The sequence below is a fragment of the Pseudomonas sp. IPO3747 genome, from assembly GCF_013385245.1.
GTDB classification, from domain to species: Bacteria; Pseudomonadota; Gammaproteobacteria; order Pseudomonadales; family Pseudomonadaceae; genus Aquipseudomonas; species Aquipseudomonas edaphica.
Genome location: NZ_JACAQL010000001.1, coordinates 57,679 through 173,021, shown reverse-complemented (window position 1 = coordinate 173,021; position 115,343 = coordinate 57,679). Strand labels below are relative to the sequence as shown.

The 115,343-nt window shown below is 62.1% G+C and carries 69 protein-coding genes (2 of these 69 only partly in view); 43 read left to right on the top strand and 26 right to left on the bottom strand.

Annotated features, from left to right (window positions below):
- From gspF to HX790_RS00515, 16 genes are all read left to right on the top strand, one after another.
- Positions 1 to 107, top strand: the final stretch of a protein-coding gene (gene gspF / locus HX790_RS00590) for a type II secretion system inner membrane protein GspF (protein WP_017139650.1). Its footprint begins 1,105 nt before the window's first position; the window shows 107 of its 1,212 coding nt (coding positions 1,106–1,212); its start codon lies off the left edge, out of view; it ends in the stop codon at positions 105 to 107.
- A 471-nt stretch (positions 108 to 578) separates the two neighbouring features.
- The gene (locus HX790_RS00585; RefSeq protein ID WP_017139649.1) at positions 579 to 1,751 is read left to right on the top strand and encodes a substrate-binding domain-containing protein; all 1,173 of its coding nucleotides are present in this window, start codon (positions 579 to 581) and stop codon (positions 1,749 to 1,751) included.
- Positions 1,752 to 1,978: 227 nt separating this feature from the next.
- Complete coding sequence (locus tag HX790_RS00580; RefSeq protein WP_176991101.1) at positions 1,979 to 14,596, top strand: filamentous haemagglutinin family protein; 12,618 nt, start codon at positions 1,979 to 1,981, stop codon at positions 14,594 to 14,596.
- A gap of 694 nt (positions 14,597 to 15,290) precedes the next feature.
- Positions 15,291 to 15,884 carry a transposase gene (locus HX790_RS00575; RefSeq protein WP_017139647.1) on the top strand — a complete coding sequence of 198 codons (594 nt, stop codon included), beginning with the start codon at positions 15,291 to 15,293 and terminating at the stop codon, positions 15,882 to 15,884.
- A 62-nt stretch (positions 15,885 to 15,946) separates the two neighbouring features.
- Positions 15,947 to 17,527 carry a ShlB/FhaC/HecB family hemolysin secretion/activation protein gene (locus tag HX790_RS00570; protein ID WP_017139646.1) on the top strand — a complete coding sequence of 527 codons (1,581 nt, stop codon included), beginning with the start codon at positions 15,947 to 15,949 and terminating at the stop codon, positions 17,525 to 17,527.
- Between the two features lie 23 nt (positions 17,528 to 17,550).
- On the top strand, positions 17,551 to 19,350 hold the full coding sequence (locus HX790_RS00565; protein ID WP_176991100.1) for a DUF2341 domain-containing protein: 1,800 nt from the start codon (positions 17,551 to 17,553) through the stop codon (positions 19,348 to 19,350).
- An 11-nt stretch (positions 19,351 to 19,361) separates the two neighbouring features.
- On the top strand, positions 19,362 to 19,787 hold the full coding sequence (locus tag HX790_RS00560; protein WP_017139644.1) for a biopolymer transporter ExbD: 426 nt from the start codon (positions 19,362 to 19,364) through the stop codon (positions 19,785 to 19,787).
- A 3-nt stretch (positions 19,788 to 19,790) separates the two neighbouring features.
- Positions 19,791 to 20,492, top strand: a complete 702-nt coding sequence (locus tag HX790_RS00555; protein WP_176991099.1) for an energy transducer TonB — start codon at positions 19,791 to 19,793, stop codon at positions 20,490 to 20,492.
- Positions 20,493 to 20,534: 42 nt separating this feature from the next.
- Positions 20,535 to 22,235 (top strand): putative porin, encoded by a 1,701-nt coding sequence (locus HX790_RS00550; protein ID WP_169986395.1) that lies wholly within the window; start codon positions 20,535 to 20,537, stop codon positions 22,233 to 22,235.
- An 18-nt stretch (positions 22,236 to 22,253) separates the two neighbouring features.
- Positions 22,254 to 22,883 (top strand): DNA repair protein, encoded by a 630-nt coding sequence (locus HX790_RS00545; RefSeq protein ID WP_169986393.1) that lies wholly within the window; start codon positions 22,254 to 22,256, stop codon positions 22,881 to 22,883.
- A gap of 19 nt (positions 22,884 to 22,902) precedes the next feature.
- Positions 22,903 to 23,382 carry a YbjN domain-containing protein gene (locus tag HX790_RS00540; protein WP_170039719.1) on the top strand — a complete coding sequence of 160 codons (480 nt, stop codon included), beginning with the start codon at positions 22,903 to 22,905 and terminating at the stop codon, positions 23,380 to 23,382.
- Complete coding sequence (locus HX790_RS00535; protein WP_176991098.1) at positions 23,379 to 24,320, top strand: peptidylprolyl isomerase; 942 nt, start codon at positions 23,379 to 23,381, stop codon at positions 24,318 to 24,320. Before HX790_RS00540 ends, HX790_RS00535 begins: the two co-directional genes overlap by 4 nt.
- A gap of 53 nt (positions 24,321 to 24,373) precedes the next feature.
- Positions 24,374 to 25,354, top strand: a complete 981-nt coding sequence (locus HX790_RS00530) for a LysR family transcriptional regulator (RefSeq protein ID WP_017139638.1) — start codon at positions 24,374 to 24,376, stop codon at positions 25,352 to 25,354.
- A gap of 105 nt (positions 25,355 to 25,459) precedes the next feature.
- A complete protein-coding gene (locus HX790_RS00525; RefSeq protein ID WP_169986458.1) occupies positions 25,460 to 26,050 on the top strand; it encodes a histidine phosphatase family protein in 591 nt (196 codons plus the stop codon).
- A 9-nt stretch (positions 26,051 to 26,059) separates the two neighbouring features.
- Positions 26,060 to 26,815 carry a precorrin-6A synthase (deacetylating) gene (cobF, locus tag HX790_RS00520; protein WP_017139636.1) on the top strand — a complete coding sequence of 252 codons (756 nt, stop codon included), beginning with the start codon at positions 26,060 to 26,062 and terminating at the stop codon, positions 26,813 to 26,815.
- Positions 26,816 to 26,826: 11 nt separating this feature from the next.
- Entirely contained in the window at positions 26,827 to 27,546 is a 720-nt protein-coding gene (locus tag HX790_RS00515) for an alpha/beta hydrolase (protein ID WP_017139635.1), read from the top strand.
- Between the two features lie 72 nt (positions 27,547 to 27,618).
- On the opposite strand, the gene HX790_RS00510 is transcribed toward HX790_RS00515, so the two are convergent.
- Together HX790_RS00510 and HX790_RS00505 are read right to left on the bottom strand one after the other, a co-directional pair.
- On the bottom strand, positions 27,619 to 28,176 hold the full coding sequence (locus HX790_RS00510) for a hypothetical protein (RefSeq protein ID WP_017139634.1): 558 nt from the start codon (positions 28,174 to 28,176) through the stop codon (positions 27,619 to 27,621).
- Between the two features lie 72 nt (positions 28,177 to 28,248).
- The gene (locus HX790_RS00505) at positions 28,249 to 30,057 is read right to left on the bottom strand and encodes a monovalent cation:proton antiporter-2 (CPA2) family protein (RefSeq protein WP_017139633.1); all 1,809 of its coding nucleotides are present in this window, start codon (positions 30,055 to 30,057) and stop codon (positions 28,249 to 28,251) included.
- Positions 30,058 to 30,359: 302 nt separating this feature from the next.
- Here HX790_RS00505 and HX790_RS00500 point away from each other — a divergent pair, with 302 nt between their 5' ends.
- The 4 genes from HX790_RS00500 to HX790_RS00485 all read left to right on the top strand — a co-directional run bounded on the left by HX790_RS00500 (position 30,360) and on the right by HX790_RS00485 (position 43,533).
- Positions 30,360 to 41,738, top strand: a complete 11,379-nt coding sequence (locus HX790_RS00500) for an autotransporter-associated beta strand repeat-containing protein (protein ID WP_176991097.1) — start codon at positions 30,360 to 30,362, stop codon at positions 41,736 to 41,738.
- Positions 41,739 to 41,953: 215 nt separating this feature from the next.
- Complete coding sequence (locus HX790_RS00495) at positions 41,954 to 42,319, top strand: type II toxin-antitoxin system RelE/ParE family toxin (protein WP_080593813.1); 366 nt, start codon at positions 41,954 to 41,956, stop codon at positions 42,317 to 42,319.
- A complete protein-coding gene (locus HX790_RS00490) occupies positions 42,312 to 42,617 on the top strand; it encodes an XRE family transcriptional regulator (RefSeq protein WP_017139630.1) in 306 nt (101 codons plus the stop codon). The genes HX790_RS00495 and HX790_RS00490 overlap by 8 nt, the downstream gene beginning before the upstream one ends.
- 19 nt (positions 42,618 to 42,636) lie before the next feature.
- A complete protein-coding gene (locus HX790_RS00485) occupies positions 42,637 to 43,533 on the top strand; it encodes a LysR family transcriptional regulator (RefSeq protein ID WP_017139629.1) in 897 nt (298 codons plus the stop codon).
- Here the strand turns inward: HX790_RS00485 and HX790_RS00480 are convergent.
- On the bottom strand, positions 43,523 to 43,924 hold the full coding sequence (locus tag HX790_RS00480) for a RidA family protein (RefSeq protein WP_017139628.1): 402 nt from the start codon (positions 43,922 to 43,924) through the stop codon (positions 43,523 to 43,525). The two genes, HX790_RS00485 and HX790_RS00480, sit on opposite strands and share 11 nt — an antisense overlap.
- Positions 43,925 to 44,005: 81 nt before the next feature.
- The gene (locus tag HX790_RS00475; RefSeq protein WP_176991096.1) at positions 44,006 to 44,878 is read right to left on the bottom strand and encodes an EamA family transporter; all 873 of its coding nucleotides are present in this window, start codon (positions 44,876 to 44,878) and stop codon (positions 44,006 to 44,008) included.
- 99 nt (positions 44,879 to 44,977) lie between these two features.
- On the opposite strand from HX790_RS00475, the gene HX790_RS00470 reads away from it, so the two are divergent.
- The 3 genes from HX790_RS00470 to HX790_RS00460 all read left to right on the top strand — a co-directional run bounded on the left by HX790_RS00470 (position 44,978) and on the right by HX790_RS00460 (position 48,762).
- Positions 44,978 to 45,760 carry a helix-turn-helix domain-containing protein gene (locus HX790_RS00470; protein WP_138451498.1) on the top strand — a complete coding sequence of 261 codons (783 nt, stop codon included), beginning with the start codon at positions 44,978 to 44,980 and terminating at the stop codon, positions 45,758 to 45,760.
- Positions 45,761 to 45,847: 87 nt separating this feature from the next.
- On the top strand, positions 45,848 to 47,401 hold the full coding sequence (locus HX790_RS00465) for a DUF726 domain-containing protein (protein ID WP_017139625.1): 1,554 nt from the start codon (positions 45,848 to 45,850) through the stop codon (positions 47,399 to 47,401).
- 41 nt (positions 47,402 to 47,442) lie between these two features.
- On the top strand, positions 47,443 to 48,762 hold the full coding sequence (locus tag HX790_RS00460; RefSeq protein WP_017139624.1) for an Nramp family divalent metal transporter: 1,320 nt from the start codon (positions 47,443 to 47,445) through the stop codon (positions 48,760 to 48,762).
- Positions 48,763 to 48,790: 28 nt separating this feature from the next.
- On the opposite strand, the gene HX790_RS00455 is transcribed toward HX790_RS00460, so the two are convergent.
- From HX790_RS00455 to HX790_RS00445, 3 genes are all read right to left on the bottom strand, one after another.
- Entirely contained in the window at positions 48,791 to 49,168 is a 378-nt protein-coding gene (locus HX790_RS00455; RefSeq protein WP_026013886.1) for a type II toxin-antitoxin system VapC family toxin, read from the bottom strand.
- Positions 49,165 to 49,524: a type II toxin-antitoxin system Phd/YefM family antitoxin gene (locus HX790_RS00450; protein ID WP_099549267.1), complete on the bottom strand. Its 360-nt coding sequence runs from the start codon at positions 49,522 to 49,524 to the stop codon at positions 49,165 to 49,167. The genes HX790_RS00455 and HX790_RS00450 overlap by 4 nt, the downstream gene beginning before the upstream one ends.
- Positions 49,525 to 49,667: 143 nt before the next feature.
- Positions 49,668 to 50,600, bottom strand: a complete 933-nt coding sequence (locus HX790_RS00445) for a LysR family transcriptional regulator (protein ID WP_017139621.1) — start codon at positions 50,598 to 50,600, stop codon at positions 49,668 to 49,670.
- A 117-nt stretch (positions 50,601 to 50,717) separates the two neighbouring features.
- On the opposite strand from HX790_RS00445, the gene HX790_RS00440 reads away from it, so the two are divergent.
- From HX790_RS00440 to HX790_RS00410, 7 genes are all read left to right on the top strand, one after another.
- Positions 50,718 to 51,206 (top strand): DMT family transporter, encoded by a 489-nt coding sequence (locus tag HX790_RS00440; RefSeq protein WP_017139620.1) that lies wholly within the window; start codon positions 50,718 to 50,720, stop codon positions 51,204 to 51,206.
- Between the two features lie 4 nt (positions 51,207 to 51,210).
- The gene (locus HX790_RS00435) at positions 51,211 to 51,666 is read left to right on the top strand and encodes a DMT family transporter (RefSeq protein ID WP_017139619.1); all 456 of its coding nucleotides are present in this window, start codon (positions 51,211 to 51,213) and stop codon (positions 51,664 to 51,666) included.
- Positions 51,667 to 51,755: 89 nt separating this feature from the next.
- The gene (locus HX790_RS00430) at positions 51,756 to 51,926 is read left to right on the top strand and encodes a metallothionein (protein WP_017139618.1); all 171 of its coding nucleotides are present in this window, start codon (positions 51,756 to 51,758) and stop codon (positions 51,924 to 51,926) included.
- Positions 51,927 to 51,993: 67 nt separating this feature from the next.
- Positions 51,994 to 52,758: a helix-turn-helix transcriptional regulator gene (locus tag HX790_RS00425; protein WP_017139617.1), complete on the top strand. Its 765-nt coding sequence runs from the start codon at positions 51,994 to 51,996 to the stop codon at positions 52,756 to 52,758.
- Positions 52,759 to 52,861: 103 nt separating this feature from the next.
- Complete coding sequence (locus HX790_RS00420; protein WP_017139616.1) at positions 52,862 to 53,035, top strand: DUF1427 family protein; 174 nt, start codon at positions 52,862 to 52,864, stop codon at positions 53,033 to 53,035.
- Between the two features lie 30 nt (positions 53,036 to 53,065).
- Positions 53,066 to 54,025 carry a zinc-binding alcohol dehydrogenase family protein gene (locus HX790_RS00415; protein ID WP_099549270.1) on the top strand — a complete coding sequence of 320 codons (960 nt, stop codon included), beginning with the start codon at positions 53,066 to 53,068 and terminating at the stop codon, positions 54,023 to 54,025.
- A gap of 430 nt (positions 54,026 to 54,455) precedes the next feature.
- Positions 54,456 to 54,791 (top strand): DUF6124 family protein, encoded by a 336-nt coding sequence (locus HX790_RS00410; protein WP_017139614.1) that lies wholly within the window; start codon positions 54,456 to 54,458, stop codon positions 54,789 to 54,791.
- Positions 54,792 to 55,120: 329 nt separating this feature from the next.
- On the opposite strand, the gene HX790_RS00405 is transcribed toward HX790_RS00410, so the two are convergent.
- From HX790_RS00405 to HX790_RS00395, 3 genes are all read right to left on the bottom strand, one after another.
- Complete coding sequence (locus tag HX790_RS00405) at positions 55,121 to 56,149, bottom strand: purine nucleoside permease (protein WP_017139613.1); 1,029 nt, start codon at positions 56,147 to 56,149, stop codon at positions 55,121 to 55,123.
- Between the two features lie 14 nt (positions 56,150 to 56,163).
- Entirely contained in the window at positions 56,164 to 57,126 is a 963-nt protein-coding gene (locus HX790_RS00400; RefSeq protein ID WP_017139612.1) for a nucleoside-specific channel-forming protein Tsx, read from the bottom strand.
- A 155-nt stretch (positions 57,127 to 57,281) separates the two neighbouring features.
- Entirely contained in the window at positions 57,282 to 58,220 is a 939-nt protein-coding gene (locus tag HX790_RS00395; protein ID WP_017139611.1) for an AraC family transcriptional regulator, read from the bottom strand.
- A 259-nt stretch (positions 58,221 to 58,479) separates the two neighbouring features.
- Here HX790_RS00395 and HX790_RS00390 point away from each other — a divergent pair, with 259 nt between their 5' ends.
- The 4 genes from HX790_RS00390 (at position 58,480) to HX790_RS00375 (ending at position 61,952) form a co-directional block, all read left to right on the top strand.
- Positions 58,480 to 59,739, top strand: coding sequence for a sugar ABC transporter substrate-binding protein (locus HX790_RS00390; RefSeq protein WP_370589491.1), 1,260 nt, complete (start codon positions 58,480 to 58,482; stop codon positions 59,737 to 59,739).
- A 13-nt stretch (positions 59,740 to 59,752) separates the two neighbouring features.
- Positions 59,753 to 60,526, top strand: coding sequence for an L-iditol 2-dehydrogenase (locus tag HX790_RS00385; RefSeq protein ID WP_017139609.1), 774 nt, complete (start codon positions 59,753 to 59,755; stop codon positions 60,524 to 60,526).
- Between the two features lie 209 nt (positions 60,527 to 60,735).
- Entirely contained in the window at positions 60,736 to 61,383 is a 648-nt protein-coding gene (locus HX790_RS00380; protein ID WP_017139608.1) for a nicotinamidase, read from the top strand.
- 212 nt (positions 61,384 to 61,595) lie between these two features.
- Positions 61,596 to 61,952, top strand: coding sequence for a hypothetical protein (locus HX790_RS00375; RefSeq protein WP_017139607.1), 357 nt, complete (start codon positions 61,596 to 61,598; stop codon positions 61,950 to 61,952).
- 39 nt (positions 61,953 to 61,991) lie between these two features.
- Here the strand turns inward: HX790_RS00375 and HX790_RS00370 are convergent, their stop codons facing one another.
- From HX790_RS00370 to HX790_RS00340, 7 genes are read right to left on the bottom strand one after another with little or no spacing between them, the layout of a single operon-like run.
- The gene (locus tag HX790_RS00370; protein ID WP_017139606.1) at positions 61,992 to 63,023 is read right to left on the bottom strand and encodes an ABC transporter substrate-binding protein; all 1,032 of its coding nucleotides are present in this window, start codon (positions 63,021 to 63,023) and stop codon (positions 61,992 to 61,994) included.
- Positions 63,024 to 63,035: 12 nt separating this feature from the next.
- Positions 63,036 to 64,133 carry an FAD-binding oxidoreductase gene (locus HX790_RS00365; protein ID WP_017139605.1) on the bottom strand — a complete coding sequence of 366 codons (1,098 nt, stop codon included), beginning with the start codon at positions 64,131 to 64,133 and terminating at the stop codon, positions 63,036 to 63,038.
- Positions 64,130 to 65,473 (bottom strand): NAD(P)/FAD-dependent oxidoreductase, encoded by a 1,344-nt coding sequence (locus HX790_RS00360; protein WP_017139604.1) that lies wholly within the window; start codon positions 65,471 to 65,473, stop codon positions 64,130 to 64,132. Before HX790_RS00360 ends, HX790_RS00365 begins: the two co-directional genes overlap by 4 nt.
- Entirely contained in the window at positions 65,470 to 65,760 is a 291-nt protein-coding gene (locus HX790_RS00355; RefSeq protein WP_176991094.1) for a (2Fe-2S)-binding protein, read from the bottom strand. Before HX790_RS00355 ends, HX790_RS00360 begins: the two co-directional genes overlap by 4 nt.
- Positions 65,760 to 66,554: an ABC transporter permease gene (locus tag HX790_RS00350; protein WP_176991093.1), complete on the bottom strand. Its 795-nt coding sequence runs from the start codon at positions 66,552 to 66,554 to the stop codon at positions 65,760 to 65,762. Before HX790_RS00350 ends, HX790_RS00355 begins: the two co-directional genes overlap by 1 nt.
- Positions 66,555 to 66,558: 4 nt before the next feature.
- Entirely contained in the window at positions 66,559 to 67,404 is an 846-nt protein-coding gene (locus tag HX790_RS00345) for an ABC transporter permease (RefSeq protein ID WP_017139601.1), read from the bottom strand.
- Positions 67,401 to 68,429, bottom strand: a complete 1,029-nt coding sequence (locus HX790_RS00340; RefSeq protein WP_017139600.1) for an ABC transporter ATP-binding protein — start codon at positions 68,427 to 68,429, stop codon at positions 67,401 to 67,403. Before HX790_RS00340 ends, HX790_RS00345 begins: the two co-directional genes overlap by 4 nt.
- Before the next feature lie 242 nt (positions 68,430 to 68,671).
- Here HX790_RS00340 and HX790_RS00335 point away from each other — a divergent pair, with 242 nt between their 5' ends.
- From HX790_RS00335 to HX790_RS00325, 3 genes are all read left to right on the top strand, one after another.
- Positions 68,672 to 69,502, top strand: coding sequence for an IclR family transcriptional regulator (locus HX790_RS00335; RefSeq protein WP_017139599.1), 831 nt, complete (start codon positions 68,672 to 68,674; stop codon positions 69,500 to 69,502).
- 248 nt (positions 69,503 to 69,750) lie between these two features.
- A complete protein-coding gene (locus HX790_RS00330) occupies positions 69,751 to 70,323 on the top strand; it encodes a DUF2239 family protein (RefSeq protein ID WP_099549280.1) in 573 nt (190 codons plus the stop codon).
- Between the two features lie 25 nt (positions 70,324 to 70,348).
- Entirely contained in the window at positions 70,349 to 71,704 is a 1,356-nt protein-coding gene (locus HX790_RS00325; RefSeq protein ID WP_017139597.1) for an MATE family efflux transporter, read from the top strand.
- Here HX790_RS00325 and HX790_RS00320 read toward each other — a convergent pair.
- Positions 71,688 to 72,281 carry a TetR/AcrR family transcriptional regulator gene (locus HX790_RS00320; RefSeq protein ID WP_176991092.1) on the bottom strand — a complete coding sequence of 198 codons (594 nt, stop codon included), beginning with the start codon at positions 72,279 to 72,281 and terminating at the stop codon, positions 71,688 to 71,690. The genes HX790_RS00325 and HX790_RS00320 overlap by 17 nt on opposite strands.
- Before the next feature lie 141 nt (positions 72,282 to 72,422).
- On the opposite strand from HX790_RS00320, the gene HX790_RS00315 reads away from it, so the two are divergent.
- Positions 72,423 to 73,628, top strand: coding sequence for an MFS transporter (locus HX790_RS00315; RefSeq protein WP_176991091.1), 1,206 nt, complete (start codon positions 72,423 to 72,425; stop codon positions 73,626 to 73,628).
- Here HX790_RS00315 and HX790_RS00310 read toward each other — a convergent pair.
- Both HX790_RS00310 and HX790_RS00305 read right to left on the bottom strand, forming a co-directional pair.
- A complete protein-coding gene (locus HX790_RS00310; RefSeq protein ID WP_176991090.1) occupies positions 73,595 to 73,960 on the bottom strand; it encodes a type II toxin-antitoxin system HicB family antitoxin in 366 nt (121 codons plus the stop codon). The genes HX790_RS00315 and HX790_RS00310 overlap by 34 nt on opposite strands.
- Positions 73,945 to 74,208 (bottom strand): type II toxin-antitoxin system HicA family toxin, encoded by a 264-nt coding sequence (locus HX790_RS00305; RefSeq protein ID WP_017139593.1) that lies wholly within the window; start codon positions 74,206 to 74,208, stop codon positions 73,945 to 73,947. The genes HX790_RS00310 and HX790_RS00305 overlap by 16 nt, the downstream gene beginning before the upstream one ends.
- A gap of 209 nt (positions 74,209 to 74,417) precedes the next feature.
- Between HX790_RS00305 and HX790_RS00300 the strand changes: the two genes are divergently transcribed.
- Genes HX790_RS00300 through HX790_RS00290 form a run of 3 tightly spaced genes read left to right on the top strand, consistent with a single transcriptional unit; the run spans position 74,418 to position 103,635 of the window.
- A complete protein-coding gene (locus tag HX790_RS00300) occupies positions 74,418 to 85,433 on the top strand; it encodes a non-ribosomal peptide synthetase (RefSeq protein WP_176991089.1) in 11,016 nt (3,671 codons plus the stop codon).
- 3 nt (positions 85,434 to 85,436) lie between these two features.
- Positions 85,437 to 93,218 (top strand): non-ribosomal peptide synthetase, encoded by a 7,782-nt coding sequence (locus HX790_RS00295; protein ID WP_176991088.1) that lies wholly within the window; start codon positions 85,437 to 85,439, stop codon positions 93,216 to 93,218.
- A 10-nt stretch (positions 93,219 to 93,228) separates the two neighbouring features.
- Complete coding sequence (locus HX790_RS00290; RefSeq protein WP_370589357.1) at positions 93,229 to 103,635, top strand: amino acid adenylation domain-containing protein; 10,407 nt, start codon at positions 93,229 to 93,231, stop codon at positions 103,633 to 103,635.
- 135 nt (positions 103,636 to 103,770) lie between these two features.
- Here the strand turns inward: HX790_RS00290 and HX790_RS00285 are convergent, their stop codons facing one another.
- Together HX790_RS00285 and HX790_RS00280 are read right to left on the bottom strand one after the other, a co-directional pair.
- The gene (locus HX790_RS00285) at positions 103,771 to 106,149 is read right to left on the bottom strand and encodes a TonB-dependent siderophore receptor (protein ID WP_017138098.1); all 2,379 of its coding nucleotides are present in this window, start codon (positions 106,147 to 106,149) and stop codon (positions 103,771 to 103,773) included.
- Positions 106,150 to 106,303: 154 nt separating this feature from the next.
- On the bottom strand, positions 106,304 to 107,956 hold the full coding sequence (locus HX790_RS00280) for a cyclic peptide export ABC transporter (protein ID WP_099549287.1): 1,653 nt from the start codon (positions 107,954 to 107,956) through the stop codon (positions 106,304 to 106,306).
- Between the two features lie 201 nt (positions 107,957 to 108,157).
- Between HX790_RS00280 and HX790_RS00275 the strand changes: the two genes are divergently transcribed.
- Complete coding sequence (locus HX790_RS00275; RefSeq protein WP_176991087.1) at positions 108,158 to 108,985, top strand: N(5)-hydroxyornithine transformylase PvdF; 828 nt, start codon at positions 108,158 to 108,160, stop codon at positions 108,983 to 108,985.
- A gap of 116 nt (positions 108,986 to 109,101) precedes the next feature.
- Here HX790_RS00275 and HX790_RS00270 read toward each other — a convergent pair whose 3' ends face one another.
- Genes HX790_RS00270 through pvdM form a run of 3 tightly spaced genes read right to left on the bottom strand, consistent with a single transcriptional unit; the run spans position 109,102 to position 112,656 of the window.
- Positions 109,102 to 109,974, bottom strand: a complete 873-nt coding sequence (locus HX790_RS00270) for a formylglycine-generating enzyme family protein (RefSeq protein ID WP_176991086.1) — start codon at positions 109,972 to 109,974, stop codon at positions 109,102 to 109,104.
- Between the two features lie 33 nt (positions 109,975 to 110,007).
- A complete protein-coding gene (locus tag HX790_RS00265; RefSeq protein ID WP_017138102.1) occupies positions 110,008 to 111,288 on the bottom strand; it encodes an aminotransferase class V-fold PLP-dependent enzyme in 1,281 nt (426 codons plus the stop codon).
- An 18-nt stretch (positions 111,289 to 111,306) separates the two neighbouring features.
- Positions 111,307 to 112,656 (bottom strand): pyoverdine-tailoring dipeptidase-like protein PvdM, encoded by a 1,350-nt coding sequence (pvdM, locus tag HX790_RS00260; protein ID WP_017138103.1) that lies wholly within the window; start codon positions 112,654 to 112,656, stop codon positions 111,307 to 111,309.
- A 142-nt stretch (positions 112,657 to 112,798) separates the two neighbouring features.
- Here pvdM and HX790_RS00255 point away from each other — a divergent pair, with 142 nt between their 5' ends.
- Positions 112,799 to 114,412, top strand: coding sequence for a hypothetical protein (locus tag HX790_RS00255; protein ID WP_017138104.1), 1,614 nt, complete (start codon positions 112,799 to 112,801; stop codon positions 114,410 to 114,412).
- Here HX790_RS00255 and HX790_RS00250 read toward each other — a convergent pair.
- Positions 114,405 to 115,343, bottom strand: the 3' portion of a protein-coding gene (locus HX790_RS00250; protein ID WP_017138105.1) for a DUF1853 family protein. It continues 9 nt past the right edge of the window; the window shows 939 of its 948 coding nt (coding positions 10–948); the start codon falls outside the window, past its right edge — the gene reads right to left on this strand; it ends in the stop codon at positions 114,405 to 114,407. The genes HX790_RS00255 and HX790_RS00250 overlap by 8 nt on opposite strands.

Sequence of the window (115,343 nt, the reverse complement as noted above, 5' to 3'; positions counted from 1 at the left end):
CGGCGTTGCTGGAGCCGCTGATGATTGTGGTGATGGGGGCGGTGGTGCTGGTGATTGTGATGGCGGTGTTGTTGCCGATCATCGAGATCAACCAACTGGTGACCTGATTGCACCCGGTCAAATGTGGGAGCTGGCTTGCCTTCGATGGCATCAACTCGGTGTGCCTGATGTACCGAGGTATCTGCATCGCAGGCAAGCCAGCTCCCACATCTGGGTCGGTTTTATTCAGTTGATTCTGCTCGCTCCCTATATGCATCACTGCAACCTCGGGTTCCTCATTCCGTCACATCCAACCCACCGCGACACAGCCCACACCACATCCAGCAAAACCCCGCTGAAACCCCGCTGTCACTTGCCCCCAAACCGCTCAAAAGCATGACCGAAACACCCGAGAATCTTTCGTAAAATCAAGCGCTTCCTCCCGAGGTTTTTTCCTTTTGCTGTCATCGGATGCTGCGAAATTGCCTACCCATGGCCTCAACCCCAGCCACCCCCGGAACACGGCCCGGGACCGAAGCCATAGCGTCATGCAAGAGCCCTCTACCCAAACGTACAAACACGACGAAAGGAGATTCTTCATGTTTAAGCGCACTATGATCGCAGCCTCTTTGGTAGTTGCAGCACTGGCTTCCGCCCAATCCATGGCCGCAGTGGTCGGTGGCGGTGCCACCCTGCCGGAAAAACTCTACGGCAGCACGGCCACTTCGACCACGGCTACCGGCATCCTCTCTGCCACCGTCCCTGGTTTTAACCCCTATATCGGTGTAGGCAGCGGCGACGGCAAAAAGGCCTTCTTCGGTAATGATTCGACCAAGCTGAAACTGGCTGCCGGCATCACCGTTGACTATGCGGGCAGTGACTCGATCGTTAGCGTTGCGGAACTGGCGGCTTATAATGCTGACGCCGTGAACGGCCGTGCCGCCTACGGCCCGTTGATTCAAATCCCGGCCGAGGCCACGTCGGTGACAGTGCCTTACCACATCGACGGCAAGACATCGCTGCAGCTCAGCAGTGGCCAGTTGGCTGATATCTTTGCCGGCAAAATCACTAACTGGAACCAGGTGCTATTCAACGGGGCTGCGGGTCCAAACCTGCAGATTAAAGTGGTCTATCGCCAGGAAACCAGCGGCACTACCGAGATCTTGACCAACCACCTCAAGGCGGTAAAACCTGCTTCGGTGCCGGCTGTCAGCAACAGCTTCGTCACCGCCATCGGTTTTGACCCAGCCACCAGCGCTCCGGCCGGCTCAAGCTACATCGCGGTCACCGGCAGTCAAGGTGTTGCCACTGCCATTACCAACAACAACGGTGCCATCGGTTACGTCAGCCCTGACTATGCACAGTTCAACAGCGCTGCCGCTGTTGCTTCGGTCAACGGTTTCCTGCCGACTGAAGTCAACGTTCAAGCCAGCCTTGACGGTGTTGTACCTCCGGTTCTTGGCAGCGACGAAGCCAAAAATCCTTTGAACTGGGTCCCTACGTTTCCTAACCCTACCGCAGGCTACCCCATTGTGGGCTACACCAACCTGGTCTTCAGCCAGTGCTACAAAGACACCACTGACACCGCGCGTATCCGTGTGTTCTTGAACCGTCACTACACCGGTTTGAACAACGCAACCACCAGCAGCCACTCGTTCATCCCGTTGTCCGCTACTTGGCAGAAAGCTGTCCACGACAACTTCTACGCCACCACCAGCGCCCTGCGCCTGGGCGACACCAACACCTGCAACGGTATTGGCCGTCCGCAGTAAGCCCCGTCTCGACAGGGTTTGCCCCACAACCGGCAATGACTTCGCGTCATTGCCGGTTTTGTCGTTTCCTCGCCCAACCAGCCAGTTGAACCGCACTGCGTGAACATTGTGTGACAACAGTTCGGTCGCGCCCCCCGGCAACTGCCTTAAGCAATAACCCCGACACGTGGCCGCGCAGTGTTTGCGTGCCCGTCGTTCGCCTGCCCCGTCAAAAGGACCTGTAAGTGATGCGTTCCCGACTGAAGCTGCCTGCTACCCGTGCCGACAAGGTGCCTGCCACCTCAGGTCAAGTGTTGCTGCTCAAACCCCTGGCCCAGGTCATTGCGCTGCTGGTGTTTGCCGGTGGTGCCCACGCGGCGCAGCCTCAGGCGTTCAGTTCGGGCTGGTTTTCGGCCAAGGGCGCAGCGCAAACGGCCGGCAGCGCACGACCGGGTGTGGTGATGCCGGGAACGCCGCCGCCGTTGTCCCAGCAACAGCGCGGCAACGAGCAGTTGCAGCGCTCCTTGCAGAACCTCAATACCAGCGTCGCCGCGATTGCCGCGCAACAGGCCGTGCAGGCCGCTGCCAGAAGCAGCGCGGGCGCGGCGCCGCAGAGCATCCACAACGGCCTGGGTGGTAATGGCTTGAATGTGGTGATTGGCGCAGATGGCAAGCCGCTGTTCGTCAACGCCGAAGGGCCGGTGCAGACCGATGCCAACGGCAAGACGCTGGTGTCGATCAAGCAGACGGCCGACAAGGCGATCCTCAATTGGCAAACCTTCAACGTGGGCCGCGACACCACCGTGCAGTTCCAGCAGAACAGCGATTGGGCGGTGCTCAACAAGATCAATAACAGCACCGCGCCTAGCCAGATCCAGGGGGCGATCAAGGCCGACGGCACGGTGATGATCGTCAACGGCAACGGCGTGGTGTTCAGCGGCAGCAGCCAGGTCAATGTGCGCAACCTGGTGGCGGCAGCCACCGGGTTCAGCGATGAGCAATTCACCGCCAGGGGCCTGTACAGCGCCAGCAACAGCGCGCCGAGTTTTGCCCAGGCCGCCGGCAATGTGACCGTCGAACGCGGCGCGCAGATCCAGACCCAGGTGCCCGCGACATCGACGGCGGGTGGCGGTTATGTGCTGTTGCTGGGCAAAGAGGTGGCAAACGCCGGGAGCATTTCCACCGCGCGCGGCCAGACTGTGCTGGCGGCGGGCGACAGTTTTGTGATTAAGAAGGGCTACAGCACCGACGGCAATGTCACCTCCACTACACGCGGCAACGAAGTCAGCGTCACCGGCAGTGGCAAGGCCAGCAACACGGGGTTGATCCAGGCCTCTACGGGGGACATCACCCTGACCGGCCAGCAGGTGCTGCAAAACGGCGGGGTGCTTTCAAGCTCCTCGGTGGAAGCACGTGGCACCGTGCATTTGAAGGGCACCGGCAGCAACGCCAGCGTAAGCCTGGGCGAGGGCAGCCTCAGCGCCATTGTGCTCGACAGCAGCAACGCCCTCGACAGCCAGCGCGCCGGGTTGATCACCCCGGCGGCTGACCAGGCCGGTAACGTCGTGCCGGCTGACCTGTACCGCCGCGACCAATCCCTGGTGGAAATCACCAGCGACGGCACGGTGGACTTTCGCAGCGGCTCCCTGACGCTGGCAACGGGTGGCCAGGTCGGCGTCAAGGCCGCGCAGCGCACCTTGCTGCGTGACGGCGCAGTGATCGACGTGTCCGGCGCCATCGGGGTCAAGTTGGCGATGGAGTCCAACAGCGTCAAGGTCAATATCCAGGGTAACGAGCAGCGCGATGCGGCGGTCAACCGTGACGGCAAAGCGCTGAACAACAACGATGTGTGGGTGGATGTCCGCGACCTGATTTTTGTCCCGGCCGGCACCAATGGCTATGCCACCGACCGCTGGTACACCGCGGGCGGCCTGCTGGAAGTGGGCGGCTATCTGGGCACGCGCAACCACGGCATTGGCGAATGGATGGCCCAGGGTGGCACCGTGACGTTCAGCGGCAAGGACGTGGTGACCCGGCAGGGTTCGCAGATCAACCTGTCGGGCGGCACCCTTGATGTGCAGGCCGGCAAGATCCAGCAAACCTGGCTCAAAGGCCCTGATGGACGCTTGTACGAGCTGTCCAGTGCGCCGGGGGATTTGCTTTATACCGGGATCTACAAGGGTTACGAAGACCACAGCCAGCGCTGGGGCGTGACCGACTATTACTACAACCCGCTGATCGCCCCGCGCGAGCGCAGCGAAGCCGGCTATACCGTCGGGCGCGATGCCGGGCGCCTGGTCGTCAGTACTGCCGGCGCCGTGCTGGAAGGGCAAATTGTCGGCGACACCTACCAGGGTGAGCGCCAGACCCAGGCTGCGCAAAAAGGCCTGGACGGTTACCTGCAATCGCAAAAAGCCGTGGCCCGTGGCGCCGCCCTGGTGGTGGGCAGCTATGTGCCGTACTACGTCAAGGACAGTGCCCAGTTGCAGTATGCCTTGGGCGCGGACGCCAACACGGCGAAGAACGTGGTGCTGGGGCCAAGGGCCGCTGCCGTCGCGGCCGGGTTGGACTTGAACAGCGCACTGCCGGCTGATCGAGTGTCGACGTTGTATCTGGACAGTGAGGCGTTGAGCGCGACGAAACTGGGATCGATCAAGGTCGCCAGCACCGGCTCGATTCTGGTCAATGGCGCACTGGAGGTGGAGCCCGCCGGTGACATCACCTTGTTTGGTCCCAGGATCGAGGTCAATGCCAACCTCACCGCGCATTCCGGCAGCCTGCAGCTGGGCAACGTGCAGGCGCAGATTACGCCGACCGGCAAGAACGACGTGACCCTTGGTGGTCGCGGCAGCTTGGTTGTCAATGCTGGCGTGTCGCTGGATACCAGCGGTCTGTGGAGCAACCAGTTGCTCAGTGTGAGCGACAGCAGCCGGTTGCCTTACCTCAACGGCGGCAACGTGGCCTTGCGCAGCAGTGGCGATGTGAGCCTGGCAGCCGGCAGCCGGGTGGACGTGTCTTCCGGCGCGGCCCTGGATGCCAGGAACCAGCTGATCGGTGGCAAGGGCGGCGACGTCACGCTTGCGGCCAACGCCAACAGTGCAGACAGCCGCGGCAACCTGGCCCTCAACGGCGAGTTGCTCGGCTATGGCGTCAGTGGCGGCGGGCGCTTGAGTGTGCAGGCCGGCAAGGTGCTGATCAGTGATCAGCCGGCCGCGCCCCAGGCGGGCACGCTGCAACTCGACAGCGGGTTCTTCAACAAAGGCTTTGGTGCCTACGACATCACCGGCAACGAAGGTTTGTTAGTGGCCGACGGTACTCAGGTCGACGTGACTGCGCCGGTTTACCGCCTCAATGACACCGCGCAAAACCTGGTGAGCGGCGCCGACCCGCGCAGCGCATTGCAAATCTGGACGCCGCCGCAATACCGCGAAACCCCCACCAAGGGCCAGTTGACCCTGCGCAAAGGCGCGAGCCTGAGCTTGCAAGCAGGTACCGCATTGTCCACTGCGGCGCAGATGGCTGCGGTGCAGGCGCGCATTGGCCAGGGTGCGGTGATCAACGTGGATCCGGGCCAGTCCATCGGCGTGCGCAGCATTGGCCAGTTGACCGTGGACGGCACGTTGAATGCCTGGGGCGGCACTATCACCCTGGGTGGCGTCAGCGTGCAGCCCACGGTGGCCGATGGTGTTGAGGCCAAAGGTCACGACCGTTCGATCTGGGTCGGCGAACACGCCGTGCTGGACGTGGCCGCACGCGCAGCCACGGCTGTCGACAGCCTGGGGCGGCGCTACGGCGTGGTGGGCCAGGGCGGCACTATCGTGATTGGCGGGCTGATCGACCCGGCCACCGGAATCGCCAGCGCGGCCAACCTGTTTGTGGTGGTGCGCGAAGGCGCACGCCTGGACGCCTCTGGTAGCCAGGCGCTACTGGACATGTCCGGTGCCGGCCCCACAGTGGTCGCCAGCCGTGGCGGCACCATCTCCCTGGCTTCCAACAATGGCCTTTATCTGGACGGCACGCTTAGCGCCAACAGCGGCGGCGCCGGTGCGGCGGGTGGCAGCCTGAACGTGGCCCTGGAAGCGCCGTTGTACCTCGATACCGCCGCTGCCCGTGTGCGCCAGGCGCGTGAATTGATCGTCAGTGCCGCCGATTCAGGCGCGCCTTTACCGATCGGCAGTACGCCCGAAGCGGTGGCGGGCGGCTTGACCTACGGGTACGGACGGCTGACGGCCAACCAGGTCAGCGCCGGCGGTTTCGACAACCTGTCGCTGCTGAGCAACGGCCTGATCAGCTTTGACGGTGATGTGTCCTTGCGTCTGGGGCAGAGCCTGAGCCTGTATTCAGGGGCCATGGCTTTGACCGATAGCGCCGCGAAGCCGTCTCAGGTGTTTTTGACCGCACCCTATGTGCGCCTTGCCGGGGTGGGCAACAACAACAGCGCCACCGACAGCCTGGTGCGCCCGACGGTCCAGGGCGGCGTTTCCACTCAAGGTACGGCTGGCCTGTTGAGCGTCGAAGCGTCGAACGTGCTGGATGTGCGTGATAGCGTCAATTTCGGCGCCCATGCCGAGCGCTCCAAAGCGTTGGCCAACGGTATTGACCGGCGGGCCTTTGACCAGGCTCATTTGGTCAGCCAGGGGGATATGCGCTTTCTGGCCCGAAGCGCCGACAAAACCCAAACCGCCCTGACCACCCAAGCCGACCTGAACCTGATCGCCGCGCAGATTTACCCGGCGACCGGGGCCGTTGCCGAGGTGACGGCAGGTAACACCGGCGGTGAATTTGACCCGGCGCGTACGTTGCGCATTGGCCGGGTGCGCAGTACGGACCCGGCGCTGCCTTACTCAGTGTTCGGCAGCCTATCGCTGAACGCCTCGACCATCGAGCAAGGCGGTGTGCTTCGCGCGCCTATGGGCAGTCTCAGCTTGGGTGTGGACGGTGGTATTACGCGCGCTACCAAAGTGATCAATCTGTTGCCGGGCAGCCTGACCTCTGTCAGCGCAGGTGGCCTGGTGCTGCCTTATGGTGGAACAGTCGACGGCGTGACGTGGCGCTACGACGGCAAGCAGGTAGAGTTGTTGGGCGTTGGCGGCACCCGCAGTACAGGTAATGCGGCGGTGGGTGTGCAACTGGCGGGCGGCTCGCTGAATGTGCAACGGGACGCAGTGCTGGACCTTTCCGGTGGCGGCCAATTGCTTGGCGCGGCATTCGTTTCCGGGCGCGGCGGTTCCACGGATGCGCGCTACAACCCCTTGGTGCAAATCGGAGCGGACGGACGCTTTTCCTTACCGGGCCTGGCCACCAACCCCATCTATGCGATTGTCCCCGGCAGCCAGCCCTGGGTAGCGCCGAGCGGCGGCGAAGCGGGCGCGACCCAGCCTCTGGTCGGCCAGCAAATCAATATCGGTGCGGGTGTGCCTGGCCTGCCACAGGGGACCTACACCTTGCTGCCGTCCACTTACGCCCTGTTGCCAGGGGCGTTTCGGTTGGAGATCAACGGCTTGGCCGCGCCGTTCGCCAGCGGCGCGATGCACAGCGCCGCGGCCATGAATAACGGTTCCTGGTCAACCGAAGGCTTGCTGTCGGTTGCCGGTACTCACATTCGTGACAGTTTATCGAGCCAGTTGATTGTCACTCCGGCTGAGGTATTGCGCCGTTATTCCCAGTACAACGAAACCGCTTACGCAGACTTTATTCGCGCGGATGCGGCACGCCTGGGTGTGCCACGTGCTGCGCTTGAAGCCGATGCCAAAACCCTGAGATTGCGACTGGTGGGCGGTCAAAAAGACCTGGGGTTCAGCTTTGATGGTGAGGGGCGCTTCAAATCCGCACAGGGCGGTTTTGGCGCCACTGTTGCGGTGCTGTCCAGTGGCGACATAGAAGTGGTTTCTGACACCGCAACGGCCAGTAGCGCTGCATTGATGGCGTCGGTGCGGGCCAGCGACTTGAATGCCTTGGGGGCTGCCCGTTTGGTGGTGGGCGGTGAACTGACGGTGGTGTATGGCCAAGGTGGCAACTTCGTCAGGTCCGACCTGGCAGCCATCACCGCGAGCTCGGTGGTTGTGCGCCAGGACGCGACCCTGGCGGCGCCGGAAGTGTTCCTGGTGTCGGGCAGGTCATCGGGCGCGATTGAAATCGAGCAAGGTGCGTCGATCAATACCTTGGGGCGCGGCAAGGCCGCCTATGACTCCGATGATGGTTTTATCTACCGGCCGGGCACCCGCAGCGTGTTGGCAGTCTCCAATGGACGTTTGCAGATGCTGGCGCCGGTAAACGGTGACGGCCCCAGTGGGCCGGGCAGCATTCTTATCGGCCAATGCAGCCTGAGTGCCTGCAGCGGCGACGCATCACTCTATTCCGAAGGCTCGATAGCCTTTGCCACCACCAACCGGTTTGCCTTGAGTGACAGCGTGCGCTATGGCACCCGCCATCTGGCCCTGGCGGTGGGTGGGATCAACGTCGGCAGTGCCCAAGCGCTGGCCGACGCCGCTGCGCGGGGTGTGCTGCCGTCGGGCCTGACCCTCAACCAGCAGGTGCTGGACCGCCTGCTGCGCGGCGATGCTTCCAGCGGTGCACCGGCCTTGCAAAGCCTGGCGCTGACCGCCGGGCAATCGTTGAATTTTTATGGCAACACCACGCTGAGCACCCTCGACAGTTCGGGTAAGTCGCTGCTCGATGAGCTGCTGCTGACCACGCCTGCGATCTATGGGTACGGCAGCGCCAGTGATGTGGCGCTGATCCAGACCGGCACCCTGGTATGGGGTGGCGCCACCAGCACACCGCCAGCCGTGATCAGCAATGGGGCGGGTACCGGCAGCGGCACCCTGGCGTTGCAGGCCCGGCGCATCGCGTTCGGTTATGGCCGCGATGCCCAGCCCGACAGCCTGGCCAACAATGGCCGCATGACGCTGGGCTTTGCCACGGTCAACCTCAACGCCAGCGAACGTATCACGGCCAACCACAAAGGCAGCCTGACGGTACATCAGGCCCAGGGTGCGTACGAGGCCGGCAAAGGCTTCGCCTACAGTGGCGGCAACCTGAACATCAGCACGCCGTTGTTGACCGGCGAAGCCGGCTCGGTCAATCGCATCACTGTCGGTGGCGCGTTGACTGTGCGGGCCCCGGCCAGCGGCACAGCGCCGGCAGAGGCGGCGGCCATCGACGCCTTGGGCGCCGAGCTGCTGCTGTCCGGTCGCAGCGTGGCGCTGGATACCTCGGTGGTGCTGCCGAGCGGCAAGCTCACCCTCAGCGCCGATGAAGAACTGACCCTTGGCGCGGCTTCACGCCTGGACCTCAGTGGGCGCAAAGTGCAAATCAGCGATGTGAGTAAATACAGCTGGGGCGGTGATGTCAGCCTGGAAAGCCGTCATGGCAACATTCGCCAGGCGACAGGCGCGTTGATCGACGTGTCTGCGCAATTCAATCAGGGCGGCTTGCTCAAGGCTGTGGCGGTGGACGCCGGTGCCGGGCAGGTCGACTTGCAAGGGCAGGTTCGCGGCGCCAGCAGCGGTTATTACGATGCCGGTGGCACTCTGGTGCCGTACAAAGCCGGTGGGGTGGATATCCGCGCGCAGCAGGTAGGGGACTTTGCCGCCTTGAACCAGCGCTTGAACCAGGGCCAGGTCGTTGGCTCGCGCAGCTTCCAGCTCAAGCAGGGCAACCTGGTGATTGGCGATGAACTCAAGGCCAATCAAGTCAATGTCTCGGTGGATAACGGCAGCCTGACGGTGCTGGGCACCATCGATGCCAGCGGCGAGCGGGTCGGCAGTATTCGCCTGGCCGGCAAGCAGGGCTTGACCCTTGCCGGCAGCGCGCTGCTGGATGCGCACGGCAGCGTATTGCGGGTCGACAGCTACGGCAAGATCATCGATGCGCCGAACCGGGCGATGGTGGAACTCAACAGCGGCGATGGTCAATTGACCTTGGCCGATGGCGCGCGTATCGACCTGCGCCACGGCACCGCTGCGGCCCCGGGCAGTGGTCCGGGACACTCTGACGGCGTGGCCCGGGGCACGCTGGAATTGAACGCACCGCGGCTCAATGCCAATGACGTGGCCATCGACGCCAGCGGGCAGGTCAACATCCAGGGTGCCCGCGCCATTGCAGTCAACGCGGTGGCCCGTTACAGCGATGCGCCGGTGGGCACAGAACCGTCGGCCAGTGGCCGACCGTATCAGGTGATTGACCAGAACTACCTCACGCAAAAGCACGCGCTTGCCGAGGCTTTCATCAACAACGCCCTTAACAACGCCGGGCTGATGCAGGGCAAGCTCGCGGGCTTGAATAACAGCCGTTATACCGAGGCGTTCCACTTGCGCCCAGGTGTGGAGATCGTCACCCAGGGCGACCTGGTGGTGAGCGGCGACCTGGACCTTTCCGGCTACCGTTACGCCAGCGTCAACCCCAACACGCCGAAGACTTCGGTGTACGGCTCGGGCGAGGTGGGCAGCCTGGTGGTGCGTGCCGGTGGCAACCTGGATGTCTACGGCAGCATCAACGATGGCTTTGCGCCGCCACCGAAGACGCCCGACGATAATGGCTGGGTGCTGACGCCGGGGCTGCAAGGGTTCGGTGCCGATGTGATTGTGCCCGGCCCTGGCGTGGTACTCGCCAACGGCAGCGCATTCCCCACGGGCAAGACCCTCAATTACCCGTTACCGATCCAGGCCACTGCATTGGCCCAAGGCACTGTGCTGCCGACCCGAGGCACACTCGACGCGCCACTGACCCTGCCGGCCAACACGGTGTTGAGCGCGACGGTGCGCGACAGTGGCGGCAACCTGTTGTACGCCGCGGGCACCTTATTGCAGCAGCCTGTGGTGCTGGCGGCCGGAACACAACTGGAGGCGGGCACGGTCTTGGCCGGCGCGGCTTCGCTGCGCGCCATGACCTGGCCGGCGGGCGTGCCACTGCCCAGCCGTGGGGGCGTGACGGGCAGTGCAACGGACGGTGTGTTGCTGGCCGGTGACATGGCCCTCAAGGTCGGGGCGCTGATTCCGTATGGTACAGACGTCAAGTTGCCCAATGGTGCGGTGTCGGTACCGTTGCGCACCGTGACCGGCGCCACGGCGCGCCAGAACTGGGCCGTGGCACCGATGCTGGCCGAGGGCTCGCAGTCGTGGTCATTGCGCCTGGTGTCCGGTGCCGATACCCAGGCGGCTGATACCCGTGCGATCCAGCAAGCCTACGCCGGCGACCTGACCCTGGCCGACACGCACTACGGAATCTATGAGACCCACGACAAAATCATCATCCCGGCGCAACCGGCGCGGCCGGGTGGGGCATGGTACTGGAGTGATTTGGCCGCCGAGCTGTTCGGTTACGAGGCAGGGACTCCAGTGTCGCAGTCCGAGTCGGGATTGTGTGATGAACCCGACATGTGTATTCGCGTCAAGTACGTATGGAGCGACCTCGGGGAACTCTTCGGCTTTGTACCGGGCCAGCCGGTATCGCCTCAGGACGAAGGCACCTGCGACCCTGATTTGTGCGTTTCCCTGGGCGAACCGATTCCAGCAATACCTGAGCAGGTCACCATCGGGCCGGTGAAACGGGTCTCACCCGTGAGCCAGCACTTTAGCGTGCTGCGCACCGGCACCGGGGATCTGGACTTGATAGCCGCGGGCAATGTGGCGATGAAGTCGCCCTATGGTATTTATACCGCCGGCGCCTCCAGTGCTTCTCGTGCAGGCAGTGCCGCCGCTGAGTTTGATCGCGCTCGCGCCACCTCAGCGGATGGAACGGTGCTGGGCAGCGCGGCCAAGGCGTATGAAGCGCTTGTCGATAAAAGCAGCCCCTATGCCGCTTGGTATCCCGATGGGGGCGGCAATTTGTTGTTGCGCACGGGTGGTAGCCTGACAGGCGATGTTTGGACGCCGCTCACCGACGCGATCATGCCCAATGACGGTCGCACTCAACTCAACAGTGCGAACCTGGGCAATTGGTTGTGGCGCCAAGGTACCGGAAACACTGCGGGTGTGACCCCGACACCTGCCAGTTGGTGGATCAATTTTGGTACTTACGTTAAAAGCGACAGTGGGGCCAACATCGAACTCGAAGACCGCGCACAGATAAACCTGCTTCCACGCCTGGTGGGGTTCACAGGTGTAGGCACCCTGGGCGGTGGCAACCTGACCCTGGACTTGGGCAGCGATGCCGGCATGCTCGTTCGTCGCGGCGATCCCGGTGCAGTCAGAGCACCGCGCAGCGAAGGGTTGGTGCTGGCTGTTGGCAGCACTGGCCGGGTGGTCGACGGGCAATTGCTGCTCACCGGTGGCGGTGATCTGGATGTGCGCATGGGCGGTGATTTGAACCCCGGGCTGGATGCCCGCGCGAGCCGTGATAAATCCGCTACGTTGTCAGCCGATTATAAAGCGCAGGTGCTCAGCCTCAACGGCGTACTGACCAACCTGCGTGGTGCATTGAACCTGCAAGCAGGCAGCCTGGGGGGCATTGCCTTGAACTACGGTGAAGTGCCCGGATCTCAGGATGCCAAGGACAGCCGTGCTTACTCACCGTACACCGCCAGCCTGGGCACGGCCACGGGCGGTATCACGTTGATGTTGGGGGACGCCACGGCCAACCTGTCGACCCGAGGTGACTTGGTGCTGGCGGGGACAGGCGATCCAGGACGTGTTTCTACCGAAAATACCCAGGCATTCAGTTACAACGGCACAGACTATGGCAATGGGACCACCTGGTTCTCGCTGTGGACCGATCGCACGGCCATTGACCTTTTTTCCGCAGGTGGCAGTTTGACGCCTAGCGTGCAGAGCATGTCGCTTGCCAGGTCAGGCATCCTTGCGCCTTTGCAAGGGCAGAACTACTCAAGCTCCGATGGGCGTTTTATCTTCCCTTCCAAACTGGGCGTGGTGGCAGCCAATGGCAGCATCTATCTCGGTGCGTCCGCGTTGGGCGTTGGCCCGCTGCCCAATAATCCCGTTTACTCGTTATTGCTGGCGCCATCGAGCCAGGGGCGGCTGGCGATGTTGGCCGGCGATTCCATCTACGCCAGTGGCTATGCAGTCAACCAGTCGGGTGACAGCCTGAGTTCCATAGCGACGCCTTTGGCGCCAGCCTTTGTTGGCAGGAACGGGTTCAATCGCGTCATCGACAACCTGGGCGGTGACGCGATACAGGCTGATCTTTCCTTGTTTGCCTTGCGCAGCCCAACCGATCTTGCGCGCCCGCCAGCCCAGACACAGCCGGCCAGGTTTTATGCCAATCAAGGCGATATCGTCGGCTTGCGCAGTGGTGAAATCATCACGTTCAGCAGCGGTCGGCAAGGGCAGGTCCGCTATGAATCCGCAGGTCCGGTGTGGATGCGAGCGGGGCGCGATATTGTCGGCTCAGGCACGTATCTGGGCACATCCACGGTGTTTCCGGCGTTGCTTGCTGACAACGGCGACTACATAGGCGAAAGCCGCGGCAACCTGTTCGTGCATAACCGTCCCGAGGATGTCTCGGTGGTGTCTGCCGGGCGCGACATTACCTACAGCAGCTTCAACGTCGCCGGCCCCGGCACCCTGGAAGTCAGTGCCGGGCGTAATCTATTGATGGAAGACAAAGCCTCCATCACCAGCCTGGGCCCGGTGGCGGTGGGGGATTCCCGGCCAGGTGCGTCTATCGTGCTGGAAGCCGGGGTAGGGCCTAACGGCCTGGATTACCTGAAGTTCGTCACGCCTTACCTGGACCGCGCCAACCAAGCGCTCGACGGTGTGCCCCTGGCCGGGCAGACGGGCAAGGTGGTGAAAACCTACGAGACCGAACTGCTGCAATGGCTCAAGGAACGCTATGCCTTCAGTGGTGATGCCGATCAGGCGCGGGCGTACTTCGCCGGCCTGGGGCCTGAGCAGCAACGCATTTTTGCGCGCTCGGTGTACTTCGCTGAAGTGCGCGCGGGCGGTCGTGAATTCAACCTGAGCGCAGGCCCGCGTTCCGGCAGCTTTTTGCGCAGCCGCGCGGCGATCGACGGGTTGTTGCCGAGCAAGGACGTGGCGGGCAACCCGATCGTGTATGACGGCGATATCACCCTGTATGGCGGTGCCGGGGTGCATACCCGGTTTGGCGGCGATATCCAGATGCTCAGCCCTGGCGGGCAGCAGGTGTTCGGTATTGAAGGGACTGCGCCGCCGGCGACTGCCGGGGTGCTGACCCAAGGTGCCGGGGATATTCAGTTGTATGCCCAGGGCAGCATCCTGTTGGGCCAGAGCCGCATCATGACCACCTTTGGCGGCTCGATTCTGGCGTGGTCCGATGCCGGTGATATCAACGCCGGTCGGGGATCGAAAACCACCGTGCTCTATACCCCGCCGAAACGCGTGTATGACAACTGGGGCAATGTGACTTTGTCGCCTAACGTGCCGAGCGCGGGGGCGGGTATTGCGACGTTGGCGCCGATTGCCGAAGTGCCGGCCGGTGATATCGACCTGTTGGCGCCGGCGGGCACCATTGATGCGGGCGAGGCGGGGATTCGTGTTTCGGGCAACGTCAACATTGCGGCGTTGCGCGTGGTGAACGCGGCCAATATCCAGACCCAGGGCAAGTCGTCCGGGGTGCCGGTGACGGCGGCGGTCAACACTGGGGCGATGACCTCGGCGAGTGCGGCGGGGGCGGCGGCGTCCCAGGCGGCGGAGGACGCGGCGCGCAGTCAGCAGGCGGCGGCGAAGCAGGGCAGGGCTTCGATCGTGACGGTGGAGGTGTTGGGTTTTGGCGCTGAGCCGGTGGAGCGTGAACCGCAGCCTGCGGGCCAGCAAAAGACCTCGGGGTATAACCCCGGCAGTCCGGTGCAGGTGTTGGGCGCGGGGCCGTTGAGTGAACAGGCGCGGGCGCGGTTGACTGACGAGGAGCGTAGGCAGATTAGTTTGTAAGGGTTTTTGCGGGACCTCTCGTTGTAGGTTTGGGGCGATCGGTGATTGCCCCTTTTTTTGCGTGTATATCCGTTATTTGGGTGATGGCGACCTATGGTTCTGCTCTTACAGCGGGTCACTTTTGGCAAACGCCCGGAATGCCGGCCCAGCCAAAAGTAACCAATCTGAATACACTGAAGAACTGCTTTTCTGTGGGAGCTGGCTTGCCTGCGATGCAGACACCTCGGTACATCAGGTTCACAGAGTTGATGCCATCGCAGGCAAGCCAGCTCCCACCTTTGATCGAGTGTGGCTCTGCTGTTGCTGTTGCTCTTACATCCTTTTCGCTGNNTGATCTTGATCTGAAATCGCCCCCCAAATCACTGGCGGATTGCGGGCATGCCGAGCCATAGCGAGGCACCGAGTGTTGGGGCGAGGACCTTTTGGTTACTTTTGGCTGGGCCGGCATTCCGGTCCTTGCAAAAGTGACCCGCTGTAAGAGCGCAACCAATAGCCGCCGTTACCTGAATAACGGATATACACCCCTACAATCTCTCAGCAAAAATTGCCCCCGAACCAATCCAAAATGAAGCTTTCATGACAAAAGTTCGGTAGCCCCCACCCACTCCCGTCTTGCCTATGTAACGCGCTGCAGGCGATCAAAAGTCGCCTCCAAAGCCGTCAGCAGGACGCCAGGAGTGGGGCAATGGGAACTATGGAACGTTATTCGAAAGTCGGCATGCAGGAGCTCGATCAGCGCCTGTCGAAGATCGTCGAAGCCGCGCGCAAGAAGCCGGTTTCGGTATACCGCTACGGCGCGCCGTGGGTGTGGATCGTCTCCCAGGACGATTGGCAAGGCGCTTTGAAGGAAGTCTCCAGCTACATCCCGGCGGGCCATTCGCTGGTGTTGTTGCGCCCGCAGATCGACGACGTGCTCGAACAGTACCGCGACTGGCTCCAGCCCGAGCCGGGCATGTTGATCGCGCCGCACACCGTGGTGCACATCCTGTTGCTGCAACTGCTGTATTCGGTGCCCAGCGAACAGCAACTGCACGAGCAGCTCAATTACAACCTGCTGTTTCGCTGGTTTGTCGGCCTCGACCTGACCCAGAAGGTGTGGAGCCTGCACGCCCTGCAGCGTGACATCGCCAGCCTGCTGAACAACCCGCAGGCGGTGCAATTGATCCAGAAAATCATCGGTGAAGTGTTTTGTGGCGCCTTGCTGCACATGCCGGAGTTCTCACTGAACTTCGCCTTGTTGCACACCTGGCTGGCCCGGCACAGCCATCTTTCGACCACCAGCAATTGAGCAGGCCGAACGCCGTGCAATCGGTGAAGGCGCGCAACTTTTTTAGACAACCAGGGGGCCGTGTGGAGCATCTGTTCAAGTCAACGCTGGCGCTGTGCCTGACGCTGGGGGCCTTGGCCCAACCCGCGCTGGCCGAGGAGGAGGGCGCAGCGCGGCGGGTCGACGTCAACGAATATTTCGTGCGCGGCAATACCGTGCTGGATGCGGCGGCCATCGAGGAAGCAGTGTACCCGTTCCTGGGCCCGCAAAAGACCCTCGGTGATATCGAAGGCGCTCGCGATGCGCTGCAAAAGATCTACCAGGCGCGTGGCTATCAGTCGGTGTTTGTGGAGCTGCCGGAGCAGAAGGTCGATGACGGCATCGTCTACCTGCAAGTCAGCGAAACCAAGGTCGGCCGCGTGCGCGTGGTCGGCGCCAAACACTATTCGCCGGTGGAAATTCGCGAAGACGTGCCGGCGCTCAAGGAAGGCGCGGTGCCGGATTTTGCCAGTGTGCAAACCCAGCTCGCCGGGCTTAACCGGGGCGTCGGGCGCCAGGTCACGCCGCTGGTACGCGAAGGCGCGCGGCCAGGCACCATGGACGTGGACCTGCAAGTGGAAGACCAGAACCCCTGGCACGCCAGCATCGGCCTGAACAACGACTACAGCGCCGACACCGAGAAGCTGCGCACGGTGGCGACCCTGGGCTACGACAATCTCTGGCAACTGGGCCACAGCATCTCGCTGACCTACTTCACCGCGCCCCAGGACAGCAGCAATGCCAAGGTCTGGTCGGGTTCCTACAGCGCGCCGCTGGATGAGCGCTGGACCTTGCAGTTCTCCGGCTACCAGTCCGACAGCAACATCGCCACCATCGGCGGCAGCAACGTCTTGGGCAAAGGCCATTCCTACGGTGTGTCGGCGATCTACAACCTGCCGGCCAGTGATAACTGGGCCAATTCGTTCTCCTTCGGCGTGGACTTCAAGGACTTCGACGAGCAGCTCAAATTGGGCAGCAATGCCGACAAGGTGCCGCTCAAATATGCGCCGTTCACCTTCGGCTATAACGGCTATCGCTACAGCGAGCAATCGGCCCTCAGCCTGGGCCTGAACCTGGTGGTCGGCACCCGTGCGTTCTTCGGCTACGGCAGCGATGCCCAGGAATTCGAATACAAGCGCTACAAGGCCAGCCCGAGTTTTGCGGTGCTTAAAGGCGACACGACGTACACCTACACCTTCGCCAGTGATTGGCAATCGGCAACCAAGGGCGGTTTCCAACTGGCCTCCGGGCCGCTGGTGTCCAACGAGCAGTATTCCGCCGGTGGCGCCACTTCGGTGCGCGGCTACCTGGCGGCAGAGCGCACGGGGGACGAGGGCCTCCTGTTCTCCCAGGAAATGCGCACGCCCTCATTGGCCAAGTTTCTTGGCAGCTACGTGCAGGAATGGCGCTTCTACGCGTTCGCCGAAGGCGCGCGCCTGCGCCTGCAAAAGCCGTTGGCCGAGCAAGAAGACGAATACAGCCTGGCCAGTGTCGGCCTCGGCACCCGCGCCAGTTTGAGCAAATGGTTATCCGGCAGCCTGGACTGGGGCTACCCGCTGCTCGATGGACCGAACACCCAGAAACAGGACTCGCGACTGCACTTCAGTGTGCAGGCGACTTTCTGACCCTTTCTCCCGGAGATTTCACCATGCAACGCCTATTTCTGAGCCTGTTGATCTGCCTGGGCTTCGCGCTCCCGGCCACCGCCCATGCCTGGTGGCAGGACGATTGGCACTACCGCAAACAGATTACCGTGGACACTACCGCCCAAGGCGCGGCCATCAATCAAGCCCTGGGCCGCACTGCGCTGCTGGTGCGCCTGCACACCGGTAATTTCACCTTTGATGGGGTGAAGGACGATGGCAGCGATTTGCGCTTTGTCAGCGCCGATGACAAGACCGTGTTCAATCACCAGGTCGAAAGCTTCGACCCGCTGATGGGCATGGCGCTGATCTGGGTCGACGTGCCCAAGGTCGAAGGCGGCCAGCGCCAGGAAATCTGGATGTACTACGGCAATCAGAAAGCCCCGGCCATCGCCAACGGCCAACTCACCTTCGATCCGAACTACACCGGCGTCTACCATTTTGACGGGGCCAACGGCACCCCGGCCCGGGACACCACGGCCTACAGCAACACCGCGCTGAATGCCACCGGCGCCAGCATCGATGGCGTGATCGGCCGCGCCCTGCAGTTTGGCGGCCAGCCGCTGATGCTGCCGGCCAGCCCATCCCTGCAACACGCCGCCGGCAGTGCATTGACCTTCAGTGCCTGGCTGCGCCTGGACCAGGCCAGTGGCGAGCAAATCGTCCTGGCCCGTCGCGATGGCCCACACAGCCTGTTGCTGGGCTTGAACCAAGGCACGCCGTTTGTGGAAATCGACGGCCAGCGCGCGGTCTCCACCCAACCGTTGAACCCGGGCCAGTGGCAACACCTGGCGTTCACCGCCGAGGGTGAAAAAGTCGCGCTGTACGTCAATGGCCGCGAAACCGCGAACCTGGCCGTGGCCCTGCCGGCCTTCACTACACAGACGGCGATCGGTGCCGATGTGCCGGAGGCGGGCAGTACGCACCTGCCGTTTGCTGGCGCCATGGATGAGTTGCGCCTGTCGAAAGTGTCGCGCCCGGCCGCGTTGCTGCTGGCCGATGCGAGCGCCCAGGGCGCCGAATCCAAGCTGGTGGCGTATGGCGTGGATGAAGAACAGTCGGGCTTCGGTTTCGGCAGCCTGGGCTTTTTGCTCAAGGCCGTGCCGATTGACGCCTGGGTGATCATCCTGGTGCTGGTGGCGATGATGATTCAGTCGTGGTTCATCATGCTGCGCAAGAACCGTCAGGTCGGCCGCGTGAGCAGTGCCAACGAGATCTTCCGTGAGCACTTTGCGCAGATCGGCACCCGCCTGGAAATGTATGCCGATGACGCCCAACTGGCCGAGCGCCTGGGCCACTCTTCGCTCTGGCGCCTGTACCTGGTGGCGGTCAAGGAGATCCGCACCCGCCGTGCCCAGGGCGCAGATACCTCATCGGTTTCGGCGGCCACCATCGAAGCCATCCGCTGCTCCATGGACGGCGTGCGTACCCGCGAAAACCAGGCCCTGAGCTCCAAATTGTCGACCCTTTCCAATGCCATCGCCGGCGGCCCTTACATCGGTCTGCTGGGTACGGTGCTGGGGATCATGGTGGTGTTCCTCGGCACGGCCATGGCCGGTGACGTGAACATCAATGCCATCGCCCCCGGCATGGCGGCCGCCTTGCTGGCCACGGCCATGGGCCTGTTCGTGGCGATCCCGGCGCTGTTTGGCTACAACCGCCTGATCACGCGCAACAAGGAAGTCAGCGCCGACATGCGCGTATTTGTCGACGAGTTCATCACCCGCCTGGCGGAAATGCACGGCGAGAGCCAGTTCAGTGAAGCCGCCCACTCGCGCGGCCACCACGCCTCCGTTCCGGCCTGAGGAGAATCAGCATGGCTTCCGTAAATGCCGCCCACGACGATGATGATGACGCCGCCGTCGACACTATTAACATCACGCCCCTGGTGGACGTGCTGATGGTGGTGCTGGTGATGTTTATCCTCACCGCCACCGCCCAGGTGTCGGGTATCCAGATCCACTTGCCCAAGGCGAGTGCTTCGGTGTCGCTGTCCGAGGCCAAGACCAAGGCCATCTCCGTCAACGACGGCGGCCAGGTGTTTCTCGACGCCTACCCGGTGACGCTGGGCGAGCTGGAGGAGCGCCTGCGCATCGAGAAGGCGCAGAACCCGGACTTCCCGGTGATCGTGCGCGGCGACGCCATGGTGCAGTACCAGAAGGTGATCGAGGTGCTCGACTTGCTGCGCCGGCTGGAGCTGTCCCAGGTCGGGCTGGTCACCGGCAAGCCGAGCCAGGGTTGAACCATGACCGCACAGATGCCGATCCCGCCCATGCCCGTGAAGAACAAGCTGCTGCGCCCGCTGAAGTGGGGCGCTGGCCTGCTGCTGGCCGCCCTGGCGGCCTGGTTCCTGTGGCAGTGGGCCAATGACATGAGTGGCGTGCGCCGCGAAGCGCCGAAGGTGCCGACCATTATCCCGTTGCCGCCACCGCCGCCGCCACCACCGGAAAAACCCAAGGAGCCCGAGCCCAAGGTTGAAGAAAAAATCCCGGAGCCGGTGCCCACGCCTGAGCCCGAAGAGGTCAAGCCGGCGCAAGAAGCACCGCCTTCGCCCGCCGATGACTTGGCCAATCCGATGCAGATCGATGGCGATGCGCAGTCCGGCAACGACGCGTTCAACATCGGCGCCGGCAAGGGCGGCGGCATGGCCGGTTCCGGTGGCGGCGGCTTGGGCACCGGTACTTACAAGCAGTACCTGGCGGGGCTGTTTCAACGGCTGCTGAGGGATGACCCCGAGTTACGCAAAAAGGCGTATGCGGTGCAGGCCGATTTGTGGCTGAGCGCCGCAGGCGAGGTTGTGCGTGCAGAGCTGGTGAAGTCCAGCGGCGATGCCGAGACCGACGCGCAAGTGCTCGCCGCCTTGCGCGCAACCCATGCCACACAACGCGTTCCAGCAGCCGTGACGATGCCGGTGCGCCTGTCGCTCAAGGGCCGACGCCCGGATTGATCACACCCATTTCTTGCAGGTTTTTACAGGAGTTGCGTATACATGATTTCCCCCGTGAATCGACTGACCCTGGCGGTCGGCATGGTCATCGCGACCCTGGTTGGCCAAGCGACGGCTGCCCCGGTTGCACCGTCGGAAAACGTCACGATCAACCTGATCCGCCTGCTGGTGCAGCAAGGTGTGCTGACCCAGGACGCCGCCAACGGGCTGATCGCCCAGGCCGAACAACAAGCCCAGCAGGCCCGGCAAGCCGCTGCTGCGCCGGTGGTTGCCAGCGGCCCGACGGCGGCGCCTGGTGATGTGCGCGTGCAGTACGTGCCGCAAGCGGTGCGTGACCAGATCCGTGACCAGGTCAAGGCCGAAGTCATGGCCACCGCCAAGCAGGAAAACTGGGCGCAGCCCAATACTTTCCCGGAGTGGGTGTCGCGTGTCAGCTTCGACGGCGATATTCGCCTGCGTGACGAGTCGCGCTACTTCTCGGGCAACAACAGCAACGAAATCGTCGACTACGCCAAGCTCAATGAAAGCGGCCCGTATGACGTCAACAAAGACACCAACACCAAGTTGCCGCCCTTACTTAACGCCAATAAAGACCGCGAAAACCTGTTTCGCCTGCGCGCTCGCCTGGGCATGAAAGCGCTGATTACGCCGGAGTGGACCGCCGGTATCCGCATCGGCACCGGCTCGGACAATAACCCGGTGTCCACCACCCAGACCCTGGGCGGCGGCTTCGGTAAAAAGGACATCTGGCTCGACCAGGGTTACCTGAGCTGGAAAGCCACCCCGGACGTGACCCTCACCGCTGGGCGTTTCGCCAACCCGTTCTATTCCACCGACATTTTGTACTCGCCGGACCTGAACTTCGATGGTATTGCGGCCAACTTCAACCATGCGCTGAACAGCGAGTGGGGCGTATTCGGCACCCTCGGCGTATTCCCCGTGGAGTACACCTCCGACGCGTCCAGCAGCAACGGTTTCGACAAGGAAGACAGCGACACCAAATGGCTGTTCGGCGGCCAGGTTGGCGCCAACTGGAAGATCAACCGCAGCAACAGCCTCAAGGGTGCGATGGCGTACTACCACTTCGACGATATCGAAGGCCAACGCTCCAGCCCGTGCAGGCCGTGGGCCGGCCAACCCGCCTGCGACAGCGACGGCTCGCGCTTGGCCTTTATGCAAAAGGGCAACAGCGTGTTCCTGCTGCGCGATATCACCCCCAACCCGGCCACACCTGGGTTGACCCCGCAGCCGCAGTTTGTGGGCCTGGCCTCCAAGTTCGACGTGCTCGACCTGAACCTGGCCTGGGACGCCGAGCTGCCCAGCGACTTCAAGTTGCGCACCCAAGGCAACTACATCCACAACCTGGCCTACGACAAGGGCGAGATGCTCAAGCGCAGCGAAGGCCAGATCGTCAACAACATCAACAGCAAGGGCCAGTTTGAAAGCGGCGGCAATGCGGCGATGGTGCAGTTCACCCTCGGCAACGCGTTCGAGATGCGCAAGCGCGGCGACTGGAACCTGTTGGCCGGCTACAAATACATCCAGCCCGACGCCTTGCCGGATGGTTTCAATGATTCCTCGTTTCACCTGGGCGGCACCAACGCCAAGGGCTATTTCGTGGGCGGCAACTACGGCATCGACAAGAACATTTACGCCAGCGCCCGTTGGTTGAGCGCCTCCGAAGTGTATGGCGCGCCGTTTGAAGTGGATGTGATGCAACTGGAACTCAACACGCGCTTTTGATGCGCAGGGAGATGCCACATGAACACGCGAATCTTAGGCGGGCTGTTGCTGGTGCTGGTGGCCACGGGCGCTTCGGCCGAAGGCATGGAGGAGCGCCTGCGCACTCAACTGCGTAGCACCACCCAACAGTTGCAGGCGTTGCAAAGCGAGCAGGCCCAGGCCAGTGCCGCGCGTATCGCCGCCGAAGCACAGGCCAAGCAAGCCCAGGCGCAGATCAAGCAATTGACGGCCGAGCTGGAAAAGGCCCGGGGTGCGGCCGAACAATTGGCCGGCCAGCAACAGAGCCTGCACAGCCAGGCGCAAGCCCAGGTGGCGGCGAGCAATGAACAGATCGGCAAGTTCAAGAAGGCCTATGACGAACTCTTGGTTTTGGCCAAGGGCAAGGAAACCGAACGTGCCCGCCTGCAGGCGCAACTGAGCGAACGTGACACACAAGTGCAGCAATGTTCAGCCAAGAATCAACAGATGTACGGCGTGGCCCGGCAACTGCTGGCGGCTTACGAAAAAATCGACGTGGCCGAGGTGATGAGCATCCGCCAGCCGTTCGCCAGCAGCGCGCGGGTCAAGTTCGAGGAACTGGCCCAGGGTTTTGGAGATGAGCTATACCTTAATCGGTTTGATGCTCCGCACACCGCCCTTAATCAATGATCAACAAGGAAGAGACACTATGAGCGATGTTCAACTGATCTCCAGCGTCACCCCGCAAAGCCTCACCGAGTTGCTGCAGGAAGCCGGCTACCGGGTCAACCAGACCGAACAGAACGGCATCGTGCAACTGCTCAGCGCCAGCCAGGGCATCGGTTTTGCCGTGCGTTTTGGTAACGCGGCGGCCGAGCAGGGCAGCTACGTGGACTTCACCTACAGCTGCGCGCTGCGAGTACAAGGTGAACTGCCCAAGGGGCTGGCCGAGGTGTGGAACGCCTCGCGGCGCTTTGCCCGCCTGTCGTTGCAGGGTGAATTTTTGCTGATGGAAATGGACGTGGTGGTGGCCGGCGTGGGCGCCGCGCACCTGCGCAGCCAACTGGAATTGTGGGACCGACTGCTGCAGGAATTTATCGTGTACCTGCGCGATTACAGCCAGCAAGCCGCGCAATTGCAGGCCCAGGCTAGCGCTGCGCCAGTGGATGAAGAGGCGCCTGTCCTGTGAAAAAACCAACCCTGCTGGTCGGCGCCGGTGCGCTGACATTGCTGGTCGTGGCGGTAGGGTTGAGTCTGCGACCGGGTGCTGACCCGGTCGCCGCTCAGCAGCCGGCGCCGGGCGTGAACACCGAAGGCGCAGGCCCGGCGGTGGCGCGCCTGGGTAACCAGCAGATCGACCTGCCTGAACTGCAACGCGTATTGGCCGGCTTGCCGGCTGAAACCCGCGAACAACTGCGCGGCAACCGTGGCGCACTGGAAGCCTGGATTCGTTCACGCCTGGCGCAAAAAGCCGTGCTCGAACAGGCGGATGCCCAGGGCTGGCGCCAGCGCCCGGAGGTGGAGCAGCAGACCCGCGCCGCCACTGAGCAGATAGTGTTCCGTGACTACATGCTGTCGGTCAGCCAAGTGCCGGCCGACTACCCCAGCGCAGCTGAATTGCAGCAGGCCTACGACAGCGGCAAGGCCCAATGGGTGACGCCGCCGTTGTACCGGGTCAGCCAGATTTTCCTCGCCGTCAATGACCCGCAAAACCTCGACAGCGTGCGCCGCCAGGCCCAGGAACTGAGCCGCAAGGCCCAGGCTGCACCGGCTGAATTTGCCGCCCTGGCCACACAATATTCCCAGGACCCTGGCACCGCTCAACAAGGCGGTGACTCCGGGTTGCAACCGTTGCAGCAACTGGTACCGGAAGTACGTGGCGTGGTTTCGCGCCTCAAAGTCGGCGCGGTGTCGGATGCGCTGCAAAGCGCGGCCGGTTTTCATGTGCTCAAACTGACCGGCCAGCAACCGGCACGCACCGCCAGCCTAGATGAGCTGCGCGAACGCCTCACCCAAGCCTTGCGCGCCCAACGCCAGGAACAGATCGCCAAGGCCTACCTGGAAGGCATGCTCAATACCGCGACCTTGAGCATTGACGGTGCCGAGCTGAACAAGGTGCTGGAATAACACCGGCCTGGCTTGGCACTGGATGTATCGACCGACACGACAGGGAGTCTCCCATGGCATATTTAGAACCGTCCGGCCCTCAGGGGGCTGCAGCCTATCGCGCGCCAAACGAGCCGCGCAGCGCCTGGCTGGCCCTGGCAGAGGAGATCGAGCCGGAGGTGGTGCGCTACTTTTTGGTCAGCGCGCGGTGTGGCTGTTTTATGCAAGCCGCGCGCAGTTTGAATATCAAGGCCACGCTGTTGCGCAAGCGCCTGGCGCAGTTGGAAGAGCAACTGCGCCGTTCACTGTTCAGCTATCAAGGCAATGGCTTGGCGCTGAGCCGCGACGGCTTGCAACTGCAAGCGCAACTGGTGAGCCTGGCTCGCGAGCGGCGCCTGCCGGTGATGGTGCAACAGCCGCTGATACGCCTGGCCGTTGCTGAGCCGATCCTGCATGACATCCTCGGCCGCGACCTGATCGCGTTGTTGCGCCGCAATGCCAGTGTGCGTCTGGAGATCATCTCCATCGACAGCCAATTGTCGTTGCAGGCGGTGGATGTGGACGTGGTGTTATGGCTGTCGGATGCCGACGGGCCGGTACCTGGGCCGAGTTTTGCCACCGAGCCGCCGCGGCGCCTGGCGCTTTTGCAGTATTTGCCGCATATCGCCAAGCGCTATTCGCGGTTGACCACGCGCCCGGACAGTGTGGAAGACCTGGATGACTACATGCTGGTGCAGTGGCAGCCGGATGTGCAGGTCGAGGCCTTGCAACCCTGGAACAGCGTGGTCGAACAGCGCTTGGCGGCGGTGGTGAAAGTGCAGGCCTATTCGCTGATGCTGGAGATGATTCGTTGCGGCGCGTGCATTGGCCTGCTGCCGCACTACATGGGCAGCTTCGACCGTGGGTTGGTGGCGTTGCCCGGGTTGATGGGCGAGACCATGCAGCGTCAGGTGTGGCTGGCGGTGAATGCACAGGCGCATGATGCTGAAGCGGTGCGGATGGTGGTGGAGCTGATTGTGGGGACGTTTGAAGGGCGGCGGGAGTGGTTTGATTGACGGGCTGCTGAGTACCGAGAGGCATCCTGTTTCATGTGTGTTGTAATATATCGAGACAACCTCGCCAGTCTCCGCGGACTGCGCCATGAAACAGAGTGAAGAGTGATGCAGGCCACCCGGTTGACCTTGATTTGCCATGCCGTCACGCCGCTGCAAAAGCGCGGGCGTTTTCCCGATGACGAGTCTGTCGCGATGGATTGGCAACGAGCGGCGTTATCCCTGGCCGGGCGTTTCAAGAAAACCACGCGGTTAGTCAGCGCGCCCGAGGCCAGAAGCCTTCAGACGGCGGGCCTGTTCGGTGCCGACGCGCAGATCGAAAATGCTTTGCGTGATGTTGATTTCGGCGCCTGGAAAGGCCAGGCCATCGATCAATTGGCCCCCGATGCGTTGGCGGCCTGGATGACCGACAGCGCCGCCGCACCCCATGGCGGTGAATCGGTAGAGCAGCTCTGCACGCGGGTTGGGCACTGGATCAAATCCCTCGAAAGCCACGCCGGCCATGTCGTGGCCGTCACCCACCCCTTCGTGATCCGTGCCGCCTTGCTGTACGTCATGCAATTTCCCCTCTCGAAGTTCTACTTGATCGACGTCGAGCCGCTGTCCGCCACCGAGCTGCGCTTCAACACTGTATGGCGCCTGCGCCTGGAAACTCACGCCGAGTGCCATGAACATGGCAAAATCCACGCCCCGCAATGAGAGCACCCCATGAAACGCATCCTGATCATCGGCATTGGCGCCGGCAACCCTGACTACATCACGATGCAGGCCGTAAAGGCGCTGAACCGCACCGACGTGTTTTTTTTGATGGACAAGGGCCAGAGCAAAGACAAGTTGATCGACCTGCGCCGTGAGATCTGCGAAACCTACATCACCGAGCCCGGTTACCGTTTCGTCGAGGCCGACTGCCCCGAGCGCGTGCGCGGTGATATCGACTACACCACCGCCGTGCAGGACCTGAACCGCGACAAGCAGCTGACCTTCGAGCGCATGATCAACGAGCAAATGGCCGACGGTGAAGTGGGCGCTTTCCTGGCGTGGGGCGACCCTGCGCTGTACGACAGCACCATCCGCATCCTGCAGGCGATTCTGGCCAGCGGCCGTTGTGAGTTTGAGTTCGAAGTGATCCCCGGCATCACCAGCGTGCAGGCCCTGGCGGCTCAGCATAAGGTGGCGCTCAACCGTATCGGCCGCTCGATCGAGATCACCACCGGGCGCCGGCTGGCGGCGGGGCAGGCAAGTGATGCCGATACCTTGGTGGTGATGCTTGATGCCGAGGACTCCTACCGCACTGTGGCCGACCAGGATATGGATATTTACTGGGGAGCCTACCTGGGCACGCCGGATGAAATACTGATCAGCGGCAAAGTCAGTGAAGTGGCCGACGAAATCCAACGGGTGCGCAAGGCTGCGCGCCTGGAGAATGGCTGGATCATGGACACGTATCTGTTGCGCAAACCCTGAGGTTGATGCCCATGTTCAAACTGTTCGCCCTGGCGCTGGCGTTAGTCGCCGGTGCCGCCCACGCCGATGATGCCTTGCACACGGACTTGCCGTTGGCCTACCTGGAGCAGACGCAGAGTGATGCGCGCAACCAACCCCTGGTGATCTTCCTGCACGGGTTTGGCAGCAACGAAGAAGACTTGTTTGGCATCAAGGACGCGTTGCCGTCCACCTGGACCTATTTGTCGGCCCGCGCGCCGATGCCGGTGGACCCCAGTGGTTATCGCTGGTTTGCCAAGAAGCCCGGGGAGGGTGATTACGACGGCGAGACGGCGGATTTGCAGCGCAGCGCCCAGCTGATTGAAAACTTTGTCAGCAAGGCCACGGCCAAGTACCACACTCAAAGCGATCGGGTGTTCCTGGTGGGGTTCAGCCAGGGCGCGATCATGGCGTATGAGGTGGGCTTGCGAAAGCCTGCCATGGTGCGCGGGATTGCGGCGCTGAGTGGCAGCGTGTTGCCGGTGCTCAAGGCTGAGCTCAAGCCTGATGAGTCATTGAATAAGCTGGCGATTTTTATCGGCCATGGCACCTTGGACCAGGCGCTGCCGTATGCGTCGGCCACCCGCGCCAATGAGGTGTTGCTGGGGCTGGGGCTGAAGCCTGAGTTTCATGGGTATATGGGCATGCCGCATACCGTGAGCGCGGCTGAAATACAGGACCTCAAAGCCTGGCTGGAAAATAGTTTGAAGTAAAAACGCGGTTAAACAATGTGGGAGCAGGCAAGCCAGCTCCCACAGTTGATGTGTGTTGTTTGTTAAACCAGGTTACTTGCCGCCGGTAATCTGCTTCACCAGCTCAGCATGCCCCTTCACGTCATCCGCCCGCGAAATCGCCTGGATCACCAGCAGATGGTTGCCCGAACCGCCGAGGAATGTGGAGTTCAGGGTCTTGCCACCGCCTTGGGTCGCCGTACTGTCCACCTGGCGCAGGCCCAGGCCTTTGAAGGTCAGCTTCTTCTCGTTTTGCTTCTTGAAGTCGGGCAGCGCAGCGCTCTGGTCCTTGACGAAGTCCGCCACGGCACCATCGAGAAACTGCGGGTCATTGTCCTTGATGGTTGCCCCATCGTTGCGCACGGTTTCGGCGACGATCACGACACTTTTCGTGGTCGAGTTCGCGTACAGCGTGCCTTGGGTATCGGCGGTGCCATCCTCGACCTTGCCAGTCGGCAACGTGTCAGCGACGAAAGCCTTGGGCAGGTTGAAGGTGAACTTGCCGCCCAAGGTCGAGATGGTCTGGGTGGCAGGGGACTTGCTGGCGGCGAACACGCTACCGGCGGTAAGCGCAAGGGCCAGCAGGACGGCGGTCTTGGTGAAAGTGGCCATGAAACGCTCCAGGGATGAACGAAATTGCGGCATATTCTGTCAGAAATTTCGCAATATCGTTCATCCCTAAGTTCACACCTTGTCGGACTCCTCTTGAAGCCGGTCCATCTCGAACAGCCGCGCCAGTTCCGTGCGGGCTTCCTGGGCCGATTGCAATACTTTGGCCGCGTCGTCATACACCGCGTGTTGAGCGGCGAGTAACTGGTGGTCGTGGTTTTTGAATCGATCAATGCGTGCATCGGCCTGGGCCTGGCTCAAGCCGAGGCCGACCAGGGTGCGACGGCTCATTTCCAGGCTGGAGTAGAAGGTCTCGCGCACCGGCGAGGCGTCCAGGTCGACCAGGCGGTGAACGTGCTGGCGGTTACGTGCGCGGGCGATGATTTTCATGTGCGGATAAAGGCTGCGCACCAGGGCGGCGGTCTTGATATTTATTTCCGGGTCGTCCATGGCTATCACAAAAAACTCGGCTTGGTCGACCTTGGCTGCATGTAGGATTTCCGGGCGCTGCGGGTCGCCGTAGAACACCGGCATGCCGCCGAAGCTGCGGGTCAGCTCGATGGTTTCCACCGAGGTGTCGAGGGCAATGAACGAGATGTTTTGCGCGCGCAGGATCCGCGCGACGATCTGGCCCATACGGCCCATGCCGGCGATCACCACGCGGGGCGCATCGCTTTCGATGGTGCGGTATTCCTCCGGCACCTCCACGGTCTTGGCCTTGTGTTTGAACAGCTTGGGGCACACCAGCAACAGCAGCGGCGTCACCGCCATCGACAAGGTGATGGTCAGCACCAGCACATCGTAAAGGTGCGGCTCGAACAGGCCCTGGTCGCGGCCGATCTTGAACACCACAAAGGCAAACTCACCACCCGCCGCCAGCACGATACCGAGGCGCAAGGCGCTTTCGCGGTTGAGGTCACCCACCAGCCGGCCCACGGCGTACAGCAGCGGCAGTTTCAGGCCGATCAGCAGCAAGGTCAGCCCGATCACCATCAACGGCGTGCTGAGCAGCAGGCTGAGGTTGGCGCCCATGCCCACGCTGATAAAAAACAGGCCCAGCAGCAGGCCCTTGAACGGCTCGATCTGGGATTCCAGCTCGTGGCGATATTCCGAATCGGCCAGCAGCAGCCCGGCGAGGAAGGCACCGAGGGCCATGGACACACCCACCAGTTCCATCAGCCACGCGGTGCCGATAACGACCAGCAGCGCGGTGGCGGTGGACACTTCGCGCAGGCCGGTCTTGGCGACGATGCGAAACACCGGGCGCAACAGGTAGCGCCCACCGATGATCACCACGGCGATGCTGCCCAGTATCTGCAGCACGTGTTGCACGCCCTGGGCTTCGGTCGTCGGGTGATCGCTGCCGGCCAGCAGCGGCACCATGGCGATCAGCGGGATCGCCGCGATGTCCTGGAACAGCAGGATGGCAAAGGCCAGGCGCCCGTGGGGCTGGTTGAGTTCCTTGCGTTCGGCCAGGCTTTGCAGGCCAAAGGCAGTGGAGGACAGCGCCAGGCCCAGGCCCAGCACGATTGCACTGTTCCACGGCTGACCAAATAGCCACAGCGCCGCCACGCCCATCACCACGCCGGTGAGCACCACCTGGGCCAGGCCGACGCCGAACACCGCCTTGCGCATCACCCATAAACGTTTGGGCGACAGCTCCAGGCCGATGATAAACAGCAGCAACACCACGCCCAGTTCAGAAAATTGCGCCACGCTCTGCGGGTTGCCCACCAGGCCCAGCACCGACGGGCCGATGATCACACCGGCAAACAGATAGCCCAGCACGGCGCCCAATTGCAGGCGCTTGGCCAAAGGCACGGTCAACACAGCGGCGAGCAGGAACACCACGGCTGCTTGTAACAGGTTGCCTTCATGGGGCATTGAGATCTCCCAGATCTTTAAAGCGAATCAACAGGGCGTTATTAGCGCCTTTTTTACATTTGGAAACTTGTATTTATGTCGCGACAGTCAATGGATGCTGGCTGTAATCCCATTCTGACAGGGAGTTTACGAAAGTATTAATACCATTTAATTCAATGACTTTTCTGTAGGTCTACTACCGTTTCGACAAATTGGATCAATTGTCACCACGGTCAGGTATCTCGAATTCGATGCGTGTGGGTCAATAAAGTTGAGCTTCTACGCACCCATGGATGAAAGGCTTGGACCACAAGGAGTTGAGCGTGGATAAAAGACTTGCTACTGCCGTTGTACCTCGTATTTCTGCGCTTTCTCTTGCTATTCGCCTCGGCGTAGCGGGGCTGGTGATGGGCCTTGCAAGCCCCGAAGCGATGGCGGCCTGCTCGCCCGCAAGCCCCACGGCGGGTGCCACGGTGACGTGTACGGGGGTGCCGTCGTTACCGCTGTTTCTGAACACCTTCTCGAGTGCGGTGAATGACCTGACGGTCAACGTCAACCCTGGCGCGCAGCTCAACGCAACGTTGGGCGGCATTGCGTTGAACCTGACCGGTAACAACACCACACTGAACAACTCCGGCACCATCGACCCGGCGCTGCTCGGGTTTGTATCCGTGCTCAGTGGCGGTGTGGTGGTGGGCAATACCGCGGCCAGTACGGTGAATATCACCAACACGGCCACCGGGATCATCCGCGGTACCGGCGCACTGCTGGGGCTCAATCTGACTTCGTTGGGTGGTGCGGCGCTGAACGTCACGAATGGCGTCGGTGGCACCACCACCCTCACCAACGCCGGCACCCTCGGCTCCAGTTCGTTGCTGGGTCTTACGTTGTTTGCCTCTGACACGCCAGTGGTCGCCGTGCAAGGTGGCGGCCAGGTCAACATGACCAACAGTGGCACGCTCACCGGGCGGGTTGCCTTCGAGGCGTCCACTTTGGGTAATACCTTCGTCAACAGCGGGACCATTTCCGGCGGCGTGTCGATGGGAGCAAACAGCACCAACACCTTTACGGCGGTGACCGGGTCGAGCGTGTCCTCGGGTGGCGGTATCGGCTTGAGCCTCGGCGGCCTGTTGGGCGTAAACCTGACGTTTGCCCCCACCGGCCAGGTGGATGGCGGCGCAAACGGCAGCAACACCTTGATCCTGCAAAACCCCGGCGCCACCGGCAGCAGCGGCACTGGCACGGCGTCCAGCGCCACCTATGTCAACTTCAACAACCTGACCATCAATGGCGGCACCTGGACGTTGCAGGGGCCGTTGGTCAGCGGCAGCACAACGCTCAATGGTGGCATTTCGCAGTTCGATAACAGTGCGACGTTCGGTACTGGGGCAATCACCGCCAATGGCGGGGTTATCGAGGCAACGGCCAATAACCTGACGCTGGCTAACCTGCTCACGCTGGGCACCGGCGGGTTGACCGTCCAGGGCGCCAATACCGGGCTGACCCTGGGCGGCGTGCTCTCGGGCACCGGCGGCTTGACCAAGACGGGCACGGGTCAACTGATCCTCAATGCCGCTAACACTTACACCGGCGCCACCACGCTGTCCGGCGGTTCGGTGCAGTTGGGCAATGACCTGGCGCTGAGCAGCGGCGCTGTCACCGTCACCGCCGCATCGACTTTGCAGGCGCCTGGCACAGTCAGCCTTGCCAACACGTTCACGCTTAACGACAACCTGACGACCGATGTGGCCGGTACGTTGAGCCTGAACGGCGCCATTACCGGCAACGGTGGGCTTACCCAGAGCGGCGCGGGCAGCCTGACGCTCAATGGCGTCAACACCGGCTTCAGCGGCGCCACCAACCTGGGCGCCGGCACCCTGGTGCTGGGCAATAACAATGCCCTGGGCAGCGGCAACCTGAATGTGACAGGTACTGCCAACCTGGACACCAGTGGCGCCTCATTACTGAACAACAATGTCGTCTTGACCGGCGATCTCAGCCTGCTCAACGCCAACCCACTGACCCTGAGCGGCGTGATGTCCGGCGTCGGCGGCCTGACCAAAACCGGCGCGGGCCTGCTGACCCTGGCCGGTAACAACACCCGCAGCGGTGTAACGTCGCTGAATGCCGGCGGTTTGTTGCTCAGCACCAACACCGCCCTGGGGACGGGCGCGCTGAATACGGCTGCGGGCACTTCGCTGGATGCCACGACGGCGGTGACCCTCGCCAACGCGGTCAACCTGGCCGGCAACCTGGGCATTGGCGGCACCGCCGACCTGACGCTGGCCGGTACGATCAATGGCGCTGGCAGCCTGACCAAAAACGGCGCCGCCAATCTAGTGCTCAACGGCGTCAACAACTTCCTGGGCGGCACCACGCTCAATTCGGGCACCCTGACGGCGGGCTCCAACTCAGCCCTGGGTCTGGGTAACTTGACCGTTGGCGGCGCGTCGACGCTGGACAGCAGCGGGGCATTCAGCCTAGGCAACAACGTTGTGCTCAACGCCGGGTTGACGGCCGGCGGTACCAATAACCTGACCCTGGCGGGTGTGCTCAGTGGGGCAGGGCCGCTGACCAAAAGTGGCCTGGCCAACCTGACCCTCAACGGCAACAACACCTTCAGCGGCGACACCAACCTCAATGCAGGGACCTTGACCCTGGGCAACGCCAATGGCCTGGGCAGCGGCGCCTTGACCGTCGGCGGTGCGGCGACCCTGGACACCAGCGCGTCCTTTGGCATCGGCAATGCCATTGCGCTGAATGCTGACCTTACGGTCGCCGGCAACAACGACCTGAGCCTGAACGGCGTGGTCAGCGGCGCTGGCAACCTGATCAAAAATGGCTTGTCCGACCTGACCCTGGCCGGCAACAACACCTTCACCGGCGCCGTGAACGTGGTCTCCGGCAGCCTGACGTTGCTCAATGCCAATGCCTTGGGCAGCACTTCCGGGGTTAACGTGAGTGCGGGCGCCGGGGTCAACCTGGCCACTGACGTCAGCCTGGCCGGCTTGAGCGGCAGCGGTAGCGTGCAACTGAGTGGCGCCAACAGCTTGACCGTTGGCGGGGTCAACACCACCAGTACCTTTGATGGTGATTTGAGTGGCGCTGGCGGGCTGATCAAGGTCGGCACCGGCACTCTCAACCTTACCGGCATCAATGGCGTCACTGGCAACACGGCGATCAATGCAGGCACCTTGAACCTCAGTGGTTCCCTGGCCAGCGCCCAGGTCAATGTCAACAACGGCGGTACGCTGACCGGTACCGGTTCGCTATTGGGTGCGCTGAACGTCAATAACGGCGGCCATTTGGCCTTGAGCAGCGGCAATACCTTGTCAGCCGGTGCACTGAACATGGTCGCGGGTGGCAACCTGGATGTTGCCCTCGGTGCGCCATCCCTCACTTCCTTGCTCAATGTCGGCGGTAACGTGGCGCTCGCCGGCAACCTGAACGTCACCGATGCCGGTGGTTTTGGCGCGGGCACTTATCGCCTGATCAACTACACCGGCGGCCTGACCGGTGGCCTGACGGTAGCGGGTGTTCCCGTGGGTTATGGCCTCGGCGATCTGCTGGTACAAACCTCGGTCGGCAACCAGGTCAACCTGGTGGTGTCGGCGCCCAATATCCGCTTCTGGGACGGCAGCCAAGCTATCGCCAACGGCGTGGTGGATGGCGGCACGGGCGCCTGGACCGCCGGCGGTACCAACTGGACGTCCGCCGACGGCTTGACCAACTCTCCTTGGTCCAGTGGCTTTGCGGTGTTCACCGGTGCTGCCGGTACGGTCACCGTGCAAGGCCCGCAAGCCTTTACCGGCCTGCAGTTTGTCACCGACGGCTACAGCCTGGTCAGCGGCGCAGGCGGGCAATTGACTGCGATCAATGGCGGCAGTGGCAATGTATCGATGCGTGTAGATCCGGGCGCAACCGCGACCGTCGGGGTCAATATCGATGGCGCCGGCACCTTGAACAAGCTCGACACCGGCACCCTGGTGCTCAACGGCGCCAACACCTATACCGGTGGCACCTTGCTCAATGGCGGCGCGCTTATCGTCGGTAGCAACACTGCACTGGGCGGCGGCCTGTTGACGACAGCGGCCGGGACGACACTGGACAGTAATGCTGCCATCACCTTGGGCAACACGGTGCTCTTGAACGGCGACACCACTGTCGCGGGCGGCAACGCGCTGACCCTTAATGGCGGGATCAGCGGCGTTGGCGGCCTGATCAAAAACGGCGCGGCCACTTTGACCCTGGGCGCAAGTAACACTTTCCTCGGGCCTGTGGCCTTGAACGCGGGTGGGCTGATCCTGGCCGCCAACAATGCCTTGGGCGCTGGCGCGTTGAATGCGGCTGGCGGCACGACACTGGATGCCAGTGCGGCGGTCACTGCCAATAACGCGATCAACCTGGCAGGCAACCTGGGTATAGGCGGCACGGCTGACCTGACCTTGGGCGGTGCAATCAATGGTGCTGGCAGCCTGACGAAAAATGGCGCAGCCAACCTGATCCTCAATGGTGCTAATACCTACCTCGGCGGCATGACGCTGAACGCGGGCACATTGACCCTGGGCAATAACCTCGCGCTGGGCCTGGGCAACCTGACGGTGGGGGGTGCTTCGACGCTCGATAACAGCAGCGCGCTGAGCATCGGCAATGGTGCTGTGCTGAACGCTGCGTTGACGGTGGCTGGCAACAATGACCTGACCCTGGGTGGCCTGCTCACGGGCACCGGCGCGCTGGTCAAGGATGGCGCGGCCAACCTGACCCTTAATGGCCTCAATGCCTACAGCGGCGGAACGACCCTCAATGCGGGTACCTTGACCCTGGGCACCGCGACAGCCCTCGGGACGGGCGCCTTGACGGTGGGCGGCGCGGCCAACCTAAACAATGGCACGCCACTGGTGCTGGCCAATGCGGTCAACGTCAACGCCAACCTCACGGTGGGCAGCCTGAATAACAACCTGACGCTGGCGGGTGTGGTGGGGGGGAGCGCCAATCTGATCAAAACCGGCACTGGCGACCTGGCCCTGACTGGCAACAACACCTTCTCCGGCCTGTTCGATGTGCAAGCAGGCAGCCTTACCACCGTGGGTAATGGCGCGCTGGGCGCAGGCGCCGGGGTCAACCTGGGGAGTGGTACGCAATTGAACCTGGGTGGCTCGGCCAGCCTGGGTGAACTCACCGGCACCGGCGTGGCCGTTGTTGGCACCGGCAGCACCTTGAGTGTCGGCAGCAATAACCTCGACAGCACGTTCGGCGGCGTACTCGCCGGGTTGGGCGGTCTCAACAAAATCGGCAGCGGTGCCTTGACCCTCGGCGGCCTCAGCGTGTTGACCGGTGACACCCAGGTCAACGCCGGCAGCCTGCTGGTCAACGGCGCGCTGGCCAGTACCAACGTGAACGTGGCTAATGGCGCCACCCTCGGCGGCACCGGCACCCTGGTGGGGGCCGTCAACATTGCCGACGGTGGCCACCTGGCCGTCAACTCGGGCAACACCCTGACAGTCGGCTCGTTGGTGCTCAATACCAACTCCAACCTCGATGCCGGGCTCGGTGCCCCGTCTACCGGCGGCACGGCGCTGATTCATGTGGGCGGTAACCTGACCCTGGATGGCACGCTGAATGTCAGCGATATCGGTGGCTTCGGCCCCGGTATCTACCGGTTGATCGACTACACCGGCGGCCTGACCAATAACGGCCTGCAGCTGGGCAGCTTGCCGGTGAATATCCCGGCCACCGACCTGGACCTGCAAACAGCAATCGGCAACCAGATCAACCTGCTGGTCAACGGCAACACCACCGTGCAGTTCTGGGACGGTAGCCAGACCACCGGTAACGGCAGCATCGAGGGCGGCAGCGGTACCTGGACAAGCGGCGCCACCAACTGGACAGGCGTCAACGGTTCGTTCAACGCCGCCTGGGCGCCAAACAGCTTTGCGGTCTTCCAGGGCGCGGCGGGTACTGTCAGCGTGGACGGCGCCCAAGCGATTACCGGTCTGCAATTTGTCACCGACGGCTACAACGTGGTCGGCGGCACGGCGGGGGCCTTGACCTTGTTCAACGGCACCGGCGGCAACACCGCCGTGCGCGTTGATCCGAATGCCACCGCGACCCTGGGCGTCACCCTCAATGGCGGCGGTACTCTGGCCAAGCTGGATGCGGGCACCTTGGTGCTCAATGGCGCCAACACCTACACCGGCGGCACCGCGCTCAATGGCGGTACGTTGGTGGTCGGCAATAACAGTGCGTTGGGCAGCGGTGCGTTGACCGCGTCCAATGGCACCACCCTGGACAGCAATGCCGCTGTCAGCCTGGCCAATGATGTGAACGTCAACGGCACGCTGACAGTCGGCGGCAGCAACGCGCTGACCCTGGCCGGCACCGTGGCCGGCACCGGTAGCCTGATCAAAAACGGCATCGCCAGCCTGACCTTGAGTGGCAACAACACCTATGCAGGGCCGACGGCATTGAACGCCGGCGGGTTGATCCTGGCCTCTAACACTGCGCTGGGCACCGGCGCGCTGAATGCGGCGGCAGGCACCACGCTCGATACCAGCAGTGCAGTCACCTTGGCAAATGCCGTGAACCTGGCGGGCAACCTGGGCATTCTCGGCAGCGCCGACCTGACCCTTGATGGGTTGGTCACCGGGGCTGGCAGCCTGGCTAAAAGTGGGGCGGGCAACCTGACACTCAACGGCAACAATGCTTACCTCGGCGGTACGCAGTTGAACGCAGGTGGCTTGGTACTGGGCAATGGTTCGGCACTTGGCACCGGCAGCCTGGCCGTCAACGGCGCAGCGACGCTGGATACCAGTGCCGCAGTGGCGCTGGCCAATAACACCACGCTCAATGCTGCGCTGACCGTGGTTGGCAGCAACGACCTGGCGCTTGGCGGTGTGGTTGATGGCACCGGATCGCTGATCAAGAACGGCACTGCCAACCTGACCCTCAACGGCGCCAATACCTACAGCGGCGGCACCACCCTCGCGGCCGGTACGCTGACTGTCGGCAATGCCACGGGCTTGGGTTCCGGCGCCTTGACCGTCAATGGAGCAAGTACGTTGGACAACAGCGTGCCGCTGGTATTGGCGAACGCCGTCACCTTGAATGCCGACCTCAGTGTGGCCGGTAACAACAACCTGACCCTGGCGGGTGTGTTGGCCGGCAATGCGGCGCTGATCAAAAATGGCGCGGCGGACTTGCTGCTCAGTGGTAACAACACCTTCACCGGTCCACTCAATGTGCTCGGCGGCAGTGTGACCACTACAGGTAACGCGGCCTTGGGCAACACCACCGGCGTCAACGTCGGCAGCGGTGCCAGCCTCAACCTGGGTGGCAATGCCAGCCTCAATACCCTGACCGGTACCGGCGCGATTCAAGTGGCGGGCGGCAGCACGCTGGCGGTGGGTGGCAGCAACCTCGACAACACCTTCGCAGGCACGCTCAACGGTGCCGGTAACCTGGATAAAAACGGCACCGGCGTGCTCAACCTGAGCGGCACCAATGGGATCAGCGGCGCGGCCAACGTCAATGGCGGCACTTTAAATGTGAGCGGCTCACTGGCCAGTGGCACGGTGGCGGTGAACAACGGCGCGACGCTGGCCGGTACTGGCTCATTAGCGGGTGCGGTGACGGTGGCTGATGGCGGGCACATCGGCCTGAACGCCGGCAGCACGCTGTCGGTGGGCTCGTTGGTGCTGGGTAATAACGCCAACCTGGACGTCGGCCTCGGCGTGCCGGTGGTGGGCGGTGGCAGCGGGCTGCTGAATGTCGGCGGTGATCTGACCTTGGGCGGCAAACTCAACGTCACCGATATCGGCGGCTTTGGCAGCGGCGTCTACAACATCATCAACTACGGCGGGGCACTCACCAATAATGGCCTGGCCCTTGGCAGTTTGCCGGGCAGTGTGATTCCGGGCGATGTGCAAGTGCAGACGGCCATCAGCAACAAGGTCAACCTGCTGGTGACTGCGCCCAATACCACCGTGCAGTTCTGGGACGGCGCCAACCTGATCGGCAACGGCGCCATCGACGGCGGCAACGGCACCTGGGGCACTGGCACCACCAACTGGACCAACGTTGACGGCACCCTCAACCAGAACTGGAACAACAGCTTTGCAGTGTTCCAGGGCGCGGCGGGTAACGTGACCGTGGAGGGCACGCAAAACCTCACCGGCATGCAGTTCGTCACCGATGGCTACAACCTGGCCTCCGGCACGGCGGGCGTGCTCAACCTGGTGAATGGCGGCACCGGCAACACGGCGATCCGTGTCGACCCGAACGCCACCGCAACGTTGGGCGTCACGCTCGGTGGTGCTGGCACCCTGGCCAAACTCGACACTGGCACCTTGGTGCTTAACGGCACCAACACCTACACCGGCGGCACTGCACTCAATGGCGGCACGCTGGTAGTCGGCAATAACAGCGCGCTGGGCAGTGGCGCACTGACGGCGGCCGACGGCACCACCCTGGACAGCAACGCGGCCGTCACACTCGGCAACGCTGCGGTACTCAATGGTGCACTGGCCATCGGCGGCAGCAATGCGCTGACGCTTAACGGCAGTATCAGCGGCAATGGCAGCCTGCTGAAAAAAGGCGCGGCAACCCTGACGCTCAACGGCGCCAACACCTACAGTGGCGGCACCGGCCTGAACGCCGGGCAACTGACCCTGGGCAATAACGCCGCATTGGGCAGCGGCGCGCTCACCGTCGGCGGCGCTGCGGCGCTGGATGGCAGCACCGACCTGCAACTGGCCAACGCCATCAGCCTGAGTGGGCCGCTGACCCTGGTCGGCAGCAATGCACTAGCGCTTAACGGCGTGGTCAGCGGCACCGGCAGCCTGGTGAAAAACGGCAACGGTGCGCTGCTGTTGACCGGCGCCAACACCTACAGCGGTGGCACCACCCTTAACGGCGGCACCACCACCGGCAACACCAACAGCTTGCAAGGCGCGATTGCCAACAATGCGGCCCTGACCTTCGAGCAAGGCACCGATGGCACCTACACCGGCAACCTTACCGGCGCAGGCGTGCTGAATAAAACCGGCACCGGCGCGTTGCTGTTGACTGGCAACAACACCTTGACCGGCAACACCAACGTCAACGCCGGCAGCTTGCTGGTCAACGGCACCTTGAACAGCGCAGCGGTGCAGGTAGCCAGCGGCGCGACCCTTGGCGGCAGCGGCAGCCTGGGCGGTGCTGTGACGATGGCCGATGGCTCGACCCTCAAGGCCGGGGCGGCGACGCCGCTGTCGGTGGGTTCGCTGGCGTTGTCGTCGGGCACTGCCCTGGACTTCGCCCTCGGCGCGCCTGGCGCATCCACCACGGCGGTGAATGTGGCGGGCAACCTGACCCTTGATGGCACGCTCAACGTTACCGATGCCGGGGGCTTCGGCCTCGGCGTTTATCAACTGTTCCGCTACGGCGGCGCGTTGACCGACAACGGCCTGACTCTCGGCTCGCTGCCGGTCGGCGTGGGTAATCTGAGCCTGCAAACGGCGCTGGCCAACCAACTGAACCTGCTGGTGCAAACCACGCCGGGGCAAATCCAGTTCTGGAACGGTGGCACCACCAACCCTGACGGCACTATCACCGGCGGCAGTGGTACCTGGGGCCCAGGCACCAACTGGACCGATCCAACCGGTACCCAGGGCCAGGCGTCAAATAACCAGTTTGCCGTGTTCGGCGGGCAGGGCGGTACTGTCACTGTGGTCGGCAACCAAGGCTTCACTGGCCTGCAATTCCTTGACCCTGGTTACACGCTGACGGCAGGCGCAGGTGGGACCTTGTCGCCAACCGGTGCCGCAGTGGTGCGTGTCAATTCGGGCGTCACTACCGAAGTGGCTGCGCCAATCGTGGGGGCCGGGTCGATCAACAAACTTGACGCCGGCACCTTGCTGTTGACCGGCGCCAACACCTATTCCGGTGGCACGACCGTCAGTGGCGGTACGCTGGCCGGTAACACGCTGAGCTTGCAGGGTCGCATCCTCAACAATGCGCAACTGTTGTTTGTCCAACCCACTAACGGCACCTTTAATGGTGTATTGAGCGGAACCGGCAGCATTACCAAACAAGGCGCCGGCGCGCTGTTGCTGACCGGCAACCAGCCATTCAGCGGCACGGTGGCGGTGGACCAGGGCGTACTGCAAGTCGGCAACGCGGCCAACCCAGGCGCGGTGTTTGGTGGGCAGGTGATCGTCGCCAACGGTGCAGGCCTGACCGGCAACGGCAGCGTCGGCGCGTTGGTCAACAACGGCAGCGTCACACCTGATAACGGTAAGCTGACGGTGGCCGGTAACTTCACTAATGGCAGTACCGGCGCGTTGAACCTGCTCATCACCCCATCGTCGACCGGCTCCCTGGCCGTTGGGGGTACTGCGAACCTGGGCGGCACGTTGAATGTGGTCAACCTGGCGCCGTACGCCGGCCCGGCCACCTACACGCTGCTCACGGCGGGTGCAGTGAACGGCACCTTCGGCACCACCAATCTGGAGAACCTGGCATTCCTCAATACCGCGTTGAACTACAGCCCTACTCAGGTGGCGCTGGCGGTTAGCCGCAACAACGTCAGCTACGCCAGCGTGGCAGCCACTGGTAACCAACGTGGCGTGGCCGCCGCGTTGGACAGCGGTGCCGCGGTGGGTGGCGCAACGGTGCAGAACGCGCTGCTCAACTCCAATGTTGCCGGGGCGCGCGCCGCGTTCGACAGCTTGTCCGGGGAGATTCATGCCAGCACCGCCAGCGCCATGCTCGAAGATTCGCGTTACGTGCGTGACGCAGTCAACGAGCGCCTGCGTCAGCCCGGCTGCTACCGCGAAGATGACCCACGCAACAGCCTGGCACCCAGCGAAAACCGCCTGAGCAGCGCCGGTTGCCACGGCGAGATGGTCGGCTGGATGCGTGTGTTGGGCACCTGGGGCCACATGGGCGGCGACAGCAACACCGCCAAGCTGGACCGCAACCTCGGCGGCTTCCTGCTCGGCACCGACAAACAAGTGGATGACGCCTGGCGCGTCGGTGTGGCCGCCGGCTACACCCGCAGCGACCTGGACGCCAAGCGCCGCAGCTCCAGCGCCGACGTCGACAGCTACCACTTGATGGCCTACACCGCGTACCAGCAGGAAGCCTTCGCCGCTCGCATGGGCGTGGCATACAGCTGGCACGACATCGAAAGCAAACGCGATGTGGCCGTAGGCGGCGTGGGGCAACGCCTCAAAGCCGACTACAAAGCGCGCAGCGCGCAAGTGTTCGGTGAAGTGGGCTACACCATTGAAACCGGCAAAGTGGTAGTAGAACCGTTCGCCGGCCTGGCTTACGTCAACTACGACAGCGACACGATCAAGGAGAAAGGCGGTTCGGCGGCCCTGCGCGGTGATGCCGATCAGGACGTGACCTTCTCGACCCTGGGCGTGCGCATCGGCCAGACCATCACCTTGGGTAACGGCTCGAAAATCACCCCACGGGGCAGCATCGGCTGGCGTCATGCCTTTGGCGACACCAAGCCGGATGCCGACCTGAGCTTTATCAACGGCGGTGCATCGTTCAGCACCCAAGGTGTGCCGATCGCCAAGGACAGCGCGGTGGTGGAGGCGGGCGTGGACTACCAGATCAGTCAGAATGGCAAGTTGGGCCTGGGCTATTCCGGCCAACTGTCGCGCAACGATAAAGACCATGCGATGACGATCAGCTTCTCCCTCGGTTTCTGATCAAAGCCGAGTATTTTTAACCGCCCGAAAGGGCGGTTTTTTTTTGGAAATATTTCTTAACGCTATTCGATGGTTTGCCAATAGGGCAGGGTTGTTGCTCAGCGTCTGGTCAGAAGGATGTACAAACAATTTCCCCTGGAACCCGGCTGGTAATGCAGTCTTTTCTGAATCTAAAGTATGCCCTTGAGTTTATATTCCTTAGGTGGCATATTCGCATGGATTGGGACGTTGAATACACGGATGAATTCGCAGAATGGTGGGATGAACTGGGCGCAAAGGAGCAAGTCTCCGTGTCCGCCAGCGTAGATCTGCTGGGGCTTTTCGGGCCTGGCCTGGGCTTCCCCCATACCAGTGATATCAAGGGTTCCCGGCATGGCAACCTGCGGGAACTGCGGGTCCGGCACGCCGGCCGGCCCTATCGAGTGCTGTATGCATTTGATCCCCGGCGCTGCGCTGTCCTGCTGATCGGCGGCGATAAAGCCGCACACCCCAGGTGGTACGAGGTGCATGTGCCCTTGGCCGAAAATGTGTACGACATCCATTTGCAAACATTGCGTAAAGAGGCCCGTCACCATGGCTAAAAAATTCGCTGAACTTCAAGCGCGCATGACCCCGCAGTCGCGTGCCGAAGCCGAGCAGCTGTTCCGCCAGCACCTCAAGGAAATGCCCCTGCATGAGCTGCGCAAGGCCCAGCAACTGAGCCAGGAAAGCCTGGCCAAGGCGTTGAATATCAACCAGGCAGCGGTTTCCAAGATGGAGCGGCGTACCGACATGTACATCAGCACGCTGCGTGACTACATCCGGGCAATGGGCGGCGAGTTGGAAATCATCGCGACCTTCCCGGATGGCCAGGTCAAGATCGACAACTTCGCTCACTAAGTCACAGTGGACCACCCCGATGAATCAGCTCCTGGCCATGCGCGCCTTCGTCCGTGTTGTCGATACCGGTTCATTCAGCCGTGCATCCGACCAGTTGGCGCTGCCACGCTCTACCGTCAGCAAACTCATCACTGACCTGGAAAGACACCTGGGTACCCAGCTGATGCACCGAACCACCCGCGCCCTGGCGCCCACGCTTGAAGGGCTGGAGTATTACCGCCATGCGCGACGGCTGGTGGCTGAGCTGGATGAAGTGGACAGCGCCGCACGCGGGCAGATCCTCAAGCCCGGCGGGCACCTGCGCGTGGATGCACCGGCCTCGTTTGCCAATTGCCTGTTGATTCCGGCGTTGGTGGACTTTCATCGTGAGTACCCCGATATCACCATCGCCTTGGGCATCAGCGACCGTGCGGTGAATATTGTCGGGGAGGGCGCCGATTGCGTGATCCGTGCTGGCAAGCTGGAAGACATGGCGATGATCGGGCGCAAGGTGGCGGACCTTGAATACCTGACCTGTGCGGCACCCAGTTACGTGGCGCGCCGGGGTTTGCCGGTTTCGCCCGAAGACCTTGTAAACAACCACCTCAGGGCCGGGTATTTTTTTGCTGGGTCGGGCAAGCCGGAGCCGCTGATTTTTGAGCAGGGCCAGCAACGTATCGAGGTCAACGACTGCGCTTTTTCGACTAACGAAGGCAACGGCCTCAAGGAAATGCTGCTCGCGGGCCTTGGTGTGGGGCAGCACTTCAAGTCGATCGTGCAGCACTACCTCGATACCGGCCAGTTGGTTGAGGTGCTGCCGGGTTGGTCGCGCCCGGCCACGCCATTGCATATCCTCTACCCACCTAACCGTCATCAGAGTGCGCGGCTCAAGGTCTTTACCGAGTGGGTGATCCGCACGTTTGGGGTCAGGGAATAATCGCGGTTACGCGTATCTCCACGCGCATGGTTGGCAGTCCCAGGGCCTCGACGCCGACTTGCGTCCAGATCGGCGCATGGTGGGGCATGTAGCGCCGGTATTGCTGGACCATCGCTTCGTTGACCTCAGGTGCAAACCCACCGACGTGGTAGGAGTTTATGTGAATCACATGCTCCCAACCCGCGCCGGCGGTGGCCAGGGTTCGGTCCAGGTTGTGAAACGCCTGGGCGATTTCTTCACTGAGGTCGGCGGGGATCTGGAACTCATCGTCCCAGCCGCCCTGGCCTGACGTTTCCACGCGGTTACCGATTTTCACTGCTTGGGAATAGTGCAGGTGTTCGCGCATGGTATCGCCATAGCCTGGGGTGACAAAAAATTCGGGCATGCTCATGGTATTTCCTCGGTTGAATACACGATCCGACGAATGCTAATAGAGCGAATGCGCGAACAATATCCCAAGTTTCTGTCATGACTATCTACCGGTATGCACAATCGGTTTGCGATAAAGCCCGACTGCCAAGCCGCTGATAATCACTGCGATAAAGACCAGATTGGCTGTGGAAACACGCTCGCCCAGTATCAACATCGAACTGGCAATCCCGAACACCGGGATCAATAGCGACAGCGGCGCTACCGTGGACACGGGGTACGCCTTGAGCAACGTGTTCCAGCCCCAGTAAGCAAAGTGCGTGGCCAGGTAAACCTGAAACAGCAGCGACCACACGGCGGTGAGGTCGAGGTTGGCGGGGAGGCTTACGAACGCACCGTCGCCGTGCACCCACCAGGCCATCAGGAACAGCGGGATTGGCGGAAACAGGCTGGCCCAGACCATGAACGAAAAGATTTCTTTAACCCCCGACGTCTTGATGATGACGTTGCCGATGCTCCACGCCAGTGCGCTGAACACGATCATCAGCACGCCGAGCGCAGCGTGTTCGCCTTGCTGGTTGGCGATGATCCCGGTTAATCCGATCAAGGCCAGAAAAGCCCCGGCCCACTGCGCGCCGCGAATTTTCTCCTTGAATAGCACGCAGCCCCAACCCAGGGTGAAAAACACGCTGAGCTGGATGAGCAATGAGGCAATCCCCGGGCTCACCCCAAGCTGGATGCCATAGTTGATCACACCCCACATGCCCAGCCCGAAGATCACGCCATAGGCCGCTACATAACCGAATGGCACGGCGGGGCGCTTGATGACGAACACCAGGGGCAAGGCGGCGAGGGCGAAGCGCAGGCCGGTGAGTACAAACGGGTCGATGGCCCGCAGGCCCAGTTTGGTGATGGGGAAATTCAGCCCCCAGGCCAGCGTGACCAACAGGGCAAGTGCCAGGTGTTTCTTGTGCATGGACGTTCCTTCGAACCGGTTGCTTCAAAGGGGTGAAGGTTAGAGCTCGGGCGTATGGCCCGCTTGCTATGCCAGGTCATACTTTGACAAGATCGGGCCATGATTCCGACCTTTGACGACAACGACCCCGAAGCGCTTGTGACCCTGCGTGAATACCCGTGCGGCAGTGTGTTTGCCCGGCATACGCACCCGCGCGGCCAGTTTGCCTATGCTTCCACCGGTGCCTTAAGAATGTTCACCGACCTGGGCAACTGGGTGGTGCCGCCGCAGCGGGCCGTCTGGGTGCCCGGTGGCATTGCCCATGAAATGCACATGCGCGGCGATGTGGTGATGCTCAATACCTACCTCGATGCTCAAGCCGCCGAGCGCGCAGGGCTGCAGGGGTACTGCCAGGTTTTCGAGGTGTCGCCGCTGCTCAGGCATCTTTTGGAAGCTGCGTTGGCGGTGGGTTCATCGGCAACGTCCAAGGTGCGGCGGCACTGTGTATTGACGCTGCTGATCGACGAAATCAGTACGCTATCGGCCTTGCCCCTCAGTGCGCCGCTGCCCTCTGAACCGCGTTTGGCGAGGGCTTGCCAGCGCTTTCTGGACGCGCCTGCGCAAACCGTGTCCCTCGATCAAATGGCGAGTTGGTCGAGCATGAGCCGGCGGACCTTTACTCGTCACTTCCTGGAAAGCACCGGCATGACCTTCGTGGCGTGGCGCCAGCAAGTCTGCCTGCTGGAGGCCACCGCGCAACTCAGCCACGGCGCCTCGATCACCGAGGTCGCATTTGCATTGGGCTTCAGCAGCCCCAGCGCCTTCACCGCGCTGTTCCGCCGTCACCTGGGCGATTCCCCGGCGCGCTACCTGGCCAAGTCCAAGGCCGTGTCGTTGTTCTAAAAAGCTCACACGCTGGTCAGGATTCACCTTGCAGGCGGTCCTGCTTTGTTACTATCGCCGCCCACCGTCATCAGGAGTCACCGGCCCATGCAACACCAGTGGGATGAAATGCACCGCACCCGCAAGCCCACGTTTCTGTTGTGTGGCGAGCCTCAGGGGGATGTGCTCAATCTCTATGTTCACGGTTATTCGGCGTTCTTCAACCGCCAGCAACTGGGCAATTTCACGCAACAACTGGCAAGCATCGAAGGCTCGACCAACCTGATGCTGTTCTGGCCGGCGGGTCACTTTCTGGAAAACCTTTTTGCTCCCTTTAAAGATGTGATTACCGCAATGCTTGGCGGTGGCGGCCTGGGCGCGGCAACCGTGGGTGTGGGCCGTGCGATTGCCTACTTTCTCGACCATTACAAAAGTGTCGAGGCGCGTGTCGATGAAGTGGCCAAGACGCTATTGCCTGAGCTTGCCCATTACCTGCACGGCGAAGCGCTGCCCGTGCGGCGCATCAACCTGATCGGGCATTCCCTGGGCGCGCGTATCCTGGTCAAGAGTCTGCTGGCCAGCCCCGAGGTCGCCCGCCAATTGCCGCTTAACAATGTGTTGCTGATGGGTGGCGCGATCAGTACGTCCAGCCCCTGGGATGAAGTGTCGGCGCCGCTCAAAGGGCGCGTGATCAACTGCTACTCCAGCAAGGACTGGGCGCTTGCCATCAAGCCGGACACCGAGCGCTGCATAGGCCGGTATGCGATCGACGTCACGCCCTCGCTCAAGGCCAAGGTCACCAATGTTCACCTGGCCACCTTCGACCACGCCGCCTACTGGCCGCAGTTGAAAACGGTGGTGCAGTACACCGACCTGCTGCAGGAACGGCGTGGCCTTATCCGCGCTGACCTGCGCAGCAGCGAAGTGCGTTTTGCCGAGGAGGACGTGGAACTGTTCCCCGCGCTGGTGCAGGCGCGGCCGGAGGAGCTTAAGTTTCTGGCTGAGTTGATGGCACAAAAACGCAGTGCCTCGATCGATGCCGATGTACGTGAACCGCTGAAACTGGCCATCGAGCTGCAACGCATGGGCGGTGACAGCTTTATGAACATCGCCCGTGGCCATGGCGTGAGTTATCGCCAGATCGCCGAAGATGTCGCACAGCGGCTGGGCATCAAGTTCGATGGGCCGCTTGAAACCGTGGTGCTGGCAGATATCGAGGCACAGGTCGCGGAAAAACTCATCGAGCAGTACAAGGACAAACTCAGTCGCGCCGACCGCCAGGCCTTCGACGCCGAGCTTAAGGCGGCCGCGCAAAAAGAGCAGGGCCTGTTCAATCGTATCGATATCGGCCGCTCGGCCACCACCGCCCTGAGCGGCACGGCGTTGGCGGGGCTCACCGGGTTTATCTTGCGGCGCGGCGCGGCCACCGCAATTCCGGTGGTGGGCCAGGCGCTGGCGGCGGCGATGTTGCTGGTAACGGGCGTGCGTGCGTTTTCCGGCCCGGCCTATTCGATCACCACCTTGGCGGTCTTGGTGATTGGCGTGATTCGCCAGCGCATGGAGCGCGAAGCGTTGAACCAGGAGATGGACCTGGTGGTGCAAGTCGTCGAAGCGTTCGACTTGCCCCGGGAGACGGTGATGCGCACGGTCGCGTCGGACTGATAAGCTGCGGCCCTGACTTGTGTGTTTGCCTGGGATACCGCGTGAAATTCAGCCTGCCGAAAATCGCCACTGCTCCGTTCTGCCCGCCGGAAGTGGCCGGCTCCGTTATCGTCGACCCCAAGGCCTCGTTTTTCAAACGGGCGCTGATGTTTGCCGGCCCCGGCCTGCTGATCTCCATCGGCTACATGGACCCCGGCAATTGGGCTACCGCCATCGAAGCCGGTTCTCGTTACGGCTACAGCCTGCTATTCGTGGTGCTGCTGGCCAGCCTGGCCGGGATGGCGGTGCAGTGCCTGTGTTCGCGCCTGGGCATCGCCACCGGCAAAGACCTCGCGCAACTGTGCCGTGAGCGCTACAGCAAACGCTCCGCGCGCACGCAATGGGTGTTGGCGGAAATCTCCATTATCGCTACCGACCTGGCTGAAGTCCTCGGTTGCGCCTTGGCGTTTCACTTGTTGCTCGGCGTATCGCTGACGACCGGTATCGTGATCACCGCGTTCGACACACTATTGATCCTGGCCCTGCAAAACCGCGGTTTCCGCCGCCTGGAAGCGATCATGCTGGCGCTGGTTGCAACCATTGGCGTGTGTTTCTTTATCGAACTGGTGCTGATCAAACCTTACTGGCCGGACGTACTCAGTGGCTTTACCCCGTCACTGGCGGCCATCAGCGATGCAGCGCCGTTGTATTTGGCTATCGGTATCCTTGGCGCCACGGTGATGCCGCATAACCTCTATTTGCACACCTCGATTGTGCAGACCCGCCTGATTGGCAAAGACCTCGCCAGCAAACAGGACGCGGTCAAGCTGGCGCGTATCGACACCATCGGCTCCCTGGCCCTGGCGTTGCTGGTCAACGCCGCGATCCTGGTGTTGGCCGCCGCCGCGTTTTACAAGACCGGCCACACCGAAGTGGTCGAGATCCAGGACGCCTATCACCTGCTTGACCCATTGGTGGGAGGCGCCTTCGCCAGCATCCTGTTCGGCATCGCCTTGTTGGCTTCGGGGCAGAGTTCGACCTTTACCGGCACCATCGCCGGGCAAGTGATCATGGAGGGTTACCTCAACCTGCGCATCCCGTGCTGGCAGCGGCGCCTGATCACGCGCGGGCTGGCGCTGATCCCAGCGTTCCTGGGGGTGTGGCTGATGGGCGACGATGCCATCGGCAAACTGCTGATTCTGAGCCAGGTGGTGCTCAGCCTGCAGCTGCCTTTCGCGTTGTACCCGCTGATCCGCATGACTGACGACAAGCAACTGATGGGGCCCTTCGTTAACCGCTTGCCCACGCGGTTACTGGCGTGGTTTCTGTTTGCGCTGATCAGTGGGGCGAATGCGTGGTTGATTGGGCAGTGGTTGTTTTGACTTAAACGTGTGATCGCTCCAACGCGGTCTACACCAGAATTGCCAAGGATGTGTACTGGGCAACCTGCGGATCGGCCGTCAGCAGTTTCATCGGCTCGCTCATGGCTGCCGCAACGATAAGCCGGTCGAACGGGTCTTTATGGTGGTGCTCAAGATCCTTCACTGCAATCGCGTGTTCTGGGGTGATCGGCAATTCGGTGAAACCGCTCTCCAGGCAGTATTCACGAATTTCATCCAGCTGCACCTCGAGCTTTCCCAAGCCTACCTTGATCGCCATTTCCCAGAAGGTTGCAGCGCTGACGTAAATCTCAGCAGCGTCTTCAATCAATTTTTTGGCTTTATTGGATAGCCTGGGGTCATCACTCAGTGTCCACAGCAGAATATGGGTATCCAATAGCACCCTCATAAAGGGTTGACCTCAAACGCATCCAGCAGGTCATCGGGTAAAGGCGCATCAAAGTCTTCGGGGATAATGAGCTTGCCTTTCATTGCGCCAATCCGGCGGCCTTTGGCCTTTCCTACGGGGACGAGCTGTGCCATCGCACGCCCATGCTTGGCGATGGTGATCACTTTGCCAGCAGCAGCCTCATCGACCAGCTTTGACAGATTATTTTTTGCTTCACCCAGCGGTACGGTAATCATGTGGCGATCTCCATATTTTGGCCAAATATAGCCAAAATCAGCTGAGCTATCAAAGACGGCATGACGACCGGCTTTAGCCGCGCGTTCAGAGCGCGATTGTTTTTGATAAACGAAACCCATGGCACCTCTCCAAAAAAAGATTGAGCCAAAGTCTGCCTGCCATATGCCGTGTCTGAAATAGTGGCCCGAAAAATCAGAACGAGCCTACTTTTCCCACGAGGAATTTTTACCTTCCAATGCTTTTCCAGTGAGAGGGAGGAGCCTCACCGATCCCAATACGGCACCGCTCCAAAACACTCCACAAAATAATCAATCACCGTGCGCACCTTCAGCGACAGCCGCCGGCTGCCTGGCCACAGCGCGGCAATCTGTTGCGGTTCAAGGGTGGTGGCCACGTCGTACTCCGTGAGTACCGCCTGCAAGGTGCCGGCGCGCAAGCCTTCGCCGATCAGCCAGGACGGAAACACCACCAGCCCAAGGCCTTGTTCCGCCGCGTGGGTGAGGGTGTCGGCGTGGTTGCCGGTGATCGGGCCTTTGACGCTGTAAGGCGTCCAGTCGCCCTGGCCGCGGCGGAAGAACCAGCGCTGCTGGCCGGTGATGCCTTTGTAGGCCAGGCATTGATGGTTGGCCAGTTCTTCGGGGTGGCGCGGCGTGCCATGCCGGGCCAGGTAGGCGGGGCTGGCCGCGAGGCGAAAACGCTGCGGCGCGAAGATGCGCGCCTGCATGCTGGAGTCGTTCAGCACGCCGATGCGAAACAGCAGGTCGGTGCCGTCTTGCAGCGGGTCGACGTAGGTGTCGGTTTGCTGGATATCCAACTGTAGCTTGGGGTAGCGACGGCACAACTCGCCCAGCCACGGTGACAGGTGGCGTTGGCCGAATACCATCGGCGCGTTGATGCGCACCAGCCCGCTGGGTTCGCTTTCCTGCTCTTGCAGGGCCTGGCCGGCGGCCTCCAACTGTTCCAGCATCAGGCGCGCATGACGCCCCAGTAGCCGCCCGGCTTCGGTGGGGCTGACCGCACGCGTATGGCGGTAGAGCAATTGCTGGCCGAGAGCCTGTTCCATCAATTGGATTTGCCGTGAGATGGAGGAGGGCGCCAGCCCTTCGCGACGTGCCACTTCGGAAAAGCTGCCGTGATCCAGCACGGCTACAAACAGGCGCAATGCCTTGAAACTCAGTTCATTCAAACCCTGCATCGTGGCTCCGTGCTGTGCGTAATACGCAAAGGTGTTATTTGCATGCTCCCATTTATCGCACAAGACGGCCACCGGATAATGCACACCATGTTTCCTTTTTTGATACGCAGGTGATGTATGCAGGCAAGTTCCATCGAAGGCGTGGCGCAGGCCAGGCCGAAAAAAAACCTTTTGCGATTGCTGCTGTTGCCGCTGGTGATTCTGGCGGGCATGGGCCTGTCGGTTGAGGCCGGCTTGCTCGGGCCATTGGGTGTACAGGTCGGGCATTTGTGGGCAACGTTGAGCATCTTTGGCGTCGGTACGGCGATTCTGTTTTTGCTGCTGCTGTTCAGCGGCGCGCAAAAAGGCCCGGCACTCACCGACCTGCCGCGCTGGCAGTTGATCGGCGGCTTTTTGGGGCCGATGTACGTGGTGGTGCTGACTTTGGCCACGCCGCATATCGGCATCGCCATGACCATGGTCGCGATCCTCTCGGGCCAGGTCGGCAAGAGCGTGCTGATCGACCATTTCGGCTGGTTCGGCACCGCGCGTAAACGGGTCAATGGCGAACGCTGGATTGCCCTGGCGTTGATTGTGGCGGCACTTGTTCTGATTGCACGGGGTTAAAGCGATGAATCTGATTCTGTTGTTGGTACTGGTGATTGCCGCCGGTGCGGTGCTGAGTGTGCAAGCCGCGATCAACGGCCGCCTGGGCCAGACGGTCGGCGTGTTGCGCAGCAGTTTATTGACCTTTGCGGTGGGCGCAATCAGCACGGCGTTGTTGATTTTCTTCTTCGAACCCGCACAGGCCGTGAGCTTGCTGGACGTGCCCAAATGGCAGTTGACCGGCGCGTTGTTTGGCGTGGTGTACATGATGGTCATGGTCGGCGCAGTGCCCGTGGTGGGGACGGCAGTGGCCACGGTGGCGGTGATCGTCGGGCAGTTGGGCATGGGCATGCTAATCGATAACTTCGGCTGGCTGGGCAACCCGGCCATCGAGCTGTCGGGCAGCCGTATCGTGGCAATGCTGCTGTTGGCAGTGGCGCTGGTGTTCATGTACCGCAGCAACAGCCGACTGGCCGATTAACGGCGGTGAACCTTGAAACCTTGCCGGTAGTCACTGCTTAAGGTGCAGCGCCCGTTGCACCTGGACGACCATGCAAAAGGAGTCTGAACATGGCTGATAAAACCTGTGCCTGCCCACACTGCAAATGCGTACTGGGCACCAACGCGGTGATGAAAGACGGCAAGGGCTACTGCTGCCAAGGCTGCGCCGAGCACCATGCGCATGGCGAACCGTGTGCCTCGTCGACCGGTTGCGAGTGCGCCAAGTCTGCCCACGGCTAAAAATCCGCTCGGCTTATCGGGTGGCGGTCATTACCATGGCCGCTCACCCTTGATTGATGTGTGCTTCATGGCCCTGGCCGCGCCTCCCGACCTCACTGATCATGCCGTCCCCGTGCAACCACTGGCGCGCACCTACCCCCGTGGGTTGTATGTGGAGCCACACAGCCACGACTGGGGCCAGTTGCTCTACGCCATGAGCGGGGTGATGTGGGTTGAAACACCGCGCGAAGCTCTGGTAGTACCGCCGCAGCGCGCCGTGTGGTTGCCACCGGGTGTGGAGCACGGGATTCGCGTGGTCTCGGACTTGCAGATGCGCAATATCTACCTGCGCCCAGCCTTGGCGGCGACGCTGGACAGCCAGGTGCAGGTGATTGAAGTCGGCGGGCTGCTGCGTGAGCTGATCGTCACGCTGGTTGATCAAGGCGATTACGGTGATACCGCCTATTACGACGCCGTAGTCGGTCTGGCGCTGTTAGAGTTGCAACGCGCGCGGCGCTCGCAGATCCGCATTGCCATGCCACTGGGGGCGGACCGCCGTTTGATAAATGCCTGCCAGGCAGTGATGGCGGCGCCCTCGCTGGAAATCCCCTTTGAGCAACATGCCGAAGCGGCGGGTGCCAGCGTGCGCACCCTGGCGCGGTTGTTCCAGAACAACCTCGGTATGGGCTTTGCCGAATGGCGCCGTCAGGTGCAGCTAGCCACGGCGGTGGCGGAACTGATCCAGGGCCAGTCGGTGAGCGGCATTGCCCGCTCTTTGGGCTATTCGCCGAGCAGCTTCAGCGACATGTTCCGCCGTGAACTGGGTGTGGCACCGTCGCAATACGTCGGTTGAGGCTTTGGCCGAAATCCTGAAGCACTTGGCCGATGCTTCGGGGGTGTGCTCACTACACTGAGCGCATCAACCCACCCGGCGTAAACCCTATGAACTATCCCCTATGAACTATCTCATTTCCCTCGCCATCGGCCTGTTTGTCGGCGTGATCTATGGTGCCCTGGACTTTCGCTCACCCGCGCCGCCTGCCATTGCCCTGGTGGGGCTGATGGGGATGTTGATCGGCGAGAAGCTCTGGCCCATGGGCCGTGAGCTGGTCAGCGGTTGGTTGTCCTGATTTCTTTTTTCACTTCGATGGATATTGGCCATGAAAGCACTGCAATTTTCCGCCACCGGCGACCTCGCCGCCCTCAGTTTCGTTGAAGTCGACAAGCCGCTGCCGGCTGCCGGTGAAGTGTTGGTCCAGGTTAAAGCGGCGGGTTTGAACCCCAGCGACGTTAAAAACGTACTTGGCCGGTTTCCCTACACGACGTTGCCGCGTATTCCCGGCCGGGACTTTGCCGGTGTGGTGGTGGAAGGCCCGCAGCAATTGGTTGGCCAGGCAGTGTGGGGCACCGGCCGTGACCTCGGTTTTTTTGCCGACGGCTCCCACGCGCAGTACCTCACGGTGTCGGCGAAAGGCGTGGCGCATAAACCGACGCATCTAAGCTTTGCCCAAGCCGCCAGCCTCGGCGTGCCGTACACCACCGCCTGGGATGCGCTGGAGCGCAGCGGTGTCGGCAAAGGCACGCGGCTGCTGGTGATTGGCGCCAATGGTGCTGTAGGCAGCGCGGCGTTGGCGCTGGCGAAAATTCGCGGTGCGCAGGTGCTGGCGGCGGTGCGCAAAGCGGATCAGGTCGAGGCGTTGCAGGCGCAGGGCTTCGACGCGATTGCCCTGGGCCAACCGGACGCATTGGGCGGGCAGGTGAATGCGGTGTTCAAGGGCGGCGCCGATGTGATCTTCGACACCACCGGTTTCTGGCTGCCGGCGGCTGTCGCCGGTTTGGCCCCGTTCGGTCGCATAGCGATCATCGCGGCGCCGGTTGATGGGCATGTGCAGCTGCCGGCGCTGGCGTTGTACCGCAAGGGCGGCTCGGTGGTGGGCATCAATTCATTGCTCTACAACTGCGAGCAATGTGCGGTGATGCTGGAGCAGTTTGGGCGGTTTTTTGATGAGGGTTCGCTGCCGTTGCCGACAGGGTTGCGTGAGGTGGCGTTGGCAGATGGGGTGCAGTGCTACGAGGAAGTCAACAAAGGCAGCGCGGACAAGGTCATCTTCCTGCCTTAATGCGGTTAAAAAGTGTGGGAGCTGGCTTGCCTGCGATGGCGGTCTGTCAGTCAGAGAGTTATTGACTGATCCACCTCTATCGCAGGCAAGCCAGCTCCCACATTTTGATCTTCACCAGGCTTGAGGGTGTGTTCTCGATCGGACGTTTCCCACAAAGGTTTCAGGTTGTCGCTCGGAAGCGGGCTGACTAACCTCACTGGCGTCGCTGCCAATTCAGCGGCCGGATTTGACCGTCTGCCCCCCAAATGTATGTGCCGCATCGAATCAGGCGTTTTTTTTACGTCTGCTGTATCGTGTCGCGGCAGCTGTACGCGGGATACCTTAGGGTATGCCGGGCTACTTTGGGACCGGTCGGTCAACCCGCGTATAGCTGCCACCCTATTTCGCTTGACCGCGAAACGTGGCGGCTCCACTCCCGAAGGATTCCACCATGATCAAAGACAGCCCCAACCCCCCAGTCCATCAAGACTACGACACCAGCACCCTGCACGAAGTCGCCTACCGCGCGATCAACCACTATCTCAACCCCGGCAAACCCATTCCTGAACCCAGCGAAGGCATCTTCACCGTGCGCGCAGACTTGGGTACGGAAACCTTGCTGGTCAATGCTTCCCAGGATCTGGCTTCCATCAGTGATATCGCCAACCACCTCGCGTTTGAAATCGAGGGTTCGCAACGCAATGTCGCGCTGGGTATCTGCCGAATGCTGGAAGGTGTGCAACTGCTAGTCGACAAGGCGCTGAATGTGGCCCACCCCGTAGCTTGAATGGGGGGCTAAGATCGTTCCCACGCTCTGCGTGGGAATGCATCCAGTGACGCTCCGCGTCACCTTGCATCCTCTATGGCGGGACGCGGAGCGTCCGGGGCGGCATTCCCACGCGGAGCGTGGGAACGATCTCAACACAAGGTCGCGCTGGGTATCTGTCGGATGCTGGAAGGTTTGCAACTGCTGGTCGACAAGGCGCTGAATGTAGCCCACCCCGTGACTTAAAAGTGTGGGAGCTGGCTTGCCTGCGATGGCGGTCTGTCAGTCAGAGAATGATTGACTGATCCACTGCTATCGCAGGCAAGCCAGCTCCCACATTTTGATTTTTACTAGGCTTCAGGGACGCCTTTTTCCCAGGCCGACCAGTTCTTCAGGATCGCCTGTACCAGCGGATTGCCCGTGCGGTACAGGTTCTCCAACGCCGGTACAAACCCACCCTGGTCGGCATACTTCAGCAAGTTGTCCACCTCGCTGTAGCCCGGATACGGCCGGTCGAAATCAGAGCCGGCACGCACCACCGCCAAGCGCTGAATATCCACCAACCCTTCACGGCTGGCGCGCAGCAAGGCTTCATAGGTGGAGTTGTCTTCCTGCTGGGTGGTGCAGTATTCGCCTTTATTGTCGGTGAGCAACTTGGTCCAGACCTCGGCGCGTTCGCTCAGGCGTGTGCCGGAGAACCAGGTGTTGCCCGCCAAAGTGTCGCAGCGCGTGACTTGCGGCGGCTGGTTGGCCGGCGCGGCCGGGTAGTGTTTACGCCAGGCGCTGGATTCCTTGCTTTCGCTCAGCTCTACCTTTTGCGACAGGGCAAACGCCTTGGCCTGCAACTTCGGGTTCAGCTCGAATACTTCGGTCTTGTAGTCCAACGGTGGTTTTTCGTTGGGGCCTTTGGTGTTGATGCCGATGTAACCGGTTGGCCAATCCTTGGGCGCATCGCGCGAATCCAGCTCCCACTGAGTACCGAACTCCACCAGGTAATGCGCCCAGGCTGCGGTGCCGATGGTTCCGTGTTTAGGGCTGATGCCGGCGATCCCGGCAATCAGGAAGTAGCTCTGGCGCAGGTCGAACTTGGGCGACAACGCCAGGGCCAGTGTGGACGCGGCGGCGTTGGTCTGGCCCATGCCGGTCACCAGCAGGCACACGTCCTGGGTGTTGCAGCGGATCACCGGGTATTCGGCCGACAGGCCTGGCACACGGACTTCCTGCTTGAGTTCCAGGCGGTCGATCCAGGTTTGCGCCTCGGGGGCGAACATGGTGATCAGCATCACTTTGGGTTTGATCGGCGCCGCAGCATCGGCCAGCACCACGTGGGGCAAAAAGGCCAGGCCGATGGCCATCGAGAGACGGGTAAGCATGTTCATCTATAGCTCCTTGATCAGAATTGGTAACCGACACCGGCGTAGTAGCCCCAGCCATCCGAGCGGGCGCGGAAGTTGCCTTCGCCAAAATTCAGCTCGCTGCCATCCTCCCAGTTGCCGCCGTTGTGGAAGTAACGACCGACCAGGGTGAAGCGCAGGTGGGTGAACGAATACAACAGCACGTTGGTGGCCACCAATGAATTGGCGGTGCGCGCCGGGTTGTCCTTGTGCAAGTCCGAGCCGAAATCGTAGTTGGTAAAGCCGATGTAGGTCAGCGAGGCACCGTTATCGAAGCTGCTGATGGGCACGATGTATTTCATTTGCGCACGATAGCCGTCCCACGAGTATTCGTTGCTCGCGCCGTAGTTTTCCCATTGGTAACGCCCATAGAAGTTGGCCGACAGGTTGACCCGCGAATGAGTGTCGATGTCGGTGCCCAGGCCGCTGTACAAGGTGTTGGCGCGGTTGGACTTGTTACTGCCGTGGTCGTAGATCCAGTCAAAGGCTACATACCATTCCTTGAACGGACCGATGGCCAAACTGCGGCCGGCCAGGTAGTCGATGGAGATACGCGGCTCATGCTCCATAAATACCGGCGAACCATGGTCCCACGCGCCTTTGTCATTACTGTTACCGATGCCGAGGATTTTCGGCACGTCGATATAGCCATACAGCTCGAACGGGCCTTTGCGGCCGAAATACTCGTATTCCAGGTACACATCATCCTGCGGCTTGGGGCCGAAGCTGATGTCTTTGCTGCCGATCAGGGTCAGGTCCTGGTTGAACCAGTCCGACATGTACACGCCTTTTTTTACCGGGCTGGCTTCCGGGCTTTTGGTTTCAGGGCTGAGGGTTTCGCCCTGTGCTGAGTCATCGGTGGGTTTTTGCTGCGCCAAAATGGGTGCGCTGAGTACTCCCGTAACGGCGGCCAGTAGCAAGGAAACACCAAAACAAGCGGGACGCCTTGAGGTGAGGTGCATTGAAAATCCCTATTCTTACGCGGTTGGAACCCGTTTCTGCGGGTAGTGGTGAACTTGGCGGCCAAGTTCGTTCCGCAAACGTTTGCACGTGGCGTACCAACTTTGCTCAAAGGGTTGAGCAGTATGGAAAAAACAGGGATTAGTCGACCTTTTGGTCAAAATTGGCTGGGTGTCAATTTCTCGATGCGGTTGAATAAATGCATCGCGGTTTCGCGTCGATACTCGCTCGGCGTCTGGTGCATCTCGATGCGAAAGTGCCGGTTGAAGTTGGACAGGTTGGCGTAGCCCACTTCAAAGCAGATGTCCGCCACTGACATGTCGCTTTGCAGCAACAGGCGGCAGGCGCGTTGCACGCGGAACTTGCGCATCAGGTCTATAAATCCGTGGCCGGTGTTGCGTTTGAAGAAGCGTGAGAAGCCGGGTTCGCTCATCTGCAGTTGCTGGGCGATGACCGAGAGGCGCAAGTCGCCGGTCAGCTCGCGCATCAGGTAATCGAAGGCTTTGTTGATGCGTTCGGCGCTGCGCGCATCCAGGGTTGGCGCGTAGCAGGGGCTGGCCAGCGCCTTTACCTGCGGCTGGGGTGCATTCTTTAGCGTGTCGAGCAGTTGCAGGAACAGGATCAACCGTTGCAGGCCTTGGGCGTTGCCGATGGCTTCCATCAACCCGGCTGCCTGTACAGCGGTCTCGCCAGTAAATTCAAGGCCGCGCCGGGCCTGTTCGAACAGCGGTTGCAAGTCGCCGAGTTCCGGCAGGGTTTTGCGCAGCGCGAGCAGGGCGGCGCCGTCGAATTGCAGCACCACGTCGCGGCCAGTCAGGTATTCGCCAGGGGCCAGGTCGCCGATCCAGTCGTGGGGCAGGTCGGGACCGATCAGCGCCACATGCCCGGCGCTGAACGCACCGATATAGTCGCCCGCTACCAACTTGCCACTGCCTTGGCGGATCAGGTGGATCTCAAACTCGGGGTGGTGGTTCCAGCGCGCCAGGTCATACGGGTAGTCATGTTCGAACCAGCGAAAACAGTGGTCCGGCTCGGGCAGGATCACTTCGAGTTCGGCGGGGCGATGTTCGAATAGTTTGTCGCGGCTGACGGGCACGGTGATGCCTCTTATACATTGGATAACGCCAAAATACGCGTAGCGGCAATCAGTGCGCTACCCCCGGTTTTGCCCGGCACTGATACTTTTTTGACTTTCAAGTGCGGGTTAAAAAAGTATCAGCAGCGCATTCGCCATTCGTTTGTGAGGCCTTGACCAAGCTGCTGTAATCGCAACTCAACAACAAAAACAACAGGTGGATACCGCCATGCTCAAGCTCCCACACGCGCTGTTCCTGCTGACTGGCCTGGCGCTGGCCATGCCCAGCTACGCCGCCGACACCGTGACCATCGCCACAGTCAACAACAGTGACATGATCCGCATGCAGCGCCTGTCCAAGGTGTTCGAGCAGCAGCACCCGGACATCAAGCTCAATTGGGTGGTGCTCGAAGAAAACGTGCTGCGCCAACGCCTCACCACCGATATCGCCACCCAGGGCGGGCAATTCGATGTGCTGACCATCGGCACCTACGAGACGCCATTGTGGGGCGCCAAACACTGGCTGGAACCGCTGACCGAACTGCCTGCCAACTATGACGCCGAGGATATTTTCCCTTCGGTGCGCCAAGGCTTGTCGGTCAACAACACCCTGTACGCGTTGCCGTTTTATGGTGAAAGCACGGTCACCTACTACCGCACCGACTTGTTCAAGCAAGCGGGGCTGAGCATGCCTGCGCACCCGACCTGGACTAAGCTCGGTGAGTTTGCCGCCAAACTCACGGTAAAAGATAAAGACCAATACGGCATGTGCCTGCGTGGCAAAGCGGGTTGGGGCGAGAACATCGCCTTGTTGAGCACCATGGCCAACGCTTTTGGCGCACGCTGGTTCGACGAACAGTGGAAGCCGCAGCTGACCAGCCCTGAATGGACGGCCGCCGCCAACTATTACGTCAACACCCTGAAAAACTACGGCCCGCCAGGCGTCTCCAGCAACGGCTTCAACGAAACCCTGGCGCTGTTCAACAGCGGCAAGTGCGCGATCTGGGTGGATGCCAGCGTCGCCGGCTCGTTCACCACCGACAAAACCCAGAGCAAAGTGGCCGACAGTGTAGGGTTTGCCGCCGCGCCGACCGAAGTCACCGACAAAGGCTCCTCCTGGCTCTATGCCTGGTCCCTGGCCATCCCGGCCACGTCCAAACACAAGGACGCCGCCAAGGCCTTTATTGCCTGGGCCACCTCCAAGGACTACATCCAACTGGTCGCCGACAAAGAAGGCATCACCAACGTACCACCGGGCACTCGCCAGTCCACCTACAGCGAGGCTTACCTGAAGGCCGCGCCGTTTGCCCAGGTGACGCTGGAAATGATGAAACACGCCGACCCTGCGCACCCGTCGGCCCAGCCGGTGCCGTATGTGGGCATTCAGTACGTGACCATCCCGGAGTTCCAGGCCATCGGCACCTCGGTGGGCAAGCTGTTCTCGGCGGCGCTTACCGGCGGCATGACGGTTGACCAGGCGCTGCTTGAGGCTCAGTCCACCACCGAACGCGAAATGAAACGCGCCGGTTACCCTAAGTAAACAGGACTTCCTTATGAAACGACTCGAAGGTAAAAGCGCGCTGATCACCGGATCGGCGCGCGGTATTGGCCGCGTCTTTGCCCAGGCTTATATCGCTGAAGGCGCAACGGTTGCCATTGCCGATATCAACCTGCAACGCGCGCAGGCCACAGCCGCCGAACTGGGGCCACTGGCTTACGCGGTCGCGATGGACGTCACGGATCAAGCCTCCATCGACGGCGCGATTGCCACCGTGGTGGCCCATGCCGGCAAACTCGATATCCTGATCAACAACGCCGCACTGTTCGACTTGGCGCCCATCGTCGATATCACTCGCGACAGCTTTGACCGGCTGTTTTCGATCAACGTCGGCGGCACGTTGTTCACCTTGCAGGCCGCGGCCCGCCAGATGATCCGCCAGGGCCACGGCGGCAAGATCATCAACATGGCCAGCCAGGCGGGGCGGCGCGGCGAGGCATTGGTGGCGGTGTATTGTGCGACCAAGGCGGCGGTGATCAGCCTCACGCAGTCGGCGGGTTTGAACCTGATCAAGCAGGGTATCAACGTCAATGCCATCGCGCCGGGCGTGGTGGATGGCGAGCACTGGGATGGCGTGGATGCGCTGTTTGCCAGGCATGAAGGGCTGGCGCCTGGCGAGAAGAAACAAAGGGTTGGGGCCGAAGTGCCGTTCGGGCGCATGGGCACGGCTGAGGATTTGACCGGCATGGCGATCTTCCTGGCCTCCAAAGATGCCGATTACATCGTGGCCCAGACCTACAACGTCGACGGCGGTAACTGGATGAACTAGGTCAAGTGTGGGCCTGGCTTGCCTGCGATGGCGGTCTATCAGTTGCAGTCTTGCTGCCTGACCCACCGCTTTCGCAGGCAAGCCAGCTCCCACCTTTGATCTTTGAGCTTCTTGGACGGCAACACTGTGCTCAAAAAAGTAAACAAAGTGTTTGTGGAGGCAGCCGTCCCTCATGTCTACTTTTACCTGCACCTCACAGGAGTGCCGCCATGCCCCTTGCGAAAACTGCCATTGCCTCATTCGACGTCGACCCTCAAAAGAGTTTCACGCCGCTGTGCCCCAATGAACTGCCGGTGGCCGGTGGCGACCAGATCGGTGCCGAACTCAACTACATGGCCAGTCTTGCCGGTTACCGTGTCGGCAGCAAAGACGCACATACCCCGCAAGCACCGTGGGTGGTCACGCAACCTGGCGACATGCTCAAGCCCACCGGCCTTGAGCATGCCGACCTTACCTGGCTCAGTCATTGTGTGCCGGGCACTGAAGGCTTCACCTTGCTCGACGAATTACCCACCCCGTATGACTACGACTACTTCATCTGGAAGGGCGTTGAACCCGACCTGCATCCCTATGGCGCCTGTTACCACGACCTGCACGACAAGCTGTCCACGGGGGTTATCGAGTACCTCAAGGCCCAGGGCGTGCGTCGCGTGATCGTGGGTGGCCTGGCCCTGGACTTCTGCGTCAAGACCACCGCCTTGCAACTGCTCAAGGCTGGCTTGGAAGTGGTTCTGCACCTGCCGGCGTGCCGAGGCATCAGCGAGGCGGGTGGTGCGGCGGCGGTAGAGGAGTTGCTCAATGCCGGTGCAGTCATCAGCCGTAGTCGCGAAGAGCTGAGCGCGATGGCCACGCGCTAACTGCAGGCCCGGTAACGTGCTGTGCCGGTGTTTCGCGGCTAGAGCGGTAGTTCTGCGCGTTAAAAAATGAGACGCGTCCTACATCACTCGCTGGGAGTTACTGATTACCCTCTACGCTTTTGCACAAGCGGCCTTGTCTGGCCGGGGGGCGCTATCGCGTGAGGGAGTCAACTGCAAACCGTGTTGCCCGGTTCCTGCCGGAATTTATGCTTATGGTCGTTGTAAGCCTGCTTTCAGGCGGGGCCGCTACCTTTCTGGCGAGCACCACCTATTTGCGCCGCCTTGGCCCGGCGATGCAAACCGGATGTACCGTTGCGCTGTTGCTGGGCTTGATGATTTTATCTGGCCTTGGCCATTGGATGCTGGCACGCGGGCGCGTTGCTTCCACTGGATGGCATACCGGCTATTTTGTCCTCTGCTTGATAGTGGTGACCCCGACCATTCAATACCGGCCCCACGCGCTGGCTTATCTGTTGGGGGTTGTGTTTCCACTGCTGGGAATACTTCTGCTAAACACTTACCGCTATCACGACATGCGACTGAAACTGGCAAACATTCGCTGCCCGTAGCTCCCGCGCAGTCACGCGGGAGCACACCAGGCCTGCCCGCTACCGCTCGATCGAGCGGCTCCACCGCGCATTCCACTCCGGCCGCGCCTGGTTCACCTGGTCCCAATCAATCGAAATCGCTGTCTGCAAGTAACCTTGCATGGCCTCCACCCGCGCGCGGGTTTTGTCGGTGGTTGGCGTAGTCGGATTCGACGGGATCTGGTCACCTTCTTCCAGCGCCGGCGCCTGGGCTTGGGCGGTCAGCAAGAAGGCCGCAAGTTTCTGTGCCAGTTCCGGCTGGTCATTACGCGCAATCACGCATTCGGCCACGTTGAGCACCACTGCGCCTTCCTTGGGCTGGGCGTATTCCATCGGGATGCCGAGCAATTGCTGCGTGGTCACTTGAGTCGGGGTGAGCGGGAAGATCGCCGCTTCGTCGGTCTGTACCATCTCGGAAATCTTCGCGGAGCTGGCGATGTATTCCAGAACGTTGGGGCCGATGGTCTTTGGCCAGGCCTTGAAGCCTGGCTCCACGTTGGTTTCGGAGCCGCCCTGGATGCGGTTGAACATCAAGAAACCGTGCAGGCCGAAGGTGGAGGAGGCCAGCGATTGGAACACCACTTTGTCCTTGAATCGCGGATCGGCCAGGTCCATCCATGAGGTGGGCGCGGCCCAGCCTTTTTCCTTGAACATCTTGGCGTTGTAGCCCAGGCCCGTGACGCCCAGGGTCACGGCAACCGCTTCATCCTTGATTTTGGCCTTGGCCGGGATCTGGTCCAGGGTCGGGTTGGGTGTGAGTTTGTCGCACAGGCCCATGGAAATGGCGCGGTACATGATGCCGTCGTCGAGGAACATCACGTGCATCTGCGGGTTGTCTTTGTTGGCCTGGACCTTGGCGAGGATGTCCGACGAGGTGCCGGGCACAATCACCACCTTGACGTTATTGGCCTTCTCGAACGCGGGCAGCACCTTGTCGGCGTACACCCGTTCCATGGTGCCGCCGTTCATGCCCAAGTATAGCGTTGGCGCGGCATGGGCGGTGGCGGTGAGCAAGGCGAGGGGCAAGCAGGACAGCGCGATACGTGGGTTCATGGGTTTTTCCTCTCAGGCTTGGAAACGACGAATGGAAAACGCTTCGATGGGTTGGCGGCTGGCGCCTGTGCAGACGATCTCTGCCAGGGCTTCACCGACGGCGGGGCCGAGCTGGAACCCGGCGCCGGCAAAGCCGAAACCGTGGAGCAGGCCAGGTTGGGTGCTGCTGGGGCCGATCACCGGTTCTTGATCGGGTAAGTAACCTTCGGTGCCGCTCCAGGTACGAATCGCCTGGGCACCCTTGAGAAACGGGTACAGTTCGCCGGCATTGCGCAGAATCTCCAAAACTGCCGCTTGCCCAGGGCGCGCCGTCAGCGGGCCAAGGGCAAAACCACGGCCGCCGCCGAGGATGCAATTGCCACGGGCGACCTGCCGCGCATAAATCCCGCCGCCTTCAACGCCGGTGCTCACGTTCATCACCACCGGCAGCGGCTCGGTCACCAGCATCGCCGGGTGTGCCGAGGTAATCGGCACCGGCTCGCCAAATTGCGCGGCAACCGTACCGGCCCAGGCCCCCGCGCAGTTCAGCAACCACGGCGCGTGCAGGTGCAGGCCATTGGCGCAGCGCACCTGGAAGCACTGGCCGTTATGATCGATCTGAGTCACTTCGGCCTGCTCGTGCACCGCCGCGCCAAGGCGCTGCGCCGCACGGGCGAAAGCGGGCGACACCAGGCGCGGGTTGGCATGCCCGTCTTCAGGGCACAGCGAGGCGCCCACCGCGATATCCCCGACCCAAGGGAAGCGAGCGCGCAGTTCGGTGTAATCCAACAACTGCAAGCCCAGGCCAAAGCCACGGGTCTGTTCGGCATAGGCTTGCAGCGCGGCGAAATCCCCATGGCTGCGCGCCAGTTTCAAATGCCCGGACCGCACATACTCGCCGTCGATGCCGATCAACCCCGGCAGGTCGGCCCACAGTTCATGGGCGCGTTGTGACAGTGGCAGTTGATGCAAGGGGCGGCCCTGGCGGCGCACACCGCCGTAATTCACGCCGCTGGAGTGCGAGCCACAAAAGTCTCGCTCCACCAAGGCCACACGCTGGCCTTTTTGCGCGAGCATCAACGCCGCCGAGGCGCCGACGATGCCGCCACCCAACACGATCACGTCGATCATGGCTGCACCTGCACACCAAACGGCAGCGGCTTGATCGGCGCCTGACCGCGCAGGCGGCCAACGTCTTGTATGGCGCGACCGCTGCGCTCGGCCACAATCTCTGCTGCCGCCAGGCCGCACATGCGGCCCTGGCAGCGGCCCATGCCGACCCGGCAGTGGGCTTTGACCCGGTTGATTTCCCAGTGGCCTTCATCGACGACGGCGCGTACGTCGCCGACGCTGACTTCTTCGCAGCGGCACAGGATTAACTCATCCGGCGCCTGTGCAGCCCATTGCTCGGGGAAAGGGAACGCGGTTTCCAGCCCACGGCGAAAGCGCTGGATACCCGCCAGTTGCTGCTCAAGCAGCGTTGGGCGAAGCGGATCGATGGCAATGCCTGAATCTTCCAGGACCGCCAACGCCGCACGTTCACCGGCCATCTGCGCGGCATCGGCGCCCATGATCCCGGCCCCGTCACCGGCCAGGTACACGCTGCTGACGCTGCTGCGCCCGGCACTGTCGCGCTGTGGCAGCCAGGCGCGATTCAAGCTGTTCCAGGCAAATTCACAGCCGAGCAAATCCGCCAGTTGCGTCTCGCTGCGCAGCGCATGGGCGAACGCCACGGCATCGCATTCCACTACGTGCTTATCCCAGCGGATGCCACGCACCCGTTGCTCGCCGTCGATTTGCTGGAGCGTCGCGCCCTGATACACGGGAACCCCATAGGCAGTGAGCCAGGCACGGTAATAAATGCCTTTGGCCAGGGTCGCCGGTTGCCCCAGCAGCGCCGGCAAAGCACGGCACTGGGCACTGAACGGCGCGCTGTCGAGCACCGCCACCACCTTGGCCCCGGCCTTGGCGTATTGGTACGCGACCAGATACAGCAACGGCCCGCTGCCACACAACGCCACGCGTTCTCCGATGGCGCAGCCCTGGTATTTCAACGCGATTTGCGCAGCGCCAAGGCTGTAGACACCAGGCAAGGTCCAGCCGGGCACCGGCAGAATGCGGTCGGTGGCGCCGGTGGCGACGATAATCTGCGCGTACTCCACGCTTTCGGCGTAGCCGTTAGTCAACATATCCAGGCGACCGTCCTCGGCATTCCACACCAGGGTTTCGGGCCGGTAGTCGATCAGCGGCGCCAACTCATCCAGTGTGCGGTGTACGGCCGTAGCCTTGCCCGCCTCAAAGCCATACAGTTGCTTGGCCGAGCGCTGAAAATTAGCCGGTTGGCGCCGGTAAATCTGCCCGCCGCCGCGCAGGCTTTCATCCACCAGGCAAGGCTTGACGCCATGGTCGAGTAAGGTGCGCGCCGCGCTGATGCCCGCCGGGCCTGCGCCCACAATCACGATCGGTTTCATGCCTGACGCCCCGGATCGCGGCTGATCGCCTGGCCCTCTTGCAGCAGCGTCGAGCAAGCCCGCACACGGCGCCCATCCTCCAGCCGCACCCAGCAGTCCTGGCACGCGCCCATCAGGCAGAAACCGGCGCGGCGTTCGGCGCTGAAATCGCTGCCGCGCAGGTGCTCGGCGTAGGTCAATATGGCGGTGAGCAACGTGTCGCCCAGCAAACCGGTGGCCGGTTGCCCGTCGAGGGTGAAGGCCAGGGCAGGGCGCCGGGTTTCGGCCAAGCGTTTGAACAAGGCCATCAATGTTTCCCCACCAGTACGCGGTCCAGGCCATAAACCCGGTCGAGCAGGATCATGGTGGCTGCGGTGAGTGCAATGACCAGCGCCGAGACCGCCGCCATCATCGGGTCGATGGACTCGGTGGCGTACACGTACATGCGCACCGGCAGGGTTTGCGTGGCTGGCGAGCTGACAAAAATAGACAGCGTCACTTCATCGAAACTGTTGATGAACGCCAGCAACCAGCCGCCGGCCACGCCCGGCAGAATCATCGGTAAGGTGATTTGACGGAACAGCGTGAAGCGCCCGGCACCCAGCGATTCGGCGGCTTGCTCGGCACTGCGATCAATGCCGATGGCCGACGCCAACACCAGGCGCAGCACATACGGCGTGATGATCACCACGTGCGCCAGCATCAGCCAGGTGAAGCTGCCATTGACGCCCATCAGCGCAAACAGGCGCAGCATCGCCACGCCCAGCACCAGGTGCGGGATGATGATAGGCGAGAGGAACAACGCGCTGAAAAAGTTGCGCCCCGGGAACTGATAACGGCTGATCGCCAAGGCGGCGGGCACTGCAATCAACGTGGCCAAGGTGGCGGCGGTAAACGCCAGGATCAGGCTGTTGTAGAACGCCTGGATAAAGTCGGCACGCTCGAACACCGCGCGAAACCAGCGCAGCGAGAAGCCCGAGGTGGGCAGGCTCAAGGTGTTTTCCGGGGTGAAGGCCACCAGGCACACCACCACCAGCGGCGCCATCATGAACAGCACCACCACACCATGAAAACCGAGGGCCAAAGGACCGTTTCTGGACATGCGCTTAAACCCCCAGGGACTTTTTGTAGCGGCCTTCGACCATGCGGTTCCAGCTCAGCATGATCAGCAAATTGACCAACAGCAGCACCACCGCAATGGTCGCGCCCATGGGCCAGTTGAGTTCCGAGAGGTACTGGTCGTACACCACGGTGGCGACCATTTTCAGGCGGCGTCCGCCGAGCAGGCCGGGGATCGCAAACGAACTGGCGGCCAAGCCGAACACGATCAAGGTGCCGGACAGCACGCCCGGCATCACTTGCGGTAATACGATCTTGCGCATCACCGTGGCCTGGCTTGCGCCCAGCGACAACGCCGCCTGTTCCGCCGACGGGTCGAGCTTTTGCAGCGAGGTCCATACCGGGATGATCATGAACGGCAGCATCACGTGCACCAGTGCAATCACCACGGCGAACGGCGTGTACAGCAGCTTCACCGGGCGCCCGCCGAGGAATTGGATGACTTGGTTGACCAGCCCATCGGCGCCGAGCAACAAGCTCCAGCCGAAGGCGCGCACCACCACCGAAATCAGCAGCGGCGTGAGGATCAAAATCAAAAAGATTGAGCGCCACGGCGTGCCCATACGGCTGAGGATGTAGGCTTCGGGTACGCCGATCACCACGCACAGCAGGGTCACCAGGGCGCTGATCCAGAAGGTGCGCCAGAAGATCTCGTAGAAGTACGCATCGCTGAACAGCGACAGGTAGTGGGCAAAGGTCCACTCACCAGCCTTCACGCCCACCTGGTAGTCGAACACGTTGAACGACAGCACCAGGGTCATGAACAGCGGCAGGATCAGCAGGCCGCTGAACAGCAGCAGCGCCGGCAGCGACAACAGATAACCGCGGCTCATGCGCGCACCTCATCGGCCGCCAGCACACGCAGCAATTCGGCGTGCCAGTCCAGGCCCACCGGCGCGCCGCAGCCGAGCGGCGCGCTGCCGTCATTGCTGCGTACCACGGTAATTTCGCCCAGAGACGTTTGGATGCGGTAGAGCCACTGGCTGCCGAAGAAATAACTGTCGAGAACCTTGCCCTGCAGGCGGCCTGCGCCGGCATCCACCAGCTGGATTTTTTCCGGGCGCAGGCTCAGTACCAGTTCGCCTTTGCCGCCGACAAGACGCACTTGCGCAGTGCCGAATTCGTCATAGTCACCGGCCAGCAGGTTGGCCTTGCCGACAAAGTCCGAGATAAACCGCGTACGTGGGTGTTCGTAGAGCTTGTAGGGCGCGTCGATCTGGGTCACGCGCCCGGCCTGCATCACCACCACGCGGTCGCTGATCGACAGCGCTTCGGCCTGATCGTGGGTGACCATCAAGGTGGTGATGCCCACGGCGCACTGGATGCGGCGGATTTCAAACTGCATTTCTTCGCGCAGGTTGGCATCGAGGTTGGACAGTGGCTCATCGAGCAGCAGCACGGGCGGCTCGATCACCAGCGCACGCGCCAGGGCCACACGTTGGCGCTGGCCGCCGGACAATTCACGCGGGTAGCGCTCGGCGTGCGGGGCCAGGCGTACCAGTTCCAACACGGTTTTGACTTTGCTGGCGATTTCGGCGGCCGGCACTTTGCGCATCTTCAGGCCGAAGGCCACGTTGTCACGCACGCTCATGTGCGGGAACAACGCATAGCTCTGGAATACCACGCCCAAGCCACGGCTGGCGGGTTTGGCGTGGGTGATGTCGCGGCCGTCGAGCAGGATCTGCCCGCCGCTCACGTCCACAAAACCGGCGATCATTTGCAGCGTGGTGGTTTTGCCGCAGCCCGAAGGGCCGAGCAGGGAAACGAACTCGCCTTTTTCCACCGCAAGGTCGGTGGCGACCACAGCGTCGACGGCGCCGTAGCGTTTGCTCAAGGCGTTGAGTTGGAGAAAAGCCATGTCTGCGTTCCACCTTTTTTGAGACGCGTCGAAACGCGCTTTTTTGTTTTGGGCAGATGCGAAAAGAGTGTTGCGGGTGCGTTGGCGCTCGATCTCACGTCGGCTGCTCGTTGTTGTTCATTTCGCCCCTGTGGACGCAGATTAGGACGAAGACTAGGATGGGCGGAAGATAGAATTTCACTGAACGGACTATTATTTTCAATTTTATTCATTCACCAGAATGTATGCCGAGATTAAGTGTTATGAATTCCACTGAGCGGAATGAAAACGGTAAGGAAGTCGGCGCTGGGAGCGTCTCTCGGCTGTTTGCGTTATTGCGCACGTTGGGCGAAGTGCCCGAAGGCGGTGAGCGCGTCACTCAGCTCGCGCAGCAAGTCGGGCTGTCGCAACCCACCACGCACCGGCTGCTACGCAGCCTGATGGAGGAGGGCATGGTTGAGCAGGATGCGCGCAGTAAGCGCTATCGCCTGAGCCTGGAGTTCTTCGCCCTGGCGGCCAACGCGGGTAAGACTGGTAATTTGCGCGATCTGGTGCGCCCGAGCATGTTGCGCCTGAGTGCTTCATTGGGCGATTCGCTGTTTTTGCTGGCGCGCAGCGGCTTTGATGCGATCTGCCTGGACCGCAGCGAAGGGCCGTATCCGATTCGCACCTTCACTGGCGATATCGGCGGGCGCGTGGCGCTCGGCGTGGGGCAGGGCAGCCTGGCGATTCTGGCGTTCTTGCCGGAGGAGGAGCGTGAGACGGTGATTCGCTACAACCTGCCACGCCTCAAGGATTTTCACCTGTATGACGAGGTGTTGTTGCGCTCCGAGGTCGAGAATGTGCGGCGTCTGGGTTATGCGGCGCGTAACACCGGCGTGCTCGAAGGCATGGCCGGGTTGGCGGTGCCGATTCTGAATCGCGACGGGCACGCGGTGGCGGCGCTGAGTGTGGCGACCATCAGTGACCGCTTGGGGCCGAGCCGGTTGCCGATGGTGGTGGAGTTGCTCAAGCGCGAAGCGGCGGCGATCGGGCCACGGATCAACCCGTTTGATCCGACGTTGCGTCGGCCGTCGCAGACCTTTGGTGGCTAGCTCATCTCAACGCAATGAAGATCCGCTTTTGTGTGGGAGCTGGCTTGCCTGCGATGGCGGTAAACCAGTCGCCGAAGATGCAAGCTGCCAAATCGCAATCGCAGGCAAGCCAGCTCCCACAGGTTCAGGTTGCAGCTAACGCGACAAGTGTGTGGCCGCGCCGACGGTTTTTACCGCATCGGTTTGCGGATTATTGAAATATAGTTAATATAATCCGGGTAAAATAAATATCGCCCGGGTAATAATAAATGCCTATTCAAAATACAGCAGTCTGCACTGCCTTTGTCCGTCACCAACGCGTGGCAGCCGGCGCCTATTCCCAGGTGGCCGAAGCGCTGGCGGGCCTTGACCTGCCCACCGGCAGTTTCCTGGTCTTCGACGATGCCACCGGCACCCAGGTCGATTATCCGTGGCCTGCGGATTATGCGCCTGTCCAAGCGGCACCGGCCCAAGTCGATGAAGCCCCTCCCGCGACGCCTTCGGTCGGGCGTCCCAAGCTGGGCGTGGTTGCGCGGGAAGTCACTCTGCTGCCGCGCCACTGGGAATGGCTGGGCCAACAACGTGGCGGCGCGTCGGCGGCGTTACGCCGGTTGGTGGATGAAGCGCGCACTGTTCACGCAGCTCATGATCAAATGCGCCAGGCCAAAGAAGCCAGCTATCGTTTCATGAGCGCCCTCGGCGGTGACCTGCCAGGGTTTGAAGACGCGTCACGGGCGCTGTTTGCCCATGATGGTGCTGACTTTTCCCATAAGATCGCGCATTGGCCGGTAGACGTGCAGACGTACCTGGCCTGGCTATCACGCAATGCCTTTACCGCATAACAATAATTCAAGGATTCAAACCAGCATGGACGTCACCCCAAAGCGGCCGTTGTGGCAGATCTACCTGATGTTTTTGGCACCCATGGTGCTGTCCAACTTCCTGCAAAGCTTTTCCGGCACCCTCAACGGCATCTATGTCGGGCAGATGCTCGGCACCCAGGCGCTGGCGGCGGTGTCGGGGATGTTCCCCATCGTATTTTTCTTTATTGCGTTGGTGATCGGCCTGGGGGCGGGCGCTTCAGTGTTGATAGGGCAAGCCTGGGGCGCCCAGGAAACTGCGATGGTCAAGGTGATTACCGGCGCCACCCTGACACTTGGCGCGTTGGTGGGCTTGATCGCGGCAGTGCTGGGCAGCCTGTTCGCGCGCCCGGCGTTGCAGGCGTTGGGTACGCCAATCGATGTGCTCGACGACGCAGTGGGTTATGCCCAGATGATGATGTTGATCATGCCGCTGCTGCTGGTGTTTATCCTCTACACCCAGCTGTTACGGGGAGTGAGTGATACGGTTTCGCCGTTGCTGGCGTTGATGGTCTCGACCCTGGTCGGCCTGCTGCTGACCCCGGCGCTGATTCGCGGCTGGATCGGCTTGCCACCCATGGGGATTCAGAGTGCGGTGTATGCAGGCTTGGTGGGCAACGCGGCGGCCATGCTGTTTCTGATTTTGCGCCTGCGGCATAAAAACCATGTGATGGCGCCGGACCGTGAACTGCTCGCGGCCTTGCGCCTGGACCGGGCCATCCTCGGCAAGGTCCTGCGCATCGGCTTGCCAACCGGCTTGCAGATGGTGGTGTTGTCGCTGTCGGAGCTGGTGATTCTGGCGCTGGTCAACGGTCACGGCTCACAAGCTACGGCGGCCTATGGCGCGGTGACGCAGATCGTCAACTATGTGCAGTTCCCGGCGCTGTCGATTGCGATCACGGCCTCGATCCTCGGTGCCCAGGCGATTGGTGCCGGGCGCCTGGAGCGTATCGGGCCGATCCTGCGCACCGGGCTTGTGATCAATCTGTGTCTCACCGGTGGCTTGATCCTGTTGGGTTACTTGTTGTCCCACTGGTTGCTGGGTTTGTTCATCACGGACGACGCGGCGCGGCTCAATGCCGAGCACCTGCTGCATATCATGCTGTGGAGCATCCTGGTGTTCGGGTTCCAGGCGGTGATCGGCGGGATCATGCGCGCCAGCGGCGTGGTGTTGATGCCGGTGGCGATTTCGATCTTCTGTGTGCTGTGTGTCGAGTTGCCAATGGCGTATCTGTTCAACGCGCACTTCGGCCTGGAAGGCGTGTGGATGGCGTTTCCGGTGACCTACCTGGCGATGCTGGTGTTGCAGACCGCCTATTACCGCTTGGTGTGGCGCCACAAGCAGATCAAACGGCTGGTGTGACAGGTTGCTTCAGGCCTTGCAGTAACAGCTCCAGGCCCTGCAAACCTTCTTGCAGACGCACGTGTGGGTGTTCGTCACGGGCGATCCACAGGGCCGTGTTGACCAGGCTGCCATTGATCAACTGAGCCAGCGCGACGCTGGGGGCTCGCGCGATGACACCGGCCTGCATCATCGCCTCCAGCAACTGGCGCAGGGATTCCACGCATTGTTGCTGGGAACCGGTATCACCGAGTACCGCAGGCGCATCCTGCAACACGATGCGTTGGATCTCGCCATCCTGGGCCATGCGCAAATAGGCGCGGCAGCGCTCACAAAAGCCGCTCCAGGGCTCCTGCGCCTGATCGCTGATGCCTTGCAGGCGCGCGTCCATCTCCGCGTCGATCTCGGCGACCACCGCCGCCAATAAACCTTTCTTGTCGCCGAAGTGATGGTACAACGCACCGCGGGTGAGGCCGGCGCGCGCGGTAAAATCATCCATCGAAGTGTTGGCGTAGCCTTGGGTAGCGAAGGCTTGGCGAGCGCTGGCGATCAGCCGGGCACGGGTGGCGTCGATCATTTCGGTACGGACTCGGCTCATGGGTAAGGCTCGCGTTATCTCAGTGAGTGATTGACATACGCTGCGTATGTTACGCATGATTTGTCACATACGCACCGTATGTATTTTGCCTTGATACCTGCAAATCGCAAGTTTCAAGGGTTGAGGAAGAGGTTAAGCAGGATGGCAAATCCCTACGCCGAGTTATTCCAGGCCCCAGGCAGCCGGGCGTTTGTACTGGCGGGCATGCTTGCGCGCATGCCGATTTCGATGACCGGCATCGGCCTGATCACCATGCTCTCGCAAGTGCATGGCGGTTATGGCCTGGCAGGCTCGGTGGCGGCAGTGTTTGCCCTGGCGACGGCATTCTGCGCGCCGCAGGTGTCCCGCCTGGTGGACCGCTATGGCCAGGGTCGGGTGCTGCCGGTTGCGGCGCTGATCGGCGGCGGAGCGTTGTTGCTGCTGTTGCTGTGCACACGCTTGCAGGCGCCAGCCTGGACGCTGTTTGTGTTCGCCGCACTGGCTGGTTGCATGCCGAACATGTCGGCCATGGTACGGGCGCGCTGGACCGAGCTGTACCGCGGCCAGCCCAGGCTGCAAACCGCGTTTGCTCTGGAGTCAGTGCTTGATGAGGTGTGTTTTATTATTGGCCCGCCAATTTCGGTGGGGCTGTGCGTGGTGCTGTTCCCGGAAGCGGGGCCGTTGGTGGCGGCGTTGCTGTTGGCGGTTGGCGTCACCACGTTTGTGCTGCAGCGCGCGACAGAACCGCCGGTGCACGCGCAACAAGACCACCACGGCCGCTGGTTGATCGCCTCACCGTCGGTATTGATCCTGATGATCCTGCTGCTCGCCATGGGCGTGATCGTGGGTGTGGTGGACGTGGTCAGCGTAGCCTTTGCCCAACACCAGGGCCAACCGGCGGCGGCCAGTATCGTGCTGTCGGTGTATGCCATCGGCTCGTGCCTGGCGGGTTTGGCCTTTGGCATGCTCAAGCTCAAGGCGCCGTTGCCTCGGCAGTTTCTGTTTTGCGGCGTAGCCACGGCGTTGACCACATTACCGCTACTGCTGGTGACCAACATCCCCGGTCTGGCGGCGGCGATTTTTATCTCCGGGCTGTTCTTTGCCCCAACGTTGATCGTCTCCATGGCCCTGGTGGAGCAGGTGGTGCCGCCCAGCCGCCTGACTGAAGGCATGACCTGGCTGATCACCGGCCTGAGCATCGGCGTGGCCATTGGTGCAGCCAGCTCCGGTTGGATGATCGACCACTTTGGCGCTGCCAGCGGGTTCTGGGTGGCATTGGCGGCGGGGGCGGTGGTGTTGGGTTCAGCCGCGTTTGGGTATCGGCGGTTGGGGCGTCAGCCTACCGCCGGGAGTGGTTCTGCGCAGTGATGTTGCAAAAACTCATTCAACGCCTGCCGCGTCAGGTCATTGAGCGTCACTTTCTTGCGCGTCGCTGCCAGGGCCGCTGCCAAATGCAGGTCATGCCCCACTCGCACGTTGAATGAACCCTTGCAAGGCTTCTCCGGGGTTTGCCCCAGCGTCTGGCAGGTCACGAGGTAGTCATCCACGGCCTCACGGAACGCCGCGTCCAGCTCGGCCACGGTTTTGCCTTCGTAGCTCAGCAGTGCCTTGATGAACAGCACCTTGCCGAACAGGCAGTTGTCTTCGAGGCTGGCTTCGATAGAGCCGATGTAGCCTTGGTGTTTCAGTTGGTTGTCCACTGAATCAGTTCTCCTGATTTCAATTGTTCGATGATCTGGCGCCGAATGTAGTGTTTCAGTTCGTTGCCGGGATGGGGCCTGTGCAAGGTGATCATTGCACTGGGGTTGCCGATATCGAATTTTACGCGGCTTCCAGCCCCTTCAATCTGTCTGTAGCCGAGCTGGTGCAGCAGCGTTACCAGCTCAGGCCAGGTAAAAGCCATGTGCTCATTGAGCAGTTTGGCGAGCAGCTTTTCATTTTTGGACACGGCGTTCCCTGCGTGTAACTAAATGTAGTTGCAAAAAGTGGTGTTCGTCAATGCTAGCCTGAGTTTGCGAGCCTTGGCTGAGATTGATGTAACCCTTGATGACACCGCGCTTCACGCCGCTTACGCCCCGCTAATTTTTCCTTGTCCGGTTCGTTTTATAGGGACGACGTGCCTTTGTGCTTCCTGCCTATTGTTCCGGACTCCAAGAAATGAATGCTGAAGACTCCTTGAAACTTGCTCGCCGGTTTATCGGGTTGCCCCTGGAGAAACGCCAGGTTTTCCTGCAAGCCCTGCAGAAAGAAGGCGTGGATTTTTCCCGGTTTCCGATTCCGGCGGGCGTGGACGTGGAGGACCGCCAGGCGCTGTCCTACGCGCAGCAGCGCATGTGGTTTCTGTGGCAACTGGACCCGGCCAGTGGTGCCTATAACCTACCCGGCGCGGTGCGGTTAAAAGGCGCCCTCAGCCTGCGCGCACTGGAGCAGGCATTCGCAAGCCTGGTGGCACGTCATGAAACCCTGCGCACGGTGTTCCAGCGCCAGGCCGACGATCGTTTGCTGCAAGTTGCCATCGAGCCGTCGGTTGCCGTCGAGCCTCTGGACTTCAGTGCGCTGGGCTTTGACGAACGCGAGCAGGCCGTCAACCAGGCGGCGACCCGTCAATCACTGCTGCCGTTCGATCTGGAAAACGGCCCACTGCTGCGCGTGCAATTGCTCAAGCTCGATGCGCAAGAGCATGTGCTGCTGCTGACCCTGCACCACATCGTCTCCGATGGCTGGTCGATGAATGTGCTGATCGACGAGTTCATTCGCTGCTACGACGCCCACGAACGCCACGAGACGCCGCAATTGCCGGCGCTGCCGATCCAGTACAGCGACTACGCCCTGTGGCAGCGCCGTTGGCTGGAAGCGGGGGAGCAGGCACGCCAGCTTGAATACTGGCAGGCACGTCTGGGTGATGAGCATCCGGTTCTGGAACTGCCCACCGATCGCCCGCGTCCGGCCATGCCCAGCTACCAGGGCACCCGGCATAATTTCGCCATCGATTCAGGCCTCGCCGCGCAGCTGCGTAGTTGCGCGCAAAAGCACAACGTCACCCTGTTCATGTTGCTGCTGGGCGCTTTCAACGTGTTGTTGCATCGCTACACGGGGCAGGGCGATATCCGCGTCGGTGTGCCGATCGCCAATCGTAATCGCAGTGAGGTCGAAGGGCTGATCGGTTTTTTCGTCAACACTCAGGTTCTGCGTACCGAGTTAACCGGGCAAACCCGTGTCGCCGAACTGTTGCAGGGCATCAAGGAGCACGCCCTCGGCGCCCAGGCCCATCAGGAGCTGCCGTTCGAGCGTCTGGTGGAAGCCCTCAAGGTCGAGCGCAGCCTGAGCCATACGCCGCTGTTTCAGGTGATGTACAACCACCAGCCGGTGGTAGCGGACATTGCCTCGGTGAGCACCGCCTCCGGTCTGGAACTGGCGCTGGTGGAGTGGCAAGGCCGTACCACCCAGTTCGACCTGACCCTGGATACCTATGAAAAGTCCGGCACCTTGCACGCTGCGTTGACCTACGCCAACGACCTGTTTGACGCGCCCTCTATTGCACGCATGGCCGAGCACTGGGTCAGCCTGCTGCAGGCCATGGTTTCCGGCGACGAACACCGCATCGGTGAGTTGCCGATGCTGGCCGCCGATGAGCAGCAGGTGCTGGTCCAGGCATGGAACCAGACGGCCCAGGCGTACCCGACCGCGCAAGGAGTGCATCGGCTCATTGAAGAGCAGGTACAGCGCACCCCGGATGCTCCGGCGCTGGTGTTTGGTGCGACCACGTTGAGCTATGCCCAGCTCGACGCCCGCGCCAACCAGTTGGCCCATGCCTTGCGCGAGCAGGGCGTTGGCCCTGACGTGCTGGTGGGTATCTGTGTGGAGCGTTCGGTCGAGATGGTGGTGGGCCTGTTGGCGATCCTCAAGGCCGGCGGTGCCTATGTGCCGTTGGACCCCGAATACCCCCAGGAACGCCTCGCCTACATGATCGAAGACAGCGGCATCACGCTGTTGCTCAGCCAGCAAAGCCTGCAGGCTTCGCTGCCGATTAATGGCGTGCAAGTGATCGTTCTGGACCAGGCGCCGGGTTGGCTTGCCGGCTATAGCAGTGAATCACCGGCCGTGGCCATCCAGGCGCTCAACTTGGCCTACGTGATTTACACCTCCGGTTCCACCGGCAAACCCAAGGGCGCCGGCAACAGCCATCGCGCGCTGGTCAACCGTTTGTGCTGGATGCAGCAGGCTTACGGTTTGGACGCCAGCGATGCGGTCTTGCAGAAAACCCCGTTCAGCTTTGATGTGTCGGTGTGGGAATTTTTCTGGCCATTGATGACCGGCGCTCGGCTGGTGGTCGCCGCTCCTGGCGAACATCGCGAGCCGGCGCGACTGATCGAGACCATCGGCCGTCACGCCATTACCACCTTGCACTTCGTGCCGTCGATGCTTCAGGCGTTTATCCATGAGGCGGGCGTGCAGGCTTGTACGAGCCTCAAACGCATCGTGTGCAGCGGCGAAGCCTTGCCGTTGGACGCGCAGTTGCAGGTGTTCGCCAAACTGCCAGCGACGGGTTTGTTCAACCTCTACGGCCCCACCGAAGCCGCCATCGACGTCACCCATTGGACATGCGTCGACGAAGGCGCCGACAGCGTGCCCATCGGTCGTCCGATTGCCAACCTGGCTACCTATGTCCTCGACGCCCAGCTCAACCCGGTGCCCGCCGGTGTCTCTGGCGAGTTGTACCTGGGCGGTGTCGGCCTCGCGCGCAGCTATCACCGCCGCCCGGGCTTGACCGCCGAACGCTTTGTGCCGAGCCCTTTTGTTGACGGAGAGCGCCTCTATCGCACCGGCGACCGCGTGCGCCAGCGTGCCGATGGCGTGATCGAGTACCTCGGCCGCCTCGACCATCAGGTCAAGCTGCGCGGCTTGCGTATCGAGCTGGGCGAAATCGAAACCCGCCTGATCCAACACCCGCAGGTGCGAGAAGCGGTGGTGCTGGTGCAGGGCGGCAAACAGCTGGTTGCCTACCTGGTTAACGAGGGTGAAGCGCCGAGCGACCTCAAGGCCTGGTTGCTCAGCAGCCTGCCGGAATACATGGTGCCCACGCACTTCGTCACCCTGGCCAAACTGCCGGTCACTGCCAACGGCAAGCTCGACCGCAAGGCGCTGCCGTTGCCGGATGCTGCGCCGCAGCAAGCCTTTATCGCGCCTGAAAACGCCCTGCAAAAAGCCCTGGCGGCAATCTGGAGTGATGTGCTCGGCGCCGCGCAAGTCGGTCTGGACGACAACTTCTTCGAGCTGGGTGGCGACTCGATTATCTCCATCCAAGTGGTCAGCCGCGCCCGTCAGGCGGGGATTCGCCTCAGCCCGCGTGACCTGTTCCAGTACCAGAGCGTGCGCAGCCTGGCGCTGGTGGCGAGCTTTGAACAGGCGGCGGTTATCGATCAGGGGCCAGTCAGCGGCGAGGTGATCCTCACGCCCGTGCAACACAGCTTTTTCGAGCAGGTGATCCCGGCGCGCCAGCATTGGAACCAGTCGCTGCTGTTGGCCCCGCGTGAAGCCCTGGAGCCCGCGCGCATTGACGCGGCCTTGACCCGTTTGATTAACCACCATGACGCCCTGCGCCTGCGTTTTGTGCGCCAGGCAGACGGTTGGCAGCAGGCCCACGCCGAGCCGGTTGCAAGTGCTTCAGTGTGGCAGGCCCAAGTCGCTGACGAGGCTGAGCTGGCCGCACTTTGCGACAAGGCACACGGCAGCCTCAACCTTGAACAGGGTCCGCTGCTGCGCGCGGTACTGGTCTCGATGGCAGACGGCGCCCAGCGCCTGCTGCTGGTGGTGCATCACCTGGTGGTCGATGGCGTGTCGTGGCGCATCCTGCTCGAAGACCTGCAGCAGGCTTACCGCAACGCTGCGCTGCCGGCCAAGACCAGTGCCTACCAAGACTGGGCGCAGCAGTTGCAGGCCCATGCGCTGACGCTGGGCAACCAACTGCCGTATTGGCAGGCCCAGACCGCGAGCGCCGATCTGCCCTGCGACAACCCCCAGGGCGGCCTGCAGAATCGCCTGGGCAGCAAGCTCGAAATCCGCTTGAGCGCCGAACACACCCGTCAACTGCTGCAAGACGCCCCGGCGGCCTACCGCACCCAGGTCAATGACTTGCTGCTAACCGCGCTGGCGCGAGTGGTCAGCCGCTGGAGCGAGCAGCCTGCCGCGCTGATCCAGCTGGAAGGCCATGGCCGTGAAGACCTGTTCGACACGCTTGACTTGAGCCGCACCGTGGGCTGGTTCACCAGCCTGTTCCCGGTGCGCCTGCAAGCTGATGGCGAGCTGTCGGCGGCGATCAAGTCGGTGAAGGAGCAACTGCGCGCCGTGCCGCACAAAGGCATTGGCTACGGCCAGCTGCGCTACCTCGGCACGCCTGACGCCCGTCAAGCCCTCTCGAACCTGGCCGCGCCACGCATCACGTTCAACTACCTGGGGCAGTTCGACCGCCAGTTCAACGAGTCGGCGCTGTTCGTTCCCGCCACCCAGGGCAGTGGGCAGGCTCAAGACCCGGAGGCGCCGCTGGCTAACTGGCTGACGGTGGAGGGGCAGGTGTACGGCGGTGAATTGGCCCTGCAGTGGGGGTTCAGCCGTGAAATGTTCGAGGTCGCGACTATCCAGCAGCTGGCGGATGATTACCAGCAGGAACTGCTGGCCCTGATCGCGCATTGCGTCGACCCTAAACAGGGCGGCCTGACACCGGCCGACGTGACCCTGGCGCATTTGACCCAGCCCCAGCTCGACGAGTTGGCACTGCCGGCAAGGGACGTGCAGGACCTGTACCCGCTGTCGCCGATGCAACAGGGCATGCTGTTTCACAGCCTCTACCAACAGGGCGAGGATGATATTTACGTCAGCCAGCTGCGCGCCGATGTGCACGGGCTGGACGTGGCAGTCTTCCAGCGCGCCTGGGCGCAAGTGCTGGCACGGCATGACATGTTGCGCACCGGGTTTGTCTGGCAGGACGACCAGGGCCAGGCCCTGCAAGTGGTGTATCGACAGGTCAGCTTGCCGTTCACCGATCTCGACTGGCGTGGCCGTCAGGACCTTCCCGCCGCCCTGGGTAGCCTGGCCGCCGAGCACCACCGCGAGGGCTTCGAGCTGGCGCGTCCGCCGTTGCTGCGAGTGGCGTTGGTACGTACGGCTGAAGACTGCTGGCACTTGATCTACACCAGCCATCACATCCTGATGGATGGCTGGAGTAACGCACTGGTGCTCAATGAAGTGCTGCAGGCCTGCAAGGGCCAGGCATTGGCGCCGGTGGGCGCGGGGTTTTCCCAGCACATCGCCTGGTTGCAGCAGCAGGATCCGGCGTTGGGCGAGGCCTTTTGGCGCCAGCGCCTGGCGCAGTTGGACGAGCCGACGCACCTGGCGCGCAGTGTGGCCAAGAGCCCAGCGCAGAGTGCGGGTGAATACGGTGAAGTCCTGTGTGAGTGGGATGCTATCCAGACTCAGCGCCTGACGGCCTTCGCCCGTGCACACCAAGTGACCCTCAATACCCTGGTGCAATCGGCGTGGCTGTTGCTGCTGCAACGCTACACCGGCCAGTCCAGCGTCGCCTGTGGGGTGACGGTGTCCGGGCGCCCGGCGCAGTTGGCGGATGTCGAGCAGCAAGTCGGCCTGTTCATCAACACCTTGCCGCTGATTGCCGCCGCCAGCCCGGCGCAAAGCGTCAGCGATTGGGTGCGATGCGTACAGGCACTGAACCTGGAAATGCGCGAGCATGAACACACGCCGCTGTTTGATATCCAGCGCTGGGCCGGTTCGGCCGGTGAGGCATTATTCGACACGCTGGTGGTGTTCGAAAACTTCCCGGTGGCCAAGACGCTGGAACAGTCGGGCGAGGGCGGTTTGCGTTTCAGTGGCGTCAGTCATCAGGAGCGCACCAACTACCCGTTGACACTGACCGTGCACGGCGGCGAGCGCCTGAGCCTGCACCTGGAATACCTGCGTGCGCAGTTTGCCACCGACACCGTGCAGCACATTGGCAACTACTTGCAGGGCTTGCTGCAGCAATTTATCCAGGCGCCGGAGCAAGCCGTGGGCGCCATCCCCTTGCTGTTGGACCCTGAATACACCCGCGTGCTGCAAGACTGGAACCCGCGCAGTGTTGCTCAAACGGCCAAGGCAAGCGTATTGCAGCGCTTCCAACAACAAGCCGCGCTGCACCCGCAAAACATCGCACTGATCCTGGACCAGCAGCGTATGACCTACGCCGACCTCAACCTGCGCGCCAATCGCCTGGCCCATCGTCTGATCACGTTGGACGTCAGCGCCGACACCCTGGTGGGCGTGGCGGTGGACCGTTCCCTGGAAATGATCGTTGGCTTGCTGGCGGTGCTCAAGTCCGGTGGCGCTTATGTGCCGCTGGACCCGAAATACCCGGCCGAACGCCTGCAATGCATGATCGAGGACAGCGGTCTGCAATTACTGCTGACTCAGCAGCCGTTGGTGGCGCATCTGCCGATCAGCGCGAACCTGACGCTTGTGTGCCTGGAGTCCGGCGCAGACTGGTTGGCCGATTACAGTGCTGAAAACCCCGTGTCGAGGGCGCAGCCGGCCAACCTGGCCTACGTGATGTTCACTTCCGGCTCGACCGGCAGGCCAAAAGGCGTGGGCATCGACCTGGCGTCCCTGGCCCGGCATGTGGAGGTGTTCACCGAACTGTTTGCGCTGCAGGCCCATGACCGCGTGCTGCAATTTGGCACCTTCAACTTCGACGGTTTTGTCGAGCAGCTCTACCCGGCGCTGTGCTGCGGTGCGGCGGTGGTGGTACGCGGTGGCGAACTGTGGGACAGCGACACCTTCTACCAGCAACTGATTGAACACGATATTTCCGTGGTCGACCTGACCACGGCCTATTGGCTGTCTCTGGTGCGCGACTTTGCAGACCTAGGCCCACGTGATTATGGGCGCCTGCGCCAACTGCACATTGGCGGCGAAGCCATGCCGCCTGAAGGGCTGAATGCCTGGCGCGCAGCAGGCTTGCAGCATGTGCGGCTGCTCAATACCTACGGGCCTACCGAAGCCACCGTGACCGCCACTGCCCTGGACTGCGCCGCGTATGTCGAGGGCCGTGAAGCCTTGCCGTCGATGATGCCGATTGGCCGCGTGCTGGATGGCCGTGCCATTTACCTGCTGGATGCCAACCTCAACCCGGTGCCGGTAGGTGTCGCCGGCGAGTTGGTGATCGGCGGGCCGCTGCTGGCGCGGGGTTATTTCAAGCGTGCGGACCTGACGGCCCACCGCTTCATTCCCGATCCTTTCTGTGCTGACGGCGTCGGCCGTTTGTACCGCACCGGTGACCTGGCGCGCTATCGCGCCGATGGGATGATCGAGTACGTGGGGCGAATCGACCATCAGGTCAAGGTGCGAGGTTTCCGTATCGAGTTGGGTGAAATCGAAGCGCGCCTGCTGGTCCAGGCCAGTGTGCGCGAGGCGCTGGTGATCGCGGCGGACAACCAGTTGGTCGGCTATATCGTGGCCAGCCAGTCATTGTCCGACACCGAGCAGGCCCAGTTGCGCACGCAGCTCAAGGCCGCGTTGCGCCAAGAGCTGCCGGACTACATGGTGCCGGCGCATCTGCTGGTGCTGGAGCGCCTGCCGCTGAGCCCCAACGGCAAGCTCGACCGTGCCGCGCTGCCCAAGCCGGATACCAGCCAAGCTCTGGTCGATTGGGTTGCACCGGTCACCGAGACCCAGCAACGTGTCGCGGCCATCTGGGCCCAGGTGCTGGGCGCCGTACGGGTAGGGCTCAACGATCACTTCTTCGAGATGGGCGGGCATTCGTTGCTCGCCACGCAAGTGGTGTCCCGCTTGCGCCATGGCCTGGGGCTCGAAGTTGCACTGCGCACGCTGTTTGAGCAGCCCGTGCTGGGCGACTTTGTTAACACTCTGGCTGGGGTCAACACTCTGGCCGCGGTCAGCGCTTCGGCGCCGGCGATGGTGGCGGCGGATCGCGATCAGCCATTGTTGCTGTCCTATGCCCAGGAACGGCAGTGGTTCCTCTGGCAACTGGACCCGCACAGTTCGGCCTATCACGTGCCGAGTGCGCTGCGCTTGAAAGGTCCGCTGGACCGCTGCGCCCTGCAACGTGCCTTCGATACCCTGGTGGCGCGTCACGACAGCCTGCGCACGCATTTTCAGCAAGAAACCGACCGCACGGTGCAAGTGGTCAGCCCACAGGCGCGGATCGAACTCGCATTCGCGCTCACCGACCAAGCGCAGCTCAAATCCAGGGTGCAAGCGCTGGTGGCGCAACCGTTCGATCTGCGCCAGGGGCCGCTGATGCGTGTGAGCCTCTTGCGCCTGGCTGAAGACGAGCATGTGCTGGTCCTGGTGCAACATCACATCATCTCCGACGGCTGGTCGATGCAAGTGATGGTCGACGAACTGGTGCAGTTGTATACGGCCTACAGCCAAGACCAGGCCCTGCAATTGCCGGCGATGCCGATCCAATACGCCGACTACGCAAAATGGCAGCGCGATTGGATGGAAGCCGGTGAAAAGGCGCGCCAGCTCGACTACTGGCGTGAACTGCTCGGCGGCGAGCAACCGGTGCTGGAGTTGCCTTTTGATCACCAGCGCCCTGCGGTACCGTCCCATCGCGGCGCGCGTTTGTATATGGCGCTGCCGACCCCGTTGCTCGATGGCCTCAAGTCGTTGGCCCAGCGCGAAGGTGTGACGCTGTTCATGCTGTTGCTGGCCTCCTACCACGCGCTGTTGCATCGCTACAGCGGCCAGCAGGACATCCGTGTCGGCGTGCCAATCGCCAACCGCAACCGCGTAGAAACCGAACGGCTGATCGGCTTCTTCGTCAACACCCAGGTGCTCAAGGCCGAGATCGACGCGCAAACCACCGTTGCCCAGTTGCTGCAGCAGGTCAAACAGCGCGCCCTGGAAGCCCAGGCCCATCAGGACCTGCCGTTCGAGCAACTGGTCGAGGCCCTGCAACCTGAGCGCAGCCTGAGTTTGAGCCCGTTGTTCCAGGTGGCGTTCAACCACCACATCAGCCAGGCCAGCGAGCATTTACAGCGCCTGGCGCAGTTGGACATGAGCCCGGTGAGCTGGGATGAAACGGCCGCGCATTTCGACCTTACCCTGGATATCGAGGAGTCCCGTGACCAGTTGAGTGCGTCCCTGAGCTATGCGACCGACCTGTTCGTAGCGTCGACCATTGAACGCATGGCACGCCACTGGCAGAACCTGTTGCAGGCGATGGTTGCCGACCAGCAGCAGCCCATCAGCCAGTTGAACCTGCTCAGCCAGGATGAGCAACAGCACATCCTGCAGCTGTGGAACCAGGCCGACGCCGGTTTCTCGGCCGAGCGCCTGGTACACGAACTGTTCGCCGATCGCGCCCGGGAAACCCCGGATGCGGTGGCGGTCAAGTTCGATGCACAAACCCTGACTTATGACGAGCTGGACCGCCAGGCCAACCGCCTGGCCCATGCGCTGATCGCTCGTGGCGTCGGCCCGGAAGTGCGGGTGGCGATTGCCATGCCGCGCAGTGCGGAAATCATGGTGGCGTTCCTCGCAGTGATGAAAGCCGGTGGCGTGTATGTGCCGCTGGACATCGAATACCCGCGTGATCGTTTGCTGTACATGATGCAAGACAGCCGCGCCAAGTTGCTGCTGAGCCACACCAGCGCCTTGCCGCAATTGCCGCTCGCCGAGGGTCTGGACACACTGGCCATTGACCGCACCGAAGACTGGACCGGCTACAGCGATACCGCGCCGCAGGTAAATCTGGATGGCGATAACCTCGCCTACGTGATCTACACCTCCGGCTCCACCGGCATGCCCAAGGGCGTGGCCGTTTCCCACGGGCCACTGGTGGCGCACATCATCGCCACCGGGGAACGCTACGAAACCAGCCCGGCCGATTGCGAATTGCATTTCATGTCATTTGCCTTTGACGGCTCCCACGAAGGCTGGATGCACCCGCTGATCAATGGCGCCAGCGTGCTGATCCGCGACGACAGCCTGTGGCTGCCCGAATACACCTACGCGCAAATGCACCGTCACCACGTGACCATGGCCGTGTTCCCGCCGGTGTACCTGCAACAATTGGCCGAGCATGCCGAGCGCGATGGCAACCCGCCCAATGTGCGCGTGTACTGCTTCGGCGGTGATGCGGTGGCGCAGGCCAGTTACGACCTGGCTTGGCGCGCACTGAAACCAACATACCTGTTCAACGGCTACGGCCCGACCGAAACCGTGGTCACGCCATTGCTGTGGAAAGCCCGCCGAGGCGATCCCTGCGGCGCCGTCTACGCGCCGATCGGCACACTGTTGGGCAACCGCAGCGGCTACGTGTTGGACTCACAACTCAACCTGCAACCCATCGGCGTGGCTGGTGAGCTGTACCTCGGCGGCGAAGGCGTGGCCCGTGGTTATCTGGAGCGCCCGGCACTCACCGCCGAGCGTTTTGTGCCGGACCCGTTCGGCAAGCCTGGCAGCCGCGTTTACCGCAGCGGCGACCTGACCCGTGGCCGTGCGGACGGCGTGGTGGATTACCTCGGGCGTGTCGACCATCAGGTGAAAATTCGTGGTTTCCGTATTGAGTTGGGCGAGATCGAAGCACGCCTGCGCGAGCAGGACAGCGTCGGCGAAACCGTCGTCGTGGCCCAGGAAGGCCTGGCCGGTAAGCAATTGGTCGCCTATGTAGTGCCCGCCACCGTGCAGCTCGACCACACCGCGTTCCGCGACAGCCTGCGCCGGGCCCTGAAAACCCGGCTACCGGATTACATGGTGCCCACGCACTTCATGTTCCTGGACCAAATGCCATTGACCCCCAACGGCAAACTCGACCGCAAGGGCTTGCCCGAGCCGGATGCGAGCCTGATGCAGCAGCACTACGTCGCCCCGCAAACCGAGCTTGAGCAGCAGCTCGCCGCAATCTGGGCCGAGATTCTGCACCTGCCCCGCGTGGGCCTGGACGACAACTTCTTCGAAGTGGGCGGCCACTCCTTGCTGGCGATCCAGATCACTTCGCGGGTGCAGGCCGAACTGGGGCTGGAAGTGCCGCTGGTGGAAGTGTTCCAGACTGAAACGTTGCGCGCCTATGCCCAGGCCGCTGCCACCTTCCGCGCCGGCAGCGCGGAAGACTTTGATGATCTTCGTGACTTTTTGAGCGAACTAGAGGCGATTTGAACCATGCTTTCCAACCCTAATATCGATCTGGTTTCGCGCTTTCTTCGCCTGCCTCTGGAACAGCGTCAACAGTTCTACCAACGCCTGCAAAGCCGTGGCATGAGTTTCGCGCAACTGCCGATCGCCTCGATTCGCGAGGACGGCCAGCACGCACCGCTGTCTTATGCCCAGGAGCGCCAGTGGTTTCTCTGGCAACTGGACCCGGACAGCGCGGCCTATCACGTCCCCGGCGCCTTGCGCCTGAGCGGGCGCCTGGACAAGGCCGCGCTGCAGCGCAGCTTCGACACGCTGGTGACACGCCATGAAAGCCTGCGCACCCGTTTGCACCTGGAGGGCGAGCAGCGTGCCCAGCAAGTGTTGGCCCAGGCTGTGATCGAGATTGACGAAAGCTCGGTCGACGAGGCCCGGCTCAAGGCGTACGTCGAAGCTGAAATCGCCCGGCCTTTCGATTTGCAGCAAGGTCCATTATTGCGGGTCAGCTTGCTCGGCCTGAGCGAAGAAGAGCATGTGCTGGTGCTGGTTCAGCACCATATCGTCTCTGACGGTTGGTCGATGGGCGTGATGGTGCAAGAGCTGATGCAGCTTTATGCCGCCTACAGCCAGGGCCAGGAGTGCACGTTGGCACCGCTGCCGATCCAGTATGCCGATTACGCGTTGTGGCAACGCCGCTGGATGGAGGCGGGGGAGAAGGCCCGTCAACTGGATTACTGGCGTGAGCTGCTCAGTGGCACGCAGCCGGTGCTGGAACTGCCGCTCGATCACCCGCGCCCGGCACAGCAGAGTTTCCTTGGCGCACGCCAGGACATTGCCCTGGAACCCGCCCTGGTCGCCGGTCTCAAGGCCTTGGCCCAGCGCGAAGGGGTGACGCTATTCATGCTGCTGTTGGCGTCGTTTCAGGTATTTCTGTATCGCTACAGCGGGCAGTCGGACATTCGCGTCGGCGTGCCGATCGCCAATCGCAACCGCGTCGAGACCGAATCGCTGATCGGCTTTTTCGTCAACACGCAGGTGCTCAAGGCCGATCTCGACGGCCAGATGACCTTCGCCCAGCTGCTGCAACACACCAAGCGCCGCGCGTTGGAAGCCCAGGCCCATCAGGATTTGCCCTTCGAGCAACTGGTCGAAGCGCTGCAACCCGAACGCAGCCTTAGCCATAACCCGCTGTTTCAGGTGATGTTCAATCACCAGGCCAAGACCCCATCCGCAGAGCAGCAACTGCCGGGCCTGCGTGTGGCCAGCCTCGAACTGGAAACCCAAAGCGCCCAGTTTGACCTGAGCCTGGATACCCAGGAGAGCGGCGACGGCCTCTGGGCCTCCCTGACCTATGCCACCGACTTGTTCAGCGCGGCGACGGCCTCTCGCATGCTGGGCCATTGGCTGAACCTGTTACGCGCCGCCGTGGCCAACCCTGCATTGGCCTTGCAGGACCTGGCCATGCTGGATACCACGGAGCGCCAACAACTCCTCTACCAGTGGAATGCCACCGAGCGCGCCTACCCGCAAGGCCAGTGGGTGCATCAGTCGATTGAAGCGCAGGTGCTGGCGCAACAGGATGCACCGGCATTGCGCTTTGGTGACGTGTCGCTGAGTTACGCCGAGCTGAACCAGCGCGCCAATCGCCTGGCCCATCGCTTGATCGAAGCCGGCGTTGGCCCGGATTCGCTGGTGGGGCTGGCCGTGGAGCGCTCCATCGAGATGGTGGTGGGGCTGCTGGCCGTGCTCAAGGCCGGTGGCGCCTATGTGCCGCTGGACCCGGAATACCCGCGTGAGCGCCTGGCCTACATGCTTGAAGACAGCGGCGTGAAGCTGCTGCTGACTCAGGCGCATTTGCTCGAACAGTTGCCGATCCCACAAGGATTGGAAACCCTGGTGCTGGGTGAGTCCGGCTTCGACAGCTACAGCGACGCAAACCCGGATATCACGCTGGACGGCGAAAACCTCGCCTACATGATCTACACCTCCGGCTCCACCGGCCAACCCAAAGGCGCCGGCAACCGCCATTCAGCGCTGCTCAATCGCCTGCAATGGATGCAGGAGGCCTATGGCCTGGGCGCCAGCGACAGCGTGCTGCAAAAGACCCCGTTCAGCTTCGACGTGTCGGTGTGGGAGTTCTTCTGGCCACTGATAACCGGCGCGCGCCTGGTCGTTGCAGCACCGGGCGATCACCGTGATCCGGCCCGGTTGGTCAGCCTGATCACTGCCGAACAGATCACCACGCTGCACTTTGTACCCTCGATGTTGCAGGCGTTCCTGCAAGACCCGGCGGTTTCGACCTGCCACAGCGTGCAGCGCATCGTGTGCAGCGGCGAGGCGCTGCCGGTGGATGCGCAACAGCAAGTCATGGCCAAACTGCCGCAAGCCGGGCTCTATAACCTCTACGGTCCAACCGAAGCCGCCATCGACGTGACCCACTGGACCTGTGTCGATGAAGGGCGTGACGCCGTGCCGATTGGTCGCCCGATTGCCAATCTGGGCTGCTACATCCTCGACAGCCATTTCGAACCGGTACCGATTGGCGTGCTGGGCGAGCTTTACCTGGGCGGTGTCGGCCTGGCCCGAGGTTATCACCGACGTCCTGCATTGACCGCCGAGCGTTTTATCGCCCATCCCTTTGTCAGCGGTGAGCGTCTGTACCGCAGCGGCGACCTGGCGCGGTATCGCGCAGACGGCGTGATTGAATATGCCGGGCGTGCCGATCATCAGGTCAAGTTGCGTGGCCTGCGTATCGAATTGGGCGAAATCGAAGCGCGTTTGCTGGAACACGATTACGTCCGCGAAGCGGCCGTGTTGGCACCGGACAGTCAATACCTGGTGGGCTACCTGGTGCTGCAAAACGCAGCGGATGATTGGCGCGACGTGCTCAGCGCTCATCTGGCCGAAACCCTGCCGGATTACATGGTGCCCGCACAATGGATGCTGCTGGAGCAGATGCCGCTGAGCCCCAACGGCAAGCTTGACCGCAAGGCGCTGCCAAAGCCCGAAGCCACACAGCAATATGAAGCCCCGCAAAGCGCGCTGGAGCAGCAGATCGCCGCCATCTGGGCCGACGTGCTGGGCATCGAGCAGGTGGGGTTGAATGACAATTTCTTTGAGCGCGGAGGTGACTCGATCATCTCGATTCAGGTGGTCAGTCGCGCACGTGCCGCCGGTATTCATTTCACCGCCAAGGCGTTGTTCCAGCATCAAACCGTGCGCAGCCTCGCGCGGGTGGCGCAGTTGCAAACCGCGCGGGTGATCGACCAAGGTTCGGTGCAGGGTGAGACGCCGTTGCTGCCGTTCCAGCAGTTGTTCTTCGAGATGCAGCTGCCGGACCCGCATCACTGGAACCAGTCCTTCTTGCTGACGCCACGCCAAGCGCTTCAGGGCGATCGTCTGGAAGCCGCGTTGCAGGGCCTGATTGCTCACCACGATGTGTTGCGTTTGCGCTTCAGCCAGCACCTTGAGGGTTGGCAAGCCGAGCATGCTGCGGCTGGCACACAGGTACTGTGGCAAGCCAAGGTGGCAGATGCCAGCGAGTTGGCCGCGCTCTGCGAAAAAGCCCAGCGCAGCCTCGACCTGCAACAGGGGCCATTGCTGCGTGCGGTACTGGTCGAGCTGGCAGACGGTTCCCAGCGCCTGTTGCTGGTAATGCACCACTTGGTGGTGGACGGCGTGTCCTGGCGGGTGTTCCTTGAAGACCTGCAAGCGCTGTATCGCGAACAAAAATTGCCGGCCAAGACCTCTTCATTCAAAGCCTGGGCCGAGCGCTTGCAAGCCCACGCCCGTAGCGCTGCGATGGCGTCCGAGCAAGCCTTTTGGCAGCAACAGCTGCAAGGTGCGGCCACCGACTTGCCGTGCCGTGACCCGCAAGGCGCGCGTCCCGGGCGACTGGCCGAGACTGTGGTCAGCCAACTGGATGCCGAACGCACCCGGCAATTGCTGCAACAGGCGCCGACGGCCTACCGCACTCAGATCAACGACCTGCTGCTCACGGCCCTGGCTCGGGTGATCTGCCAGTGGACGGGTCACGCCTCGAGCCTGATCCAGCTGGAGGGCCATGGCCGTGAAGACCTGTTTGACGACATTGACCTGACGCGCACCCTGGGCTGGTTCACCAGCCTGTTTCCGGTGCGCCTGACCCCCGACGTGTCCCTGGCGGTTTCGATCAAACAGATCAAGGAGCAATTGCGCAGCGTGCCGCATAAAGGCTTGGGTTTTGGCGCTTTGCGTTACCTGGGCGATGACGCCACACGTGAGGCGTTCAGTGCTTTGCCAGCGCCGCGCATCACCTTCAACTACCTGGGCCAGGTTGACGGCAGTTTCGACCAACCGGACACCCTGTTCGCGCCCGCCGCAGAAAGTGCCGGTGCCGAACAAAGCCCGGATGCGCCGCTGGGTAACTGGCTGACGCTCAACGGCCAAGTCTATGGCGGCGAACTGCAACTGGGCTGGACGTTCAGCCCGCTGATGTTCGACCCCGCGGTGATCGAAACGCTGAGCGCGGCCTACACCCGCGAACTCAACGCGCTGATAGAACATTGCTGCACGCCCGGCAATGGCGGTGTGACCGCCTCGGATTTCCCGTTATCGCGCTTGAACCAATCGCAGCTGGAGTCGTTGCCGCTGGCGTTCGATGCCGTAGAAGACATCTACACCTTGTCGCCCATGCAGCAAGGCATGCTCTTTCACACCCTCTATGAGCAGACGGCGGGCGAATACATCAACCAGATTCGCGTGACGGCGCAAGGCCTGGACGTGGCGCGCTTCCAGCACGCCTGGGATGCCACGGTGCAGGCCCATGACGTGCTGCGCAGCGGGTTCTTCTGGGAAGGCCGGCTGGAATGGCCATGCCAGGTGGTATACCGCGAAGCGCGGCTGCCGATTCAGGTTCTGGACTGGCGCGCCATGCCGGAGCGCGAACTGGAACTGCGCAACCTGCAACAGGCCCAGCGCCGCCAGGGTTTTGACCTGGCCAAGGCGCCACTGGTGCGGCTGGTACTGGTGCGCACCGATGAGCAGTGCTACGAGTTGATCTACACCAGCCATCACATCCTGATGGACGGCTGGAGCAATTCGCGACTGTTCGGCGAAGTGCTGCAACGCTATGCCGGTGTGGCAGTGCCGGAAGCGGCCGGGCGCTATCGCGATTACATCGGTTGGCTGCAACAGCGTGATGCCGCTGCGACTGAAGCCTTCTGGCGTGAGCAATTGAGTGCATTGCAAACCCCGACACGGCTGGGCAGCAGCCAACCGATGGCGGTGCAAGGGCATGGCGAGTATCAACTGGCGCTTGATCGCACACTCACGACTCAACTTGAGTCGTTCGCCCGAAGCCACAAAGTCACGCTCAATACTTTGATCCAGGCGGCGTGGCTGATTCTGTTGCAGCGTCACAGCGGCCAGGCGGTAGTGGCTTTCGGTGCTACCGTGGCTGGGCGCCCGGCGGAGCTTGCGGGCGTTGAGCAGCAGATCGGTCTGTTCATCAATACCTTGCCGGTGATCTGCGCGGTCGAGGGGCAGGTGTCAGTGGCCGACTGGTTGCAAGCCGTGCAGGCGCAAAACCTGGCCTTGCGTGAGCATGAACACACTGGCCTGTATGACATTCAGCGCTGGGCCGGGCAGGGCGGTGAAGCCTTGTTCGACAATATCCTGGTGTTCGAAAACTACCCGGTGTCCAAAGCCCTGGCGCAAAGCGGCGGCAGCGGCATTCGGTTTGGCGAGCCCCATGCCCATGAACAAACCAACTTCCCGCTGACGGTGCTGGTGGATCTGGGCGAAACGCTGTCGGTGCAGTTCAGCTTTGCCCGCGCGCATTTCCATGAAGACCGGGTGCAAGGCTACGGCCGGCATCTGGTCAACCTGCTGCAAGCGATGCTTGAGGGCGGGCAGCAACGCCTGGGTGAGCTGGCGATGCTCGACGCCACTGAGCGCCAACAGGTGATTGAGGACTGGAACGCCACATCCCGCGATTACCCGTTGCAGCACACCGTGCATCAACTGATTGAAGCGCAGGTTGCGCTCACGCCAGAGGCACCGGCACTGGTGTTTGGCGAGCAACGCTTGAATTACGCTGAGCTGAACCGCCGCGCCAATCGCCTGGCCCATCGTCTGATCGAGGCGGGCGTGGGGCCGGACACACTGGTGGGGCTGGCGGTGGAGCGTTCCATCGAGATGGTGATCGGCCTGCTGGCAGTGCTAAAGGCCGGTGGCGCGTATGTGCCGCTGGACCCGGAATATCCGCGTGAGCGCCTGGCCTACATGCTTGAAGACAGTGGCGTGAAGCTGCTGCTCACTCAGGCGCATCTACTCGGTCAGTTGCCGATTCCACACGGCCTGGAAACGCTGGTACTTGGCGAGACTGGATTCGAAGACTTTAGCGCAGAGAATCCGGGTATTGCTCTGGACGGCGAAAACCTCGCCTACGTGATCTACACCTCCGGTTCCACCGGCCAGCCCAAAGGCGCCGGCAATCGTCATGCGGCCCTGACCAACCGCCTGCAATGGATGCAGGAAGCCTACGGCCTGGATGTCAGCGACAGCGTGCTGCAAAAGACCCCGTTCAGCTTTGATGTGTCGGTGTGGGAGTTCTTCTGGCCACTGATGACCGGCGCACGCCTGGTCGTTGCTGCGCCCGGCGATCACCGTGATCCGGCCAGGCTGGTCAGCCTGATCAATGCCGAACAGGTCACCACGCTGCACTTTGTACCCTCGATGTTGCAGGCATTCCTGCAAGACCCGACCGTCGCGACCTGCCACACCTTGCACCGCATTGTGTGCAGCGGCGAGGCGTTGCCGGTGGATGCGCAACAGCAGGTCTTCGCCAAACTACCGCAAGCCGGGTTGTATAACCTTTACGGTCCGACCGAGGCCGCCATCGACGTGACCCACTGGACCTGCATCAATGAAGGTCGCGATGCGGTGCCGATTGGTCGCCCGATTGCCAACCTGGGCTGCTACATCCTCGACGGTAACTTTGAGCCGGCGCCGGTGGGCGTGTTGGGCGAGCTGTACCTGGGCGGTGTCGGCCTGGCCCGGGGTTACCATCGCCGCCCGGCATTGACCGCCGAGCGCTTCATTGCCAACCCCTTTATCGACGGTGAGCGCCTGTATCGCACCGGCGACCTGGCGCGCTATCGCGACGACGGCGTGATCGAGTACGCCGGGCGTATCGACCATCAAGTCAAGTTGCGTGGCTTGCGTATCGAGTTGGGTGAAATCGAAGCGCGCCTGCTCGAACACGAGTGGGTGCGTGAAGCCGCGGTGTTGGCCGTCGACGGCAAATACCTGGTGGGCTACCTGGTGTTGCAAAACGCCGCCGACGACTGGCGCGACGTGTTGAGCGCGCACTTGGCCCAACACCTGCCGGACTACATGGTGCCCGCGCTATGGATGCTGCTGGAACAGATGCCCCTGAGCCCCAACGGCAAGCTTGACCGCAAGGCGCTGCCGAAGGTGGACGCCAACCTGCAGGCGCGCGAATACGCGGCGCCGCGCAGCGACCTGGAACAACAGATCGCCGCAATCTGGGCCGAAGTACTCGACGTGCAACGGGTGGGCTTGAACGACAACTTCTTCGAGTTGGGCGGGCATTCCCTGTTGGCGACCCAAGTGGTGGTGCGCCTGCGCGAGCAGTTGCACGCCGAATTCGACGTCAAATCGATCTTCACCACCCCGACCCTGGCGGATTTCAGTGCCTATGTCGCCACCCGGCAAACAAATAATTCACCGGTGCAGGACGCATTGGCTAAATCCTTGGAGGCCCTCAAACGTCTATCAGCAGAAGATTTGGATAAATTGATTTCCTGAGGGGCGTGGCGTGCAAGCATTAATCGAGTCGGTAGGTTCACTTTCTGCGCAACAAAAGAAAGCGTTGGCGGTAATGCTCAAGCAGCAAGGCATCAACCTGTTTGAGATTGCCCCGGTTTTCAAGCGTCAGGAAGGCGAGCCGCTGCGACTCTCTTATGCCCAGGAGCGGCAGTGGTTTTTGTGGCAGTTGGAGCCGCAGAGCCCTGCCTACCATTTGCCACGTGCGTTGCGGTTGAAAGGTCGACTTGATCGATCGGCCTTGCAGCGCAGCTTTGATGCCTTGATTGCCCGTCACGAAAGTTTGCGCACCTGCCTGCATCAAGACGTCGATCAGGTATTACAGGTGGTGAAGCCTGAGCTGCACCTTGAGATCGCTGAGGGTGTGGGTGAGCGCACGCAACTCGAAGCTCAAGTGCAAGCCGAAGTCGCCGAACCCTTCGATCTGCAACAAGGCCCGCTGTTGCGGGTGAAGTTACTGCAGCTGGCACCGGATGAGCATGTGCTGGTGCTGGTGCTGCACCACATTGTCTCCGACGGCTGGTCGATGCAGGTCATGGTCGATGAGCTGGTGCAGTTGTACGTGGGCTACAGCCAGGGCCAGGATGTGCGTTTGCCTGAGTTGCCGGTTCAATACCCCGACTACGCCTTGTGGCAGCGCAGTTGGATGGAAGCCGGCGAAAAAGAGCGCCAGTTGGGTTATTGGGTTGAGCGGTTGGGCGGTGAGCAACCGGTATTGGAGTTGCCCCTGGATCATCCGCGCCCGCCGGTGCAAAGCTATCGCGGCGCGCGTCTGGACATGGACCTGGACGCGGTGTTGGTCAGCCGCCTCAAGGCGCTGGCTCAACGCGAAGGTGTGACGTTGTTCATGCTGTTGCTGGCGTCCTTCCAGACGCTGTTGTATCGCTACAGCGGGCAGTCGGATATCCGCGTCGGAGTGCCGATCGCCAACCGTAATCGCGCAGAAACCGAGCGCCTTATCGGCTTCTTCGTCAATACCCAGGTGTTCAAGGCTGATATCGACGGGCAGATGCCCTTTAGTCAGTTGCTGGCCCAGGTCAAGCAGCGCGCACTCGAAGCCCAGAGCCATCAGGATCTGCCGTTCGAGCAGCTTGTCGAGGCGCTGCAACCGGAGCGCAGCCTGAGCCATAACCCGTTGTTCCAGGTGATGTTCAACCACCAGACCGAAGCCCATAAGTCGCGGGGCGAGCTACAATTGCCGGGCCTGGCACTTGAGGCGCTGGAGTGGGGCAGCCAGAGTGCACAGTTCGACCTTAGCCTGGATACTCAAGAATCTCCGCAAGGTATCCGGGCTTCGCTGACCTACGCCACGGACCTGTTTGAGGCGCCCACTGTGCAGCGCATGGCCGAGCATTGGCAGCGTTTGCTGCGCGCTATTGTCGGGCGTGCGGACACCCGTGTGGCGCAGTTGGCCATGCTGATCGATGCAGAACAGCGTGATTTGCTGTACGCCTGGAACCAGGGTGGCCCCGTGTTCGAGGCGGCGGCAGGCGTTCACGGGTTGTTCGAGGTCCAGGTGCAGCAGCGCCCGGAGGCAGTTGCGCTGTGCCTGGACGAACACACCATCAGCTATGCCGAGTTGAATCGCCAGGCCAATCGCCTGGCACATGCGCTGATTGAGCGCGGTGTCGGCCCGGAAGTGCGGGTGGGTGTGGCAGTCGAGCGCTCGTTCGAGATGGTGGTTGGCTTGTTGGCCGTGCTTAAGGCGGGCGGCGCCTATGTGCCGCTGGATCCGCAATACCCGCGTGAACGCTTGCTGCACATGCTTGAGGACAGCGGTGTGCGTTTGGTGCTGACGCAATCCCATGTGCCGATGCCGCTGCCCGAAGGCATGGCGACGTTGGATGTGGCGGATTCGGGGCTGGCCCACTACGGCGAGAGCAACCCGCTGGTCAAGGTCGACAAACACAACCTGGCTTACGTGATCTACACCTCCGGTTCCACCGGCAAGCCCAAAGGTGTGGCGATCAATCATGCGGCGCTGACTGAGTTTTCCCGGATGGCCGCCGATTACTCGCGCCTGACCCAGGATGACCGCGTACTGCAATTCGCTACCTTGAATTTCGACGGTTTCGTCGAGCAGCTCTACCCGGCGCTGACCCACGGCGCGACGGTGGTCCTGCGCGGGCCGCAGCTGTGGGACAGCGCTCGGCTGTACGACGAAATCATCGCCCAAGGCATCACCCTGGCCGACTTGCCCACCGCTTACTGGAACCTGTTCCTGCTCGATTGCCTGGCGGCGGGGCCTCGATCCTATGGCGCGCTTCGCCAGGTGCACATCGGTGGCGAAGCCATGCCACTGGACGGCCCGGCGCAGTGGGTGAAAGCCGGTCTTGGCCATGTACGCTTGCTCAATACCTATGGCCCCACAGAAGCGACCGTGGTGTCGAGTGTGCTGGACTGCTCAGCGGCTGCTGAAATCGTCGGTGCCACCGCCAGCCCGATTGGCCGTTCCTTGCCAGGGCGCGCCCTTTACGTGCTGGACCGTGACTTGAACCTGACGCCGTTGGGGGCGGTGGGCGAGTTGTACATCGGCAGCCGCTGCGGTTTGGCGCGCGCCTATTTGAACCGCGCGCTGCTCACGGCTGAGCGCTTTGTGCCGGACCCGTTCGGCGAAATCGGCGAGCGCCTGTATCGCACCGGTGACCTGGCACGCTATCGCGCCGATGGCGTCATCGAGTATGTCGGGCGGGTCGATCATCAAGTCAAGATCCGCGGTTTTCGTATCGAGCTGGGTGAAATCGAGGCGCTGTTGTTGGCTCAGCCCTGCGTGCGCGAAACACTGGTGCTGGCCGTCGACAATCAATTGGTCGCCTATCTGGTTGCCGAGCAGCAAGACGCCGCAACCCTCAAGCTGACGCTGCGCGAACAACTGCCGGATTATATGGTGCCGACCCACATCATCTTCCTTGACCGCATGCCGCTGAACCCCAACGGCAAGCTGGATCGTCACGCGCTGCCCAAACCCGACGCCAACCAATCGCAGCAGGCATGGGTGGCACCGGTGACTGAGCTGGAGCAGCAGGTCGCTGCCGTATGGGCGCAAATCCTGGGTGCCGAGCGGGTAGGGTTGACCGACCACTTCTTTGAGATGGGCGGGCATTCGCTGTTGGCCATGCAGGTGGTATCACGCTTGCGTCATACGCTGGGGCGCGAAGTACCGCTCAAGCTGGTGTTCGAGCAGCCACGCCTGGAAGGATTTGCTGGCGCTTTGCACGCGCTGGATGGTGGCCTGGGTGAGCAGGCGCCGGCACTGGTGGCGGTCGGTCGTGACCAGCCGTTGCCACTGTCCTATGCCCAGGAGCGCCAGTGGTTCCTTTGGCAACTGGCCCCGGACAGCGCCGCCTACCATATCCCCAGTGCCTTGCGCCTCAGGGGGCGGCTGGACACGGCGGCGTTGCAGCGCAGTTTCGATGAGTTGGTCGCTCGCCATGAAAGCCTGCGCACCTGCGTCGAACAGCACGCGGAGGGGGCGCGGCAAGTTATCCGTGCGCAGGTGGTGTTGCCTGTCCAGTGCGTTGACGTGCAAGAAGCTGATCTGCAAGCGCAAGTCGAAGCCGAAATCGCCCGCCCGTTCAATCTGCAACGCGGGCCGTTGCTGCGCGTGACCTTAATGCGTGTGGCGCAGGACGATCATGTGTTGGTGCTGGTGCAGCATCACATCGTTTCTGACGGTTGGTCGATGCAAGTCATGATCGACGAACTGGTGCAGCTCTATGCCGCGTTCAGCCAGGGCCAGGCTGTGCAGTTGCCGGTGATGCCGATCCAGTACGCCGACTTTGCCGTGTGGCAGCGTACGTGGATGGAGGCGGGTGAAAAGTCCCGCCAGCTGGATTACTGGCGTGACTTGCTCGGTGGCGAGCAGCCGGTGCTGGAGTTGCCGTTCGACCATCAACGCCCAGCGCAGCAAAGCCATCGCGGCGCGCGCCTGGATGTACCGTTGCCTGCCAGCCTGGCGCAAGGTCTTAAAGCCCTGGCACAAGCGCAGGGCGTGACGATGTTCATGTTACTGCTGGCCTCGTTCCAGACGTTGCTGCACCGCTACAGCGGCCAGCAAGACATTCGCGTAGGCGTGCCGATCGCGAATCGCAACCGTGTGGAAACCGAGCGTCTGATCGGCTTTTTCGTCAACACTCAGGTACTCAAGGCCGATATCGACGGGCACATGACGGTTGCCGAGTTGCTGGTCCAGGTCAAGCAGCGTGCGCTGGAGGCCCAGGCCCATCAGGACCTGCCGTTCGAGCAATTGGTCGAAGCCCTGCAACCCGAGCGTAGCCTGAGCCTGAACCCGCTGTTCCAGGTGATGTTCAACTATCAGAGTGAGGGTCACCTGGGGGCGCAAGCACTGACGGATTTGCGCATCGAAGGCCTGGAGTGGGAACGCCGTACCGCGCATTTTGATCTCGACATGGATGTGCATGAAAGTACAGAAGGGCTGTGGGCCTCGCTGGGCTATGCCACCGACCTGTTTGAAGCCGTCACCATTGAGCGGATGGTCCGCCATTGGCAGAACCTGTTGCAGGCGATGGTGGCCGATCAACAACAGAATATCGGCCAGTTGCACTTGTTGGACAGCGACGAGCAGCAGCACATCCTGCAACTGTGGAACCGCACCGATTCCGGCTTCTGCGCCAAACGTCTGGTGCACGAGCTGTTCGCCGATCGCGCACGGGAGAACCCGGATGCGGTGGCGGTCAAGTTTGATACCCAAACCCTGACTTATGGCGAGCTGGACAGCCAGGCCAACCGCCTGGCCCATGCGCTGATCGCACGTGGCGTCGGCCCGGAAGTGCGGGTGGCGATTGCCATGCCGCGCAGCGCGCAAATCATGGTGGCGTTCCTCGCGGTGATGAAAGCCGGTGGCGTGTATGTGCCGCTGGACATCGAATACCCGCGTGATCGTTTGCTGTACATGATGCAAGACAGCCGCGCGAAATTGCTGCTGAGCCACAGCAGTGCCTTGGCGCAATTGCCGCTCGCCGCTGGCCTGGACACCTTGGCCATCGACCGCACCGAGGACTGGACGGGCTACAGCGACACGGCGCCAAGCGTCAATTTGGACGGCGACAACCTCGCCTACGTGATCTACACCTCCGGCTCCACCGGCATGCCCAAAGGCGTGGCGGTTTCCCACGGGCCGTTGGTGGCGCACATCATCGCCACCGGCGAGCGTTATGAAACCGGCCCGGCCGATTGCGAACTGCATTTCATGTCCTTCGCCTTCGATGGTTCCCATGAAGGCTGGATGCACCCGCTGATCAACGGCGCCAGCGTACTGATCCGCGACGACAGCCTGTGGCTGCCGGAATACACCTACGCGCAAATGCACCGTCACCACGTGACCATGGCCGTGTTCCCGCCGGTGTACCTGCAACAGTTGGCCGAGCATGCCGAGCGCGATGGCAACCCGCCCAATGTGCGCGTGTACTGCTTCGGCGGCGATGCGGTGGCGCAGGCCAGTTACGACCTGGCGTGGCGCGCACTGAAACCGACCTACTTGTTCAACGGCTACGGCCCGACCGAAACCGTGGTCACGCCGCTGCTGTGGAAAGCCCGTCGCGGCGATCCGTGCGGCGCGGTCTATGCGCCGATCGGCACACTGTTGGGCAACCGCAGCGGCTACGTGCTGGACTCACAACTCAACCTGCAACCCATCGGCGTGGCTGGTGAGCTGTACCTGGGCGGCGAAGGCGTGGCGCGTGGTTATCTGGAGCGCCCGGCGCTTACCGCCGAACGTTTTGTGCCGGACCCGTTCGGCAAGCCCGGCAGCCGCGTTTACCGCAGCGGCGACCTGACCCGTGGCCGTGCGGACGGCGTGGTGGATTACCTGGGGCGTGTCGATCACCAAGTGAAAATCCGTGGTTTCCGTATTGAGCTGGGTGAAATCGAGGCGCGCCTGCGTGAGCAGCAGGCGGTTGGTGAAACGGTCGTCGTGGCCCAGGAAAGTCCGAGCGGCAAGCAGTTGGTGGCGTACGTCGTGCCCGCTGAGCCCGTGACCGACCCGGTCGCATTCCGTGAAGCCTTGCGTCGCGCCCTGAAAATCTGCCTGCCTGACTATATGGTGCCTGCGCACATCATGTTCCTGGACCAAATGCCGCTGACGCCCAACGGCAAGCTCGACCGTAAGGGGCTGCCACAGCCGGACGCGGCGCAGTCGCAAGGCGTGTGGGTTGAACCGGTTACGCCATTGCAACAGCAGGTCGCGGCGATTTGGGCCCAGGTGCTGGGCGCTGCGCGCATTGGCCTGACGGACCACTTCTTCGAGTTGGGCGGCCACTCGTTGCTGGCCATGCAGGTGATTTCTCGAGTGCGCCAGTTGCTTGGACGCGAGGTGCCACTGCGCACCTTGTTTGAGCAGCCGCAACTGCAGGGTTTTGTGCTGGCACTGCACGCCGCTGAAGAGGACTTGGCGCCGCCAATGCGGGCGATAGGGCGGGATCAGCCGTTAGTGCTGTCCTTTGCCCAGGAGCGACAGTGGTTTCTTTGGCAGCTGGACCCGCAAAGCGCCGCTTACCACATCCCGAGCATTCTGCGCCTGAGCGGCCGCCTTGATCTGCATGCCTTGCAGTGCAGCTTTGATCGCTTGGTGGCGCGACATGAAAGCTTGCGCACTCGCATCAATCAGCAGGATGAGCGCACGGTGCAGGTGGTTTTGCCTGCCGAACCGTTGTCAATCATGCGAGGCGATGCCACTGAGCAGACACTGCAGCAGCAGGTAGAAGCCGAAATTGCCAAGCCTTTCGACCTGCAGCAAGGGCCGCTGCTGCGCGTCACCTTGTTGCGCCTGGCCGAAGATGAGCACGTGCTGGTGCTGGTGCAGCACCATATCGTTTCCGATGGCTGGTCGATGCAGGTGATGGTCGACGAACTGGTGCAGTTGTATAGCGCCTACCGCCAGGGCGAGGTCGCGCAGTTGCCGGCGCTGGCGTTGCAATATGCCGATTACGCACACTGGCAACGCGAGTGGATGGCGGCGGGTGAGCGCGAGCGTCAGTTGGCGTATTGGCGCGAGCTGCTGGGCGGCGAGCAACCGGTGTTGGAGCTGCCCACCGCGCACGCGCGCCCGGCGGTGCAAAGCTATCGCGGTGCCAGCCTGGAGCTTGAGTTGCCGACGCCGCTCGCCGAAGGGCTTAACGCTTTGGCGCAGCGTGAGGGCGTGACATTGTTCATGCTGTTGCTGGCGTCTTTTCAGGGTTTGTTGTACCGCTACAGTGGCCAGCACGACATCCGTGTCGGGGTGCCGATCGCCAACCGCAACCGGGTTGAGGTCGAGCGGTTGGTCGGCTTCTTTGTCAACACGCAGGTACTCAAGGCCGACGTGGACGAGCAGATCACCGTTACCCAACTGTTGCAGCAGGCCAAACACCGCAGCCTGGATGCGCAGAGCCATCAGGACCTGCCCTTCGAGCAACTGGTCGAAGCCTTGCAACCGGAGCGCAGCCTGAGCCATAACCCGTTGTTCCAGGTGTTGTTCAACCATCAGAGCGAGGCGGGGTTGGCTACCCGCGGCCGTCAGTTGCCCGATTTGCGGGTAGAGGGCCTGGATTGGGGTAGCCAGACCGCGCAGTTCGACCTGAGCCTGGACACCCAGGCCACCGCGCAGGGTATCTGGGCCACCCTGACCTATGCGACCGACCTGTTCGAACCAGCCATGCTCACGCGCATGCTGGGGCACTGGCAAAATCTGTTGCAAGGCATGCTCGACGACCCGCAACAGCGCGTCAGCCAGTTGCCGCTGTTGGGCGACGCCGAGGAACGTAGCGCGCTGCAAGACTGGAACGCCACCGCGCGTGACTACCCGCAGCAGCCAGTGCATCAGTTGATTGAAGCGCAGGTCGAACTCACGCCGGATGCCGAGGCGCTGGTGTTTACCGGGCAGCGCTTGACGTACACCCAACTTAATCGGCGGGCCAACCGCCTGGCCCATCGCCTGATGGACGCCGGTGTCGGCCCCGACGTGTTGGTGGGGCTGGCCGTGGAGCGTTCGATAGACATGGTCGTCGGCCTGTTGGCGGTACTCAAGGCCGGTGGCGCTTATGTGCCGCTCGATCCGGAATACCCACGCGAGCGACTGGCCTACATGCTGGAAGACAGCGGCGTGAGTATGTTGCTGACCCAGGCCCATCTGCTGAGTCGATTGCCGATTCCACACGGAGTGGACACGCTGGTGTTGGGCGAGGCCGATGTCGACAGTTACAGCGAAGCCAATCCCATTAGCGTGCTGAGCGGCGAAAACCTCGCCTATGTGATCTACACCTCCGGCTCCACCGGCCAGCCCAAAGGTGCGGGCAACCGCCATTGTGCGCTGACCAACCGCCTGTGCTGGATGCAGGAAGCCTACGGGTTGAACGCCCGTGACACGGTGCTGCAAAAGACCCCGTTCAGCTTCGACGTGTCGGTGTGGGAGTTCTTCTGGCCGCTGATGACAGGCGCACGCCTGGTAGTGGCTGCGCCGGGTGATCACCGCGACCCGGCCAGGCTGGTAGCGTTGATCAACGCCGAACAGGTCACTACGCTGCACTTTGTGCCGTCGATGCTGCAGGCTTTCCTGCAAGACCCGGCCGTTGCTTCCTGCCACTCCTTGCAACGCATTGTGTGCAGCGGCGAAGCGCTGCCGGTGGATGCGCAACAGCAGGTATTGCGCAAGTTGCCGCAAGCCGCGTTGTACAACCTGTATGGCCCGACCGAAGCCGCCATCGACGTGACCCACTGGACCTGCTTCGACGAAGGGCGTGACACGGTGCCCATTGGACAGCCGATCGCCAACCTGTGCACCTATGTGCTGGACGCACAACTGCAAGCGACCGCTGTGGGTGTGGCCGGTGAGTTGTACCTGGGCGGTATCGGCTTGGCACGCGGTTATCATCGACGCCCTGGGCTCACCGCCGAACGGTTTGTTGCTTCACCGTTCGCGCCCGGAGCGCGCCTGTATCGTACCGGCGACCGCGTGCGTCAGCGTGCCGACGGGGTTATCGAATACCTTGGGCGCCTGGATCATCAGGTCAAACTGCGTGGCCTGCGCATTGAATTGGGTGAGATTGAAGCGCGTGTTCTTGAACATCCACAGGTGCAGGAAGCCTCGGTCCAGGTGGTTGATGGCAAGCACCTGGTGGGCTATCTGGTGTTGCTGGCGCCGAGCGAAACCTGGCGTGAATCCCTGGGCGCACACCTGTTGGCGCACTTGCCGGACTATATGGTGCCGGCGCAATGGGTGCTGCTGGCGCAAATGCCCCTGAGCCCGAATGGCAAGCTGGACCGCAAGGCGTTGCCCAAGCCTGATGCGCACGCGCAAGAACGCGTCTATCAGGCGCCGCAGACGCAGCTGGAGCAGCGCCTCGCGACGATTTTGGCCGAGGTCCTGGAGGTTGAACGCGTCGGGTTAAATGACAATTTCTTTGAGCTGGGTGGCCATTCGCTGTTGGTGTTGAGGCTCAAGGAGCGCATCCGCAAGGCGACCGGCACAGCGCTGTCGGTCAGCCAACTGATGCTTAACCCGACCATTGCGGGGCAGGTGGCCTGCCTGGGTGGTGAAACCCGCCACTCGCTGATCGTCAAACTCAACAGCCAGACCCAAGGCACGCCACTGTTCCTGTTCCACCCAAGCTTTGGTTCGGTGCATTGCTACAAGGCCATCGGCCTGGCACTGCGCGAACAACGGCCGGTGCTGGGGGTGATCAGTCGGGCGTTGGTCGAGGAGGGCAGTGACGTGCCCAACTGGCAATCAATGGTCGATGACTACACTGCGCAACTGCTCGATGCCGTACCCGAAGGCCCTTATCGCCTGGCCGGTTGGTCCCTGGGTGGCAACCTGGCCATGGAGGTCGCGTATGCGTTGGAACAGGCGGGGCGTGTGGTCGAGGTTGTCGGTTGGATCGATGCATCGCCGCCGCACTGGCTCAAGGTCTATTGGGACACGGCGGTGATGACCGATGACAGTGAAGTGCCGGTTAATCAGCGGCGTGTCGAGTTATTGCAGGTGATGTTTGCGCAGTCGAGCGCGTTGATTCAGGCAGCGTGGTTGCAAAGCCAGGCGCTCTCTGAAGACGAGGTGCAGCAATGGCAGGCGTTCAGCACGTGGGCCGAAGGCGCGCTTGGTGAGACCTATGTGGAGGTCAAGGCCAGCTTGCTTGAGGGCGACGAAGCGCAGATCTCCTGGGAACTCGACCGTGCTCTTGGCCAGAGTCTCAAGGACGCCGACTTCAAGCCGATCCAGGCACCGATCAATTGCTGGTGGGCCGCTGCGAGCCGGGCAGGGCAGCATCGTCAGTTAATTGAGGCAAGCATGGCGCAGGTTATGGGCCGGCCGTGTATTGAGCAGTCAGTACTGATCGACTCTACCCATGATCGAATCATCGATAACGCCGCGTTCGTGCAGAGCTTTGCTGATGCGATGAAGTAACCCCCCGTGTAAAAGAAACGCCCCTGGACCGATGGCCAGGGGCGTTTTTTTATCGGTGTTATTCGCCAAACGCCACGATTCAGCGGGCAACAAAAAGCCCCTGGTCATCAGCGATGACCAGGGGCATGGGCCGGATCAGAAGTTCCAGCGGGTGCTGAGCATGACGTTACGCGGGTCGCCGTAGTAAGCCGAGTTGTAGAAGCCGATGTTGGTGTAGTACTTCTTGTCGAAGATGTTGTTGACGTTGAGGGTCGCCGATACGTTCTCGGTCACCTGGTAACGGGCCATCGCGTCGACGATCCACAGTGGGTCCTGGGAGAAGTTTTCCTCGGTGCCTTTGGCATAGTTGTTCAGCAGTTTCCAGCCAGTGCCCTGCCAGCGCACGCCGGTGCCCAGGGTCAGCTTGTCGAGTGGGCCGGTCAGCTTGTAGCTGGTGTAGATATTGACCTGATCTTCCGGCTCCCAGGTGGAGAGCTTCTCACCCTGTTTGTCGCGCATGATCTTATGGGTATAGCCCGCCTGCAACTGCCAGCCTGGCGCCAGCTCGCCGGAAATTTCCGCTTCGTAGCCTTTGGTCTTGGCTTCGGTGCCCCTGGAGGCGTAATCCAGCCCTGGGTGGCTGTTGGGGATGTAATCCGTGTCGTCGACGGCGCGGTTTTTCTCGTGAACCTCGAAGTAGGCCAGGCTCGAATTCAGGCGACCGTCGAAGAACTCGCCCTTAAGGCCGATCTCGTAGTTCTTGCCTTCATCTGGTTCCAGCGGTTTGTCGTTGCGGTCTCGGTAATCGTCCTGGGGCAGGTAGATTTCGGTGAAGCTGGCGTAGGCCGAGAAGTTGTCGTTGAGGTCATAGGTGATGCCGGCATAAGGCACTACCTTGCCGGTGTCCTTGACCTGGCTGGTGCCGCTGACTTCGTAGTTGTTGACCCGAGTGCCGAGGATCAGGTGCAAGTCATCCGCGAGGCTGAAGCGCCCGGTGATGTAGCTGGCGCTCTGGCGGGTCAGCTCGTCGTTCTTTTTGGTTCGAGGACCACGGTCCGGCTTGGGGGCGTCGCCGTCCCAGTTGAAGTAGTCGTGGCTGTTGTCGTAGTTGGTGGCGTTGGTGTAGTCGCTGCCCAGCCAGTGCGAGCGCGAGACCGACGTGCCGACCACCAGTTCGTGCTCACGCCCGAACAGGCTGAACGGCCCAGTGGCGTAGAGATCACCCGTGTCGCTGGTGGTTTCACCATTGTAGGTACGGGTCAGCAGCGATGCCTTGCCCGTTTCGGCATTGGGTGACAGCAGGGCCGACAACGGGGCTTTGTAGCCGTTGATCTGGTGGTTGTACTGCGCCTTGCCGACCCAGCCGTTGTCGAACGTGTGTTCCAGGGTGGCGAAGGCGGTACGGGTGTACTGTTTCCACTTGCTGTACTTGGCGCCGTTGTTGAAGGAGCGCGGGGTGCTGATGTGGTTGCCGGCCGAGTCAAAGAGCGAGGCCGCACCGGACCAGCTGGAGCCCTGCGGGTCACTGTCCTGGTAGTCGCCACCGATGGTCAGCAACGTATCCGGTGCCAGGTCGAACTCGAGAATGCCGTAGTAGACGTTGGTCTGGCGTTGGTAGTGATCGAGGAACGTGTGTTTGTCCTGGTACGCCGCAACAGCACGGCCACGCACGTTGCCGGTCTCGGTCAGCGGGCCGCTGACGTCGATTTCCGAGCGGTAGTTGTCCCAGGAGCCCGCGCCCAGGTCCACATAGCCCTTGAATTCCGAGGTGGGCTTTTTACGCACCATATTGATGGTGCCACCCGGGCCGCCGGCGCCGGTCAGCAGGCCGGTGGCGCCCTTGAGAATTTCGACGCGGTCGTAGATCACGGTGTCGGTCAAGGTGTGGCCCGACGAGTACTGGGCATCCTGCAGGATCGGAATACCGTCGTACTGGAAGTTCTGAATGGCGAAACCACGAGAGAAATAGCTGGTGCGCTCGCTGTCGTAGGTGGCAACGGTGATGCCCGGTGTGTGACGCATCACGTCGTCGATCGACTTGAGGCTGAAGTCGTCCATAGCCTGGCGGGTCACCACGGAAATCGATTGCGGCGTCTCACGTGGGCTTAACACCATGCGCGTCGCGGTGGCGATGGTGCCAGGGGTGTAGGAGCCGGAACCTTCGGTGATGGTCCCCAACTGGTTGGCGGTCACCTGGGTTGCGCCCAGTTCCAGTGCCGACGTTTTCGCCGCGCTGATGGTGAACGAGCTGCCCTGCAGGTCATAGCTGATGCCCGTCCCGGACAGCAAGGTGGTCATGGCCTGGCCAGGTTGCAACTTGCCTTTGATCGCGTGGCTGCGCTTGCCTTCTACATCGGTAGGGCTGTAGAGCACCTGCAAGTTGGTCTGGCGACCGAACTCCTGAAGCGCGCTCCCCAGCGGCTGTGCGGGCACATTCAGCTCAACTTCCTGCGCCTGCACATAACCTGCCACCGGCAGTGCCAGTGCCAGGGCAATCGCGCTTGGCAGCAGAGGGGTATTCAAGAGGCGGCGCATGGAGAGTGCCTTGCTCAAGGGACTCAGACCGAACGTTGCTGGCATGGATGCATTCTCTTCTATGTTTTAAGTGGGCAGCTTTTAGTGTTTATTGAGGTCAATTCTCATTACCACTAGTGAGACGTTCCTATCCGGAAAAACCGGAAAATAAATTTCAAGCCGGCTCCATCTCGTGCACCACCTTGCCCGCTCGCAGGCGCACCAGTTGGTCGGCGATGTCGAAGTAGCGGTCGTCGTGGCTGATCACGATGATGGTTTTGCCCAGGCGCTTGAGGTCGGGCAGCAGCTCGGTGTAGAACACGCGGCGGAAGGCCGGGTCCTGGTCGGCGGCCCATTCGTCGAACACCAGCACCGGGCGTTCTTCGAGCCAGGCATTGACCAGCGCCAGGCGCTTGCGCTGCCCGGTGGAGAGGTCGGTGGTGCTGAATACGCCGTCCTTGACGCTGACTTTGTGCGCGATTTCCAGGCGCTCCAGGTACTTGGCAGCACTGTCCAGCGATTGCGTGGCGCTGCCCTGGACCAGGTCGTCGAACAGGTAATAGTCGGCGAACACCGTGGTGAACAATTGGCGATAGTCATCGCGCACCGGGTCGGTCACGGTTTCGCCGTTCAGGCGGATTTCGCCGGCGTCGGGTTGATACAGGCCCAGCAACAGTTTGATTAGTGTGGTCTTGCCGCAGCCGTTCTCGCCGACGATAAACACGATATCGCCCTGCTGGATGCTCAGGTTGATCGGCCCCAGGTGAAACGGCTCGCTGCCCTCTACCGGCGGTGGGCTGTAGGTGACGCCACGCAGTTCAAGGCTGTTGACCACCGGCGTGGGGGCTTCGCTGCCGTCCATCAACAGATGCGGCTCGGGGGACGAGAAGCGATCAGACAGCTCGGTGATACGCGCAAAGGCAATGCCGGCCTTGCCGATGATCGGCAGGTAACCGATCACGTGTTCGAGCGGGCCTTTCATGTACAGCAGTACCAACACAAAACCGGTGATCACCGCGGGGTCCGGGTTGGGGCTGTAGGCTTGCATGGCCAGGGCCAGGCCGATGACCACAAAGAACAGCATCGAGCCAAAGGTCTTGGCCACGATGTAAATGTTGACCGAGCGCACCTGGATGTCGCTGATCCGGTCGGCGGTTTCCTGGATACGGTGGGTGTTCATCCGGTAGCGCCGTGGCCGGTGGATGCGCAACTCCTTGGCGCCGGAGGCGATCGCCGAATAGTAGCGCTGCAGTTCGTCTTCCAGGTCACGGGCTGCATCGAAGCCGCGTATGCCTTTGTGGCCGGCGATGAACTGCACGCTGCTGCCGATCACAATGGCGACGATCATCATCAGGAACATTGGCACAGACAAGTAGGCCAGGTAACCCAGACACCCCAGGGTTACCGTGCTGGCGATGGCCAGCGGGGTGAACGCGAAGGAGAAATCGCTGATGGTATCGACGTCGTGGGTGAGCACCGGGATCAGGCGGTGCGAGCGGTAGCGTTCGATCTGCTCGATGGGCGCCGACAGCACTTTCTCACCGAGATCCTTGCGCAGGGCGGCAATGATCCGCTGGCCCACATAGTTGGTGCCGATATCCGAGACGATCGAACTGGTCAGCGCCAACAGGCATAGCGCCGCAAAGGTCAGGACCACGCCCTGGGTCATGCCGGTTGTAGAGTGCAGGGCGTTATTGATAGTCGCCAGCAGCAACGTGATGGCCAGGCCGCCGGCCATGCCCAGCGCGACAGAGACTGTCACGATGGTGCGAAAAGGCCTGAGCAATGCGAGCAAACCGTTAAAGGCGCCGCGCTTGGGGTCGGTCATAAATACTTCCCGGAAAGTGAAAAAAGAGGGGGCTGGGCACACAGACCCTTACCCATGACAAACGAAGTGCCGGGGCGACTATTTAGCGCGGCGCGCCGGGCGGTGGCCTGGGTCGATAAATTGCCTGCAGGGTGGTTCGTTCTTGTTGTGTAGGCGCACGCGTATTGGCGCGTGCCTGATCTATCCAGTGAGAGCGAAACAATGACGAAAAAGAATCTGGTGTATGTCTGGTCCCTGAGAAACGCTGCCGCCGACAAGGCCGGGCAGCCGGTGGCCTACAAGGACCACGAGCGCTATATGAAGTCGGTGCTGGAGTTTCTGGTGGGGTCGCTGAACGACACACCGTTGGGCCAGGCCTACAACCTGGTCGGCGTGGTGTACGACGATGACGAGCAGAACCCGCGGGACCAGCAGTTGGTGGCCGACTATGGTTTTGCCTATCAGCCGGGTCGCCAGTGGCTGTACCCGGCGGACCTGCGCGTGCAGGGCAAGCTGGTCAATGACTTGTTGCTGAGCGTACCGTCCACCTATCGCCGCCTGCCGCGTGGCAGCGCCGAACACATCGCCGGCAAGCAGGATTTTGAACGTCGCTTGCACGACACCCTGGTGGAGTTGAAGGCCGATATCGTGGTGCTGGACGGCCTGCTGGTGATCCTCGATGAGCTGGTGCGGCCCGGCGCGCCGTTCGCGCGGCGGATCATGAACATTCACCCAGGCATTACCCGTATTGAATCGCCTTACGAGCGCCGTGGCGCCTATGCCACCTGGAATGCCTTGTACGGCGCGCGCGGGCAGGCGGTGGTGGATTGGGCGAGCAAAGAAACCAAGGCCTGCGAACCGCTGTACCTCACCGGCGCTTCGTTCCATTACGTGGACAACGGCATTGATTCGGGCGAAGTGTTCCACGACGTGCTGAAAACCGAGATTTCGCCTGAGGACACCATCCTCGAATTGCGCTGGAACAACTTCAATAACAGCCTGTTCCCGGCGTTGCATGAAGGGTTGGAGTTGTTGGCCAAGCAGGCTTAAGGCGATCCAAGTGTGGGAGCTGGCTTGCCTGCGATGGCCTCAACTCGGTGTACCTGATGTACCGAGGTGTCTGCATCGCAGGCAAGCCAGTTCCCACATTCTGCTCGGTGTGCTGCTTAAAGGTCGCGCACTACCCGAAACCCAATCCAGTCCCCGCGGGTTTGCGGGTAGATGGTGTTGCGGTTGCCCGAGCGTGAGAACACCGGCGCTTCGCCCCAGTCATTGCCGCGGATCTGGTAGCCCTCGCAGTGGGGCTCCATCCAGGCGCTGCCGTCGGTAGGGGCGCCGATATAGTTGGGGTGCTCGCAGTCGGCAACCCGCTCATACACATTGCCGTGCATGTCGTACATGCCGAATGCATTCGGCGGGTAGCTGCCCACCGGCGAGGAATAGCTGTAGCCATCTGCCGGGCCGTAGGTGTTGGCGTGCTGGGCGATGCTGTAGCCCTTGCCCTCGTCGAACGGGAAGGGGAACGGCCCGGTGGAGCCGGCGCGGGCGGCGTATTCACGTTGGGCTTCGCTGACCATGTGGTAATTGTGCCCGGTTTTTTCCGATAGCCAGGCGACGTACTGCTTGATGTCGTCCATGTCCATGCACACTGCCGGCTGGCGTGGCCCTTGCGGGTAGCGGGGCTTGCTGGCGATGCATTCGCGGCCGGGGCGGGTGTCGCCGTCGGCGATCTTGACGCCGGTCTGGCGGATATAGCTGTCCCATTCGGCGGCAGTGACGTGGAAGCGGCTCATGGCAAACGGTTTGGCGAAGGTCACGTCGTGCATCGGGCCTTCATCGGGCTCGCGGCCGACTTCGTCTTCCGGCGTGCCCATGGTGAAGGTGCCGGCGGGCAGCACCACCATTTCCGGGCAGTCCTTGCAGTCCTTGAACACTTTGCCGGGTTGCGGCGTGGCGGCCTGCGCCAGGTTGGGCAGCCATGCCGCGCAAAGAGCAGTCAGCGCCAGGGCGGTCAGGGGTTTGAGTCGGGATGGATTCATGTGGGCATCTCGTTCAAAGGAAAAAAGGGCGCATCACAGGCGTTGGCTCAGCAGGGCCATAAACTGCTGGATTTCGTCCGAGCTGTTAAGCAGGCCGGGGGAAGTGCGGATCACCGGGCCGACATCGCGGTCGACGGCATCGATCACCACGCGGTTTTTCAGCATATGGGCGACGACCGCTTCGCTGTCCTGGTCCTTGACCCGAAAAAACGTAAAACCGGCCGACAGGTCGGTGCTGCGCGGTGTCACCAACTCGATCTGCGGATGCGCCAGCAACTGGGTTTTGAGTTCGCTGTTGAGTACGTGGATGCGCGCCTCAACCTGTGCCTTGCCCAGTTGCAGGTGCAGCTTGAACGCTTCATCCGCCGCCCAGCGATGCTCAAAGGCGTGGTAGCCGCCGGGCGTCATGGTGGTGGCAAAGTTGGTGTCTTCGGAGAAGGTCGGCACCATGGGTGTGACGTATTTGTTTTCGGCGTCGCGGGCGCAGACCAGCCCGGTGCCGCGTGGGCCGAACATCCATTTATGCGTGCCGGCGATAAAGAAGTCGCAGTGCATGGCCGGGAAGTCGAGGTTCTCCACGCCAAAACCATGTACGCCATCGACCACATACAGGATGCGGTCGTTGTCGTCGCGGTTGCGATTGAGTTCCTCCACCAGCTTGCCGATTTCGCCGATCGGCAGCTTCACGCCACTGCCGGACTGCACCCAGGTCATGCCCAGCACGCGGGTAGTGGGGCGAATGGCGCGCTTGATGTTGCCCAGCACTTCGTCACTGGAGACCTGGCTGGCGCGCTCGAACAAGCGGATGCGCCGCACCTGGGTGCCTTGGCGGGCGACGCGAAAGTCCAGCACGTTCTGGGTGGCGTAGTGTTCGTGTTCGGTGGTGAGAATCTCTTGGTCGGGGCGCAGCTTGATCCCGCCGTAGATCATCGCCAGGCCTTCCGACGTGCTGCCGGTGAGGGCGATCTGAGCCGGCTTGGCGTTCAGGTAACGACCGGCCCATTCGCGCACCTGGCCTTCACGTTTCCAGGTTTCTTCCAGGCCCCAGTCCATGGCCAGGCCGGGGTTGCGGTCGATCTGCTGGCGGTAGCGCTCAATGGCTTCGCGCACGGGGCGTGGGTGGGAGGTGACCAGGAAGTTGGAAAAGTGCAGGTAGTTCGGGTCTTGGGTGAACAGCTGTTTGAAACCCGTCCATGGGTCGTTTGTGGCAGGCGACTGGGTGGCTGCCTGGGCGTGCGCGAGCAATGTGCTGCCCAATGGCAGGCTGGCGGCGAGTACGCCAGCCTGCTTGAGGAATGTACGGCGGTCGGTCATGGACTGGCTTCTGAGTAATTAGCGGTTGGCCAACGGCTTGGCGGCTTTTTGTACCTGGTCCCACACCCGCAGGAAGTTGCCTCCCCACAGCTTGGCGATGTCGGCCTCGGAGTAGCCGCGCTGGATCAGTTCGGCGGTGACATTGCGCACTTCGCCGACGTTCTCCCAGCCCTGGATGCCGCCGCCGTCGTTGAAGTCCGAGGCGATGCCGACGTGGTCGATGCCGATCTTGCGCACGGTGTAGTCAATGGCATCGCCCCAGTCCTTGAGGGTGGCCTTGGGTTCTTCTTCAAGAATGGCGTACAGCCCCTGGGCGTACTGGCCGAACTTCTGCTCGGACCAGGCGGCGATGATGGCGTCGCCGGGCATCAAGGCCATGGCCAGGTTGGGCAACGGCGGCAAATCAAAGCGCGCACGCAAAGTGTTGAGCTTGTCCTGAGTGGGTTGGCTCAATGGGCGCAAATAGGCCGGGAAGCCCACCACCTGCACCACGCCACCGCTGTTTTTGATCAGTTGCAGTTCTTTGTCGCTGAGGTTGCGCGGGATATCCACCGAGGCACGCGGCGCCGAATGCGAGGCAATCATGGGGGTACGGCTCAATTGCGCGACTTGCTCCAGCGCCTTGGTCGACATCTGCGACACATCAATGATCACGCCCAGGTCGTTGAGGCGGTGCACGGCTTGTTGGCCGATGGGTGACAGCCCTTCAAGCGCGTCGGTGGTGTCATTGAAAAACGGCAGCGGGCGTGACGAGTCGGACCAGGCGTTGTTGCCGATATAGCTGAAGCCGAACATGCGCATGCCGCGTGCCGCCCACAGGTCCAGCTGGTTGAGGTCGTCGCCCAGCGGGTAGGCGTTGAGCATGCTGATAAAGATCGCAAACTTGCCCTCGCCATGCAGGCGCCGCATATCGTCCGGGGTGTAGGCGATGCCGACCTGATTGGGGAAGTCGCGCACCATGCCGGAGATGATCTTGTAGCGTACCTCTTGCTCGTGGCGGGCCTCGTCGACAAAACCGTCGGTGGGTTTGTGCGGCGCGTTGGGGCCGTTCCAGATTTCCGGCCAGCCGAAAATCGTCAGGGCCGCGCCCGACAAGCGCCCGCGTGCCGCCTTGGCGAGGTCAAACTGGCCGCTGCCATCCTTGTCGGCTTCGTTGCCGGCGGTGCCGAAATCCATGGGCACGGTGATATGGCTGTCGAACGACAACAAGCGGTCCTGCATTTCGTTGGCCTGCTTGATCACCTCCAGCGGGTAGCCGGCATTGCCTTTGAACCAGTGATCCCAGGCCAGGAAACCGACCCCGGCGCCGATGGCCAGTGCCAGCGGCAGGCCGATATACAGCGCCTTTTTCGAACGTGATTTTGTCATTGCCATCTCAGTCAGTTGAGGCCTTTGCTATCAGGGAAGAACGAGCCATGGCCGGGGAAATTTAGGCGCGGGCGCTGGGCCGGTAAATTTCTCGCGGCCGTCAACGTTCTAGCTCTGATCAAGCTGTTTCCTAAGGTAGACAATGACCCTCTCTCGACGTGGCTTCATCGCCGGCCTGGCGCTGACCGGCGCTGCCGTGCCAGCGGCCCTTTATGCCCACCGCGAGCTGACGCGTGAAGAATTCCCGATCACGCCGGGCGAGGCCACGGTGGACCTGGCCGACACCGCCGGCCAACACCTGGCCAATACCCTGCGCGGTGTGTGGAGCCTGCGCCTGGAGGGCCGCGATGCAGGCCTTAAAGGCTTGCCGCTGCAAGGCCTGGAGCTGTTGCTCGACATCGCCCCGCGCGGCCGTGGCTTGCGTGGCTATCTGGACACCGCTGCAAACCTGCGTGCCGAGGGCGAGCCGCGTTACCGCGTGCTCGGTGATCTGCTGACGGGCGAGGGCGCCGTGCTCTACTGGCGCCTGATCGACCGCGACGCCGCGGATGGCGCACCGGCCTATGAGTTCAAGATGACCCTCGACGAAGTTTGGGCCGACTTCGCCAATGCCGGCAGCAGCACCCTGAGCGGGCAGGTTCTCGACCTTGAGCGTCCCCTGGCCCTGACCGAGCGCGACAACCGCTTTATCGCCCACAAGCAACTGTTCCCCGAGGCGCGCCAGCGTATCGGCCTTAACCCGACCTTGCTGGCCTGGCTGATCGCGCCTGAGCACCGGCTGTTCCACCAGCTCTGGCACGCCACCCGTGACCAGTGGCACAAGCTGTCCGAGGAAAAACGCGATGCCCTGCGCGGTATCGGTTGGCAACCCGGGCCACGCGGCCAGGAGCGCGACGCGCGCGGCAAACGCAAAGACCGCAACGGTTCGGGTATCGACTTCTTTTTCATGCACCGGCATATGCTTGGCACTGCGCGCTCCATGCAAGACCTGCCTTCCTGGCCGCAATTCCCTGAACCCCAACCGGCGCTGGAACGCGATCGCCTGGGGTTTTTGCGTTATTTCGATAACCACGACGGCTTTGCGCTGCCACCCTGTTGGTCAGCACCTGATGACAGCGACTACACCCAATGGGTCAGCGATATCAAGGCGGCCGAGACCTACCACAGCAACTTCCAGGTGTGGGAGTCGCAGTACCGTGACCCGCGTTACCTGGCCAAACTGACCTTGGGCCAGTTAGGTTCGGAGATGGAGCTGGGCCTGCACGACTGGCTGCACATGCGTTGGGCCTCGGTGCCCCGTGACCCGTCCAACGGCGCGCCGGTGCCGTTCGCCCGTGACCCGGCGGACTTTGCCGCGCGTTGGTACGCGCCGCAGAACGACTTCCTGGGCGACCCGTTCTCATCGCACGTAAACCCGGTGTTCTGGCACTTTCACGGCTGGATCGATGATCGCATCGAGGACTGGTTTCGCGCCCATGAGCGGTTCAATCCAGGCGAGGTCAGCCGGCTGGAGGTCAACGGGGTCAAGTGGTTTGCCCAAGGCCGCTGGGTGGAAGTCGCTGACCCATGGCTGGGGCCGGACACCCACGGTTGCAGCACCACGCCGGGGCTGCAGATGGGGCGGTCGATGGAGATGGACCCGGAGACCATGAAGCTGGCGCTGCGCATCACCTTCGCCGAAGAAGACGGATTGCAGGCCTTGTTCAAGCGCGTGCCGAAACGGCCCTGGTATGCGCGCCACCTGAAACTCAAGTAATGCCCGGGACGTTTGGCCACAGGTCTGCAACAAGGAACAAACGTTCGGCTTCTTCCCAATCTGCGCCTTGCTGAACCAGCCGCACCAGTAATTGGGCCGGTGCCATCGGGTCGAGGTCTGCCAGCCAGGCTTGCATCTGGTCAGCACGCCACACCTGATCCTCCGAGTAATGCGCCGGCGCCAGCCAGGCGTGCCGAGGCAGGGGTTGCCAGCGCCCCGGCGGGCTCTGGCTGACGAAGTCGCGCCAATCACGCTGATGCAGCCAGCGCCCGCGCAGGTGCTGTGGTTCAACGCCCAGCGGGGATTCGGCGGTGCCGGGCCACGGATAGAGCAAATACCCGCCCAGCCACAAATGTGCATCGAACTGCGCAATATCCAGCGCCGCCAGGGCTTCGCGGCTTTCCGGGCGGGCCGAAATCGGTAGTTGATGCTGGGCCAGGTGCGCGAGCTTGCGGTCCAGCCGGTCATGACAGCCGGGGCCGAGCCATTGCGCGGGGTCCTGGCCGTTGCCGTCCTGCGGCCCCAGATACAGTTTGATCGCCAGTTCCAGGTGGTGCACGCCATCGCGGTCGCGCACCAGCATATCCAGCTCGCCCAGCGTATGCCCGGCGCGGCGGATCGGCAGGTTGGCGGCCAGTAACTCCACCCCCGGCGCATGTTGCACCGCGAATTGCCACAGGCGCTCGTAGTACAGGCCCAGGCGCCGCGTGCGCGACAGGCTTAGCCAATGCTGCAAGGCGCTGCTGTCCTGGTCGAGGGTGCGTAACCACTGTTCGAGCCGGTGCGGCGCCTGCACCCAGTCGCTGCCGGCCAGTGGATGGCGCTGCGGCCAGGGCGTTTGCGCAAGCATCGGCGGGGCGAGCACCACCCACGCCAGGTCGCGCACCTCGGGGTGGCGCAATTGGCGGGGCAGGTTGAGCAGGTCGGGGAA

Excerpts from the sequence above, each read along its gene's own strand:
- HX790_RS00585 (WP_017139649.1), top strand. The coding sequence starts at position 579 with ATGTTTAAGCGCACTATGATCGCAGCCTCTTTGGTAGTTGCAGCACTG.
- HX790_RS00580 (WP_176991101.1), top strand. The coding sequence starts at position 1,979 with ATGCGTTCCCGACTGAAGCTGCCTGCTACCCGTGCCGACAAGGTGCCT.
- HX790_RS00575 (WP_017139647.1), top strand. The coding sequence starts at position 15,291 with ATGGAACGTTATTCGAAAGTCGGCATGCAGGAGCTCGATCAGCGCCTG.
- HX790_RS00565 (WP_176991100.1), top strand. The coding sequence starts at position 17,551 with ATGCAACGCCTATTTCTGAGCCTGTTGATCTGCCTGGGCTTCGCGCTC.
- HX790_RS00560 (WP_017139644.1), top strand. The coding sequence starts at position 19,362 with ATGGCTTCCGTAAATGCCGCCCACGACGATGATGATGACGCCGCCGTC.
- HX790_RS00555 (WP_176991099.1), top strand. The coding sequence starts at position 19,791 with ATGACCGCACAGATGCCGATCCCGCCCATGCCCGTGAAGAACAAGCTG.
- HX790_RS00550 (WP_169986395.1), top strand. The coding sequence starts at position 20,535 with ATGATTTCCCCCGTGAATCGACTGACCCTGGCGGTCGGCATGGTCATC.
- HX790_RS00545 (WP_169986393.1), top strand. The coding sequence starts at position 22,254 with ATGAACACGCGAATCTTAGGCGGGCTGTTGCTGGTGCTGGTGGCCACG.
- HX790_RS00540 (WP_170039719.1), top strand. The coding sequence starts at position 22,903 with ATGAGCGATGTTCAACTGATCTCCAGCGTCACCCCGCAAAGCCTCACC.
- HX790_RS00530 (WP_017139638.1), top strand. The coding sequence starts at position 24,374 with ATGGCATATTTAGAACCGTCCGGCCCTCAGGGGGCTGCAGCCTATCGC.
- HX790_RS00525 (WP_169986458.1), top strand. The coding sequence starts at position 25,460 with ATGCAGGCCACCCGGTTGACCTTGATTTGCCATGCCGTCACGCCGCTG.
- cobF (WP_017139636.1), top strand. The coding sequence starts at position 26,060 with ATGAAACGCATCCTGATCATCGGCATTGGCGCCGGCAACCCTGACTAC.
- HX790_RS00515 (WP_017139635.1), top strand. The coding sequence starts at position 26,827 with ATGTTCAAACTGTTCGCCCTGGCGCTGGCGTTAGTCGCCGGTGCCGCC.
- HX790_RS00510 (WP_017139634.1), bottom strand. The coding sequence starts at position 28,176 with ATGGCCACTTTCACCAAGACCGCCGTCCTGCTGGCCCTTGCGCTTACC.
- HX790_RS00505 (WP_017139633.1), bottom strand. The coding sequence starts at position 30,057 with ATGCCCCATGAAGGCAACCTGTTACAAGCAGCCGTGGTGTTCCTGCTC.
- HX790_RS00495 (WP_080593813.1), top strand. The coding sequence starts at position 41,954 with ATGGATTGGGACGTTGAATACACGGATGAATTCGCAGAATGGTGGGAT.
- HX790_RS00490 (WP_017139630.1), top strand. The coding sequence starts at position 42,312 with ATGGCTAAAAAATTCGCTGAACTTCAAGCGCGCATGACCCCGCAGTCG.
- HX790_RS00485 (WP_017139629.1), top strand. The coding sequence starts at position 42,637 with ATGAATCAGCTCCTGGCCATGCGCGCCTTCGTCCGTGTTGTCGATACC.
- HX790_RS00480 (WP_017139628.1), bottom strand. The coding sequence starts at position 43,924 with ATGAGCATGCCCGAATTTTTTGTCACCCCAGGCTATGGCGATACCATG.
- HX790_RS00475 (WP_176991096.1), bottom strand. The coding sequence starts at position 44,878 with ATGCACAAGAAACACCTGGCACTTGCCCTGTTGGTCACGCTGGCCTGG.
- HX790_RS00470 (WP_138451498.1), top strand. The coding sequence starts at position 44,978 with ATGATTCCGACCTTTGACGACAACGACCCCGAAGCGCTTGTGACCCTG.
- HX790_RS00465 (WP_017139625.1), top strand. The coding sequence starts at position 45,848 with ATGCAACACCAGTGGGATGAAATGCACCGCACCCGCAAGCCCACGTTT.
- HX790_RS00455 (WP_026013886.1), bottom strand. The coding sequence starts at position 49,168 with ATGAGGGTGCTATTGGATACCCATATTCTGCTGTGGACACTGAGTGAT.
- HX790_RS00450 (WP_099549267.1), bottom strand. The coding sequence starts at position 49,524 with ATGGGTTTCGTTTATCAAAAACAATCGCGCTCTGAACGCGCGGCTAAA.
- HX790_RS00445 (WP_017139621.1), bottom strand. The coding sequence starts at position 50,600 with ATGCAGGGTTTGAATGAACTGAGTTTCAAGGCATTGCGCCTGTTTGTA.
- HX790_RS00440 (WP_017139620.1), top strand. The coding sequence starts at position 50,718 with ATGCAGGCAAGTTCCATCGAAGGCGTGGCGCAGGCCAGGCCGAAAAAA.
- HX790_RS00435 (WP_017139619.1), top strand. The coding sequence starts at position 51,211 with ATGAATCTGATTCTGTTGTTGGTACTGGTGATTGCCGCCGGTGCGGTG.
- HX790_RS00430 (WP_017139618.1), top strand. The coding sequence starts at position 51,756 with ATGGCTGATAAAACCTGTGCCTGCCCACACTGCAAATGCGTACTGGGC.
- HX790_RS00425 (WP_017139617.1), top strand. The coding sequence starts at position 51,994 with ATGGCCCTGGCCGCGCCTCCCGACCTCACTGATCATGCCGTCCCCGTG.
- HX790_RS00420 (WP_017139616.1), top strand. The coding sequence starts at position 52,862 with ATGAACTATCTCATTTCCCTCGCCATCGGCCTGTTTGTCGGCGTGATC.
- HX790_RS00415 (WP_099549270.1), top strand. The coding sequence starts at position 53,066 with ATGAAAGCACTGCAATTTTCCGCCACCGGCGACCTCGCCGCCCTCAGT.
- HX790_RS00410 (WP_017139614.1), top strand. The coding sequence starts at position 54,456 with ATGATCAAAGACAGCCCCAACCCCCCAGTCCATCAAGACTACGACACC.
- HX790_RS00405 (WP_017139613.1), bottom strand. The coding sequence starts at position 56,149 with ATGAACATGCTTACCCGTCTCTCGATGGCCATCGGCCTGGCCTTTTTG.
- HX790_RS00400 (WP_017139612.1), bottom strand. The coding sequence starts at position 57,126 with ATGCACCTCACCTCAAGGCGTCCCGCTTGTTTTGGTGTTTCCTTGCTA.
- HX790_RS00390 (WP_370589491.1), top strand. The coding sequence starts at position 58,480 with ATGCCCAGCTACGCCGCCGACACCGTGACCATCGCCACAGTCAACAAC.
- HX790_RS00385 (WP_017139609.1), top strand. The coding sequence starts at position 59,753 with ATGAAACGACTCGAAGGTAAAAGCGCGCTGATCACCGGATCGGCGCGC.
- HX790_RS00380 (WP_017139608.1), top strand. The coding sequence starts at position 60,736 with ATGCCCCTTGCGAAAACTGCCATTGCCTCATTCGACGTCGACCCTCAA.
- HX790_RS00375 (WP_017139607.1), top strand. The coding sequence starts at position 61,596 with ATGGTCGTTGTAAGCCTGCTTTCAGGCGGGGCCGCTACCTTTCTGGCG.
- HX790_RS00370 (WP_017139606.1), bottom strand. The coding sequence starts at position 63,023 with ATGAACCCACGTATCGCGCTGTCCTGCTTGCCCCTCGCCTTGCTCACC.
- HX790_RS00365 (WP_017139605.1), bottom strand. The coding sequence starts at position 64,133 with ATGATCGACGTGATCGTGTTGGGTGGCGGCATCGTCGGCGCCTCGGCG.
- HX790_RS00360 (WP_017139604.1), bottom strand. The coding sequence starts at position 65,473 with ATGAAACCGATCGTGATTGTGGGCGCAGGCCCGGCGGGCATCAGCGCG.
- HX790_RS00355 (WP_176991094.1), bottom strand. The coding sequence starts at position 65,760 with ATGGCCTTGTTCAAACGCTTGGCCGAAACCCGGCGCCCTGCCCTGGCC.
- HX790_RS00350 (WP_176991093.1), bottom strand. The coding sequence starts at position 66,554 with ATGTCCAGAAACGGTCCTTTGGCCCTCGGTTTTCATGGTGTGGTGGTG.
- HX790_RS00345 (WP_017139601.1), bottom strand. The coding sequence starts at position 67,404 with ATGAGCCGCGGTTATCTGTTGTCGCTGCCGGCGCTGCTGCTGTTCAGC.
- HX790_RS00340 (WP_017139600.1), bottom strand. The coding sequence starts at position 68,429 with ATGGCTTTTCTCCAACTCAACGCCTTGAGCAAACGCTACGGCGCCGTC.
- HX790_RS00335 (WP_017139599.1), top strand. The coding sequence starts at position 68,672 with ATGAATTCCACTGAGCGGAATGAAAACGGTAAGGAAGTCGGCGCTGGG.
- HX790_RS00330 (WP_099549280.1), top strand. The coding sequence starts at position 69,751 with ATGCCTATTCAAAATACAGCAGTCTGCACTGCCTTTGTCCGTCACCAA.
- HX790_RS00325 (WP_017139597.1), top strand. The coding sequence starts at position 70,349 with ATGGACGTCACCCCAAAGCGGCCGTTGTGGCAGATCTACCTGATGTTT.
- HX790_RS00320 (WP_176991092.1), bottom strand. The coding sequence starts at position 72,281 with ATGAGCCGAGTCCGTACCGAAATGATCGACGCCACCCGTGCCCGGCTG.
- HX790_RS00315 (WP_176991091.1), top strand. The coding sequence starts at position 72,423 with ATGGCAAATCCCTACGCCGAGTTATTCCAGGCCCCAGGCAGCCGGGCG.
- HX790_RS00300 (WP_176991089.1), top strand. The coding sequence starts at position 74,418 with ATGAATGCTGAAGACTCCTTGAAACTTGCTCGCCGGTTTATCGGGTTG.
- HX790_RS00295 (WP_176991088.1), top strand. The coding sequence starts at position 85,437 with ATGCTTTCCAACCCTAATATCGATCTGGTTTCGCGCTTTCTTCGCCTG.
- HX790_RS00285 (WP_017138098.1), bottom strand. The coding sequence starts at position 106,149 with ATGCGCCGCCTCTTGAATACCCCTCTGCTGCCAAGCGCGATTGCCCTG.
- HX790_RS00280 (WP_099549287.1), bottom strand. The coding sequence starts at position 107,956 with ATGACCGACCCCAAGCGCGGCGCCTTTAACGGTTTGCTCGCATTGCTC.
- HX790_RS00275 (WP_176991087.1), top strand. The coding sequence starts at position 108,158 with ATGACGAAAAAGAATCTGGTGTATGTCTGGTCCCTGAGAAACGCTGCC.
- HX790_RS00270 (WP_176991086.1), bottom strand. The coding sequence starts at position 109,974 with ATGAATCCATCCCGACTCAAACCCCTGACCGCCCTGGCGCTGACTGCT.
- HX790_RS00265 (WP_017138102.1), bottom strand. The coding sequence starts at position 111,288 with ATGACCGACCGCCGTACATTCCTCAAGCAGGCTGGCGTACTCGCCGCC.
- pvdM (WP_017138103.1), bottom strand. The coding sequence starts at position 112,656 with ATGACAAAATCACGTTCGAAAAAGGCGCTGTATATCGGCCTGCCGCTG.
- HX790_RS00255 (WP_017138104.1), top strand. The coding sequence starts at position 112,799 with ATGACCCTCTCTCGACGTGGCTTCATCGCCGGCCTGGCGCTGACCGGC.